The following is a 113604-nucleotide window of genomic DNA, read 5'->3' on the forward strand; positions in this document are numbered from 1 at the left end:
TACATGTTCGCTGGGGGTAGCCTTGCAGAGGCTGCCCCCAGAGGGCTTGAAGCATCCGAAGGACTACCTCTCCCTATGCGGCGGTGACGATGGAATATCCGGCATATCCCAAGCCCGACGTGCTTCTGGCGCGTCTCGTGCAGATTTCGGAGACCGACCTTTCCCGGGACAATGAATTTCCCAAGGGTGAGCTGCCTCCGATCCAAACGGGGGAGCCTCCGACTGAGGAATTCCTTAGCCGATTGGCGGAGCGGGTCGGCATGCAGAGTCATGACCTATTTCTTATTGCGGGTCTGGCCATTCCGGACGACGCATTGCACTTTGACGAGGAGGCTAGTCGCGAGCTCCCCCAACTGGTGAAGCGCGCACTCACCCTGCCTGCGTCTGACCGGCAGCGACTGCGTGACTGCGCCCGATCCCTGGCTGAAATGTCGCAAACTCTCACTCCCCGTAAGAAGCGCTCCGTTGCGCAGTACCCTCCGGGTTTCGGTTCCCTCCTTGTGCAGATGCTCGCCCTCCGCAATCTGGGATGGTCCTCGGCGGCCAAGGTGATGTATCTGATGTCCGGTGTCTACCTATCGGCTGCGACCATCGGGGCGGTAGGGCGTGGCGTCAAGGAACTCGACCCTGAGCTTCTCGACGGGTTTGCGGTCGTAATCGGCGTTCCAGTCACAGTCCTCGCCTCTTTGGCCGGCATGCACCAAATGCCAGCGAGTCGTAGGAATCCCCAGGAGGTTATCGAAACTGCCACGCTGCTCTGGGATGTGCGGCACCTGACTGCGGAGCAGGTGCGGCAAGTCTCCCATCTGGCAGATTAACCCTGGTTAATCATCGCTGCCAGGCGAGACGATGGCCCGTGAAAGCTGGCGACGAGCAGGGAGTAGCCTCACCGGATTTGTTCCGGTGAGGCTACTGCGTCTCGGTCGCCTGGCGTGAAATTCAACGGGCATTTGGTCTTGTCCGAGGGGCAGGAAGTGGATCGATGAGCTGCCCGCCCGGAAGGCACTGCATGGGATGGTCCTAGATTCGCCCAGTTTTAATGTTCAGGTTCGAGAATTCCGAAAGGCTTCAATAGTTATCTCTAAATTGACTCAACTGAAATAGTTGAATCCATCATACTGCCGCTCACATTTGGATCAAGTGGAGTTTCTGTCACGTTGATTCGAATAACTCTGGAAGCCCCGCCGAGCTTTTCGGCGGGGCTTCCAGATGCCTTGACGGCAGTAGTTGACGGCAACGTCAGCGGACGGGCGCTGCACAAAGCGGTGGGTCGTCGCCGTCGTCGGGCTGGACGGAGCTCTCGGCGAGGTTGCCGAGTGTGCGGCCGAGGAGGTCGATGGCGTTGCGCTGGAGGCGGAGGCGGACGTGGGCGTACACGGTGGCGGTGACGCCGATGTGGGCGTGGCCCAGCAACTCCTTGATGACGACGAGTTCGACGCCCTGTTCCAGGAGCAGGGTCGCAGTCGAGTGCCTCAGGTCGTGGAACCGGATCGCCCGCAGGCGGGAGCGGCGGAGCAGCGCGTTGAAGTGCCGTGTGAGGGTGGCGGGTTCGATGGGGTGGCCGTCCGGGCGGGTGAAGACGAGGCCGTTGTCCACCCACTCTGCATCGGCCTGCTGCTTCTCGTGGGCCTGCCGGTCACGGTGCGCGCGCAGCGAGGCGACGCACGCGGCCGGGAGGGCGATGCGGCGTTCCGAGCTGATGGTCTTGGTGGGCAGGGTGGTGAGGCCGCCGGTGCGGGTGCGTTGGAGGGTGCGGCGGATGCTGGCGGTGCCGCCCGCCAGGTCGAGGTCTTCCCAGCGCAGGCCGAGGAGTTCGCCCTTGCGGAGTCCGGTGCGAAGGGCGAGTTCGAACAGGGCATGGAGGTGGTGACCCTGCGCGACAGTGAGGAAGGTGCGGGCCTCGTCGGCGGTGAGGGGGTTGAAGCGGCGGGGGCGGGGCGTGCCGATGCGGACGTTTCGGGCGACGTTGCGCGGGATCTCCTCCTCGCGCACGGCGTGCTCCAGCGCGGACTTGAGAACGGAGTGGATGTAGGCGAGCGTGAGCGGTGAGAGGTACTTGCGGCAGCACCTGCCGATGGCGCAGCAGCGTGGGCGGCGGCCGGCTTGAGCGTCGGGCTTGCGCCGGGCGTCGATGCCGCGTGCGCAGCACTGGCAGACGGTCCGCAGCCCGTTGAGCCAGCTCCGGATGTCCTTGGCGGTGAGCTTGGCGAGCTTCTTCTTGCCCAGGCCGGGGATGAGGTACTGGTTGACGCAGGCGGTGTAGCGGGTGTGGGTGGTCTCGCGGAGCTGGTGGACAGCGACTGCTTCCAGCCAGTACGTCAGGTAGGCGGCCAGACTGCCCTGGGCGGAGACCATGGGGACGCCGCGGTTGCTGGCGGCGATTTTTTCGGTGAGCTTGGTCAGCGCCTCTTTGCGGGTGGTGCCGTAGACACGGACGCGCTTGCGGGTGTTGCCGGGGGCGAGGACGTAGCCGGCGGCTTCCCAGCGGCCGTCCTTGCGCTGGTAGACGGTGCCGTCGCCGTTGGCGCGGCTGCGGCGGGAGGTGGGGGTGTCGCGGGGTGCGGTCATCAGGCGGCGTCCTGTTCGAGTCGGGTGCGGATGAAGTCGTTGAGGGCGTGGGTGGGGATGCGGCGGGCGCGGCCGAGGGTGATGGAGGCGAGCTGCCGGGAGCGGAGCAGGTCGTAGACGGCGGAGCGGCCGAGTTGGAGGCGGGTCATGACCTGGGGGACCGTCAGCAGGTCTTCGTTCGTGCTCGGAACCGGGCGCAGCGTGGCCATCAGCAGCCGCCCTCTGCTGTGAACTGCCGCTCCAGTTCTCTGCGGTGCCAGACAGCCGCGGCCAGGAGTTCCGCGCCGGGGCTGTAGCCCGAGCCGTGGTAGGTCCAGTGGCCGATGACGAGAGTCGTGCTCGGGTCGAGGTCGGGCAGGTCGGCGTGTGCGCGGGCCTGTTCGGTGCGCCAGGCGCGGCGGTCGTCGCGCAGTTGGCCGAGGGTGACGGAGTAGCAGCGGGACTTGGTGGAGAAGTGGCCCCGGAAGCCGAGCATGTGCGCCCACTTCCAGAGCTTGAGCTCGGCGAACTCCGGGCGCTTGCCCAACTCCCAGCAGGTGCGGATCATCTGCCGCACGTGGCGTTCGACTGCGAGGCGGGGTAGCGGCCGGGCCTGTCCGGTGCCGCGGCAGGCGGTGCACGCGACCGGGGTTCCGTGGCCGGACAGGGTCATGCCGCGTCCCTGGCAGGGGCGGCAGAACAGGGCGCGGTCGAGAGCGCCGGATGAGTCGGCGGACTTGGTGGCGTACTTGGCCACGTAGGCGGCGACCGCGTGATCGGTCAGCTCTGCGTCGGTGCCGAAGGCGGCGATCTCGCGCACGTCGAGCTGTTCACCCCAGGCGAGTTCGCGTTCCCCGACCGCGTCGGAGGTGACGCTGACGGAGACGCGGGCGGCGGCGGCCCGGATGGCGTCGCTGAGCATGGTGACAGTGGCGGACGGGGGCGGAGGCTGGGCGCTACCGTCCGGGCCGTCGAGGCGGATCACGGCGTGGAAGTGGACCAGGCCGCGCTTCTGGTACTCGGCGACCTTGGCGAAGGAGACGCGCAGCACCGCGCGGGCGGTCTTCTGGGTCAGGCCGAGCCGGGCGGCGATCTCACGGCGCAGGTAGATCGTGAAGCGTGCCCACAAGGCTCCGGCGTGGGCGTTGAACAGCACCGCGCCCGGGTAGTCGTAGGTCTTCGGGTCCAGCGGGGTGCCGAGCAGCGCGTCTGTGGGTTCGTGGAGTTTGCCGCAGCGGCAGGGCCGGAGGATTCCGCCCGTGTCGGTGGGGCGGTTGTGGACGGGGCCGAAGGACGGCGCGGTGAGCGTGGCGAACACGCGGGGGTGGGTGCGGACGGTGTCCGGCACGTTCTTGCCGCCGGTCAGGCCCGCCCGGATCAGGTGGAACGTGTCGGCAGCGTAGACACGGGAGCAGGCCGGGCAGCGCGAGGCCCGACGGTTGCCGCACGTCGTCAGCAGGCTGCCCGTGGGTTCGTCGGCGGTGTTGTAGGAGCGCAGTACCTCACCGGTTGCCGTGTCGATGGTGGTGGTCTGGCCGAGCAGGCGCACGGGTTCTGTGCAGCCGCCGAGGCGGTCGATCTGCTGGTGTGCGCGGTCGAAGTCGGGCAGGTTGACCAGGTGGATCAGGTCCCGCACGGCGGGGCTTGCCACGTGGCGCAGGTCCAGGGCAACCATGTCGGGGCGTGTCCCTTCTGTCGGGTGGGGTGGCCCCGAGCAGCAACCAGCCAGTCAGGAAGGCGTGTTGGTGCTGCTCGGGGCATGGAAAGCCGAGCCCCGTCGGGCGGGGTCGGTCAGGTGGAGAAGGGGCCGGCGGGCTCAGGCGGAGAGCTGAGCGTGTGCGGCGGTGGCCAGCGGCAGCGTGACGCCCAGGCGGGCCTTCAGCTGACCGGGAGTAATGTGCTCGCCCTGCTCAGCGTGGTGCGTCTCGGCGATGCGCCGGGCAGCCGTCAGCAGGGCCTCAGGAACGGCCGGGAGCGTGACGGACGCGGTCGTCTTGGCCGGCACGGGGGAAGGCTCAGGCTCAGCGGCGAGGATCACAGCCGGGGCAGGCGCCGGTACGGAGGGCGGTGCGAGGACGGGCTCCGGTCCGGGGCCGAGCGATGCGAGCGGGTCCGGCAGGTGTTCCACGGCCGGAAGCGGGACGGCGGCCTGCGCCGGGTTCGGGGCGCTCAGGGTGTGGAAGTGGCGGAGGAACTGGGGGCCGACCTGGCCCCAGCCGAGCAGCAGCAGCGGGGCGACCGCATCGACGGCGGCACGGCCGTAGTGTCCGGCTGCCAGGGGTTCGGCGACGTTCAGGGCCAGGGTCAGCAGGCCGCACAGGTGCATCAGCCGGGTTGCGGCCGTCAGCTCCTCCTGCGGGACGCCGCGCAGGGACAGCAGGCGCAGGCCGACGAGGAGCCCGACTACGGACAGGTCAACCATGGGGGCGATCAGCGGCGCCACCGGGTGGGGCACCCCCAGGCGCAGGGCCAGTGCCCAGACGTTGCCGAAGGAGAACACGAACGCCAGCAGGGCGATGACCGCCATGACCACGGTCACGATGCGCTGCGTGAGGCGATCCTCGGCCATTAGGCCAACTCTCCTTTCTTGATATTGAGTTACATGAGTGGTCAGGCAGCTTCGGTCATCAGGGTGTCGGCGTCGTCGTCCATGAAGGCGGGCTTCCAGTCGACGGGGCCCGGATAGACGTCGAGGTACGCGGCCGGGTCTTCGGTCAGATGGGCGGTGTCGTCGGCGACCCGGGCCGCATCCGCGCCGGACACGTACGGGGTACGCACGCGGGTGAAGCCCGGGCGGCCCTGCACTCCCATGGAGGCCACCCCGACGTAGGCCGGGTCCTGGAGATTGACCGGGTTCGCGTCCGGCCAGTTGCGAATGTCGTCCCCGAGCGCGGCCACGGAGGCTTCCGCCGTCTTCTGCGCGAAGGACAGCCCCAGCGGGCACACGTCCCGGATGAACGTCGGGATCGCGTCGCCGGTCGCCTTCTGGGTGGCCAGGATGACCATGATGCCGACGCTGCGGCCCTTCTTCACCAGGTCCTCGACCAGTCGGGCGTTCTCCGCCGACAGGGCAGCCAGCTTCTTCGTCTCAGCGTCGTTGCCCTTGTACTCGCGGAAGTACGTGTGCGCTTCGTCGATGACCAGGATCGTCAGCGGCCAGATGCGGGACGGACCGACGTGCCACATGTTCTTCACGCCCAGGACGGCGCGGATGGATGAGGACCGGCCCCGCCGCAGCTTCACCATGCGCTTGAACAGCGCGTTGGCTTCTGCCAGGTCGTCCCCCGCGAAGGCGAACAGGCGGGGCGTCAGATCGGCGTAGTCCCCTTCGTGAGCGGTGGAGACCTTGCCGTCCGCCACGGCGAACTGAACCGCGTCGGAGGGGGCCAGGTCGCAGATGAGCTTGTTGATCAGCGACGTCTTCCCGAAGCCGGGCAGGCCGGCGACGGTCACGCCGGGAACGTTCGCCAGCGGCAGGCTCACGTCGGCCGCGGACTCGTCCAGCCCGAGCCCCCACGTGTCCAGGCTCCCCGGCACCGTTCCCGTGGGGACGTGCTCGGTCGGCGTGATGAGCGGGTCCAGGTGCACAGCCCGGATCACTACCCGCCCGGGACCGTCCGGCAGCACGGAAACCCGCGTGCAGCGCCAGGCGTCGGCCAGGAAGCGCGCCGAGCGCTGGAACTCCTCCAGCCCGACCTTCGGCAGGCACTTGGCCCGCACCACCACCCCGAACCGGTCCGGCTTCACCTTGATCCGAGGCACCAGGACCCGCGGCTTGGGCACCTCGCCCTCACGGCTGACCAACTCGGCCAGGAACGTCGGCGTCTTGTCGGTCACCGACAGGCCCGCCATCTTGGCCAGGCGCTCCCACCCGAACCGGATGCGCATCCCCTGCCAGATGCTTGCCCGCGTCTCACGATCGACCCGCAGGTACCGGACCAGGCCGACCACGGCCCACAGAGCCGCCAGGGCGAGCACCGCCCCGATCAGGACCGGGGCGATCTCATTCACGTCCTTCACTTCACGCCTTCCACGTTGTAGATGAACCCGAGGGCGAACCGGCTGCCGGCACCGGTTGAAACGGGCAGCCGGAAAGCCAATGCCCCTACAGAGCAGCTCACTTGACCGCCTCCAAGTGGCCCGCCCGGTAGGCGATGCCCTCCGAGAGCTGACCGTTGAAGATCCGCGCCCACGGCGTGGCGAACAGGTCCACCGGGCGCACCATGACGCCCGGCTTGAGCCCGTCGGGAAGGCCGGACTGGGGGACGGTGAGCTTCATGACCTCCGCGCGCCCCTCCTCCATGAGCATCACCGTGACCGTGAACAAGTGCTCGCCCGTCTCACGGTCGGTGGCGATCTCGCCGGTCTGCGGGTCCTTGATCTTCGGCGTTGCGTCGGTGCCCGTCATGCAGACGGCAGAGGGCAGCAGTCCGACGCGAATCCTGGTCATAGCCATCCTCTGACGGCAGCGGCGACGGCAACAACCACGGACTTCGACGCACATTCACGGACGGCGACGAACCGTCAAACCACCGTTGACCTGCAAGAAAGCAGGTGGAGAGGGGTCGCGTAGCACACGTACTACGTCCTTGCGGGCGCTGTTCCGGTCCTCGTTCACAATGACCAGTGCAAGAGTGGCAATGGAGGCTCTCAGAACAAGGGGTCGTCCAACGGCTCGGTGGACCCCGCGCACGTCCCGGCCCTTTTCGATCCTGCGACAGGTGGCTACCAGAAGCCCATCGGCCGTCTCTCCGAGCCGCAGGGCAAGATTCGGCGGGCCTCCGAGGAGGTCGGAACCGAGGCGGATAAGCGTGTGTCGATGGTGAAGGGAATTCCGAACAACTTGGGGAAAACGGTGAAGTCGCTCAGTCAGGACGGCGCTGGAGCGGATGCCACCCAAGCACTTCTTGCGGTGACCGTCACGGCGGTACACGCCGTCTACAAGTACAAGTTGAGGCGCAATGGTCGAATCGGTTGATGTTGCTACCGGGATTCTAGAAGAATTCCGTGCGGATGGCTCCTTGACGGAGGAAAGGTCGATCGAGGCGAATTGGGAGGACCGGCCGACGAGCGTCACGCCAGCTTTGCTGCTGCTTTTTGCAGCCAAGATCCTCTTGCAGCTGAGGCGGGATGACGGTGTGGAATTCCCTTCCCAGGCGGCTGTGCCTACGGCACGGCGCCTGGAGGGGGCCGATCTCGACACCGTGGTCGCCGGCCTGACAGGGGACCTGTCCGCTGTTCAACTGGGCGGACGGCACCAGCTGTTCAGCTTGCGGAACATCCTTGTCGTGCTGGCCGCCTTGGTCGATGACGAGGCGATGGGTGAAGACGAGGTCAAAGAGCTGCTCCAGGTGGCTGAGGAAACCGCAGGTGATTTCCTTCGAGCAGAGGATCCGTTCCGTCTGACTGTGCGGGGCGTCGACGTCGGCCCGTGGGACGTGAGCGAGGCCGGCTGGCGGGGAGTGGAGGTCATCGACCTCGGGGGCCTCAAGATTCCGCGGAGCCCGGGTGTCGATTTCGAGATCAACAGGTCGGCGTCCGGTTCCCTCCTGGAGGTCGCCGTCAAGAAGGGGCGCGAGACGGGGCTGCAGCTCCAGGCATTCCATGCGACGTCGTCGGGCTATTGGGCGACGGCACGTGAGAGCTTCGTGAGTAACGTTCGACAGCTCGGAGGTGAGGCACAGGCCTGGGCGGGACGAACCGGTCTGGAGCTCAGGTGCAAGGTCCCGGTGGCGAGCGGTTCGGGCGGGACGGCAATGAGTGTCATTCGGGTGCTCGGCTGTGACGGCCCGACATGGCTGTTGAGGGGGATCGTGTCCGGCGTCGGAGCCGCCGCCGACAGCCGTGACGAGTGGGCGTACGAGTTCTTCGAGCGGACCGTGGTGGACCCGTCCTACCAGCAGGTGCCTACCGCCCTCCTGTCCCCGGCCGGTGTCGTCGGGCTGCGTGCTTTTACAGAGGGGCAGCCGATCCCGTTGCGTCGGCCCGACTGATCCGCCCGGTACCGTCGTGGTCCGCTTGAGCGCAGAACAGCACCCGGGCAGGAGGCCTGAAGCCCCGCCCGGGTGCTGCTGTGACAGTCAAAGAGCTGGGGCTGGTCGCGCGTTCGAGGCAGGGATGGTGGTGACGTCCGGGACAGCGGCGGATTCCGCCGGCACTTCACTTGGGCCGGATATGCCCGGCCGCTAGGACCGAACGTCCGGCGTGGGAGGACAAGGGGGACAAGGAGAGCTGATACTGCAGGATGGGGAAGAGCGCTGGAGCGCCGTCCTGACCGCAATTCTGGTGAGCCGGAGGATCGGTCGGCGCACGTGAAGCTGGTGGCTGATCTCGCACCCGTCACCGCCGGGTTAGACACGGTCGGTGCACGGGGCCGTCGGCCCGGTTGAGAGTTGGACAACCTCATCGAGTACGGCGAGAAGATCGGTCCGCTGGAAGAGGGCTGTCGGGTCGCCTGGCAGGCGCTGGAGGCCGTGGTGGAGCTCCACCGGTTCGGTGATCCTCAGGTCCAGGCCTGACGGGTCCGGTTCGAGTGTCAGGGGCCCGGTTCGGTTGTTCCGAACCGGGCCCTTCGGCGCGTCCGGAGCGGTTGACGCTGTGTCGCGCTGGGTGATCGAGGCGTCACGCGGGTAGGACTGTGGCTGTCCTGACCGGGCGTTGCCGAGACATCGCAGGGAGCCGCGAGTGGCCGCTTACCACGACAGTGACGGAGCCGAGCAGGTGCCGGCGCAGGATGCCCCACCGCCGCCCGCCGAACTGGTGGCGCTGGCGCAGGCGTACGGGGTGGACACCCGCTACCCGGGGCCGGGTGGGCAGGCGGTGGGGGCGCGGACGCTGGTGGCCGTGCTGGGGGCGATGGGGGTGGCGGCCGGGTCGCCGCAGGAGGTGGGGGAGGCGCTGGAGCGTCACCGGGCCGAGCAGCGGGGCCGGTTGCTGCCGCCGTGCGTGGTGGTGCGGCAGGGAGGACGTACGGCGCTGGACCTGCCGGCGGACGCCCGGCTGCTCGTGGAGCTGGAGGACGGCGGGAGTTGGGAGCTGCCGCGCGGGCACTCGCACTGGCTGCCGGGGGACCTCCCGCTGGGCCGCCACGTGCTCACGGCGGAGACCACCGCGAGGACCGCCCGGGCCGCGCTGATCGTCGCCCCCGAGCGGCTGCCGCAACTCCCCGGCCGCGGCTGGGGGTTCCTCGCCCAGCTGTACTCCGTGCTGTCCGAGCGCTCCTGGGGCATGGGCGACCTCGGCGACCTCGTCGAGCTGGCCCGGTGGGCGGGGGCCGGGCTCGGCGCGGGCTTCGTGCAGATCAACCCGCTGCACCAGGCCCTTCCCGGCACCCCCTCCGACCCCTCCCCGTACCGCCCGTCCTCGCGCCGCTTCGCCGACCCGGTGCACCTGCGGATCGAGGCCGTCCCCGAGTACGCCTACCTGGTCGGCGACCAGCGCGACCACGCCGAGGAGCTGACCCGCCGCGCCGCCCGGCTGCGCGAGGAGGTCATCGGCCACGACGCCCTGATCGACCGGGACGCCGTCTGGCGGCTCAAGCGCGAGGCCCTGGAAATGCTGCACCGGGTACCGCGCGGGCCCGGGCGGCAGGCCGAGTACGAGGCGTACCGGCGCCGCGAGGGGGAGTGGCTGCGCCGGCACGCGCTGTGGAACGCCCTGGCCGAGGAGCACGGCCCGGTGTGGCACCACTGGCCGAAGGGCCTGCGTCACCCGGACGGCCCACAGGTGGAGCGAGCGGAGAAGGAGCTCGGGGCGCGGGTCGAGTTCCACCGCTGGCTCGCCTGGCAGGTCGACCAGCAGCTCGCCCACGCCCAGCGCGCGGCCCGCGAGGCGGGCATGCCGGTCGGGCTGATCCACGACCTGGCCGTCGGCGTCCACCCGGACGGCGCGGACGCCTGGGCGCTGCAGGACGTGCTGGCCGGCGGCATCTCGGTCGGCGCCCCGCCGGACGCCTTCAACGCCCACGGCCAGGACTGGGGCCTGCCGCCGTGGCGCCCGGACGCGCTCGCCGAGGCCGGCTACGCCCCGTTCGCGGAGCTGCTGCGGGCCACCGCCCGACACGCCGGGGCGGTGCGGATCGACCATGTGATGGGCCTGTTCCGGCTCTGGTGGGTGCCGAACGGCCACCCGCCGACCGAGGGCGTGTACGTGCGCTACGACGCGGAGGCGATGCTCGGCGTGCTGGCGCTGGAGGCGCACCGGGCCGGTACGGCGGTGATCGGGGAGGACCTCGGCACGGTGGAGCCGGGTGTGCGGGAGGAGCTGGCGGCGCGCGGGGTGCTCGGCACCTCGGTGCTCTGGTTCGAGCGGGACTGGCAGGCGGGCGGCGCGATCCTGGACCCGGACCGCTGGCGGCCGGGCTGCCTGGCCACCCTCACCACCCACGACCTGCCGAGCACCGCGGCCCGGCTCTCCGGCGAGCACGTCGAGCTGCGGCACCGGCTGGGCCTGCTGGCCAGGCCGCTGGGGGAGGAGCAGGAGCGGGCGGCGGCGGAGCTGGCGGACTGGCGGGCCGAACTGGCCCGGCTGGGGCTGATCGGCCCGGACGAGCCGCTGTCGATGCCGGTGCTGTACCGCTTCCTGCGGGCCACCCCGGCGGAGCTGGTCGGGGTCTGGCTGCCGGACCTGGTCGGCGACCCGCGCCCGCAGAACCTGCCCGGTACCTGGGACCAGTACCCGAACTGGCGCCTCCCGGTCGCCGACGGCGCCGGCGACCCGGTCACCCTCGAACGCCTCGCCACCGCCCCCGCCGCCGGCCTGCTCGCGCAGCTCCTCGCCCTGCCCGAATCCGCCAGGCGGACCCCGACGCGCGCCCTCCCATAAGCAGCGAGTAAGTTGGAAACGTGGACAAGAGGAACGCTTTGCGAGCCGGCGCGGTTAGCGCAACGGTCACGCTGATGATGCTGCTGTCGTCGCCCGCCATGGCCTTCGCCCGGGACGACGGTGACGACCCCGGTTCCGGCCTGAGCGTCGGCGAGACCCTCGGCCTGTTCGTGTTCCTCCCGCTCGTCGCCTTCGCGGTGATCGCCGGTCTGGCCGGCCTGCCGTACGGCAAGGGCAAGAAGAAGTAACGCCGCGTGGAGGCGGGCGCCGGCCACCTGAGCCCGCGTTCGCCACGGAAGCCCGCGACCGCCACGGAAGCACGCGTCCACCCAGGACCCGCACCAACCCCGAAGGGGCGCCGGACGATCCCGTCCGGCGCCCCTTCGGGCTATCCGCGCGCCGTCAGCGGGCCCCCGCCGCACGGTCGACCGCCTGGGCCTTGAGCGCGCGCTCGACGCCCGCCCGCGCCTCGACGACCTGGCGCCGCAGGGCCGGCGCCGGCTCGGCCGAGGCCAGCCACGCGTCGGTCGCGTCCAGCGTCTCCTGCGTGACCTCCAGGGCCGGGTACAGCCCGACGATGATCTGCTGCGAGATCTCGTGGCTCCGGGTCTCCCAGATGCCCTTCACCGCCGCGAAGTACTTCGCCGCGTACGGCGCGAGCAGCTCGCGCTGGTCGGACTGCTGGAAGCCCGCGATGACCGCTTCCTGCACATAGTTCGTCAGCTTGTCGGACTCCACCACCGACGCCCAGGCCTGCGCCTTGGCCTCGGCGGTCGGCCGGGCGGCGCGGCAGGTGGCCGCGTGCTCCTGGCCGGCCGCGGTGTTGTCCCGCTCCAGCTCGGCGGCGATGGCGGCCTCGTCGGCCCGCCCGGTGGCCGCGAGGCGCACCAGCAGCGTCCAGCGCAGCTCGGTGTCCACCGCGAGGCCCTTGACCTCGACCGTGCCGTCCAGCAGTCCGGCGAGCAGGTCCAGCTGACCGTCCGTACGGGCGACCGAGGCGAGGGCGCGGGCCCAGGCCAGCTGGTGGTCGCTGCCGGGCTCGGCGGCGCGCAGGTGCTCCTCCGCGGCGGCGGCCCAGCGCTCGAGGCCCTGCTCGCGCCACTGCGGGTCGGTGTAGGCGTCGAGGGCGAGCTTGACCTGGCGGTGCACGGACTGCACCACGCCGATGTCGCTCTCGCGGCCGATGCCGGACAGCGCCAGCGACAGGTAGTCGCGGGCGGCCAGCTCGCCGTCGCGGGTCATGTCCCAGGCGGAGGCCCAGCACAGCGCGCGCGGCAGCGAGTCGGCGAAGCCGCCGAGGTGCTCGGTGACGACGGCCATCGAGTCCTCGTCCAGCCGGATCTTGGCGTACGAGAGGTCGTCGTCGTTCAGCAGCACGACGGCCGGGCGGTGGCGGCCGACCAGCTCGGGCACCTCGGTGCGCGGGCCGTCGACGTCCAGCTCGATCCGGTCGGTGCGCACCAGCGCGTCGCCGTTCAGCTCGTACAGGCCGATCGCGATGCGGTGCGGGCGCAGCACGGCCTCGCCCTTGGCGCCGGCGGGCAGCGCGGGGGCCTCCTGGAGCACCGCGAAGGACTCGATCTCGCCGTCGGTGTTGACGGTGACGGCGGGCCGCAGCACGTTGATGCCGGCGGTCTCCAGCCAGGCCTTGGACCAGGCCTTGAGGTCGCGGCCGCTGGCCTCCTCCAGGGCGCCGAGCAGGTCGCTGAGCCGGGTGTTGCCCCAGGCGTGGCGCTTGAAGTACGCCTGCACGCCCTGGAAGAACGCGTCCTGGCCGACGTACGCCACCAGCTGCTTGAGCACCGAGGCGCCCTTGGCGTAGGTGATGCCGTCGAAGTTGACCTGGACGTCCTCCAGGTCGTTGATGTCCGCCATGATCGGGTGGGTGGACGGCAGCTGGTCCTGCCGGTACGCCCAGGTCTTCATCTGGTTGGCGAACGTGGTCCAGGAGTGCGGCCACCTGGAGCCGGGGGCCTCGGCCTGGCAGACCGCCTCGGCGTAGGTCGCGAAGGACTCGTTGAGCCAGAGGTCGTTCCACCACTCCATGGTGACGAGGTCGCCGAACCACATGTGGGCGAGCTCGTGCAGGATCGTCGCGGCGCGGGCCTCGTACGCGGCGTCGGTGACCTTGGAGCGGAACACGTACTGGTCGCGCAGGGTGACGGCGCCCGCGTTCTCCATCGCGCCGGCGTTGAACTCCGGGACGAAGAGCTGGTCGTACTTGGCGAACGGGTACGGGAAGTCGAACTTCTCCTGGAAGTAGTCGAAGCCCTGCTTGGTGACCTCGAAGACGGCCTCCGGGTCCAGGAACTCGCGCAGCGAGGGCCGGCAGTAGATGCCCAGCGGCACCTTCTGCTCGCCGTTCTCGTAGGTGTCGAAGACCCCGACGTACGGGCCGGCGACGAGCGCGGTGATGTAGCTGGAGATCCGGCCGGTGGGCTCGAAGGTCCAGACCCGGGTGTCACCCTCGCCGACCGGCTCCGGGGTCGGCGAGTTGGAGACCACGACCCAGCCCGCGGGCGCGGTCACGGTGAACGCGAACGCGGCCTTCAGGTCGGGCTGCTCGAAGTTGGCGAAGACCCGGCGGGCGTCCGGCACCTCGAACTGGGTGTACAGGTAGGTCTCGCCGTCGACCGGGTCGACGAACCGGTGCAGGCCCTCACCGGTGTTGGTGTACTCGCAGTTCGCGACGACCCGCAGCTCGTTCTCGGCCGCCAGGCCCGGCAGCGGGATCCGGCTGTCGGCGAAGCTCGCCGGGTCGAGCCGCACGCCGTTGAGGGTGATCTCCTCGACGCTCGGGGCGACGAGGTCGATGAAGGTCTCCGCGCCGGGGGTGGTGGCGGTGAACCGGACCACGGTGGTGGACCGGAAGGTGCCGCCCTCGCGGGCCGAACCGAGGTCGAGCTCGATGTCGTACGCGTCCACGTGGAGGAGGTCGGCCCGGGTGCGGGCCTCCTCACGGGTCAGGTTTGTGCCGGGCACTCGCTGCACTCCTTTGTCAGACTGATGGTCCGAATCCTCGCACGTCCAACGTACGGGGCGGCCGGAAAATCACGGCGGGGCGGGCCCGGGCGGTCAGCCCGTTCCCGCCCCGCCCGGGTCGGTCACGACGTGGGGTCATGCCCCGGGGTCATCCCGGCGTCACTTCTTCCACTTGGTCAGCGGACCGTCGCTGGAGCTGAGGCGGCGGAAGGCGTAGACCGCGGCGCCGTCCGCCGAGATCACGTACTCGTTGCTGCTGCTGCCGATGTTCATGCTGCTCGGCATGGTCATGGTGCCGAGGTCGGTCATCGAACCGTCGGTCGGCGAGAGCGTCACCAGTCGGGCCGGCTTGTTGTAGCCCTGGTCGACGATCGCGCGGACCTTGCCGTCCTTGTCCGTCCCGGCGACCAGGCGCATGTCGTTGCCGGCCGAGCCGGAGTTGGCCGACCACAGCCGCTTGCCGGTGGTCAGGTCGTAGGCGTTGATGCCGGCCTTGCTGCCGCTGACCTGGACGTACAGCGTGGTCCCGCTGACCACGTTGTGGGTGACGGCCTCGTCCTGGCCGGAGAGCCGCAGGCTGTCCGCGCCGGGCTCCTTGACGGACATCTGGTTGCCGGGCTTGTTGTCCTTGTCGAACGGCAGGATGTAGTCGCCCTGCGGGCCGCTGGACATCAGCAGCACCAGCGGCTTGTCCTGGATGACCGAGTCGACCTGCTCGATGTTGCCGGTGAGGGTGACCGGGGCGCTGGCCGGCTTGCCGGTCTCGGCGTTGACGATGACCAGCTGCGACTTCGGGCCGCTGGTGCCGTAGCAGCGGTCGCTGACCGCGATCTGGGCGCCGGCCGCCTTGCCGCGCAGGATGCAGTCCTTGTCGCGCGGCTGGTACTGCCAGGCCGGCTGGCCGTTGGCGATGTTCAGGGCACCGACCGCGTTGCCGCCGACGGCGACGACGTTCTCGGTGACGCTGAGGGTCGGCGAGGACATCCGGTCGGCCGAGACCTTGACGCTCCAGAGCAGCTTGCCCTGGGCCAGGTCGACGGCGCCGACGGTGGAGCAGTCGCTGTCACCGGTGTTGAAGGAGACGGCGGCGACGCCCTTGGAGTTGGGGGCGTACGAGGCGGTGCACAGCTCCTTGCTGCCGCTCGGGACGGGGATGGTCCACGCCTCCTTGCCGTCGCCCAGGTTGTAGGCCTTGATGCCGGAACCGTCGACGCGCACGGCGAGCTTGTCGGTGCCCCAGACGCCGAGCATCTGGGGCGAGCCGTCCGCGCCGGCCGGCTTGGGGGCGCTCCAGGCGACGTTGAAGGTGCCGCCCTTGGGGGCGGGGGTGGGACCGTTGCCGTTCCCGCCGTCGCCGGTGCCGCCGCTGTCGCCGGCGACCGGGCCCGGGGTCGGGTCGGTGTCGTGCTTGGGGTCCTTGAGCAGGACGACCAGGGCGATCACGATCGAGATCGCCAGCACGCCGCCGATGATCCCGCCCCACAGCAGCACGGGGTTGCGCTGCTTGGGGGCGACGGGCGCGACGGGGTAGCTGTAGCCGGGCTGCTGCTGGTAGTTGTAGCCGCCCGCGTTGTAGGCCTGCCCGGAGTCCGGGGCGCCGTACGCGCCGGGGACCGGGTCGTACGGGCCGACCGGTGCGGCGCCGGGCGGCGGCGGGGCCTGGGTGGGGAAGCCGGTCGCGGTCGGCGCGTACGCCGCGTACTCCGGGCTGCCGACGGGCGGTTGCGCGGGCGGCTGGGCCGGCGGCTGTACGGGCGGTGCCGGTGGCTGGGCGGGCGGCGGGCCCGCGGGCGCGGCCGGGCCGGGGACGGCCGCGCCGTCGAGCTGCGTCATCTGGTCCGCGACGGCGGCCGGATCCACACCGCCGCCCGGCGGGCGTCCGAACGAGACGCCCCGGTTGTCCTGCGGACCGCTGGCGGGCGTTTCGCCTGCCCCCGGCGTAGGGTGATCCCCTGCCATCTGATTCCCCGTCATGTCTGGAAGCGTCCCCTGTCGGCGCCGGCCACGGCTCCGGTGGGACGGTGAGAATTGGGCACCATGCTAGTGGTGTGCGCATTTCGGCCGCCGCCAGGACCGCGGTTCCCCGTCCCCGCAGGTCCAGGCCGTGCAACACCTTCACCCGCCGATCACCGTGCCCCCACGCCGGCGCCCGGTGTCCCGGCCAGCGCCGGCCCGCCGCCCTCCGCGCTCCCTCCCGCTCCCGTCCCTTCCGGCCGGGATCCCCGGCCGGGCCCCCGGGCCGTACCCTTCAGGAGTTGAAGGGGACACCCGGCGGAGGGGTCCCCGCCCTGGGAGGGTGGATCATGTCGACGGACACACCGGGCTCGCAGTCGTCGCTGCACCGGGCGAACCTGGAACGGGTGCTCCGCGCGGTGCGGATGGCCGGGTCGCTGACCCAGGCCGAGATCGCCCGCGGCACCGGCCTGTCCGCGGCCACCGTCTCCAACATCGTGCGGGAGTTGAAGGAGAGCGGCACCGTCGTGGTCGCCGACACCTCCTCCGGCGGCCGCCGCGCCCGCAGCGTCTCGCTCAGCGGGGACGCCGGCATCGTGGTCGGCATCGACTTCGGCCACACCCACCTGCGCGTCGCGGTCGGCAACCTGGCCCACCGGGTGCTGGCCGAGGAGAGCGCCCCGATCGACGTGGACGTCTCCGCCCAGCAGGGCTTCGACCGCGCCGAGGCGATGGTCGAGCGGCTGCTGGCGCAGGCCGGGTTCCGCTCCGACAAGGTGATCGGCGTCGGCCTCGGCGTGCCGGGACCGATCGACGTGGAGACGGGCGCGCTCGGCTCCACCGCGATCCTGCCCGGCTGGACGGGCATCGCCCCGGGCCGGGAGCTGGCCGAGCGGCTCGGCATGCCGGTGCACGTGGACAACGACGCCAACCTGGGCGCGCTCGGCGAGCTGGTCTGGGGCGCCGGGCGCGGGCTGAGCGACCTCGCCTACATCAAGGTCGCCAGCGGTGTCGGCGCCGGGCTGGTGGTGAACGGCCAGATCTACCGGGGGCCGGGCGGCACCGCGGGCGAGATCGGGCACATCACCCTGGACGAGGCCGGGCCGGTCTGCCGCTGCGGCAACCGCGGCTGCCTGGAGACCTTCGTCGGCTCCCGCTACCTGCTCTCGCTGCTGATCCCCACCCTCGGCCCTGACCTCAGCCTGCCCCGGGTGGTCGAGCTGGCCCAGCAGGGCGACCTCGGCTGCCGCCGGGTGATCGCCGACGCGGGCCGGCAGATCGGCACCGGCGTCGCCACCCTGTGCAACCTGCTCAACCCCCGCCGGGTCATCCTCGGCGGCGACCTCGCCGAGGCCGGCGAACTGGTGCTCGGCCCGATCCGGGACTCGGTGGCCCGCTACGCGATCCCGAGCGCCGCCCGTCAGCTCTCGGTCGTCCCCGGCACCCTCGGCGGCCGGGCCGAGGTGCTCGGCGCGCTGGCCCTGGTGATGAGCGAGATGGGGGAGTCCGGCGCGCTCGGCCGCGCGTGAGGCCGCAGGCCGGGGCCGTCCCGAGCGGTCGGCCCTGAACGGCCGATCCTGAATGGTCAGCCTCGAACAGTCGTCTCTGAAGGGTCGGCTCCGAACGGTCGGTTCCGGACGGTTCGACTTCCGAGCGGCCGGCCCGACCGCACAAGCATGCTCGAACGCGCGTGCGTCAATCCGAGATGACCCGCCTCCCCTGCCCGACCTCTCGGAACGGCACGACCGAACAGTGGTACCGGGCGCGCCGCTCGGTGTTCGGCAGGCGGACATTAGACTCGACCGGTCGGCACCGGCCGGGACCGTCGGCGTGCCACCGGACCGGGCAGCGACGCCCGTCGGACCGTCCGTGGTCCGCGAACACTGAACGAGGAGGAACGGGTGGCCCTGCTGACCCGCATTCGGGGACCGCGCGATCTCGACCGGCTCACGCCCGGACAGCTGGCCGCACTGGCCCAGGAGATCCGGACCTTCCTGGTGACCGAGGTCTCCAAGACGGGCGGCCACCTCGGCCCCAACCTCGGCGTGGTGGAGCTCACCATCGCGCTGCACCGGGTCTTCGACTCACCGCGTGACCGCATCCTCTTCGACACCGGTCACCAGAGCTACGTCCACAAGCTGCTCACCGGCCGCCAGGACTTCTCCCGGCTGCGGATGAAGGGCGGCCTGTCCGGCTACCCGTCCCGCGCCGAGTCCGAGCACGACGTGATCGAGAACTCGCACGCCTCCACCGTCCTGTCGTACGCCGACGGCCTGGCCAAGGCCAACCAGCTGCTGGGCAAGAACGACCCGGTCGTCGCCGTGATCGGCGACGGCGCGCTCACCGGCGGCATGGCCTGGGAGGCGCTCAACAACATCGCCGACGCCAAGGACCGTCCGCTGGTCATCGTCGTCAACGACAACGAGCGCTCGTACTCGCCGACCATCGGCGGCCTGGCCAACCACCTCGCCACCCTGCGCACCACCCAGGGCTACGAGCGCTTCCTGTCCTGGGGCAAGGAGGCGCTCCAGCGCACCCCGGTGGTCGGCCAGCAGCTGTTCGAGACGCTGCACGGTGCCAAGAAGGGCCTCAAGGACTTCATCGCCCCGCAGGGCATGTTCGAGGACCTCGGCCTCAAGTACATCGGCCCGATCGACGGCCACGACCTGACCGCCCTGGAGTCCGCGCTGACCAAGGCGCGCGGCTTCGGCGGCCCGGTGATCGTGCACTGCCTCACCGAGAAGGGCCGCGGCTACCACGCCGCCGAGAACAACGACGAGGACCGCTTCCACGCGGTCGGCAAGATCCACCCGGAGACCGGCCTGCCGATCCAGAGCGGCGGCGGACAGAGCTGGACCTCGGTCTTCGCGGAGGAGATGGTCGCGCTCGGCCACGAGCGCGAGGACATCGTCGGCATCACCGCCGCCATGCTCCACCCGGTGGGCCTGGCCCCGTTCGCCGAGGCCTTCCCGGACCGCATCTTCGACGTCGGCATCGCCGAGCAGCACGCCGTCACCAGCGCGGCCGGCCTGGCCACCAACGGCCTGCACCCGGTGTTCGCGGTCTACGCGACCTTCCTGAACCGGGCCTTCGACCAGGTCCTGATGGACGTCGCCCTGCACAAGCTGGGCGTCACCTTCGTCCTGGACCGGGCCGGCGTCACCGGTGACGACGGCGCCTCGCACAACGGCATGTGGGACATGTCGATGCTGCAGATCATCCCGACCCTGCGGCTGGCCGCCCCGCGCGACGCCGACCAGGTCCGCGCCCAGCTGCGCGAGGCCGTCGAGGTCGAGGACGCCCCGACCGTGGTCCGCTACTCCAAGGGCACGGTCGGCCCGGCCGTCCCCGCGGTCGGCCGGGTCGGCGGCATGGACGTGCTGCGCGCCGCCGAGGAGCCCTCCGGCGCCCACCGCGCCGACGTGCTGATCGTCTCGGTCGGTGCGATGGCCCCCACCAGCCTGGAGGTCGCCGACCTGCTGGCCGCCCAGGGCATCACCGCCACCGTGGTGGACCCGCGCTGGGTCAAGCCGGTGGACCCGGCCCTGCCGGGCCTGGCCGCCGAGCACCGGGTGGTCGTCACCATCGAGGACAACGGCCGGGTGGGCGGCGTCGGCGCGGCCGTGGCGCAGGCGCTGCGGGACGCGGACGTGGACCTGCCGGTGCGCGACTTCGGCATCCCGCAGGAGTTCCTGGACCACGCCAGCCGGGCCGAGATCCTGGCCGAGATCGGCCTGAACGGCCCGGACATCGCCCGGAAGGTGACCGCGCTGGTGGCCAAGCTGGACGTCGCCCCGGTCAAGGCCTGACCGGGGCGACGGTCCCTGTGGACCGCTCCCCGTTCCACCGACGACCGTTTGTCGTAACTCCGTAACAGTTCGTCGTAAGACAAGCTGACAATCGCACCGAAAGGCGGGACCGGCGCCACCGGCACCGGTCCCGCCCGGTAGGTTGTCACCCGTGTCGACCCCCACCCGCCTCCGCCTCACCGGACTGGCCGAGCGCCTGCCCGAGCGCGTCCGTACCCGTGTGCTGACCGGGTACTGGACCAGGCTGGTGCCGGTTCTCGCGCTGGTCGCCCTCCTCACCCACATCCCCTCCTTCGCCCGTCCCGTCTGGAGCCCGGACGAGGGCTTCCTGGCCACCCAGGCCCGGATGCTGGCGGACGGCGGGGTGCTGTACGACACCGTGGTCGACCGCAAGCCGCCGCTGCTGCCCTGGCTCTACCAGGCCTGCTTCGCGGTCTTCGGCTCCGCCTCGCTCTGGCCGCTGCGCACCCTGGCAGTGGTGGCCCACCTGGTCACCGCGATCCTGCTGGCCTCGATCGCCCGCGGCCGCTGGGGCAACCGGGCCGGGGCCGGGGCCGGGCTGCTCTACCTGCTGGTCTCCATCGGGCTCTCCCCGGAGGACACCCAGGCGGCGACCTTCGAGGTCTTCATGCTGCCCGCCATGGTGGCCGCCTTCCGGTACGCCGAACGGCGCCGCTGGCTGGCCGCGGGCATCGCCGTCGCCCTGTGCTCACTGACCAAGCAGACCGGCGGCGCGGTGCTGCTGCCGGTGCTCTGGATGCTGTTCCAGGACGCCCGCCGGCGCGGGGTGCGCTGGCCGCCCGCGCTGTTCAAGATCGGGTTCGGTTTCACCCTGCCGATAGCGCTGGTCGCGGTGATCCTCACCAAGCCCAAGGGCTTCCTGTTCTGGGTGGTCACCGGCAGCGGCGACTACGCCTCCTTCGGCGGCGCCTGGCTCCAGATGCTCGGCCGGGCGTTCGGCAACTCGGCCATTCTGGCCGCGGCCGGCCTGGGCTTCCTGCTCCCGGTCGGGCGACGGCTCTGGCTCAAGTACCGCCACCGCCCGCTGCCGGTGGCCGGCGAGGAGCACGGCTCGACCACCGACCTGTGGGTCTGGCTGCTCTCCTCGGTCGTCGCGGTCAGCGTCGGCTTCCACTTCTTCGGCCACTACTACCTCCAGCTGATGCCGCCACTGGTCCTGCTCGGCACCGGGGCGGTCGCCACCTCGGCGATCCGCTGGAAGCCCGTCCTGCTGTACACCACGGCCGCCGCCACGGTGTTCTGGTGCCTGGCACTGGCCTGGCCGGGGGAGCGGCTCAACCGCACCACCGAGGTGGCCACCGCCGTCGCCGCCCAGACCACCCCCAAGGACACCGTGCTGGTCTGGGGCATGCACCCCGAGCTCTACTGGCTGGCCGACCGCAAGCCCGCCAGCCGCTACCTGACCGCCGGCTTCCTGACCAACTACAGCGGCGGCAAGGACGGCAACCAGAACGTCGGCGAGCAGTTCAGCGTCTCCAACGCCTGGCAGACCTTCGACAAGGAGCTCGCCAACGGCCTGCCCGAGGTCGTGGTCGACGACTCCGGCATCGCCCCGTACCAGCCGGTCATGGTCCCCAGGATCGAGAACCTGCTGGACACCCACTACGAGATGGTCGGCGTCTTCGCCGACACCGTGGTCTACCGCCTCAAGCACTGAGAGCACCGAGAGCACCGAGAGCACGTTGGCGCTGAGAGCACCGAGACCACCAGGGCCCCCGAGACCCCTGTACATGGAGTCAACGCCTGACAACTCCGTGCACACCACATCGGGCGGGAGTCCCGTACACACCGAGGAGCCCCGGTGACCAATGGGTCACCGGGGCTCCTCCGTGTTCCGGGTACGGGCCTTCCTTAGGCGGGCACCGAGGCCACACCGACGGCGAGGAACGGCTTGCCGTTCACCCGCTCGGAGATGCCCTCACGGTCCAGGTACGGGGTGATCCCGCCCAGGTGGAAGGGCCAGCCGGCACCGGTGATCATGCAGAGGTCGATGTCCTGCGCCTCGGCGACGACACCCTCCTCCAGCATCAGGCCGATCTCCTGCGCCACGGCCTCCAGGGCGCGGGCGCGGACCTGCTCCTCGGTGAGCACCGAGTCGCCGAAGGACAGCAGCTCCAGCACCTCGGGGTCGAGGACCTGCTGGCCGTCCTTCCAGGTGTAGAAGCCGCGCTTGCCGGCCTTGACCACCTTGGCGAGGTTCTCGGAGACGGTGAACCGCTCCGGGAAGGCGCCGTGCAGGGTCTCCGAGACGTGCAGGGCGATGGCCGGGCCGACCAGCTCCAGCAGCACGATCGGGGACATCGGCAGGCCGAGCGGCTCGACGGCCTTCTCGACGTCGGCGATCGGGGTGCCCTCGTCGATGATGTTCTGGATCTCGCCCATGAAGCGGGTCAGGATCCGGTTCACCACGAACGCCGGGCGGTCCTTGCACAGGACCGAGGTCTTCTTCAGCTTCTTGGACACCGCGAAGGCGGTGGCCAGCGAGGCGTCGTCGGTGCTGTCGCCGCGGACGATCTCCAGCAGCGGCAGGATCGCGACCGGGTTGAAGAAGTGGAAGCCGACGACCCGCTCGGGGTGCTGCAGCTTCGAGGCCATCTCGGTGACCGACAGCGAGGAGGTGTTGGTCGCCAGCACGCAGGTCGGCGAGACGACCTTCTCCAGGTCCGCGAAGACAGTCTGCTTGACGCCCATCTCCTCGAACACGGCCTCGATGACGAAGTCCGCGTCGCCGAAGGCGGCGGCCTTGTCCAGCGAGCCGGAGACCAGGCCCTTGAGGCGGTTGGCCTTGTCCGGGCTGATCCGGCCCTTGCCGAGCAGCTTGTCGATCTCGGCGTGGACGTAGCCGACGCCCTTGTCGACGCGCTCCTGGTCGATGTCGGTGAGGACCACCGGCACCTCCAGACGGCGGGCGAACAGCAGCGCCAGCTGCGAGGCCATCAGACCGGCGCCGACGACGCCGACCTTGGTGACCGGGCGGGCCAGCGACTTGTCCGGCGCGCCGACCGGGCGCTTGGCCCGGCGCTGCACCAGGTTGAAGGCGTAGATGCCGCTGCGCAGCTCGCCGCTCATGATGAGGTCGGCCAGGGCCGCGTCCTCGGCGTCGAAGCCGGCCTGCAGGCTCGCCTTGTCCGCCAGGTCGAAGTCCTTGGCCGCGGCGATGATGTCCAGCGCCTTGTAGGCGGCCGGGGCGGCGCCGTGGACCTTGCCGTCGGCGACCATGCGGCCCCAGAGGACGGCGTCGTCCCAGGCCTTGCCCCGGTCGATCGCCTCGCGCTCGACGACCACGTCGCCCTTGACGACCTTGGCGGCCCAGAGCAGCGACTGCTCCAGGAAGTCGGCCGGCTCGAAGATCGCGTCGGCGATCCCCAGCTCGAACACGTCCTTGCCCTTGAGCTGCTTGTTCTGGTTCATCGAGTTCTCGATGATGACCTTGACGGCCTTACCGGCACCCACCAGGTTCGGCAGGATGGTGCAGCCGCCCCAGCCGGGGACGAGGCCGAGGAAGACCTCGGGCAGCGAGAAGGCCGGGACGCCGGCCGACACCGTGCGGTAGTCGCAGTGCAGGCCGACCTCGACGCCGCCGCCCATCGCCGCGCCGTTGTAGAAGGCGAAGGTGGGGACGGACAGCGAGGCGATCCGCTTGAAGACGTCGTGGCCGCCCTTGCCGATGGCCAGCGCGTCCGCGTGCTCCTTGAGCAGTTCGACGCCCTTGAGGTCGGCGCCGACCGCGAAGATGAACGGCTTGCCGGTGATCGCGGCACCGACGATCTTGCCCTCGGCGGCCTCGGCCTCGACCTGGTCCAGCGCCGCGTTCAGCTTGAGCAGCGAGCCCGGGCCGAAGGTGGTCGGCTTGGTGTGGTCGAAGCCGTTGTCGAGGGTGATCAGCGCCAGCTTGCCGGCCTGCAGCGGCAGGTCGAGGTGGCGGACGTGCGCGGTCGTGACGACCTCGCCCGGGAAGAGCTCGGCGCCGCGGGTCAGCAGCTCAGTGGTGTCGGCCATGGTCACTTACCACCCTCGAGCTCGGTGTTCCGGGTCTCTCCGCTCCAGTGGGGGTTCTCCCAGATGATGGTGCCGCCCATGCCGAAGCCGATGCACATCGTGGTCAGGCCGTAGCGGACGTCCGGGCGCTGCTCGAAGCGGCGGGCCAGCTGGTTCATCAGGCGCACGCCGGAGGAGGCCAGCGGGTGGCCGAAGGCGATCGCACCGCCGTACGGGTTGACCCGCTCGTCGTCGTCCGCGATGCCGAAGTGGTCCAGGAAGGCCAGGACCTGGACGGCGAAGGCCTCGTTGACCTCGAAGGCCTGGATGTCGTCGATGGTCAGACCGGCCTTGGCCAGCGCCTTCTCGGTGGCCGGCACCGGGCCGACACCCATGACCTCGGGCTCGACGCCCGCGAAGGCGAAGGAGACCAGGCGCATCTTGACCGGGAGGCCGAGCTCCTCGGCGACGTCCTCGGCGGCCAGCAGCGAGGCGGTGGCGCCGTCGTTCAGACCGGCCGAGTTGCCCGCGGTGATGTTGCCGTGCGGGCGGAACGGGGTCTTGAGGGCCGCCAGGTTCTCCATCGTGGTGCCCGGGCGCATCGGCTCGTCCACGGTGGCCAGGCCCCAGCCGGTCTCGCCGACCTCGGGGTTGGTGTTGCGGATCGTGATCGGCACCAGGTCGGGCTGGATGTCGCCGTTGGCGTACGCCTTGGCGGCCTTCTCCTGGGAGCGCACGGCGTAGGCGTCGCAGCGCTCCTTGGTCAGGTGCGGGAAGCGGTCGTGCAGGTTCTCCGCGGTCATGCCCATGAACAGGGCGGACTCGTCGACCAGCTTCTCGGAGACGAAGCGCGGGTTCGGGTCGACGCCCTCGCCCATCGGGTGGCGGCCCATGTGCTCGACGCCGCCGGCCACGACCACGTCGTACGCGCCGAAGGCGATGCCGCCGGCGGTGGTGGTCACGGCGGTCAGCGCGCCGGCGCACATGCGGTCGATCGCGTAGCCCGGGACGGACTTCGGCAGGCCGGCCAGCAGGGCGGCGGTGCGCCCGATGGTCAGACCCTGGTCGCCGATCTGCGTGGTGGCCGCGACGGCGACCTCGTCGATGCGCTCGACGGGCAGGTTCGGGTTACGGCGCACGAGCTCCCGGATGCACTTGACGACCAGGTCGTCGGCGCGCGTCTCGTGGTAGATGCCCTTCGGGCCGGCCTTGCCGAACGGGGTGCGGACGCCATCGACGAAGACGACGTCCCTCGCGGTACGAGGCACGGGGGCTCTCCTCCCAGGGACCAACATTTCGAGGTGGGCAGGCTGCCGCCGTCGAAGACCCGAGCGGCGCCGCATCACGGTCATGCTACCCGTCGGTAACCAACCTGCCCAGGCCTCTCGGAGGGATCGGACCATGTGTCCCCCGACACGTTGCCCGACCCGTCCGACCAGGAGCGTCCGTCCCGGGTACGACGAACCCGGGTACGACGAAGGGGATGTCGCCCGTACGGACGACATCCCCTTCCACCGGTGGCCGGATCGAGTCGCGGATCGGCCCGCCCCCGATCAGCCCTGGGCCGCGGCCGCGGCCGCGGCGAACGCGGCGGCCACCGCCGGCGCCACCAGGTCCACCTGCCACTGCCGGGCGCCGAGCCCGCGCAGCGCGGTGGCCACGTGCTCCGGGCCCGGCTCGGCCGGTGGCTGCCAGGAGACCCGCCGGACCAGGTCCGGGGTGATCAGGTTCTCGGCCGGCACCTGGTACCGCTCGGCCAGCTCGGCGATCGCGCCGCGCGCGCCGGCGAGCCGGGCGGCGGCCACCGGGTCCTTCTCGGCCCAGGCCCGCGGCGGCGGCGGTCCGTCGTGCGGAGCGGTGGCCGGCGGCAGCAGGTTCTCCGGGATCTCCCGGCCGCGCTGCACGGCCGCCAGCCACTGCTCCAGCTGGCGCCGGTGCACCCGGGGGCCGAAGCCCTGGACGGCCTGCAGTGAGGCGATGGTCAGCGGCATGGCCAGCGCGGCGTTGACGATCGCGGCGTCCGCCAGCACCCGGCCGGGAGAGACGTCGCGCTCCTGGGCCATCCGGTCGCGGACCAGCCACAGCTCGCGCACCACGGCCAGCTGACGGCGGCGGCGGATCTTGTGCAGCTGCGAGGTGCGGCGCCACGGGTCGGTGCGCGGGGCCGGGCGGGGTGCGGCGGCGATCGAGGCGAACTCCTCCATCGCCCAGCCGAGCTTGCCCTGGGCGTCCAGCTCCCGTTCGAGTGCGTCGCGCAGCTCGACCAGCACCTCGACGTCCAGAGCGGCGTAGCGCAGCCACGGCTCGGGCAGCGGGCGGGTGGACCAGTCGACCGCGGAGTGCTCCTTGGCCAGGCTCAGCCCGAGGATGTTCTCGGTCATCGGCCCGAGGCCGACCCGGGGGAAGCCGGCGATCCGCCCGGCCAGCTCGGTGTCGAACAGGCGCCGGGGTCTCATGCCGACCTCGGACAGGCAGGGCAGGTCCTGGCTGGCCGCGTGGACGACCCACTCGGCGTCCTCGACGGCCCGGCCGAGCGCGCTGAGGTCCGGGCAGGCGATCGGGTCGATCAGGGCGGAGCCGGAACCCTCGCGGCGCAGCTGAATGAGGTAGGCGCGCTGCCCGTAGCGGTAGCCGGAGGCCCGTTCGGCGTCGATGGCCACCGGTCCGGTGCCCGAGGCGAAGGCGGCGACGATGTCGGCCAGCGTGTGCTCGTCCGCCACCACGGGCGGGATCCCCTCCCTCGGTTCGAGGAGCGGGACCGGGGCTGCTTCTTCTGGGATGGCTGCTACGGCGTCGGTCACCCCCCAAGGGTACGACGGTCCTCGCGGCCGGGAGTGTTGTCGGACTGGTCAGACTGTTGATCGCCCGCTCACCCGGGAGGGCGGCCGGGCCGGTGATCAGGTCGGCGGCCGGGTCGGCGAACGGGCCGGTGAGCGGGTCGTGCCCGGACCGCGCCCGGGGCGCTTCCGGGGCCGGGACCGCCCGCCCGCGGGGCGGGGTCCACGCGCCGTGGGGTGGTGTCCACGCGCCGCGGGCACCGGGACGGCGGCGCACCGGCGGCCGAAGGGGAGACAGCTCGGCGGCGGCCGAGGAGGAAACGTTCCTCCTCGGCCGCCGCAGCGGTCCGGAGCGCTCGGCTCAGTGGATGATGCCGGTGCGCAGCGCGACCGCGACCATGCCGGCGCGGTCGCCGGTGCCCAGCTTCCGGGCGATCCGGGCGAGGTGGCTCTTGACGGTGAGCGCCGACAGGCCCATCGCCACGCCGATCGCCTTGTTGGACTGCCCCTCGGCGACCAGCCGCAGCACCTCGACCTCGCGGCCGGAGAGCTCGCGGTAGGCGGCCTGCTGCGCGCCCGGCGCTCCCGGCGCTCCCGGCGCTCCCGGTGCTCCGGGAGCGCCCGGAGCACCGCCTGCGCCCGGCATGCCCGGCATCCCGGGGCGGCGCATCCGGCCGGCCAGCCCGGCGGCACCGAGCGGCAGGCCTGGGCGGCCGGGCATCGCGACGTTCGTCCGGGTACCGGTCACCACGTAGCCCTTGACGCCGCCGGCCAGCGCGCTGCGGACCGCGCCGATGTCGTCGGCGGCGGACAGCGCCAGGCCGTTGGGCCAGCCCGCGGCGCGGGTCTCGGCGAGGATGGTCAGTCCGGAGCCGTCGGGAAGATGCACGTCGGCGACGCAGATGTCGCGCGGTGTGGAGACCCTGGGGCGGGCCTCGGCGATCGACGACACCTCGATCACGTCCCGGACGCCGAGTGCCCACAGGTGGCGGGTGACGGTGTTACGGACGCGGGGATCGGCGATGACCACCATGGCGGTGGGCTTGGTCGGCCGGTAGGCGACCACGTTTGCGGGGTGCTCAAGAAGGACCGACACCAGGCCTCCTGCGGGGAGTGGCGGACGGAACCCCGATGGGGGCGGTCGGAGTGTTCCGCGTTCGGAAAGGGTCACAGTCTGCTTCGGCAGCAACCGCGCCCGGCTTTAGCGAAAGATCACGATCTAGTGAGTAACAATACGGACAAATCGCGCAAACGATTGATGCGACATGCCTGCGATTCGCACAAAATCGATCAGATTCGATGCCGATCGGTCGGTATCGACCGGTGAATTGACGCAGAGCGGGTCCGAAGTCACACTCCGTCAGCCCTGGGGGTGGCGTCCGGCCCCGGAGCGGCGTCGGAGCCCCGCACCACCCGTCAGTGCGACCGGGGGCGTCGCCGGGCGGGCATCGGGACCACCCCACCGAGTGAAGGAACCTCGGCGGGCCCCTGCGGGGAGGGGGCGGCCGGCGGCAGGCCGGCGCTGATGCACAGCAGGTCGCCCCAGGCCGCCAGGTGCCGCTCGAAGCGGCCGTCGGCCGGCGTCCAGGAGGCCCGGATCTCGACCTCGGTCGAGGACGGGCGGTCCGCCAGACCGCCGAAGTACTGGGAGGACGCCAGGGTCACCGTGCCGGACGGCTCCGCGTACCCGGCGCCGTGCGCCTGCAGGGCGTCCAGCAGCCAGGCCCAGCCGACCTCGGAGAGCATCGGGTCGCCGGCCATCTCCGGCTCCAGCTCGGCCCGGGTCATCGTGACCACCCGGAACTCCCCGTTCCAGGCCTCCTGTCCGGCCGGGTCGTACAGCAGCACCAGTCGGCCGTCCGCCAGCTCCTCGCCGTCAACCTCGACCGAGGCGGTCACCGCGAAGGAGTACGGGGCCAGCCGGCGCGGAGCCGGCGCGGGGGAGAGCTGCACCTCGGGTCGCAGCCGGGCCCCGTCCAGGGCCGCCACCGCCGCCCTGAACTCGCTCGGCGCCCCCTCGCGACCCGCTCCGCCACCTGCTCCGCCACCCTGCGCGGGGTGCCCTCCGACCGCTGCCATGTCCCGAAGACTAGGTCGAAGAACGGGGTTATCGCCGCAACTTCTCTCCCAGCGGCGTGCCGGAACGGCAAACCCGGACAGATCTTGGAGGAACCGACGAGACCGACCGGGGAACCGGGCGCCGCACGCGTGCGAAGATTTGACGCGTGAGCGAGACTACGGCAGACACCACGGCGGCCACCCACGACGGCCCGAGCACCCCCGGGCGCCGCGGCGCCGCGTACGACTCCGCGTTCCTGCGCGCCTGCCGGCACGAGCCCGTGCCGCACACCCCGGTGTGGTTCATGCGCCAGGCCGGCCGCTCGCTGCCCGAGTACCTGAAGGTCCGCGAGGGCATCCCCATGCTGGAGTCCTGCATGCGGCCCGAGCTGGTCAAGGAGATCACCCTCCAGCCGGTGCGCCGGCACAAGGTGGACGCGGCGATCTTCTTCAGCGACATCGTGGTGCCGCTCAAGGCCGTCGGCATCGACGTCGACATCAAGCCCGGCATCGGCCCGGTCATCGCCGACCCGATCCGCACCTTCGAGGACCTGAAGCGGCTGCGCCCGCTGGAGCCGGACGACGTCCCCTACATCACCGAGGCCGTCGGCCTGCTGGTGGACGAACTCGGCGGGACCCCGCTGATCGGCTTCGCCGGAGCGCCGTACACGCTGGCCAGCTACCTGATCGAGGGCGGCCCGTCCAAGAACCACGAGAACACCAAGGCCATGATGTACGGGCAGCCCGAGCTGTGGGCCGCCCTGGTGGACCGGCTCGGCGACATCACCTCGGCCTTCCTCAAGGTGCAGATCGAGGCCGGCGCCTCGGCGGTCCAGCTGTTCGACTCCTGGGTCGGCGCGCTCGCGCCGGACGACTACCGCCGCTCGGTGATGCCGTCCAGCACCAAGGTCTTCGACGCCGTCGCCGAGTACGGCGTGCCGCGGATCCACTTCGGCGTCGGCACCGGCGAACTGCTCGGCCTGATGGGCCAGGCCGGCGCCGACATCGTCGGCGTCGACTGGCGGGTGCCGCTGAACGTCGCCGCCGAGCGGGTCGGTCAGGGCAAGGGCCTCCAGGGCAACCTCGACCCGGCCGTGCTGTTCGCGCCCACCAAGGTCGTGGAGACCAAGGCCCGCGAGGTGCTGCACGCCGCCCAGGCGCTCGGCACCAGCGGCCACATCTTCAACCTCGGCCACGGCGTGCTGCCGTCCATGGACCCGGACGCGCTCAGCCGCCTCGTCGCCTTCGTCCACGAGGCCAGCGCCCGCTGACCTCCCGGTGGCGGGCCTCCGGAGCCGGAGGCCCGCTACCCGGCCGTGACCTCGATCCCGGCCCGGCGCAGCAGCGCCGCCGTCACGCCGTCACCGGGGCGCAGCTCCCCGGTGAACGTCCCGTCGTACACCTGCCCGCAGCCGCAGGACGGGCTGCGCGCCATCAGCACCGCCCGCCGGGCCCCCGCCTCCTCGGCGGCGGCCAGCGCCGCCCGGGCCCCGGCCAGGAACTCCGCGGTGCAGTCCGCCCCGGTCGCGTCCACCACCCGGGCCCGCCCGTCCAGCACGTCCGCGCCGTCCCCGCCCACGATCTCCGCCGGCGGCCGCGGCGTCGGCAACCCGCCCGCCCCCTCCGGGCACACCACCACGGCCCGCCCCTCCTCGACCAGGCGCACGGCGCCCTCGGAGGTCTTCGCCCGCCCGTCGTACCGGCAGGGAATCCCGGCCAGACACGCACTCACCATGATCGGTTCCATGCGAATCAGCCTACGGGACACGGCATTTCCGATGCTTCGACCCCATGGACGAGCTTCCGCAACGGACGTACCCGCCGAGCGCCGGGGGCTGGTACGCCGAGGCGGGCATCCCGCACTACCGGATCGTCGAGGAGGAAGGCGACGGGTCGGTCGGCCGTGCACGTCCACGAACCGGACCCGGTGACCGCTTCGTAGCGCCCGCCGGGATCTTCCGCGGCAGACTCGAACGCCCCGGTGCCGTGCCCGATCGTGATCGACCTCGGGCGGGCAGGGGATTGAGGCATCGGCGTAAAGACCTGCGAGACTGCGGAGCATGTCGCAAGCACGGGTCGTCGTCGTCGGTGGTGGGATCGCGGGGCTGGCCGCGGCCGCGTTCCTGAGTGGGGCCGCCGGGGGGCCGGCGCGGGCGCGGGTGACGCTGCTGGAGGCGTCCGGGCGGGTCGGCGGGAAGCTGTGGGGCGGGGAGGTCGGCGGGGTCCGGGTGGACCTCGGGGCCGAATCGGTGCTGGCCCGGCGGCCGGAGGCGGTGGAGCTGGCGCGGGCGGTCGGGCTCGGCGAGGAACTGGAGCCGCCGACCACCGCGAAGGCCGCGATCTGGACCCGCGGCGCGCTGCGTCCGCTGCCCGGTGGGCAGGTGATGGGCGTCCCCGGTGACCTGGAGGCGCTGGCCGCCTCCGGGGTGCTGACCGACGAGGGGCTGGAGCGGGCCCGGCACGAGCGGCCCGGCGAGGTCGGCGAGGACGTCGCGATCGGCCGCTACGTCGCCGACCGGCTGGGCCAGGAGGTGGTGGACCGGCTGGTCGAGCCGCTGCTCGGCGGCGTCTACGCCGGCCGCGCCGACGAGATCTCGCTGCGCGCCGCCGTACCGCAGCTGCTGTCGATCGCCCGCGGTGGCGGCTCGCTGGTCGACGGGGTGCACGAGCTGGCCTCCCGGCCGAAGGTGGTCGGCACCCCGGTGTTCCAGGGCCTGCGCGGCGGACTCGGCACGCTGCCCGGCGCGGTCGCCGCGGCCTGCGTCGAGGCGGGCGTGGACCTGCGCACCGACGCCCCGGTGGACGAGCTGCGCCGCACCCCCGACGGCTGGCGGGTGGTGACCGGCGGCGAGGTGCTGCACGCGGATGCCGTGGTGCTGGCCGTCCCGGCCCCCGCCGCGGCCCGGCTGCTGCGCGAGGACGCCCCGGCGGCCGCCACCGAGCTGGACGCCGTCGAGTACGCGGGCATGGCCCTGGTGACCCTGGCCTTCCGCCGCGCCGACCTGGCCGAACCGCCGAGCGGCAGCGGCTTCCTGGTGCCGCCGGTGGACGGGCGCCGGATCAAGGCGTCGACCTTCTCCTCCAACAAGTGGGGGTGGCTGGAGCGCTCCGCGCCGGACACGTTCCTGCTGCGCACCTCGCTGGGCCGGTACCGCGAGGACGAGGCGCTGGGGCTGCCGGACGAGGAGCTGGTGGCGCGGTCGCTGGCGGACCTGGAGGAGGCGATCGGGCTGACCGCCCGGCCGTACGACACCTTCGTGTCCCGCTTCTCGGCCGGGCTGCCGCAGTACCCGGTGGGGCACCTGGACCGGGTGGCCCGGGTGCGGGCCGCGGCGGGGCGGGTGGGCGCGCTGGCGCTGTGCGGCGCCGCGTACGACGGGGTGGGCATTCCGGCGTGCATCGGATCGGCGGCAGCCGCCGCGGCGCTCGTCGACAGACTGTTGACCCCGGAGACCGGGGCAGGTTCCACGGAGAGGACAATGGACGCATGACTGAGAGTGTTGAGCGGGAGCCGGAGCAGCAGCCCGAGAAGAAGAAGGCGCGCGACCTGAACCAGGTCATCCGCTACACCATGTGGTCGGTGTTCAAGCTCAAGGGCGCCCTGCCCGAGGACCGCACCGCGCTGGCCGCCGAGGTGGACGAGCTGTTTGCCCAGCTGGCCGCCAAGGACGTGACCGTGCGCGGCACGTACGACGTCTCCGGTCTGCGCGCGGACGCCGACATCCTGGTCTGGTGGCACGCCGCCGACTCGGACGACCTCCAGGAGGCGTACAACCGCTTCCGCCGCACCGGCCTCGGCCGGCTGCTGGAGCCGGTCTGGTCGAACATGGCGCTGCACCGCCCCGCCGAGTTCAACAAGTCGCACATCCCGGCGTTCCTGGCCGACGAGCGCCCGCGCGACTACGTCTGCGTGTACCCGTTCGTCCGCTCCTACGAGTGGTACCTGCTGCCGGACGCCGAGCGGCGCGCGATGCTCGCCGAGCACGGCCAGATGGCCCGCGGCTACCCCGACGTGCGGGCCAACACGGTGGCCTCGTTCGCGCTCGGCGACTACGAGTGGCTGCTCGCCTTCGAGGCGGACGAGCTGCACCGGATCGTCGACCTGATGCGCGACCTGCGCCCCTCCCGGGCCCGGCTGCACGTCCGCGAGGAGGTGCCGTTCTTCACCGGCCGCCGCAAGCCGGTGAGCGAGCTGCTGAACGGCCTGGTCTGAGCGGTCCGACGCGCTTCCCGGAGGCCGGTTCCCCTGCGGGGGCCGGCCTCCGGCCTGTCACGGGCGGGGCCCGGCGAACTCGCGCAGCACGTCCACGTGGTGGGTGCCGAGGTCGATCCGGGTGACGTCGCGGACACGGTACTTGACCGGCTTCGGGTACCAGGGGGCCTCCGGAGCGAGCGGGGGCGCAGCTCGGTGACCGTGCCGACCCGGCAGACGTCCGGATCGAGGACCTCGGCGTGCAGGGCGATCAGGCCGTACTCCGCCGAGGCGGTGGCGATCAGGCCGGACAGGTCGTCCAGCGGCAGTTCGGTGCCGGGCGCGGGACCGGCCACAGGCCGCGGCCGCACAGCGCGCGCACGGTCAGGGCCTCCGGGCCGCCCCGGTCGCGGACCTTGCGCAGCGTGCCGGTGAGGACGGCGGTCCAGCCGTCGAGGCGGTGGTCCACGCAGTTGGCGAGCAGGGTCCAGACCGGGCCGGTGCCGAGGACGAAGCCGTCCAGCCGGTCGGCGCCGCGGAGCGTGCGGCGCAGCCGGACCAGCCGCCCCTCGGCCCGGGCGCGGTCGAGCACGGCGCGGTCCCGGTTGTCCACGGGCGGAAGTCTGCCCTGGTCGCAGGGGTTGGCGCAGCCGCTTTTCCGCCGGGGTGCGGGCTCAGGTCCGGTGCGGGCGCAGGGCGGCGCGGAGCCGGGCGTCGGGCAGGACGGCCGGGCCGTTCATGGCGACGGCGGTGAGCAGCTCGCGCTCCTCGTCGTCGGCCAGGCCGCGCTGGCGGGCCGGACGGACCTCGCGCAGGACCTCCTGGCCGATCGGGGAGGCCCATCGGGTGTACGGGTAGACGTCGACCCGCGCCATCAGCAGGGTGCCGGAGGTGAGCACCAGCGGCAGCGAGAACCAGGCGAGCGGGGCGAGGGTGTCGCCGCCGGTGAAGCCGCCGAGGGCCAGCGAGGCGGCCAGCAGCATCAGGGTGAGCAGCAGCGCGTGCCGGACCTGCCGGATCACCGCCACGGTGTCGCGCTGCACCGGAGCCGGGGTGGCCAGGCCCGCCAGGGCGAGCCGGGCGCCGATCTCCAGCACGGTGGGGTGCTCGGCCATCGCCCGGCGCAGCTCGTCGGTCCGGCACTGGCCCTCGCGGCCGACGGTGGCGATCACCGCCCGCTCCAGGCGGCTGCGGCCCTTGGGGTCGACCACCGTGGTCCAGCCGGTGTGCGCCAGGTGCAGCCGTCCGCGGCCGGCCATCAGGACGAGGGCGAGTTCGACGACCCGGTCCGGGCCGCCGGCCAGGTAGGCGGTCTCGTACAGGCCGATGCCGACGGCTTCGGGGGGCCGCAGGCCGTTCCGGTCGGCGAGGGCGTCGGCGGTGGCGGTCATCCGGACCAGTCGGAGGCAGGACAGGACCGCCGCGACACAGGCCGGAATGAGGAACAGCAACCACATGGGCTTGTTCTATGCCTGCGTCGACGGCGGGCGGAACGCTTCCCGGCCCGCGATACCGAACTGTGACGTCCGGCGGTGCCCCGGGCCCTGCCCGCGCACCTGCGTCCGGGGCGTCATGAGCCGCAGCCGCCGCCGCAGCTGGACCCGCAGCTGGACGAGGACGACGAGCCGCAGCCGGACGAACCGGAGCTGCAGCTGGACGAGGACGAGGAGCCGCAGCTGGACGAACCGCAGCTGGAACCGGAGGAGCCGGAGTCGGAGGACCCGCACCAGGAGGCGGAGCCGCCGTCGGACCCCGAGGAGCACGAGGAGGTCGACGTCGAGGACGAGGACGCCCCGGAGGCGTTCGCGGAGACCGCCTGCCGCACGGCCTCCTCCTCGGCCGCCGCCGCCAGCATCGCGGCCTCCAGCTCCTGGTCGTCCAGCCCGGCGGCGGCCAGCCCGCCGAGCGCCAGTGCGCCCAGCAGCGCGCCGCCGGCCAGCCGCGCCGGCATCCCGGAGTGGGGCGTCCACGGCGTGCCCCCCATCAGGGAGAGCTGGCGCTGCCCCGCCGGGGTGATCCGGCCCTTGACCGGCCGGGTCGCGAGCAGGGTGGTGAAGCCGCCGAGCAGCAGGAGGCCCGGAGTCCAGAGGTTCGGGCGCTGGTGCCCGGCGGCGCCGTCGTCGAGCAGCAGGGAGGCCGCCGCGGAGGCGGCCACGACGAGCAGCGCGAGCCAGAGCAGCCGGCGGGCGGTGCGGGCGCGCCGCAGCCGCTCGGGGTGGCGCAGCAGGCCGCGGTCGGCGAGCCGGTCGCCGATCTCCTGGACGGCGGCGGAGCGCATCACGGTGTGGCGCAGCTCGCCGAGTCCGCGGCTCCCGGTCGGGCCGACGGCGTCGTGGACGGCCTTGTCCACGGCGTCGTACGGCTTGGCGCCGGTGAGCGTGACCAGGCCGGAGCGGCTGATCACGGCCTGCTCGCTCATGTGCATCCGGACCACGGCGGTGTCGAACACCCGCCCCGGTCCGCCGGACAGGAACGCGGCGTCGAGCAGCGGCAGGCCGCGGCCGGGCAGGCCCTTGGCGTACCGGACCCGGCCGATCCGCTGGCGGGTCTGGGCGGCGTACAGGGCGGCGGCCGCCAGCAGGAGGGCCGGGACGATGAAGTAGCTGTTGTGCCACATGGATGGTTCCCCCGAGGTGGTGATGGTTCGTCAGGGCGTCGTGGAGGCCGTCGGCCGCCGTCTGCGCAGTGCCCGGCGCAGGCGCGCGAGCGGGCCCGGCGGCCGTACGGGGGCCGGGTGGAGCCACTGCTCCAGGGCCCGGCGCCGTTCGGCGGCGAGCGGGCCGCCGTCGGTGAGCACCCACTGGGCGAAGGCCCGGGCGTCGGCGCGGTAGCCGCCGGTCTGCGGGTGGGAGCGGGCGTAGCCGAGGAAGAGCGGTCCGTACTGCTCCCCGAGCACGCGGGGCAGCTCCGGGGCCACCTTGGCGGTGGTGGACCGCCGCTTGGCGGCCAGGCCGGCCGACTGGGCGCGGACCTGCTGCCGGTCGAAGCCGGGCGGGACGGGGCCGCCGGCCACCAGGGCGGCCAGCAGCTCCTCCTGGCGCCGGGCCAGGCGCCGCCGGGCGGCGGCGAGGTCCTGGTCGGCGGCGGTCCGGCCGGTGACCTCCCGCGCCGGGGCGGTCCGGCCTTCGTGCTCCGTTGTCGTGGTGTCGGTCATCGCCGGGCGCTCCCCTCCAGCACCCGGCGGATGGCGTCCAGCTCACCGGAGAGTTCGCTGGGCGGCGGGAAGTCGGCGTCCCGCTCCAGCAGGACCCCGGGTGGGGCGACCCGGGCGCAGAGTTCGGCCAGCACCTCCAGCACCGGTGCGGTGACGGGGTGGGCGTGGGTGTCGTGCCAGACGCCGTCGACCAGGGTGCCGCCCGCGACGTGGACGTAGGCGAGCGCTTCCAGCGGCAGGCGGTCGAGTTCGGCGGCCGGGTCGATGCCGAGGTTGACCCGGTTGGTGTGCAGGTTGGCGACGTCCACCAGCAGTCGGACGCCGGTGCGCTCGACCAGCTCGGCGAGGAACTGGCCCTCGGTGAACTCGTCGTCCGGCCAGGCGAGCTGGGCGGCGACGTTCTCCAGGGCGAGCGGCACCGGAAGCCGGTCCTGGGCGATCCGGACGTTCTCGGCGATCACCCGCAGCGAGTCCCGGGTGCGGGGGACGGGCAGCAGGTGGCCGGCCTCCAGGCCGCCGGCCCGGACGAACGCGAGGTGCTCGGTGACCAGCGGGGAGCCGAGCGCCAGCGCGACCTCGGCGAGCCGGTCGAGGCGGCCGGGGTCGGGCAGGTCGGCGCCGCCGAGACCGAGGCCGACGCCGTGCGGGACGACGGTGACGCCGCGTCCGCGCAGGACGGTCAGGGATTCGGGCAGGTGGTCGGCGCAGACGTTCTCGGCGACCACCTCGACCCAGTCCAGGCCGGGTTGGCGTTCGACCACGGTGTCGATCTCGCTGCGCCAGCCGAGACCGATGCCCAGGCGGGGCGGGGTTGCCGGGGTCGAGGTGGTGGAGGCGGGCAGGTCCAGGGCAGGGGAGGTCATCGTTCGCCCCCTTCGGAGGGCCGGGTGGGAGGCCGGGTCGGAAGGGCCGTCGACCGGTGCGGGCGTCGTCGCCGGAACCGCGCGGCCGTGCTGCTGAGAATGTCCCCGGGCGGGGTGGCTGCCAAGCCTCACCCGGTCTTCTCAGAGCATTATTTGAGCATGCCGCCCCGGGGGTCGGGACACCGGTCCGGGGTCCGGGCCGGCCCCTCGGTCGGGGTGCCAGGCCGGCGGGAAAACCGAGGGCGCCGGACGGCAGGGCGCGGCTAGCGTGGGAATCCATGACTTCTTCGAACGCACACATGACGATCCGTGACTTCCGCCCCGAGGACGCCGAGGCCGTGGCCGCGGCCCACCGGGCCGGGCGCGAGCACCTGGTGCTCTCCGCCGAGACCCTGATCTGGCTGAACGCCCAGCCGAGCCCCGAGGAGCACTTCCGCACCTTCGTCGCCGAGCTGGACGGCCGGGTGGTCGGCGCGGTGCGCTGCGGGGTGGTGCTCGGGACGACGGTCCAGGGCGTCGGCTACGCCAACGGCAGCGTGCTGCCCGAGTTCCGGCGGCACGGCGCGGCCACCGGGCTGCTGGCCGCGGCCGAACGGCACCTGACCGGGCACGGGGTGACGGAGCTGCACACCTGGCTGGACGACGAGCCCGCCTCGCTGGCCTTCGCCACCGCCCGGGGCTACCGGCTCGGACGCACCATGCAGTTCGCCGGACGGGACCTGGCGCTGCCGCTGCCGGCGGCGCCCGTCCGGCCCGCCGGTGTCGAGCTGCGCCCGGCCGCCGACTGGGCGGCCGACCCGCACCCGGTGTTCCTGGTCGAGGCGGACGCCATCCTGGACGAGCCCGGCAGCGAAGTGCCGATGGACGCCTACGAGTACGAGGACTGGCTGCGCAACGACTGGACCCGGCCGGACCGGGACCTCGCCCTGAGCGTGGTCGCCGTGGTGGACGGCCGCCCGGCCGCGTTCAGCATGGCGCAGACCGACGGGCTGGGCCGCTACTGGTCCGCGTTCACCGCCTGCCGCCGGGAGTTCCGCGGCCGGGGGCTGACCAAGCTGGCCAAGCTGGAGTCCCTGCGGCTCGCCGCCGCGGCCGGCCTGCGGCACGCGTACACCAGCAACGACACGACCAACGCGCCGATGCTGGCGATCAACGCGTGGCTGGGCTACGAGCGCTGCGCGGGGGAGCGCAAGGGGACCAAGCAGCTGGAGCAGCCGAAGCAGCCCTTGGAGCAGGGGATCTGACGCTCCGGAACGGGGCAGGGGCACTTCGGCCAGATATGGTCCAGACTACGTGGGGCGAAACGGGACAGACCATTCCCCTTCGGGCGTGAAGTGGCTTGAACTGTAATAGTTTTGCTCCATTCCTGTCACTGCATGGGCATAATCGCGCACATGACGATCAGCCGTGCGAACGTGAGCGCGATTGCCGACGACCTGTACGTGTGGCTCCCGCCGAAGCGGGGCTGGGGCCTGGCCAACTGCGGGCTGCTGGCCTCGGAGACCACCGCGCTCTGGATCGACACGCCGTACGACCCCTCGATGGCCGGGGAGTTCCTCGCCGCGAGCCGGCGGCTGCTGCCGGACGGGGTCGGGATCGACCGGGTGGTCGTCACCCACGCCAACGGGGACCACCTGTGGGGCGCCGGGGTGCTGCCGGACGCCGAGGTGATCGCCACCCGCGAGGCGCTGGAGCACATCCACTGGGAGCCCACCCCGAAGCAGCAGCACGCCCTGGTCGCCAGCAGCGACCCGGACTCGCCGCTCGGCGGCTACCTGAAGGAGCACTTCGGGCGGTTCGACTGGTCCGACACCGAGCCGGTGCGCCCCGACACCGTCTTCACCGGTGAGCTGGAACTGACCGTCGGCCGCTACCCGGTGCGGATCACCAGCCTGCCCGCCGCCCACACCGGCGGCGACCTGCTGGTCCACCTCCCGCACCAGCGCGCGGTGTTCACCGGCGACGTGATCTTCTCCTCGACCCCCGAGCAGCCCGGCGACCACCCCTCGCACTGGGCCGGACCGCTGGAGAACGTCATCGCCGCCTGCGAGCGGGCCCTCGCCACCGGCGCGGAGATCTTCGTGCCCGGCCACGGCCCGGTGCTCGACCGCGACGGCGTCCGGGAGCACATCGGCTACCTCGCCTACGTCCGCGGGCGCGCCCACGCCCTGCACGCCGCCGGGATACCCGCCCTCGACGCCGCCCGGCGGGTGATCGCCGAGCAGCGCTACCCCGAACTCGGCCTGCCCGAGCGGCTGGTGCTCACCATGGCGGCCGAGTACCGGCACCTGGACGGCTCGGCGGCCCCCGGCGCCCTGGAGGCCCTGGGCCAGGTCGCGATGGTGGCCAGGGAACTGGCCGAGGACTCCGCCCGCGCCCCGCGCCCGCGCACCGTCCGGAACTGACCCCGCCCGCCCCGCCTCCCCCCGGCCCCGCCGCACCACCCGGTCCACCCCGCAAGCACTCCCGAGGACTTCGATGACGCTGATCGCGCTGATCGTCCTGGCGCTGGTCGCCGCCGTGGCCGCGGCCGTGCTCGCCCGCGGCCGGGCCCGGGCCCTCGCCAGGGCGACGGCCGCCGAGACCGCGCTCGGCCGGGGCGAGCAGCGCACCCGGGCCGCCGAGGGCAGGCTCGCCCGCGCCGAGCAGCAGCAGCGCGACGCGCAGGAGGCCGCCCGGCACTCCGCCGAGGAGGCCCGGCGGGAGCGGGAGCGCGCCCGGGCCGCCGAGGACAGCGTCCGCGAGGCGCAGGAGACGGCCCGGCAGGCACAGGCCGACGTCCGGGAGGCCGTGCAGCAGGGCGACGCCGCGACCGCCCGCGCCGAGCGGGCCGAGCAAGCGCTCGCCGCCGCCGAGGCGCGGGGCGCCGCGCTGCTCGCCGAGATCGGCCACCTCGCCCAGGAGCGGGTCGCCGCCACCGCCGTACGGCTCACCCACGCCAACGCCCCGCTGGTCGGCCCGCTGGACCCGCAGGTCGTCGGCCCCGAGGCGGTCCGGGCGCTGCAGGCCGTCCTGGACGCCGCCCTCGCCGCCCTCGCCGACGAGCGCGAACGGGTGGACGCCGCCGCCCGTGCCGCCATGCGCGGCGCCACCTCCCGGATCCAGACCCTGCTGTACCAGATCCAGAGCCTGGTCCAGCAGCTCCAGCACGAGAACGACGACCCCCGGCTGCTGGAGGTCGACTTCCGCAACGAGGTCGCGCTGCGCCGGATCCAGACCGTCGCGGTGCTCTGCGAGGCCTGGCCGGGCCTGGCCCGCACCGACTCGCCGCTCGCCGAGGTGGTCGTCGGCGCACTCTCCCGGGTGCCCGGGTACGCCCGGATCAAGGTCGCCAACCACCTGCGCGAGCAGCACCTCGCCGTGGTCGCCCGGGCCGCCGAGCCGATCGCCGTCAGCATCGCCGAACTGCTCGCCAACGCCACCGCCTACTCCCACCCGGAGACCGACGTCCCGGTCACCGTCCAGCAGGGCGGCCGCGGCGCGCTGGTGATCATCGACGACAGCGGCATCGGCATGGACGAGGACCAGCTGCGCCGCGCCCGCCGACTGCTGGCCGGCCCGCCCGACATGCTGCTCACCGAGCTCGGCAACCCGCCCAAGACCGGCTTCGCGGTGATCGGCAAGCTGGCCCGCCAGTACGGCTTCTCCTGCCACATCGAGCCCTCGCCGTACGGCGGCATGCGGACCGTGCTGCGCATCCCGGCCGCGCTGGTGACCGTCGTGGACGACGAGCGGCAGCTGTCGGTGCTCACCCCGCTGCCGCTGCGGCCCGGCCCGGCGCCGGCGCCCACCGTCGGGGCCGTGCCGCCGATGCGCGACGTGGACGAGCAGGGCGGCCCGCGGCTCGCCGACCGCCACAACCGGCCGGGCCCGCACCCGGTCCCGGCGATCCGGGTGGTGCCCGACCGGGTCGCGGAAGGCCCGGAAGGCGACGAGCCGACGGCCGGTGCGGCGGCCGGTGCGCCCGCGGTGGACGCCGCCGTGGCCGTGGTCGAGGCACCCGTGGCCGAGGCACCCGCGGTCGACGACGGCACCGGCCTGCCGACCCGGCGCCGCCGCCGTCCGCTGGCCGCGGAGCGCCCGGCCGCCGCCGGGCCCGCCCCCGCCCCCCTGGCCGACCGCACCCCCGAGCGGGCCGCCGCCCACTGGCAGGCGCTGCAGCGGGGCACCGACTCCGGCCGGGCCGCCGTGGCCCGGGCCGCCCGCGAGGAGGCCGCCGGCGCCGCACCCGGCCCGGCCGCTCCCGGACACAGCGACAGCACCACCGGCACGACGAACACCGGCAGCACCACCGGCGCGACCGGCACGCGTACGGGCGCCACCGGCAGCACCGGCACTTCCGGCGACACCGCCGCCGACCATGACCCCGGCGCCCGGAGCGCCGGTCCGACCTTAGAAGGAGCAGAGCAGTGAGCAGCACGCCCAGCCCGACCACCACCGACGAGATCTCGTGGGTGCTGACCCCGCTGCTGGAGCTGCCGGGGGTGCTGCACGCGGTCATCGCCACCGGGGACGGCCTGGTCGAGGGTGCCTCGGACGGCCTGGAGCGGGCCTCGGCCGAGCGGGTCGCCGCGATGACCGCCACCGTGCACGCCGCCGCCCGTGCCTTCACCGCCGCGTTCACCGACGTCGAGCGGCCCAGGCTGGCCCAGACCGTGGTGGAGTCCGACCTCGGCTACGCCGTCGTGGTGCCCGCCGGGGAGAACACCTCGCTCGCCGTCTTCACCTCGCCGGAAGCCCAACTCGGCAACGTGGCCTACCAGATGCAGCTGCAGGTCGCCGCCCTCGGTCGCGCGCTCGCGAGCCCGACCCGGCGGCAGGACGACGACGAGCGGTCATGACCGCCACCCCCCGCAGGCGGATGGTGCCCGCCTACCTGGCCACCGGCGGTCGCAGCCGCCCCGGCACCAAGGGCTTCGAGCGGCTGACCGTGCTGTTCGCCGACCGCGCCGACCCGCCGAACGCGCTCGAACCCGAACACCGCCGGCTGTGGGAACTGCTGCGCCCGGGCGCGCTCACCGTGGTGGAGGCCGCCGCGCACCTGAGGCTGCCGGTCAGCGCCACCGTCTTCCTCGCGGCCGACCTGGTCGAGGCGGGCTGCCTGCGCGCCCGCGCGCCGATCCCGCGCGCCCAGCAGACCGACCGCTCCATCGTCGAGAGGCTCCTCGTTGGACTCCGTGCGCTCCGGTGACCCGGCCGGCCGGCCGGGCCCGGAAGACCAGAGCCGGGTGGGCTACCTGCCCGACCAGGACCAGACGCTGATGAAACTGGTGGTGGCCGGCCCGTTCGGGGTCGGCAAGACCACCCTCATCCGCACCCTGTCCGAGATCGCCACCCTGCACACCGAAGAGGCGATGACCGAGACCGGCCGTCCGGTGGACGACCTGGCCGGCGTGCCCGAGAAGGTCACCACCACCGTCGCCGTCGACTTCGGCCGGCTCACCCTGCCAGGGAACGTCGTGCTCTACATGTTCGGCACCCCCGGCCAGCGCCGCTTCTTCCCACTCTGGCGGGACATCGCCCGCGGCGCCCTGGGCGCCCTGGTGCTCGCCGACACCCGACGGCTGGCCGACTCCTTCGAGATCATGGACATGGTCGAGGAGCAGGGCCTGCCGTACGCCGTCGCCGTCAACCGCTTCCCGGACGCACCGGACCACCCGGTCGACGTGCTGCGCACCCACCTGGACCTGCACGCCGCCACCCCGCTGCTGCTCTGCGACGCCCGGGACCGCGACAGCAGCCTGGACGCGCTGATCGCGCTGGCCGAGCACGTCCTGGACTCCCTGCCCGCGGCGCCCGCCGCCCCCGTCACACCGGAGCAGCCGTGACCGCCGAGTCCCGCCCGACCCCGATCCACGGCCCGGACTTCGCCGCCGATCCCCAGCTGGTCTACGAGCGGCTGCGGCGGCACGGCGCGGTCGCCCCGGTGGAGATCGCCCCCGGCGTGGAGGCCCTGCTGGTCACCGACTACCAGGCCGCGCTGGACCTGCTGCGCGACACCGACACCTTCTCCAAGGACTCCCGGGTCTGGCAGCACAACCTGCCGCCGGACTCCCCGCTGATGCCGATGCTCGGCTACCGCCCGACCGCGCTGTTCAGCGACGGCGAGACGCACGCGCGCTACCGGACGGTGATCACCGACGCCCTCGCGCTGTTCGAACCGCACCGGCTCCAGCGCCAGGTCGCCGAGACCGCTCACCGGCTGATCGACCGCTTCGCCGCCGTCGGGCGGGCCGACCTGATCGCCGAGTACGCCCGTCAGTTGCCCGCCTTCGCGCTGACCACCTGGTTCGGCGTGCCCGAGGCGCAGCACGGCGAGATGGTGGCCGCGATCACCGGGCTGATCGAGTCCACCGAACAGGCGGGCGCCGCGTACGGGAAGCTCCTCGCGGTGGTCACCGCGATGGTCGCCGAGCGCCGCGAGCGCCCCCGGCACGACCTCACCTCCTGGTACGTCACCCACCCGGTCGGGCTGGACGACGACGAGGTGATCCGGCAGATCACCCTGACCCTGATCGCCGGACACGAGCCGACCACCAACCTGATCGGCAACGCCCTGCTGCGCCTGCTCACCGACGCCCGCTACGCCGGCTCGCTGTTCGGCGGCGCGATGACCGCCCACCAGGCGATCGACGAGGTGCTCTGGCACGCGCCGCCGATGGCCAACTTCTCGGCCCACTACCCGCGGTACGACATCACCTTCCACGGCCGAGAGATCGAGGCGGGCTCCCTGGTGCTGGTCTCGTACGCGGCCGCCAACTCCCAGGCCGCGCCGCCCGCCGAGGACAGCGGGCCGCGCAGCGGCGAGAGCGCCCACCTGGCCTGGGCGGCCGGCCCGCACGCCTGTCCGGCCCGGGACCCGGCCCTGCTGATCGCGATCACCGCGATCGAGCAGCTGGGCAGCCGCCTCAGCGACCTCGAACTGGCCACACCGGCCGAGGACCTGCTCTGGCGTCCGGGCCCGTTCCACCGGGCGCTGACGCACCTGCCGGTCCGCTTCCAGCCGGTCGAGGGGTAGCGCGAGGGCCCGGACACCCTCGGGGTGCCCGGGCCCTCGCGTACGCCGTTACTCGGCCGGCTTCAGCCTCAGCGAGACGCTGTTGATGCAGTAGCGCTGGTCGGTCGGCGTGCCGTAGCCCTCGCCCTCGAAGACGTGCCCGAGGTGCCCGCCGCACTTGGCGCAGCGCACCTCGACCCGGCGCATGCCGAGCGAGGTGTCCTCGATGTACTGGACCCGGTCCCCGGCCAGCGGCGCGTAGTAGGACGGCCAGCCGCAGTGGCTGTCGAACTTGGTCTCGGAGCTGAACAGCTCGGACCCGCAGGCCCGGCAGCTGTAGACACCGACCGTCTTGGTGTCGGTGTACTCACCGGTGAACGGGCGCTCGGTGCCCGCCTCGCGGAGCACGTGGTACTCCTCGGGGCTGAGCTGGGCGCGCCATTCGGCCTCGGTCTTCTCGATCTCGTAGCTCATCTCACGGCTCCCGGTCGCGGCGTACGTCGGACGGACGTGGGTCAGACGTTGGATGCAACGTTCGCGAGGTGCGTCAGGCCTCCCTCGATATGGTCAAGGATGGCCGGGCCGAGGTTGGTGACGTCCCCCGCGCCCATGGTGAGCAGCAGGTCGCCCGGGCGGGCGAGGCCGGCCAGCAGGGCGGGGGCGGCGGCGAAGGAGTGCTCGGCGGTGACCTCGGCGCCGGCCCGGCGGGCCGCGTCGATGATCAGCTCGCTGGTCACGCCGGGGATCGGGTCCTCGCGGGCCGGGTAGATGTCCAGCACCACCGAGGCGTCGGCCAGCGCCAGGGCCCGGCCCATCTCCTCGGAGAGCTGCTGGGTGCGGCTGAACAGGTGCGGCTGGAAGACCACCAGCACCCGGCCGCCGCCGGTCAGGCCCTCCCGGATCGCCTCCAGGTCGGCGGTCATCTCGGTGGGGTGGTGGGCGTAGGAGTCGATCACCTGGACCCCGCCGGCCTCTCCCTTGAGCTGGAGGCGGCGGCGCACGCCGGTGTAGGCGCCGAGCGCCTTGGCCAGGTCGGCGGCCGGGACGCCCAGCGCGACGCCGGCGGCCAGGGCGGCCACCGCGTTGTGGGCGTAGTGCCGGCCGGGCACCGAGACGGTGAAGGACAGCTCGGCGCCGTCCAGCAGCACGGTGACCTCGCTGGTCATGCCGTGGGCGACCACCGAGAGCACCCGCAGGTCGGCGTCCTCGGCGGAGCCGACCGTCACCACGTTCAGGCCCTCGCGGCCGGCCACCCGGGAGGTGAGCTCGCGGGCGCCGTCGTGGTCGGCCGAGACCACCAGGGTGCCGCCGGGGACGATCCGGCCGACGAAGGTCTCGAAGGACTCGTAGATCTCCTCGATCGAGGCGTAGTTGGCGTGGTGGTCCAGCTCCACGTTGAGCACGATCGCCACCTCGGGCGCGTACTTGTGGAAGCTGCGGTCGCTCTCGTCCGCCTCGGCGACGAAGATCTCGCCGGTGCCGTGGTGGGCGTTGGAGCCGGGGGCGTCGAGGTCGCCGCCGATCGCGTAGGACGGGTCCAGGCCCAGCTCGCCGAGGGCGACGGCGAGCATGCTGGTGGTGGTGGTCTTGCCGTGGGTGCCGGCCACCGCCAGCGCCCGGCGGCCGCCCATCAGCGCGGCCAGCGCGTCGGAGCGGTGCACCACCGGGATGCCGCGCTCGTGGGCGGCGACCAGCTCGGGGTTGTCCGCGCGGATCGCGCTGGAGACGACCACGCTGCTGGTGCCGTCCGGGACGTGCTCGGCGGCGTGGCCGACGTGCACGGTGGCGCCGAGGGCGCGCAGCGCGAGGACGGTCTCGGACTCCTTGGAGTCGCTGCCGGAGACGCCGGCCCCGCGCACGGCGAGGATCTTCGCCAGGCCGGACATCCCGGCGCCGCCGATGCCGATGAAGTGCGGGGCGTGCAGGTCGTGGGCGGCGTCGTTCAAAGCGTGGCTCCGTACGGGCGGGGGCAGACAGGTCGGGCGGACGGGACGGGAAGACGGAATCGTCCTCGCGGGCGGACCGCAAGGACGATTCTGCACCACCACCGGGCGGGGCTAGGAGTCGCTGGCGAACAGCCTGAGCACCGGGACCCCCACCTTGTGCCGGGCCTGGGAGGCCCAGTCGCGGTGGAAGAACTCCTCGACGAAGTGCGGCGAGGTGAGCACCACCACCTCGTCCGCCCGCTGCTCCTCGACGACCGCGCGCAGCCGCGCCAGCGGCTTCTCCTCCACCAGCTCGCCCACCGCCGCGGCCCCGGCCGTGCGCAGGTGGCGCAGGCTGTGCTCCAGCGACTCGGTGGCCACCGTCGGGCCGCTCTCGGACTCGTCGTGCTCGTGCACCACCTTGTCGAGGTGGCCGAGGGCGACGTCGTCGAGCGCCCGCAGCAGTTCGTCCTGCTTGCCGCGCGGCTGCATCAGGACGACGAAGGACACCTCCTCCTCGCCGTGGAGCGTGGTGACGAGTTCCACGTCCGCGTCCGAGAGAGCCTTTTCGATCATCAGTACCGTCTTGAACACGTGAGTCCCTTCCAGTGGCCGGCCCCCGGGCCCCGGCATCGCATAACGGGCTCACGATCAGGGGGTCACGGGGTCATCCGAACCCGGGCGACGCAGGTAGCGGGTGAAGAGGAAACCTTTCTGCTCGATCAATGAGACCAGCCGCATCCGCTGCACGTCCGGCATTTGCGCATCGTGGAGGATGCGCGGCGCGTCGCCGCCGGTGAGCAGCGGGGCCAGCGACAGGCACAGCTCGTCCAGCAGGCCGGCCGCCGCGAGCTGCCCCAGCAGGCGCGGGCCGCCCTCGGTCAGCAGGCGGGTCCAGCCCCGCGCGGCCAGGGCCGCCACGCCCGCCCGCAGGTCCACCGCGCCGGTGCCGGCGAGCACCAGGTCGGCCACCTCGGCGACCGCCCGGCGGCGCTCCTCGGAGGCGTCCTCGGTGGTGATCACCACCGTCCTGACCAGCGGTTCGGTGAACAGCGGAGCCGTCAGGTCCAGCTGCAGCGAGCGGCTCACCACGGCGATCACCGGGGCGGGCGCCTGCCCGGCCGCCGCCCGGGCCGCCGCGAACTCCTTGCGCGCCCTGGCCGGCCGGTAGCCCTCGGCGCGGACCGTCTCCGCGCCCACCAGTACCACGTCCGACAGCGCCCGCAGCACCCCGAAGATCCGCTTGTCGGCGTCGCCGGAGAGGCCCTCGGAGAGCCCGTCCAGCCTGGCCCCGCCGTCCAGGCCGGACACCATGTTGGCGCGCAGCCAGGGGCGCCCCTGATTCACCTGTTCGGGGTACGCGTACACGGCGGCGAGCGATTCCAGTGCGGCCGGATCCTCGAGCCGCCCGTCCAGCGGGCTGATCAACTGTTGCATGTCCTCAGTCTTCCACCGCGGCCCCGGCGCCGTCCGGGGGCCGCGGGCCGAGGGCCGTCCGGGGCCGCGGGCCCCGCGTCCGGACCCGTGCGTCGTTCGGACGGCTCACCCGGCAGGCGTACCCTCTACTGATGTGCCCGCAGCCTCCCACTCCGCAACCGCGCCCGAGCCGATAACCGCCGCCCCCGTGTCCGGCTCCCCGATCGCGCTCACCGACCGCCGTCCCGTGGTGCCCGCCGAGCGGCTGGTCGCCGAGATGGTCCCGCCGCCCCGGTTCGCCGACGTGAGCTTCGGGACGTACATCCCGGACCCGATCCAGCCGAGCCAGTACGAGGCCGTCCAGGTCCTGGAGCAGTTCGCGGCCACCCTCGGTGGAGGAAACGGTTCCGCGCCCAAGCGCAGCTGGTTCCGCCGCTCCGCCCCCGCGCCCACCGGCCCGGCCGGGGTCTACCTCGACGGCGGCTACGGCGTCGGCAAGACCCACCTGCTCGCCTCGCTCTGGCACGCCGCCCCCGGCCCCAAGGCCTTCGGCACCTTCGTCGAGCTGACCAACCTGGTCGGCGCGCTCGGCTTCCAGCAGGCCGTGCGGACCCTCTCCGGCCACACCCTGCTCTGCATCGACGAGTTCGAGCTGGACGACCCGGGCGACACCGTGCTGGTCTCCACCCTGCTCGGCCGGCTGGTCGACAACGGCGTGAAGCTGTGCGCCACCTCGAACACCCTGCCGGAGAAGCTCGGCGAGGGCCGCTTCGCCGCCGCCGACTTCCTGCGCGAGATCCAGGGCCTGTCCGCGCACTTCCGCCCGATGCGGATCGACGGCCAGGACTACCGCCACCGCGGCCTGCCGGACGCCCCGCCGCCGTACACCGACGAGGCCGTCGCGGCCGCCGCGGCCCGCACCCCCGGCGCCTCGCTGGACGACTTCGACGCCCTGCTCGCCCACCTCTCCGCCGTCCACCCCAGCCGCTACGGCGCGCTGCTGGACGACGTCACCGCGGTCTGCCTGCGCGGCGTCAAGCAGGTCGACGACCAGTCCACCGCGCTGCGCCTGGTCGTGCTGGCCGACCGGATGTACGACCGCGAGCTGCCGATCACCGCCTCCGGCCTGCCCTTCGACCAGGTCTTCCCGGAGGAGATGCTGCGCGGCGGCTACCGCAAGAAGTACCTGCGCGCCATCTCCCGCCTGGTCGCCCTCGCCCGGGACAGCGCCGGGTAGGACCCCGCTTGTCGGTGGTGGGTCGTACCGTTGAGTGGTGCGTCCCATCACGAGTATTGAGCGGTCCGTGGCGCCCTTCGAGGTCGTCAGCCCCTTCCAGCCGAACGGCGACCAGCCGGCGGCGATCGCCGAGCTGGAGCGGCGGATCAGGGGAGGGGAGAAGGACGTCGTGCTGCTCGGTGCCACCGGCACCGGCAAGTCGGCCACCACGGCCTGGATGATCGAGAAGCTCCAGCGGCCCACCCTGGTGATGGCGCCGAACAAGACGCTGGCCGCCCAGCTGGCCAACGAGTTCCGCGAGTTGCTGCCGAACAACGCGGTCGAGTACTTCGTCTCGTACTACGACTACTACCAGCCCGAGGCGTACGTCCCGCAGACGGACACCTACATCGAGAAGGACTCCTCGATCAACGAGGAGGTCGAGCGGCTGCGCCACTCGGCGACCAACTCGCTGCTCACCCGCCGGGACGTCGTCGTGGTCGCCTCGGTCTCCTGCATCTACGGCCTCGGCACCCCGCAGGAGTACGTGGACCGCATGGTGCGGCTGAAGGTCGGCCAGGAGATCGACCGGGACGACCTGCTGCGCCGCTTCGTCGACATCCAGTACGCCCGCAACGACGTGGCCTTCACCCGCGGCACCTTCAGGGTCCGCGGGGACACCATCGAGATCTTCCCGGTCTACGAGGAGCTGGCCGTCCGGATCGAGATGTTCGGCGACGAGATCGAGGCGCTGTACACCCTGCACCCGCTCACCGGCGAGATCATCAGCCAGGACGACTCGGTCTACGTCTTCCCCGCCTCGCACTACGTGGCCGGCCCCGAGCGGATGGAGCGCGCGGTCAACGGCATCGAGGCGGAGCTGACGCGGACCCTCGCCAAGCTGGAGAAGCAGGGCAAGCTGCTGGAGGCCCAGCGGCTGCGGATGCGCACCACCTACGACATCGAGATGCTGCGCCAGATCGGCACCTGCTCGGGCGTCGAGAACTACTCGATGCACTTCGACGGCCGCGAGCCCGGCTCCCCGCCGAACACCCTGCTCGACTACTTCCCGGAGGACTTCCTCCTGGTCATCGACGAGTCGCACGTCACCGTCCCGCAGATCGGCGCGATGTACGAGGGCGACGCCTCGCGCAAGCGCACCCTGGTCGAGCACGGCTTCCGGCTGCCCTCCGCGATGGACAACCGCCCGCTGAAGTGGGAGGAGTTCCTGGAGCGGATCGGCCAGACCGTCTACCTCTCGGCGACGCCGGGCCCGTACGAGCTGTCGCGCGGCGACGGCCAGGTCGAGCAGATCATCCGCCCGACCGGCCTGATCGACCCCGAGGTGATCGTCAAGCCGACCGAGGGCCAGATCGACGACCTGGTGCACGAGGTCCGCAAGCGGGTCGAGCGGGACGAGCGCGTCCTGGTCACCACGCTGACCAAGAAGATGGCCGAGGACCTCACCGACTACATGCTCGGCCTGGACATCCGGGTCCGGTACCTGCACAGCGACGTGGACACCCTGCGCCGGGTGGAGCTGCTGCGCGAGCTGCGGGCGGGCCGGTTCGACGTGCTGGTCGGCATCAACCTGCTGCGCGAGGGCCTGGACCTGCCCGAGGTGTCGCTGGTGGCGATCCTGGACGCGGACAAGGAGGGCTTCCTGCGCTCCGGCACCTCGCTGATCCAGACGATCGGCCGCGCGGCCCGCAACGTCTCCGGCCAGGTCCACATGTACGCGGACAAGATCACCCCCGCGATGGAGAAGGCCATCGACGAGACCAACCGCCGCCGGGCCGTGCAGCAGGCCTACAACAAGGAGCACGGGATCGACCCGCAGCCGCTGCGCAAGAAGATCGGCGACATCCTGGACACCCTCGCCCGCGAGGACGTCGACACCGACGAGCTGCTCTCCACCGGCTACCGCAACCAGGGCAAGGGCAAGGCCCCGGTGCCGGCGCTGGGCGCGGAGCGCAAGCCGGGCAAGTCCCTGCCGGCCGCCGAGCTGGCGGACCTGATCCAGGAGATGACCGACCGGATGCACACGGCCGCCGCGGACCTCCAGTTCGAGGTCGCGGCCCGGCTGCGCGACGAGGTCAAGGAGCTGAAGAGGGAACTGCGGCAGATGCGCGAGGCCGGTGTGGCGTAGGTACGTCGGAGGGGAGCCTCCGCGCGGCGAACGGTCCTGGCCGGAATGGCACCGGTCAAGAGCACAGGTGTCTCAGCCTTGCCACAAACGGGGAAACCCGGGGAAGGGCGGGGTGCCGCAGGCCCTAGGCTGGCCTGCGGCACCGTGCCCGCGGGACGGGATCGCGGGCCGTACGCAGAGGGGGCCTCAGCCGGGGGACGGCGACGGGGTGTTCCACCGTGGAGCCGCGCGGGTGTGACCGCGCGGCCGGCAGAGAGGACAACGTCGTGTCGGTGAACCTGGCGAAGGGCCAGAAGGTCAGCCTCCAGAAGGGGCAGGGCGGCACCCTGACCGTGGTGCGGATGGCCCTGGGCTGGCAGGCGGCCCCCAAGCGCGGGCTGTTCGGCAGCCGAACCCGGAAGATCGACCTGGACGCCTCGGCGCTGCTGTACGCCGAGAAGACCCCGTCCGACGTGGTGTTCTTCTCGCACCTGGAGAGCAACGACGGCTCCGTCCGGCACACCGGCGACAACCTGGAGGGCGGCTCGGGGGCCGAGGACGACGAGGCGATCCTGGTCGACCTGGTGCACGTGCCGGTCAACATCACCCAGGTGGTGTTCACGGTGAGCTCGTACACCGGGCAGACCTTCGCCGAGGTGCAGCGGGCGCACTGCCGGCTGGTGGACGAGACCACCGGGCTGGAGCTGGCCCGCTACGAGCTGGCGGGCGGCGGGCCGCACACCGGGCAGATCATGGCCAAGGTGGTCCGGGACGGCAACGGCGGCTGGGAGATGCAGGCGATCGGCGCGCCGGCCAAGGGGCGCACCTTCCAGGACCTGCTGCCGGCGATCGAGCCGTTCCTGTAGCCGGGCCTCCGGGTTCTTTACCTTCTTTACCATTCCTTGGCTGTCCTGTTACTCTCGTTGGCAGCGGAGGGGAGTATTCCTCGACAGCCGACCCCGTCATCACGGGTGCCCGTCGCGGCACCCCGGGGCGCTGGCCCGATGGGCGGAAGAGACCTCCGGCAGTGACGATGACCGTCTCGCCTACCTGCCGGAGGAGCAGTAGTGGACGTTTCCGTAACCATGTGGGTTTCCACGATCCTGGTGCTGATCGCACTGGTCGTGGCCGACTTCTTCATCGGAGGGCGCAAGCCGCACGAGGTCTCGATCAAGGAGGCCGGGATCTGGACGGCCGTCTGGGTCGCCCTGGCGGTGCTCTTCGGCGGCTTCCTCTGGTGGCACTCCGGCGGGGAGCCCGCCGGTGAGTTCTTCGCCGGCTACATCACCGAGAAGTCGCTCAGTGTCGACAACCTCTTCGTGTTCATCCTGATCATGGGCAAGTTCGCGGTGCCCAGGATCTACCAGCAGCGCGTACTGATGTTCGGGGTGATCATCGCGCTGGTGCTCCGGGCGGTGTTCATCGCCGGCGGCGCCGCGCTGGTCTCCCAGTTCTCCTGGGTGTTCTTCATCTTCGGCGGCTTCCTGATCTGGACGGCCTGGAAGCTGATCAAGGAGGCCCGCGCCGAGGAGGAGGGCGAGGAGGAGTTCGAGGAGAACCGCGTCCTCAAGTCGATCACGCGGCGTTTCCCGGCCACCGACGACTACCGCGGCACCAAGCTGTTCGTCCTTGAGAACGGCCGCCGGCTGATCACCCCGATGCTGATCGTCATGCTGGCGATCGGCACCACCGACGTGCTGTTCGCGCTGGACTCGATCCCGGCGATCTTCGGCCTGACCCAGGACCCGTACATCGTCTTCACCGCCAACGCCTTCGCCCTGATGGGGCTGCGCCAGCTGTACTTCCTGATCGGCGGCCTGCTGAAGAAGCTGGTCCACCTGTCGTACGGCCTGTCGGTTATCCTCGGCTTCATCGGCGTGAAGCTGGTGCTGCACGCCGCGCACGAGGCCGGCGCGACGTGGGCCCCGGAGATCGGCATCCCGTTCTCGCTGGGCTTCATCGTGGTGGTGCTGGCGATCACCACCTTCACCAGTCTGCGGGCCTCGAAGAAGGCCGAGCGCGAGGAGCGCGAGAAGCTCGACGCCTGATCCGCCGGGTGCACGCCGGGGCCCCCGCGACCGCTTCCGGTCGCGGGGGCCCGGTGTCCGGCGGGGCGTTCGGCGGGGCGGGCTACCAGCCGCGCTCGCGCCACTCCTCGAGGTGCGGGCGCTCGGCGCCGAGGGTGGTGTCGTTGCCGTGGCCGGGGTAGACCCAGGCCTCGTCCGGCAGGACGTCGAAGATCTTCTCGGTGACGTCGCGGTAGAGGGTCCGGAAGGCCTCCGGGTCCCCCCAGGTGTTGCCCACGCCGCCGGGGAAGAGGCAGTCGCCGGTGAAGACGTGCGGGTGGCCCTGGGGGTCGTCGTAGATCAGCACGATGGCGCCCGGGGTGTGCCCGACCAGGTGCCGGACGGTCAGTTCGACCTCGCCGACCCGCAGCTTGTCGCCGTCGGCTAGCAGCAGCTCGGTGGGGACGTCGATGCCCTCGGCGTCGTGCTCGCCGGCGGCGGTGCGGGCGCCGGTGGTGGCGACGACCTCGGCCAGCGCGCCCCAGTGGTCGTGGTGCCGGTGGGTGGTGACCACCGTCTCGAGGTCGTCCCCGACGGTCTCCAGCAGCACCGGCGCGTCGGCGGCCGCGTCGATCAGGAGCTGTTCGTCGGTGGCCCGGCAGCGCAGCAGGTAGGCGTTGTTGTCGTACGGGCCGACGGCCACCTTGGTGATGATCAGGTGGGCCAGTTCCCGCACGTCCGGCGCTCCGCCGACCTTGACCGCTCCGTGGTACGTCATCCGTTCGCTCCCTCTGCAGTGGCTCCTGGGATCATCCTCGCGCCGTCAGCCCATCGGGGGAAGCTGGGGGAGGGCGGTGTCGGGGGTGCGGCGCAGGCCGTCCCCGGCGGAGCGGCCGGAGAGCCAGGCGGTCAGCGCGCGGACCGGACCCTCGACGGTCAGGGACACCTCGCCGGTGCCGATCACGGCGCGGTCCCCGGTGTCGTCCGAGACCAGCTCGACGGCCGGCAGGCCGGCCTCCTCGGCCAGCCCCTCGGAGAGCTTGCGGAACTGGGCGACGGCGAAGGACTCCGGCCAGTGCGCGGGGGTGTACCCGGCGTCCAGGTCGACGTGGTGGTACTCCAGCTCCACCACGCGCTTGGCCGGGATGTCGCAGGCCGGGAAGACGTAGCCGAAGCGGTGCCTGACCTCGGCGGCCCAGGCCTCGGGGCCCAGCAGCGCGGCGGCCTCGGCGAAGCCGGCGTGGGAGTCGCGCAGGTCGGCGAGCTGGACCTCCAGCGGCCGCGGCGCGTCGCGCTCGATGCCCTCGTCGCGGGCCTGGTGGCTGGCGTACTGGGGGATGTCGGTGCCGGTGCGGGCGCCGTTCAGCAGGTTGACCAGGGAGTCGGCGTTGCGGGCGAGGTGGGCCAGCACGTGGCCGCGGGTCCAGCCGGGCAGCGCGGAGGGCTCGGCGAGGGCCTCGGGCTTCAGTTCGGCCGCGGTGTGCAGCAGGTGCCGGGTGCTCTCCTCGACCTGGGCCAGGTGCCGGGTGGCGGAGGCGGCGGCGGACTGCGGGTCGGTCGGCTGCGGGTCGGTCATCGAATCTGCCTTCCGTGACGAGACGGCGCGTTGCCCCTGCGGGGCTTCGCTCGTTGACCAGGTGACGCTACCGCCGAATCGGGGCCCTGAGCAGGGGTATTTCGGTCCGGGTGCGGACCGTCCCGGGGCGGCCCTCACTCGTTCGGGTGGTCCCCGCTGGACAGAGTCGAGATTCGAACGTCTGAGCTATAGGCTGGCTGCCGCATCCTGGAAGAAGTACCGATACTCACCGCAAGCCGTCTCGCCCCGGAGAAAGGCGCCAGAAGCAGTGGCCGACCGCCTCATCGTCCGCGGTGCTCGCGAGCACAACCTCAAGAACGTCTCGCTCGACCTGCCCCGCGACTCCCTCATCGTCTTCACGGGCCTCTCCGGCTCCGGCAAGTCCTCGCTCGCCTTCGACACGATCTTCGCCGAGGGCCAGCGCCGCTACGTCGAGTCGCTGTCCTCCTACGCACGTCAGTTCCTCGGGCAGATGGACAAGCCCGACGTGGACTTCATCGAGGGCCTCTCCCCGGCCGTCTCGATCGACCAGAAGTCCACCAACCGCAATCCCCGTTCGACCGTCGGCACCATCACCGAGGTCTACGACTACCTGCGCCTGCTGTTCGCCCGGATCGGTAAGCCGCACTGTCCGCACTGCGGCCGCCCCATCGCCAAGCAGTCGCCGCAGGCGATCGTCGACAAGGTGCTGGAGCTCGCCGAGGGCACCCGCTTCCAGGTGCTGAGCCCGGTGGTGCGCGAGCGCAAGGGCGAGTTCGTCGACCTCTTCGCCGACCTCCAGTCCAAGGGCTACTCCCGCGCCCGCGTCGACGGCGAGACGATCCAGCTCGCCGAGCCGCCGAAGCTCAAGAAGCAGGAGAAGCACACCATCGAGGTGGTGATCGACCGCCTGACCGTCAAGGACAGCGCCAAGCGGCGGCTCACCGACTCGGTGGAGACGGCCCTGCGGCTGTCCGGCGGCATGGTCGTCCTCGACTTCGTCGACCTCCCCGAGGACGACCCGGAGCGCGAGCGGATGTACTCCGAGCACCTCTACTGCCCGTACGACGACGTGTCGTTCGAGGAGCTGGAGCCGCGCTCGTTCTCCTTCAACTCGCCCTTCGGCGCCTGCCCGGACTGCTCGGGCCTGGGCAACCGGATGGAGGTCGACCCGGAGCTGGTCGTGCCGGACGTCGAGCGCTCGCTCGACGAGGGCGCGATCCACCCGTGGTCGGCCGGGCACGCCAAGGAGTACTTCCAGCGCCTGATCGACGCGCTGGCCGAGGAGCTCGGCTTCCGCACCGACATCCCCTGGGCCGGGCTGCCCGCCCGGGCCAAGAAGGCGCTGCTGCACGGGCACAAGCACCAGGTGCAGGTCCGCTACCGCAACCGCTTCGGCCGGGAGCGCTCGTACAGCACCGGCTTCGAGGGCGCGATCCCCTTCATCCAGCGCCGGCACACCGAGGCGGAGAGCGACAGCAGCCGCGAGCGCTTCGAGGGCTACATGCGCGAGGTGCCCTGCCCGACGTGCCGGGGCACCAGGCTCAAGCCGGTGGTGCTCGCGGTCACCGTCCAGGACAAGTCGATCGCCGACGTCTCCTCGATGTCGATCAGCGACTGCTCCGAGTTCCTGGGCGCGATGAAGCTGAACGCCCGGGACAAGCAGATCGCCGAGCGGGTCCTCAAGGAGGTCAACGAGCGGCTGCGCTTCCTGGTCGACGTCGGCCTGGACTACCTCTCGCTGGACCGCGCGGCCGGCACCCTGTCCGGCGGCGAGGCCCAGCGCATCCGGCTGGCCACCCAGATCGGCTCCGGCCTGGTCGGCGTGCTGTACGTGCTGGACGAGCCGTCCATCGGCCTGCACCAGCGGGACAACCACCGACTGATCGAGACGCTGGTGCGGCTGCGCGACATCGGCAACACCCTGATCGTCGTGGAGCACGACGAGGACACCATCAAGACCGCGGACTGGGTGGTCGACATCGGCCCGGGCGCCGGCGAGCACGGTGGCAAGGTGGTGCACTCCGGCTCGCTGAAGCAGCTGCTCACCAACAAGGAGTCGCTGACCGGCCAGTACCTCTCCGGCAAGCGGTCCATCCCGATCCCAAGCTCCCGCCGCGAGCGGGACAAGAAGCGCCAGCTGACCGTCCACGGCGCCCGCGAGCACAACCTCAAGGACGTCACGGTCGGCTTCCCGCTCGGCACCTTCACGGCGATCACCGGTGTCTCCGGCTCCGGCAAGTCGACGCTGGTCAACGACATCCTGTACACCCACCTCGCCCGGGAGCTGAACGGCGCCCGCAGCGTGCCCGGCCGGCACACCCGGATCACCGGCACCGACCAGGTGGACAAGGTGGTGCACGTCGACCAGTCGCCGATCGGCCGCACCCCGCGCTCCAACCCGGCCACCTACACCGGGGTGTTCGACCACGTCCGCCGGCTCTTCGCGGAGACGCAGGAGGCCAAGGTCCGCGGCTACCTGCCCGGCCGGTTCTCCTTCAACGTCAAGGGCGGCCGCTGCGAGAACTGCTCGGGCGACGGCACCATCAAGATCGAGATGAACTTCCTGCCGGACGTCTACGTGCCGTGCGAGGTCTGCCACGGCGCCCGGTACAACCGGGAGACGCTGGAGGTCCACTACAAGGGCAGGTCCATCGCCGAGGTGCTGGACATGCCGATCGAGGAGGCGCTGGACTTCTTCGAGGCCGTCCCGGCGATCGCCCGGCACCTGCGGACGCTCAACGACGTCGGCCTCGGCTACGTCCGGCTCGGCCAGTCCGCGCCCACCCTGTCCGGCGGTGAGGCGCAGCGCGTCAAGCTCGCCTCGGAGCTCCAGAAGCGCTCCACCGGGCGGACGGTCTACGTGCTGGACGAGCCCACCACCGGCCTGCACTTCGAGGACATCAGCAAGCTGATCAAGGTGCTCAGCGGGCTGGTCGACAAGGGGAACACGGTGATCGTCATCGAGCACAACCTCGATGTGATCAAGACCGCCGACTGGGTCGTCGACATGGGCCCCGAGGGCGGCTCCGGCGGTGGCACGGTGGTCGCCGAGGGCACCCCGGAGCAGATCGCCGCCGTCCCCGAGAGCCACACCGGCAAGTTCCTGCGGGACATCCTGCCGGCCGGCTTCACGGACGCCCCGGCCGCCGCCCCGGCGAAGAAGGCGCCGCGCAAGCGCGCGGCCGCCGCGAAGAAGTAGCTCCGCCCGCCCGCCCCGCCGTTCCCGGGCCACCCTGACAGCCAGGGGCACCCCGGGAACGGCGGGGCGGGCGCCGCATAGACTTCCGTGGTCCCTCGCAGCAGCAGCAACCGTAGGAGCACACCGATGTCCGAGGCCCCCGAGACCAGCCCCGCCGCCTCCCGCCGCACCCTGCTCTGCGGGGCCGCGGCCGTCCTGGCGGCCGGCGGCACCATGGCGGTCAGCGGATGCTCGTCCTCGTCCTCCTCCGACAAGGGCGCCCTCAAGGGCCCGGTCGACCTCGGCCCGGCCTCGGCCGTGCCGGAGGGCGGCGGCAAGGTCTACCGCGAGCAGAAGATCGTGGTGACCCAGCCCACCGCCGGCCAGTACAAGGCGTTCAACGCCCGGTGCACCCACGCCGGCTGCCTCGTGGACCAGGTGAAGGACGCCCAGATCCAGTGCCCCTGCCACGGCAGCCGTTTCGCCATCGCCGACGGCGCCGTGCAGGACGGACCGGCTTCCACCCCGCTGCCCGCCTACACCGTCACGGTCGAGGGCGGCAACCTCAAGGTGACCCCGAGCTGACCGAGTTGACCGCCTCACGACCGCCACGGTCCCCCTTGACGATCTCCGCCCCGTGGCCCCGGCCGCAGTCGGTACGGTGGACCCATGGCTGACCCGAGCACCTACCGCCCCGCGCCCGGTGCGATCCCGACGTCCCCCGGCGTCTACCGGTTCCGTGACGCCCACGGCCGGGTCATCTACGTCGGCAAGGCCAAGAGCCTGCGGCCGCGCCTGTCCTCCTACTTCCAGGACCTGGCCGGCCTCCACCCGCGCACCGCGACCATGGTCACCACCGCCGCCTCGGTGGAGTGGACCGTGGTCGGCACCGAGGTCGAGGCGCTCCAGCTGGAGTACTCCTGGATCAAGGAGTTCGACCCGCGGTTCAACGTCAAGTACCGCGACGACAAGAGCTATCCGGAACTCGCCGTCACCCTCAACGAGGAGTACCCGCGGGTCCAGGTGATGCGCGGGGCGCACAAGAAGGGCGTGCGCTACTTCGGCCCGTACGGCCACGCCTGGGCGATCCGCGAGACGGTCGACCTGCTGCTGCGCGTCTTCCCCGTCCGCACCTGCTCCAACGGCGTCTTCAAGCGCGCCCGCCAGGTCGGCCGGCCCTGCCTGCTCGGCTACATCGGCAAGTGCGCCGCGCCCTGCGTCGGCAAGGTCTCGGCGGACGAACACCGGGCGCTGGCCGAGGACTTCTGCGACTTCATGGCCGGACGCACCGGCAACTACCTGCGCCGGCTGGAAGAGCAGATGCGCGAGGCCGCCGCCGACCTGGAGTACGAGAAGGCGGCCCGGCTGCGGGACGACATCGGCGCCCTCAAGCGCGCGATGGAGAAGAACGCCGTCGTGCTCGCCGACGCCACCGACGCCGACCTGCTGGCCGTCGCCGAGGACGAACTCGAAGCCGCCGTGCAGATCTTCCACGTACGCGGCGGCCGGGTGCGCGGCCAGCGCGGCTGGGTCACCGACAAGGTCGAGGACGTCGACACCGCCGGCCTGGTCGAGCACGCCCTCCAGCAGCTCTACGGCGGCGGCGAGTCCGTCCCGCGCGAGGTGCTCGTCCCCGCCCTGCCGGACCCGGTGGAGCCGGTCCGCGAGTGGCTCGGCGGCCTGCGCGGCAGCCAGGTCGACCTGCGCGTCCCCCAGCGCGGCGACAAGAAGGACCTGATGGCCACCGTGCAGCGCAACGCCCAGCAGGCGCTCGCGCTGCACAAGACCAAGCGCGCCTCCGACCTCACCACCCGCAGCCGCGCCCTCCAGGAGATCGCCGACGCGCTGGAGCTGGACTCCGTCCCGCTGCGCATCGAGTGCTACGACATCTCCCACCTCCAGGGCGAGGACGTGGTCGCCTCCATGGTCGTCTTCGAGGACGGCCTGGCCCGCAAGAGCGAGTACCGGCGCTTCCAGATCAAGGGCTTCGAGGGCCAGGACGACGTCCGCTCGATGCACGAGGTGATCAGCCGGCGCTTCCGCCGCTACCTCCAGGAGCGCGAGCAGACCGGCGAGTGGGCCGTCCCCGAGCCCGAGGAGGGCCCCTTCGAGGACGGCCGGCCCGAGGACGGCCCGCGCACCGAGGACGGCCGCCCCAAGCGCTTCGCCTACCCGCCCCAGCTGCTGGTCGTCGACGGCGGACAGCCGCAGGTCGCCGCCGCCAGGCGCGCCCTGGACGAACTCGGCATCGACGACGTCGCGCTGTGCGGCCTGGCCAAGCGCCTGGAGGAGGTCTGGCTGCCCGGCGAGGACGACCCGGTGGTGCTGCCCCGCTCCAGCGAGGGCCTCTACCTGCTCCAGCGGGTCCGCGACGAGGCGCACCGCTTCGCGATCAGCTATCAGCGCAACAAGCGTTCCAAGCGACTCACCGCCGGGGAACTGGACTCCGTCCCGGGCCTCGGCGAGACTCGCCGCCGGGCGCTGCTCAAGCACTTCGGTTCGCTGAAGAAGCTCAGGGCCGCCACCGTGGACGAGCTCTGCGAGGTACCCGGCATCGGACGCCGCACCGCGCAGACTGTTGCGGAGGCGTTGTCGTCCCGTACACCCGCCGCACCCGCGGTCAACACCGCGACCGGCGAGATCATCGAGGACGGGGTCGACGAGACTACCGAGCCGGTGGCAGCAGCACCCCAGACCGCACCATCCCAGGAGACGCCATGACGGCCGACGCCGCCCGTCAGCCGGTGTGCCCCGGCCCCGCCCGCCTGCCCGGGCCGGGGAAGGGCGGCCGAGCCGTACGCGTTCTCCCCAGCAGAAAGACCGAGAGCGGGGAACCGAAGTGACCGTGTCAGACGTGGCCGAGAACGCGCCGGAGCTGGTGATCATCTCCGGCATGTCCGGAGCCGGCCGCTCCACCGCCGCCAAGTGCCTGGAGGACCTCGGCTGGTTCGTGGTGGACAACCTGCCGCCGGCCCTGATCCCGACCATGGTCGACCTGGGCGCCCGTTCCCAGGGCAACGTCGCCCGGATCGGCGTGGTCGTGGACGTCCGCGGCCGGCAGTTCTTCGACGACCTGCTCACCTCGCTGGACGAGCTGGAGAAGCGCGGCGTCCGGCTCCGGGTCGTCTTCCTGGACTCCTCCGACGAGGCGCTGGTGCGCCGCTTCGAGAGCGTCCGCCGCCCGCACCCGCTGCAGGCCGACGGCCGGATCGTGGACGGCATCGCCCAGGAGCGCGACCTGCTGCGCGACCTGCGCGGCGAGGCCGACCTGGTGATCGACACCTCCAACCTCAACGTGCACCAGCTGCGCGCCAAGCTGGACGCCCAGTTCGCCGACCACGACGAGCCCGAGCTGCGCGCCACCGTGATGTCCTTCGGCTTCAAGTACGGCCTGCCCGTCGACGCCGACCTCGTGGTGGACTGTCGCTTCCTGCCCAACCCGCACTGGGTGCCCGAACTGCGGGCCCGCACCGGCACCGACGCGGACGTCGCCGACTACGTCTTCCAGCAGCCCGGAGCCAACGAGTTCCTGGACGGTTACGCCCAGCTGCTGCGCGTCATCACCGAGGGATACCGCCGCGAGGGGAAGCGCTACATGACGCTTGCCGTAGGCTGCACCGGTGGCAAGCACCGCAGCGTCGCCATGTCCGAGCGTCTGACCAAGCGTCTCATCGCCGACGGAGTCGAGACGGTGCTCGTCCACCGTGACATGGGACGGGAGTAACCGCCGCCTCCCTGCCGGGCCCGCCGGCGGAGCGGTCGGCGGGCCGAGGAACGCGAGGTGATTGTGGCGGGATACGTGCCCGGGCGGCAGCCGCAGAGCAGGACCGGTGACCGGGCGGGCAGCCCGGCCCGGCCCACGGCGCCGGGCCGCCCGCGCAGCAGTCCCGCCCGCACCAATCCGGCGCCCAGGATCGCCGCGCTCGGCGGCGGGCAGGGCCTGTCCGCCTCGCTGTCCGCGCTGCGCCGGCTCACCACCGACCTCACCGCCGTGGTCACCGTCGCCGACGACGGCGGCTCCAGCGGTCGGCTGCGCGAGGAGCTCGGCGTGCTGCCGCCGGGCGACCTGCGCAAGGCGCTGGCCGCGCTGTGCGGGGACGACGACTGGGGCCGCACCTGGTCCGAGGTGATCCAGCAGCGCTTCACCGGCAACGGCGAGCTCGGCGGCCACGCCGTCGGCAACCTGCTGATCGTCGCGCTCTGGGAGAAGCTCGGCGACCCGGTGGCGGCACTGGACTGGGTCGGCCGGCTGCTCAACGTGCAGGGCCGGGTGCTGCCGATGTCGGCGGTGCCGCTGGACATCGAGGCGACCGTCCGCGGCCACGACCCGCGGCACCCCACCGAGGTCACGGCCGTCCGCGGCCAGGCCCACGTCGCGGTGACCCCGGGCACCGTGCAGTCGATCCGGCTGCTGCCGGACGGGCCGCCCGCCGTCCCGGAGGCGGTCACCGCCGTCCGGGAGGCGGACTGGGTGGTGCTCGGCCCCGGCTCCTGGTTCACCAGCGTGCTGCCGCACCTGCTGGTGCCCGACCTGGCCAAGGCGCTCACCGAGACCCGCGCCCGCCGCCTGCTCACCCTGAACCTGGCCCCCCAGCCCGGCGAGACCGAGGGCTTCACCCCCCAGCGTCACCTGGAGGTCATCGCCGACCACGCTCCGGACCTCGCGGTGGATGCGATCCTGGTGGACGAGCGCGCCGTCACCGGCGGGGCCTTCGGCCAGGCCGACCTGGACGGCCTGGAGAAGGCCGCCGAGCGGATGGGCGCGGCTCTGGTACTCGGCTCGGTGGCCCGCACCGACGGGACGCCGCGACACGACCCCGAGCTGTTGGCGGCAGCGTACGACCGGATTTTCCGGACACATGGAAGGATCGGGCCATGGCGATGACTCCAGCGGTGAAGGACGAGATCAGCCGGCTCCCGGTCACCCGGGCCTGCTGTCGCAAGGCGGAGGTGTCGGCGATCCTGCGGTTCGCGGGCGGGCTGCACATCGTGAGCGGCCGCATCGTGATCGAGGCGGAGCTGGACACCGGAGCGGCGGCACGGCGGCTGCGCAAGGACCTGCTGGAGATCTTCGGGCACTCCTCGGACCTCGTGGTGATGGCTCCCGGCGGGCTGCGCCGCGGCAGCCGTTTCGTGGTCCGGGTGGTCAAGGACGGCGAGCTGCTCGCGCGCCAGACCGGGCTCGTGGACGGCCGCGGCCGCCCGATCCGGGGCCTGCCCCCGGCGGTCGTCTCGGGGGCCACCTGCGACGCCGAGGCGGCCTGGCGCGGGGCCTTCCTGGCGCACGGTTCCCTCACCGAGCCGGGCCGCTCCTCCTCGCTGGAGATCACCTGCCCCGGCTCCGAGGCCGCCCTCGCCCTGGTCGGCGCCGCCCGCCGGCTCGGCATCCCGGCCAAGGCCCGCGAGGTGCGCGGCGTGGACCGGGTGGTGATCCGCGACGGCGACGCGATCGGCGCCCTGCTGACCCGGCTCGGCGCGCACGAGTCGGTGCTCGCCTGGGAGGAGCGCCGGATGCGGCGCGAGGTGCGGGCCACCGCCAACCGGCTGGCCAACTTCGACGACGCCAACCTGCGCCGCTCGGCCCGCGCCGCGGTGGCGGCCGGCGCCCGGGTGGCCCGTGCGCTGGAGATCCTCGGCGACGAGGTGCCGGAGCACCTGGCCGCGGCCGGCCAGCTGCGGATGCAGCACAAGCAGGCCTCGCTGGAGGAGCTGGGCGCGCTCGCCGACCCGCCGCTGACCAAGGACGCGGTGGCCGGTCGGATCCGCCGGCTGCTGGCGATGGCGGACAAGCGGGCCTCCGAGCTCGGCCTGCCGAGCACCGAGGCGAGCCTCACCGACGAGATGGCGCTGAATTGACGCTCACGCTCCGTGACGAACACACGGCCGGTGCCCCGATCCGGGGCGCCGGCCGTCGGCGTTCCGGGACCGCCGTCCGGCCGCTTCCCGGACGGGGTCGCGGACGGCGTCCCGAACGGGTTTCCGGACCTGCCGGCACACCCGAATTGGTAGAGACCACTGGCCCGGGACCAACTGCCCGGCGGAGCAAGGCCGGACGGCCTGAAATCGGGTTTCGGCCGCGCCACGCCCGGTCTCGGCAGGCGGTGCGATGTGCCGTGCGAGGCCCCGGAGGGGTAGGGTCGTAGGCGGTCGGGGACTTCCCAAATCTCACCCCCGTCGGGCCTCGCGCCCGGCGTACCTAACGAGGAGATCGGTTCGTGACGATCCGGGTAGGCATCAACGGCTTCGGCCGCATCGGCCGCAACTTCTTCCGCGCGGTCAAGGCCCAGGGCGCGGACATCGAGATCGTCGGTGTCAACGACCTCACCGACACGAAGACCCTGGCTCACCTGCTCAAGTACGACACCACCCTGGGTACCTTCCCGGGCGAGGTCTCGCACACCGCGGACAGCATCACCGTCGACGGCCACACCTTCAAGGTGACCGCCGAGCGTGACCCCGCGAACCTCCCGTGGGCCGCCCTGGGCGCCGACATCGTCGTCGAGTCCACCGGCATCTTCACCAAGGCCGAGGCCGCGAAGAAGCACCTCGCCGCCGGCGCGAAGAAGGTCATCATCTCGGCGCCCGCCACCGACGAGGACGTCACCATCGTCCTGGGTGTCAACGACGACAAGTACGACGCGGCCAACCACCACGTCATCTCCAACGCCTCCTGCACCACCAACTGCGTGGCGCCGATGGCGAAGGTGCTGAACGAGAGCTTCGGCATCGTCAAGGGTCTGATGACCACCGTCCACGCGTTCACCAACGACCAGGTCACCCTGGACTTCCCGCACAAGGACCTGCGCCGTGCTCGTGCGGCCTCGCAGAACATCATCCCGACGTCGACGGGTGCCGCCAAGGCGACCGCCCTGGTCCTGCCGGAGCTGAAGGGCAAGCTGGACGGCACCTCGCTGCGCGTCCCGGTCCCGACCGGCTCCATCACGGACCTGGTCGTCACCCTGGAGCGCGAGGTCACCAAGGACGAGGTCAACGCGGCCTTCCAGAAGGCCGCGCAGGAGGGCCCGCTCAAGGGCATCCTGGCCTACACCGAGGACCCGATCGTCTCCTCGGACATCGTGAACGACCCGGCCTCCTGCATCTTCGACTCCAGCCTCACCATGGTCCAGGGCAACCAGGTCAAGGTGCTCGGCTGGTACGACAACGAGTGGGGCTACTCGAACCGCGTCGTCGACCTGGTCGCCCTCGTCGGCGGGCAGCTCTGACCTTGCGGGAGCTGACGTGATGTAGGGGCGAGGGCCCGGACGGCGTACGGTGCCGACCGGGCCCTCGTTCCGCGCTCAAGGACTTCTCAGGCGGCCCCTGCGCCGTGCCGCCTCACTGCGCATCAACCATCTCCCCAGGAGAAACCGAATCCCCGTGAAGACCATCGAAGAGCTCATCGAAGCCGGTATCGACGGCAAGCGCGTCTTCGTGCGCGCCGACCTGAACGTGCCGCTGGACGGTGACACGATCACCGACGACGGCCGGATCCGCGCCGTCGCGCCGACCATCGCCAAGCTGGCCGCGGCCGGCGCGAAGGTCGTCGTCGCCTCGCACCTCGGCCGCCCCAAGGGCGCGCCGGACCCGGCGTTCTCGCTCGCCCCGGCGGCCAAGCGCCTCGGCGAGATCCTCGGCAAGGACGTCGCCTTCGCCGCCGACACCGTCGGCGACAGCGCGAAGGCCGTCGTGGCCGCGCTGACGGACGGCGAGGTCGCGCTGCTGGAGAACCTGCGCTTCAACGCCGGCGAGACCAGCAAGGACGACGCCGAGCGCAAGGCCTTCGCCGAGCAGCTGGCCGCGCTGGCCGACCTGTACGTCGGCGACGGTTTCGGCGCCGTGCACCGCAAGCACGCCTCGGTGTACGACCTGCCGGCCCTGCTGCCGCACGCCGCGGGCGACCTGATCGCCACCGAGGTCGGCGTGCTGAGGAAGCTCACCGAGGACGTCGCCCGCCCGTACGTGGTGGTGCTCGGCGGTGCCAAGGTCTCCGACAAGCTCGGAGTGATCGACAACCTGCTGAAGAAGGCCGACCGGATCCTGATCGGCGGCGGCATGGCGTACACCTTCCTCAAGGCCAAGGGCCACGAGGTCGGCATCTCGCTGCTGCAGGAGGACCAGATCCCGACCGTCCTCGGCTACCTGGCCGAGGCCGAGCAGCGCGGCGTCGAGTTCGTGCTGCCGGCGGACGTCCTGGTCTCCGCCGACTTCCCGGACCTCAAGACCAAGGCCCCGGCGAACCCCTCGACCGTCGACTCGGACAAGATCCCGGCCGACGAGGAGGGCCTGGACATCGGCCCGAAGACCCGCGAGCTGTACGCGGCCAAGCTGGCCGACGCGGGCACGGTGTTCTGGAACGGTCCGATGGGCGTCTTCGAGCACCCGGACTACGCGAACGGCACCCGGGCCGTCGCCCAGGCCCTGATCGACAGCAACGCGTTCACCGTGGTCGGCGGCGGCGACTCCGCCGCGGCCGTCCGCATCCTGGGCTTCGACGAGAACGCCTTCGGACACATCTCGACCGGCGGTGGCGCCAGCCTCGAGTACCTGGAGGGCAAGACCCTCCCCGGTCTCGCCGCTCTGGAGGACTGAAACACATGACCGACCGTCTCCCGCTGATGGCGGGCAACTGGAAGATGAACCTCAACCACCTCGAGGCCATCCAGCACACCCAGAAGCTGGCCTTCGCGCTGGCCGACAAGGACTACGAGGCCGTCGAGGTCGCCGTCCTGGTGCCGTTCACCGACCTGCGCTCGGTGCAGACCCTGGTCGACGGCGACAAGCTGAAGATCAAGTACGGCTCGCAGGACATCTCGCAGCACGACGGCGGGGCCTACACCGGCGAGGTCTCCGGCCCGATGCTGGCCAAGCTCAAGTGCACCTACGCGGTGATCGGCCACTCCGAGCGCCGCCAGTACCACGGCGAGGACGAGGAGATCGTCAACGCCAAGGTGAAGGCCGCCTACCGCGCCGGGATCACCCCGATCCTGTGCGTCGGCGAGCCGCTGGAGATCCGCAAGGCCGGCACCCACGTCGAGTACACCCTGGCGCAGCTGGACGGCGGCCTGGCCGACGTCCCGGCCCACCAGGCCGAGTCGATCGTGGTCGCCTACGAGCCGGTCTGGGCGATCGGCACCGGCGAGGTGGCCACCCCGGAGGACGCGCAGGAGGTCTGCGCCGCCATCCGCAAGCGGATCGCCGAGCTGTACGACGCCGAGCTGGCCGGCAAGGTCCGGGTGCTGTACGGCGGTTCGGTGAAGTCGTCGAGCGCGGCCGGTCTGATGGCCAAGCCCGACATCGACGGCGGCCTGGTCGGCGGTGCCTCGCTGGACGCCGACGAGTTCGTCAAGATCGTGCGCTACCGTGAGCAGGCAGTAGGCTAACGCCGCCGCAGCAACGTAGGCTTTGGGGCCGGACCGCCGTACGCGGCCCGGCCCCTTCGCCGAAGATACGAGAGAGTTGGTCCCGTCGTGGTTCTCGGGTTCTCGATTGCCCTGATCATCTTCAGTCTGCTGATGATCCTGCTCGTGCTGCTGCACAAGGGGAAGGGCGGCGGCCTGTCCGACATGTTCGGCGGTGGCGCGATGTCCACCGGCGGCGGCTCGGCGGTGGCCGAGCGCAACCTGGACCGCATCACCATCGTGGTCGGCGCGGGGTGGTTCGCGTGCATCATCGTCCTGGGCCTGGTGCTGAAGTACCAGAGCTGACGTATCCCTGACGCCCCGTCGCCCGAGCGCCTATCCTGGGACGGTCGGGTGCGGAGGCGATGGTGGCGGATGCTTAACTCCTGCTTACACTAGGACGACTTTCGCCACCGACGCGCACCGCGGCGGGTCGGCGCACCAGTACGCAGGGAGTCAGACCGTGGCAAGTGGCAATGCCATCCGTGGCAGCAGGGTCGGGGCCGGCCCGATGGGCGAGGCGGAGCGCGGCGAGTCCGCCCCGCGCAACCGGATCTCCTTCTGGTGCGCGAACAAGCACGAGACCCGTCCCAGCTTCGCCGCCGAAGCGGCGATCCCGGAGACCTGGGACTGCCCGCGCTGCGGCTTCCCCGCGGGGCAGGACCAGCACAACCCGCCGGCGCCCTCGCGCAACGAGCCGTACAAGACCCACCTCGCCTACGTCCGTGAGCGGCGCACCGACGCCGACGGCGAGGCGATCCTGGCGGAGGCGCTGGCGAAGCTCCGCGGCGAGATCTGAGCGGAACGGCTCCGGCCCGGACAGCGGCAACAGCACGAAGGGCGCCACCGTCGAACGACGGTGGCGCCCTTCGGCGTTGCCGGATCCGGTTACGCGGAGGCCGGCGGGTAGAGCTGCGGCGGGATCCGCTCCGCGGCGGCGCGGTCCAGCAGCCACAGGGTGCGGCTGCGGCCGTACGCGCCGGAGGCGGGCGCCTGGAGCTCGCCGGGGCCGGAGAGGGCCAGCGCGACCGCGCCCGCCTTGTCCTCGCCGGCGGCCAGCAGCCAGACCTCGCGGGCGGTGCGGATCGCCGGGAGGGTGAGCGAGATGCGCACCGGCGGGGGCTTGGGGGCCCCGCGGACGCCGATCACGGTCAGCTCGGTCTCCCGCACGCCCGGGTGCTCGGGGAAGAGCGAGGCGACGTGGGTGTCCGGGCCGACGCCGAGCAGCAGCACGTCGAAGGCCGGGACGCCGAGCCGGTCGCCCGGCCCGGCCGCCTTCGCCAGCTCCTCGGCGTAGCGGGCGGCGGCGGCCTCCACGTCCGAGCCGTCCACCCCGTCCGAGGCGGGCATCTCGTGCACCCGCGCCGGGTCGAGCGGGACGGCGTCCAGCAGCTCGGCGCGGGCCTGGACGGCGTTGCGCTCCGGGTCGGCGGCGGGCAGGAAGCGCTCGTCGCCCCACCAGAGGTCCAGCCGGCCCCAGTCGACCGCGTCGCGCGCCGGGGAGGCGGCGATCGCGGCCAGCAGGGCGTTGCCGTTGCGACCGCCGGTGAGCACCACCGAGGCGCTGCCGCGGGCGGCCTGGGCGTCCACGATCCGGGTGATCAACCGGGCCGCGGCCGCCTGGGCCATCAGCTCCTTGTCCCGGTGGACGACCAGCTGCGGAGTCGCGTTGGTCATGCGCCTTCCTTGGTGGTGCGCTTGCCGGCGGCCCTGCGCGCGGGCTTGCGCTCCGCGGCCTCGGCGGTCACCCGGTCCGGGTTGGCCACGGCGGCCTCGGCGGCCTCCTCGACGGCGACCTCGGCCTCCTCGGCGACCTCGCGGGCGACCCTCTCGGCCGCCTCGGTCTCGGCGTTGACCGGTTCCTGCAGCCGCTCGACGGGCGTGCGCACGGCCGTCGCGTAGATGTCGTCCGGATCCAGGCGGCGCAGCTCCTCGGCGATCAGCTCCGAGGTCTCGCGCCGCTTGAGCGCCACCTGGCGGTCCGGCGAGCCGGGCATGGACAGCGTGCCCAGCAGGCCGTCCGGGCGGTCCAGGGTGATGTCCCCGTCCTTGGTGCGCAGGCGCACCGCGGTGATGCCGGGGCCGTTGGTGACGACCCGCTCGACCGGCACGCGCAGCCGGTTGGTCAGCCAGAGGCCGAGCAGCTCGACGCTGGGGTTGTAGGACTCGCCCTCGACGACCGCGGAGACGATCGTGGACGGCCGCTGGTCCAGCGCGGCGGCCAGCATCGAGCGCCAGCCGGTGATCCGGGTCCAGGCCAGGTCGGTGTCGCCCGGGGTGTAGCTCTGGGCGCGCTGGGCGAGCTGGCCGACCGGGGACTCCGCGGTGACGGCGTCGGTGATCCGGCGCTGGGCGATCGAGCCCAGCGGGTCCTGCGCCGGGTGGTGCGGCGCGTTGTCCGGCCACCAGACGACGGTCGGGGCGTCCGGCAGCAGCAGCGGCAGGACCACCGACTGGGCGTGCGAGGCGAGTTCGCCGTGCATCCGCAGGACGACCGTCTCGCCGGAGCCGGCGTCCGAGCCGACCAGGATCTCGGCGTCCAGCCGGGTCTCGGCCCGCGCCCGGGGCGAGCGCCCGGCGCGCTTGATCACCGCGAGGGTGCGCATCGGGTGCTCGCGGGAGGCGTCGTTGGCGGCCTTGAGGGCGTCGTAGGCGCTGCCCTCGTCGGTCACTATCACCAGGGTGAGCACCATGCCGGCGGCGCCGGAGCCGCGGGCCCGGCGCGCCTCCATCAGCGCGGCGTTGATCTTGCTGGACGTCGTGTTGGTGAGGTCGATCTTCATGGCCGGCGCCAGCTCCTGCCGTCTCGTGCGAGCATCTCGTCCGCCTCGACGGGGCCCCAGGTCCCCGCCGCGTACTGGGCGGGCTTGCCGTGGCTGTCCCAGTACTTCTCGATCGGGTCGAGGATCTGCCAGGAGAGCTCGACCTCCTGGTGGCGCGGGAACAGGTTGGCGTCGCCGAGCAGCACGTCGAGGATGAGCCGCTCGTACGCCTCCGGGCTGGACTCCGTGAAGGACTCACCGTAGGCGAAGTCCATCGTGACGTCCCGGACCTCGAAGGAGGTGCCCGGCACCTTGGAGCCGAACCGCACCGTCACGCCCTCGTCCGGCTGGACCCGGATGACCAGGGCGTTCTGCCCCAGCTCCTCGGTCGCGTAGGAGTCGAAGGGCAGGTACGGGGCGCGCTGGAAGACGACCGCGATCTCGGTGACCCGGCGGCCCAGGCGCTTGCCGGTCCGAAGGTAGAACGGGACGCCCGCCCAGCGGCGGTTGTTGATCTCCAGCTTGATGGCCGCGTAGGTGTCGGTCTTGGACTCGGGGTCGATCCCGTCCTCGTCCAGGTAGCCGACGACCTCCTCGCCGCCCTGCCAGCCCGAGGCGTACTGGCCGCGCACGGTGTGCCGGCCGAGGTCGGCCGGGAGCTTGACGGCGCTGAGCACCTTGAGCTTCTCGGCCACCAGCGCCTTCGGGTGGAAGGAGGCGGGCTCCTCGATGGCGGTGAGCGCCATCAGCTGCAGCAGGTGGTTCTGGATGACGTCACGGGCGGAGCCGATGCCGTCGTAGTAGCCGGCCCGGCCGCCGATGCCGATGTCCTCGGCCATGGTGATCTGCACGTGGTCGACGTACGACCGGTTCCAGATCGGCTCGAACATCTGGTTGGCGAAGCGCAGCGCCAGGATGTTCTGGACCGTCTCCTTGCCCAGGTAGTGGTCGATCCGGAAGACCTCGTCCCGGGGGAAGACCTCGTGGACGACCTTGTTGAGCTCCTGGGCGCTCTCCAGGTCGTGGCCGAAGGGCTTCTCGATGACCGCGCGGCGCCAGGAGCCCTGCGGCGGATCGGCCAGGCCGTGCTTCTTGAGCTGCTGGACGACGGTCGGGAAGAACTTCGGCGGGACGGACAGGTAGAAGGCGAAGTTGCCGCCGGTGCCCTGGGCCTTGTCCAGCTCCTCGATGGTCTCGCGCAGCTTGTCGAAGGCGTCGTCGTCGTCGAACGTCCCGTGGACGAAGCGCATGCCCTTGGCGAGCTGCTGCCAGACCTCCTCCCGGAACGGGGTGCGGGCGTGGTCCCGGACGGCGTCGTGGACCTCCTTGGCGAAGTCCTCGTCGTCCCACTCGCGGCGGGCGAAGCCGACGAGGGAGAAGCCCGGCGGAAGCAGACCGCGGTTGGCCAGGTCGTAGATGGCCGGCATCAGCTTCTTGCGGGACAGGTCGCCGGTGACCCCGAAGATGACCAGACCGGACGGCCCCGCGATGCGCGGGAGCCGTCGGTCGGAGGGGTCACGAAGCGGGTTGACGGCCGCGGGCGGGAGATCGTCCGCGTCCGATTCCGACGTCAACTCGGGGAAATCAGTGCTCACTTGATGGGCTCCGCTTTCGTGCGCTGGCTGTGAGCAGGGGTCACTTCTCGTCGGCGAAGGAGGCGAGCGAGGCGGTGACGGTGTCGAGCAGTTCATTCCAGGACTGCTCGAACTTCTCGACGCCCTCGTCCTCCAGGAGCTGCACGACGTCGTCGTAGTCCACGCCGGCGGCGGCGATCGCGTCCAGCACGGCCTTGGCGTCGGCGTAGTTGGGGACGATGGTGTTGCCGGTGACCACGCCGTGGTCGGCGGTGGCGTCCAGGGTGGCCTCGGGCATCGTGTTGACGGTGCCGGGGGCGACCAGCTCGGTGACGTACAGGGTGTCCGGCAGGGCCGGGTCCTTGACACCGGTGGAGGCCCACAGCGGACGCTGCGGCTTGGCGCCGACGGCCTCCAGGGCGGTCCAGCGGGCGTTGCCGGCGGTCTTGCCGTCGACGCTGCCGAAGACCTCCTCGTACGCCTGGTACGCGAGGCGGGCGTTCGCCAGCGCGGCCTTGGAACGCAGGTTCCTGGCCTCGCCGCCGATCTTGTCCAGGCGCTTGTCGATCTCGGTGTCCACGCGGGAGACGAAGAAGGAGGCGACCGACTCGATCTGGGAGAGGTCCAGGCCCTTGGCCTTGGCGGCCTCCAGACCGGTCAGGTAGGCGTCGATGACGGCCTTGTAGCGCTCCAGCGAGAAGATCAGCGTGACGTTGACGCTGATGCCCTTGCCGATGACCTCGCTGATCGCGGGCAGGCCGGCCTTGGTCGCGGGGATCTTGATGAAGACGTTCGGGCGGTCGACCAGCCACCACAGCTGCTTGGCCTCGGCCACGGTGGTGGCGGTCTCGTGCGCCAGGCGGGGGTCGACCTCGATGGAGACCCGGCCGTCGCGACCGTTGGAGGCGTCGTAGACGGGGCGCAGCACGTCGGCCGCGTCGCGCACGTCCGAGGTGGTGATCATGCGGATCGCCTCGTCGGTGGTGACCTTGCGGACGGCGAGGTCGCGCAGCTGGCCGTCGTAGGAGTCGTCGCCGGCGCCGGCGATGGCCTTCTGGAAGATGGTCGGGTTGGTGGTCACGCCCACCACGTGCTTGTTCTGCACCAGTTCGGCCAGGTTGCCGGAGTTCAGCCGCTTGCGGCTGAGGTCGTCCAGCCAGATCGCAACGCCTTCGTCGCTGAGGCGCTTCAGTGCGTCAGTCATGGTGCTTCAGTCCCTTGTTCTTCTTGCTTCGTGGGGTGGTCGGAGGGGGCCGCGTGCCCGCGTGCGGGCGGGCACGCGGCCCGGAGCCGCTAGCGGTTGACGGCCTCGAGGGATCGCAGGGCGTTGTGGGCCTCGGCCACCACGCGCTCGGCGGTGATGCCGAACTCCTCGAACAGCACCTTGTAGTCGGCGGAGGCGCCGAAGTGCTCCAGCGACACGATCCGGCCGTGGTCGCCGACCAGCTCGCGCCAGCCCTGGGCGATGCCGGCCTCGACCGACACCCGGGCCTTGACCGACGGCGGCAGCACGCTGTCGCGGTAGGCCTGGTCCTGCTCCTGGAACCACTCGAAGGACGGCAGCGAGACCACCCGGGTGGCGATGCCCTCGGCCTCCAGCGCCTCGCGGGCCTGGACGGCCAGCTGGACCTCGGAGCCGGTGCCGAGCAGGATCACCTCCGGAGCCCCGGTGGAGGCCTCGGCCAGGATGTAGCCGCCCTTCGCGGTGCCCTCGGCGGAGCCGAAGACCTCGCGGTCGAAGGTCGGCACGCCCTGGCGGGTCAGCGCCAGGCCGACCGGGCCGGGGTGGCTGGTCTGGCGCTCGATGACGGTGCGCCACGCGACGGCGGTCTCGTTGGCGTCGGCCGGGCGGACCATGGCCAGGCCCGGGATGGCGCGCAGCGCGGCCAGGTGCTCGACCGGCTGGTGGGTCGGGCCGTCCTCGCCGAGGCCGATCGAGTCGTGCGTCCAGACGTAGGTGACCGGCAGCTTCATCAGCGCGGCCAGGCGGACGGCCGGGCGCATGTAGTCGGCGAAGACCAGGAAGGTGCCGCCGTACACGCGGGTGTTCCCGTGCAGGGCGATGCCGTTCATGGTCGAGCCCATGGCGTGCTCGCGGATGCCGAAGTGGATCGTCCGGCCGTAGGGGCTGGCCGACTTCAGCGGGTTGCCCTCGGGGAGGAAGGAGCTGTCCTCGTCGATGGTGGTGAGGTTGGACTCGGCGAGGTCGGCCGAGCCGCCCCACAGCTCCGGGATCACCGCGCCGAGGGCCTTGAGGGTGTCGCCGGAGGCCTTGCGGGTGGCGACGTCCTTGCCGGCCGGGAAGGACGGGACGGCCTTCTTCCAGCCCTCGGGCAGCTCGCCGGCCCGGATCCGGTCGAACTCGGCGGCGGCCTGCGGGTGGGCGGCGCGCCAGGCGTCGAAGCCCTGCTGCCACTGGTCGCGGGCGGCCTTGCCGCGCTTGATGACCTGGCGGGCGTGCTCGATGACCTGGTCGCTGACCTCGAAGGTCTTCTCCGGGTCGAAGCCCAGGACCTTCTTGGTGGCGGCGATCTCGGCGGCGCCGAGCGCGGAGCCGTGCGCCTTGGCGGTGTTCTGGGCGTCCGGGGCCGGCCAGGCGATGATGGTGCGCATCGCGATCATCGAGGGCCGGGAGGTCTCGGCCTTGGCCGCGGCCAGCGCCTCGGCGAGGGCGGCCACGTCGATGTCGCCGTTGGCCTTCGGGGCGACCCGCTGGACGTGCCAGCCGTACGCCTCGTAGCGCTTGAGGACGTCCTCGGAGAAGGCGGTGTCGGTGTCGCCCTCGATCGAGATGTGGTTGTCGTCGTAGAGGGCGACCAGGTTGCCCAGCTTCTGGTGGCCGGCCAGCGACGAGGCCTCGGCGGAGATGCCCTCCTCCAGGTCGCCGTCGGAGACGATGGCCCAGATGGTGTGGTCGAACGGGGACTCGCCGGCCGGGGCCTCGGGGTCGAACAGGCCGCGCTCGTAGCGGGCGGCCATCGCCATGCCGACCGCGTTGGCGATGCCCTGGCCGAGCGGGCCGGTGGTGGTCTCCACGCCGGCCGTGTGGCCGTGCTCGGGGTGGCCGGGGGTGCGGCTGCCCGCGACACGGAAGGCCTTGAGGTCGTCCAGCTCCAGGCCGTAGCCGGAGAAGTAGAGCTGGGTGTAGAGAGTCAGGCTGGTGTGCCCGGGGGAGAGGACGAAGCGGTCGCGCCCGACCCAGGACGGGTCGGTCGGGTCGTGGCGCAGGAACCGCTGGAAGATCAGGTACGCCGCCGGGGCCAGCGACATGGCCGTCCCGGGGTGTCCGTTGCCGACCTTCTGGACGGCGTCCATGGCCAGGACCCGCGCGGTGTCGACCGTGCGCTCGTCCAGATCGGTCCACTCGAATGCGTTCGTCGGCGCAGTGCTCACCCTGTCTCAGGGCTCCTTCCGTTGTGAAGAGTGACCCCGTGAATGGGGACCGGGTCGGCCACGGCGCTGTGGTCCCGACGTTGGGTGGTGCCGGTCACGGAGGGTAGATCCCGCTTCTGCGTGCGAGCCTACCGTCCGGGTCACGGCTCACCCTCCGTGCTGGGACAACCGGCAATTCCGCACGCAGATTCCCACTGGGACGGTCGGGCTGGATTTGTCCCAGACTCTCCCGATTCGCGGCCCCGCGCCGCTCCGGTGGTCAGGACGGGCGAGCGGGCCCCGGCAGAGGCCCCCCGGAGGGCCCCGACGACCCCGCCCGGGCGGTTCACCCGGGGGTGTGCGTTACGCCTCGCCGGGGGACCCCGGAGCCGGATGCGATATATGGAGCGTCTATGGTGTCGTGGTACGCGCAGAGCGGACGATTCGGGACCCTTCGTTCCTGTGGACGCCTGCGAAGATTCATCTTCAGTTGGGGTGTTAGTGACCGCCGTCGAAACCCGTCCCGCCGGGGTCACCGGGGCGACTCCTGCGCGCCGGCCCTTCGGGGCCCGTGTCGGCGCGTTCGTCGCACTGACCAAGCCGCGGATCATCGAGCTGCTGCTGATGAGCACCGTGCCGGTGATGTTCCTGGCCCAGCAGGGCGTGCCGAACATGCTGCTGGTGCTGAAGGTCGTCGTCGGCGGCTACCTCTCGGCGGGCGGCGCCAACGCCCTCAACATGTACATCGACCGGGACATCGACGCGGTCATGTCGCGCACCGAGCGGCGCCCGATCGTCACCGGGATGGTCTCGCCGCGCGAGGCGCTGGTCTTCGGCGTCGTGCTCGCGGTGGTCTCGACCCTGCTGCTGGGCTACGGGGTCAACTGGCTGTCCGCCTGGCTGGCGCTGGGCGCGCTGCTGTTCTACGTGTTCGTCTACACGCTCGGGCTCAAGCGGCGCACCTCGCAGAACATCGTCTGGGGCGGCATCGCCGGCTGCATGCCGGTGCTGGTCGGCTGGTCCTCGGTGACCAACTCGGTCTCCTGGGCCGCGGTGGTGCTCTTCCTGGTGGTGTTCTTCTGGACGCCGCCGCACACCTGGGTGCTGTCGATGAAGGTCCGAGAGGACTACGAGCGGGCCGGCGTTCCGATGCTGCCGGTCATCAAGGGCAACGTGGCGGTCGGCAAGCAGGTCGTCGCCTACTCCTGGGTGATGGTGGCGGTCTCGCTGGCGCTCTGGCCGCTGGGGCACATGAGCTGGCTGTACCCGGTCGCCGCGGTGCTGCTGGGCGGGGCCTGGCTGCGCGAGGCGCACGCGCTGTACGGGCGGGCCAAGGCCGGGATCGTGGGCGCGAAGCTCAAGGAGATGCGGCTGTTCCACTGGTCGATCACCTACCTGTCGCTGCTGATGGTGGTCTGCGCGATCGACCCGTTCGTCAAGTAGAGACTTATGAGGAGAGCCCCGGTCCAGGCGGACCGGGGCTCTTCGCGTTCTCAGCGGGCGGGGAGCTCGGAGGGGCCGACGTGGCCGTCCAGCCAGTCCCGCAGCGGTTGGGAGGCGTGCAGGAAGCCGGTGATCCGGGTGTACGCGGCGCGGGTGCCCAGCCACTTCGCGGGCTCCCAGTCCTGCCAGGCCACCAGGCCCTTGTGGCGCAGCAGCTCGATCCTGGGGTGGTCCCTGGGGTAGCCGCGCGGGGCCGACTTGAGGCTGTCCCGGCCGTGCACCTGCGGGCCGGCCCGCTCCACCCGGGCGATCACCCGTTCCAGCTCGGCGCCGCTCACGTCCTCGGCGACGGCGGCGCGGTAGCGCTCCAGCTGGTCCGGGGCGAGGTGGTAGAAGCCGTTGCCGCAGGCCAGGCCATCGGCGGAGAGCTGGATGTAGCCGCCGCTCTCCAGGTGCGCGCCGATGTGGGTCTTGTACGGGGACTTGTCGGCGCTGAACCGGACGTCGCGGTTGGGCCGGAAGATCTTCCCCGACCCGAACTCCGGCTCCAGTTCGGCGAGCAGGTGCTCCATCGGGGTCCGTACGGCGTCCTCGTACTGCCCCTTGTGGGCCTGCCAGAAGGTCTTGGAATTGTCGGCTTCCAGCTGCTCGTAGAAGTCGAGCGCCTCGGCCGGCCAACCGGAGAAGGTCACTTCTCCAGTATGTGGCCCGGTGCACAGGGCGCTCCCGTCGCCAGCGCCGCTACCGGTGGGTAGCATGCGGGCATGAGCAGCGTTGAGACCGCCACCGCGCCGGACGCCCGTACCGAGCGCCGTGCCAAGCGCATCGCCAAGAACCTGACCAGCTTCGCCCGGCAGCACGGGGGCAGCGCCGACGCGGTCGTCGAGTACGTCGGCGCCGTGGCCACCCGGATCGTCGTGGTGGGCGCGGACGGCGCCTGGGGCGACCAGGTGGCCCCCAGCTACGCCGTGGGCAAGCGCGCCGCCGAGCTGGCCGGGCTGACCCTGCACGACGACTTCGAGGGCGAGCTGGGCCTCAAGGTGAAGACCGGCCCGTACGAGTGGAAGCGCATGGCCGGCATCCAGATCTGACCGGCCCTGCGGTACGACGAACGGCCCGGTTCCCCCGCCTGGGGGAACCGGGCCGTCGTTTCGGATGGGGAGGTTCCAGCCCGGCCCGTCCTCGCTTTCGATCCACACGCGCTGGCTGGGTCGCGAGACGGTGATCCCGAAACTCCGGTGTAGCCGGGTGGGAACCGGCCGATGGCCTCGCCGGTAGGTAGTCGTGAGCCTTGCCCCACCCCCGTACGCTCAAGCTCATGCCGAACCGTGACTTCATCGTGGTGACCACGACCCATGACGATGAGACCAAGGCCCGTGAGCTTGCCGCCGCAGTGGTGCGGGACCGCCTCGCGGCCTGCGCGCAGGTGTACGCGATCAACTCCGTGTACTGGTGGGACGGCGACGTGCAGAACGAGGGCGAGTGGCGGATCGACTTCAAGACCCGCGCGGACCTCGCCGACCGGCTGGCAGCCCGGATCGGTGAACTCCATTCCTACGACACCCCAGAGATCATCGGAGTCCCGGTGGTCACCGGATCGAACGCGTATCTGGACTGGGTGAACGCCGAGACCACCGCCAGCTGAGCGCCTACCCGAGCGCGGCCCGGATCTCCTCGCGGAGGTGCCGGGCCGCTGCCGTCTCCGGCAACTGCTCCGCGAGCGCGGCCAGCCGGACGCGGCCCATTGTCGTCTCGCTCTCCACGGTTGCTGCCAGGGCCCGTCGGCCGATCTCCACGGCTTGGTCGACGGCCCCGGCGGTCAGGTACCCGGTGGCCACGTCGCCGAGCACCGCAACGCGCATCTTCCGGTCATCCTCGCCCAGGTCGGTGAGCGCCTGATCGGCTGCCGCACCGAGCCCGTTCGCTCACCTTCAGCCGGATCACCCTCGTCCGATCCGTGTCCTGGATGCGCTGCGGGACGGCACGCCACGAGCATCCGGACGCACGACGGGCGACAGCTGCTGTGACAACACGGCGAAGGCCCCATCGGGGGATGGGGCCTTCGCCGTGAGTCTCGCTTCTGCTCAGACCGAGGCGGGCTGCGGGGTCTGGGCGGGGAGCTGGTCGGCGACCTGCTCGGTCCCGCGGGTGCGCAGGGCGAGGGGGACGCGCAGGGCGGCGATCCAGGTCAGCGCTGCGAGGAGCATGTGCAGGCCGACCATCAGCTCGGGGGCGTCGGTGAAGTACTGGATGAAGCCGAGCACACCCTGCAGCAGCAGGACGGCGAGCAGCTCCTTGGCCCGGGCGCGGGCGGGCTGCGGCGCCTTGACGGCGGCGAAGACGAAGATCACCGCGATGGCCAGGCCGACCGAGACGAACGCGAAGTCGGCGTGGAACTGGGCGAGGCGGTCGTAGTCGATCGGGATGCGCGGGACGATCTTGTTGTCCTTCGGCGTGCCCGGGTGGTGGCCGGCGCCGGTCACCAGGGTGCCGGCCGCGACGAGCAGGCCGATCACGGTGACCAGGACGTGCGAGAGCTGGTGGATCGGCCGGGCCACGGACAGCTGCGCCGGGCCGTCGCCCTCCTTGGACCGCTCCCACATCAGCAGCGCGACCCAGACCAGGGCCATCGCGGCGATCATGTGCAGTGCCACGGTGTACGGGTTGAGGCCGGTCAGCACGGTGATGCCGCCGAGCACGGCGTTGCTCATCACCAGCCAGAACTGCGCCCAGCCGAGCTTGGTCATGCTGCGCCGCCAGGGCCGGTGGCAGCGGGCGGCCAGGATCGCCCAGCCGACGGCGGCGCTCAGCACGTAGGTGAGCATTCGGTTGGTGAACTCGACGACGCCGTGGAAGCCCATCTCGGCGGTGGGCGTCAGGCTCTCGTCGGTGCAGCGGGGCCAGGTCGTACAGCCGAGGCCGGAGGCGGTGAGGCGGACGGCGCCGCCGGTGACGACGATCACCACGCTCATCACCAGCGCGGCGAACGCGGCGCGCCGGACCATCTCGGCGGATGGCTGCCAGCGCTCGGCGAGCAGGGAGAAGGGGTTAGGCACGGGGTCCATCGTAGGCGGCCTTACAGGCGATCTTGGGGCGGGGCGCGGGCGGTGGCGGCGGCCCGGTGCGGGCGGTGCAGCGGTCGGTGGCCGCCGACACGCAGGGGAGCGACACGCGGACAAACCAGGGCGGTTCGGTCAAGGGGCGAATTGGTCTTGACCAATCACCCGGTTGGCAGAAAGAGTGCGGATTGGTCCATACCTTTTTCGGGCCATTCCCCACTCCTCCCGCACGTAAGCGGAGATCCTGCACATGCGCATATCCACTTCCGCCGCCGCGCTCGCGGTCGGCGGCTCGCTCGCACTGGCCGGCCTCGTCGCGCCGGCCGCCCAGGCCGTCGGCGCCGACCAGGAGTGCCGCAGCCTCGGGGTCGCCAACCTCTACGGCGAGTTCATCGAGGGCGATGACACCCACACCCCGGACGCCGAGGGTGCGGTCGCGGTCGGCGGCAACGCCGACTTCACCGGCGGCTTCTCGGTCGGCCAGGAACTCACCCCGGCCGAGGTCGACGCCCTGCCGGGCAAGAACGCCCTGGTCGTGGCGGGCAAGATCACCGGCCACAACACCCAGGTCATGAAGGGCAACGGCGTCTACGGCTCCAAGGCCGACGGCGCTGTCGTCCAGGCCCACCAGGGCGCCGTCGCCCAGGGTGCCTCGCCGATCGACTTCAAGGCCGAGTTCGCCAAGCTGCGCGCCGCCGCCACCTCGCTGGCCGCCGTGCCCCAGACCGCCGGCGCCACCGTCCAGGCCGAGGGCGCCAAGCTGACGTTCACCGGCGGGGACGCGAAGTACAACAGCTTCACCGTCGACGCGGCGAAGCTGCAGGGCGCCAAGGAGGTGTACGTCAAGGTGCCGGTCGGGGCGGTGACCGTGATCAACGTGACCGGCGGTTCGTACGACATGGCGGCGGCCGGGACGAGCGGCTTCCTTCTCTGGGACCAGAGCAAGTCAGCCTTCGTGCTGGACGACAAGAGCCAGAGCGCGTCGGGCGGGGCGATCCGCTCCAGGCTGCTCTGGAACTTTCCGACCGCGACCAAGGTGACCAAGAAGGGCGACGCCGCCTGGGCCGGGACGGTGCTGGCGCCCAACGCCGCCGTCTCACTGAACACCCCGGGCGTCAACGGCGGGCCTGGGACGGGTGGTGCACCGATCAACGGTTCGGTCATCGCCGCCTCGCTGACCGGCACCTCCGGTGCCGAGACGCACCACTACCCCTACACCGGCTGCCTGCCGGGCACCACCGTCCCGACGCCGTCCGGCACGCCGACGGTGCCGAGCGGCTCGCCGTCGGCCACTCCGAGCGCGTCGGCCTCCCCGAGCGGTTCGGCGAGCCCCTCGGGCGGCCCGTCCGCCCCGGTGACCGGCACGCCCGGGGCGAGCGGTTCGGCCAGTGCGTCGGCCGGCGGTTCGACGGCCGTTCCGGCGGCCTCGGGCAGTCCGTCCGCCCGGCCGGACGCGGGCGGCGACCTGGCGCACACCGGCTCCGGTCCGGTGCTGCCGCTGGCCGTCGGCGGTGCGGTCGTGCTCGCGGCCGGCGGGGCGATCGTGGTGGCCGCCCGGCGCAAGGCGGCCCGGAAGGCCTGAAACCGCCCGAGCCGGTCGACGTGAGTTCGTCAACTGACCGAAACGGCGCCCTCGGTGACTCGACTCGATCACCGGGGGCGCCGTTCTGTCTTGAAAGTGACCAAGTTCATTCGGCTTTGCCGAATCCGTGTTCCGCGAGGTGGCGGCTGTGATGGGCTGGTCGTGCACATCGGAAGACGGACGGACAGTCGAAATCCGGTCGTACGGCGGGGTGTGGCAGGGTGCGGAAGTGCCGGTAGAGTCCCCCGGACAGTCGTAGCGGGCCACCGCGAAACACTCAACACGCCTGCTGCACAGGACCGTTCGGAGGGGAACAAGGTAATGGTGCGACAGCAGCGGCACTTCGCGATCGGCGCCACGGCACTCGCCGGGACGGCTGCGGCCGGCTTTCTACTGCCACTGGCGCTGGCGTCCAACGCCTCGGCACACGTGCCGACGTGGACGGTGACCTGCGACAAGGTCGTGGTCGATCTGATCAACTACAGCGGCAACGAGACCGTGAAGAACACCGTCAGCCTCACCATCGACGGTGAGAAGGTCCTGGACGGCAAGATCTTCCCGAAGGAGTTCCACGGCACCTTCCCGGTGAAGGACCACAATGCCCCGATCAAGGCGAACCTGGTGGTCACCACCACGGAGAACCCGAACGAGAAGGGCTGGAACATCAACGAGACCAAGACCATCGAGCCGTGCCACACGCCGACTCCGACCCCAACGCCCACCCCAACGCCCACCCCGACCCCCACACCCACCCCGACTCCCACGCCCACCCCCACCCCGACGCCGACCCCCACGCCGACCGTGACCCCGACTCCGCCGGTCACGCCTCCGGCCAGCCCGAGCCCGTCGGCCACGCCCACCCCGAGCAGGACCCCCGTCCCGGCGCCCACCACCAGCGCGCCGGCGCTCGCCCAGACCGGTAGCAGCGACGCCACCCCGATGATCGCGGCGGCCGGCGGCGGGGTGCTGCTGCTCGGCGGCGCGCTCGTCCTGCTCGCCCGCAAGCGCCGTGGCGGCAACGAGAGCTGACGCTCCGCAGGCTGAAAAGCCGCGACGCCCCCGGCCTGGTGAGGCCGGGGGCGTCGCGCGTCGGTCGGGCGCCGGCTCACTCCCAGCGGAAGAAGCGGGCGGCGGCGGCCAGGCCGAGCACCGACCAGCCGGCCAGGATGCCGAGGTCCGACCAGGGCACCCCGGCGCCGTCCTGGAGCACCGACCGCAGGCCGTCCGAGAGCGCCGAGATCGGCAGCAGCTCCAGCACCGACCGCACGGCATCGGGGAACCTGCTCAACGGCACGATCACCCCGCCGGCGAGCAGCAGCAGGATGAACACCAGGTTGGCGCCGGCCAGGGTGGCCTCGGCCTTCAGGGTGCCGGCCATCAGCAGGCCGAGGCCGGAGAAGGCGGCGGTGCCGAGCACCAGCAGCGCGGCGACCGTCAGCGGATCGCCGTGCGGGGACCAGCCGAGGGCCAGCGCGATCACCGACAGCAGCGCCACCTGCAGCGCCTCCGTCACCAGGACGCAGCCGGTCTTGGCGGTCAGCAGCGCCCAGCGCGGCAGCGGGCTCGCGCCGAGCCGCTTCAGCACGCCGTAGCGGCGCTCGAAGCCGGTGGCGATGGCCTGGCCGGTGAAGGCGGTGGACATCACGGCCAGTGCGAGCAGGCCGGGGGCCAGGAAGTCGACCCGCTTGCCGGGACCCTCGACCGCGACGATGTCCACGGCGGAGAACAGCACCAGCAGCACGGTCGGGATGACCACGGTGAGCAGCAGCTGCTCACCGTTGCGCAGCAGCATCCTGGTCTCGAACGCCGTCTGGGCGAGCAGCATCCGGCCGACGGGCGCGGGGCCCGGCTGGGGGGAGTAGTCCGTCGTGACGGCGCCCATGGTTCCCTCGCTTCGTTCGCTCACGAGCGCAGCTCCCGTCCGGTCAGGTCGAGGAAGACGTCCTCCAGGCTGCGGCGCTGGACGGACAGCCGTTCGGGCAGGATGCCGGAGGCCGCGCACCAGCCGGTGACGGTGGCCACCAGCCGGGGGTCGACGGGCGCCTCGATCCGGTAGCTGCCGGGGGCGGTCTCGGCGGCGGTGGCGCCCTCGGGCAGCTCCTTGAGCAGCGGGCCGAGGTCGAGGCCGGGCGGGCCGTCGAAGCGCAGCGCGTTCTCGGCGCCGCCGCGGCACAGCTCCTCGGTGGTGCCGTCGGCGATGACCCTGCCGCGGTCGACGACGGCGACCCGGTCGGCGAGCTGCTCGGCCTCGTCCATGTGGTGCGTGGTGACGACCACGGTGACGCCGTCCCGGCGCAGGTCGCGCACCAGGTCCCAGGTGGCCCGGCGGGCCTGCGGGTCCAGGCCGGCGGTGGGCTCGTCCAGGAAGACCAGCTCGGGGCGGCCGACCACGGCCATCGCCAGGGCGAGCCGCTGTTGCTGGCCGCCGGACAGCCGCCGGTAGGTGGTGCGGCCGCAGGAGCCGAGGCCGAGGCGCTCGACCAGGGCGTCCACGTCCAGTGGGTGGGCGTGCAGCTTGGCGGTGTGCCGCAGCATCTCGACGGCGCGCGCGCCCGCGTACACGCCGCCGGACTGCAGCATGACGCCGATCCGGGGCCGCAGCGCGGCGTTCTGGGTGACCGGGTCGAGGCCGAGGACGCGGACGGTGCCGGCGTCGGGGCGGCGGTAGCCCTCGCAGGTCTCGATGGTGGTGGTCTTGCCGGCGCCGTTGGGGCCGAGGACGGCGGTGATCGCGCCGGCCGGGATGGTGAGGTCGAGGCCGTCCACCGCGAGCTTGTCGTCGTAGCGTTTGACCAGCCCGGCGATCTGGACCGCGGGTTCGGAGTGCATACCGGCGAGTGTAAGAGGGCCTGACGCGCGGGCCGGCCGGCGGCTCGGTGATCGTTTTCCCAGGCCAGGTAAGGCTTGCCTGCGTGATCGATGACACCGGTGAGGCATGGATCACGGCTTGTCCCGACGGAAGGAATTACGCAACACTGGTGTTGTGAAAAACATGCGCGAGCACGCCCAGCAGCAGGAGGCCGAGTCGGCCTCCTCCTGTGACGTGCCCGTGACGGCGGCCGAGGTGCTGCTGGAGGGCCACCGGGCCACCCGGGACCGGGTCGCGCGGTCGATCCTGGACCACGGCCCCTCCTCCGCCGCCGACCTGGCGAACCGGCTCGGCCTCACCGCCGCCGCCGTCCGCCGCCACCTCGACGGGCTGGCCGCCACCGGCCTGGTCGAGTCCCGTGAACAGCGGGTCTACGGAAGCCGCGGCCGGGGCCGCCCGGCCAAGGTCTTCGCCCTCACCGACGCCGGCCGGGACGCCTTCTACCAGGCGTACGACCAGCTCGCCGCCGACGCGCTGCGCTGGATCGCGGACTCGGTGGGCGGCGGCAAGGCGGGCGAGGAGGCGGTCGCCGCCTTCGCCCGCGCCCGCTTCGGCAAGCAGGCCGAGAAGTACCTGGAGGCCCTGCGCCTGGCCGCCGCCGGGGAGCGCACCGAGGCGCTGGCCCAGGCGCTGAGCGCGGACGGGTACGCTGCCACGGTGCGGCGTGTCCCGTCGGCCGCGGCCCAGGCCCCGGCGGGCGCCCAGCTCTGCCAGCACCACTGCCCGGTCGCGCACATCGCCGAGCAGTTCCCGCAGCTCTGCGAGGCGGAGACCGAGGTCTTCTCCCGGCTCCTGGGCACCCATGTGCAACGGCTGGCCACGATCGCCCACGGCGACGGGGTCTGCACCACCTATGTGCCGGCATCCGGTGCCGCATCGTCGTCCGCCCGGGTGCCTTCGGGCCGCGGCTCCGATGCAGCGCCGACTGCCGGTACGTCCACCGAAGATTCTGCGTCCGCGCGTTAGGAAGCTCGCATGACTGACACCGTTTCGCACCCGGAGCTCGACGGCCTGGGCAATTACGAGTACGGCTGGGCCGACCCGGACACCGCCGGTGCCGCGGCCAAGCGCGGGCTCAGCGAGGAGGTCGTCCGCGACATCTCCGCGAAGAAGAACGAGTCCGAGTGGATGCTCAACCTGCGTCTCAAGGGCCTGAAGCTGTTCGGCAAGAAGCCCATGCCGACCTGGGGCTCGGACCTCACCGGCATCGACTTCGACAACATCAAGTACTTCGTCCGCTCCACCGAGAAGCAGGCCGAGTCCTGGGAGGACCTGCCGGCGGACATCAAGGCCACCTACGACAAGCTCGGCATCCCGGAGGCGGAGAAGCAGCGCCTGGTCGCCGGCGTCGCCGCCCAGTACGAGTCCGAGGTCGTCTACCACCAGATCCGCGAGGACCTGGAGGAGCAGGGCGTCATCTTCCTGGACACCGACACCGCGCTGCGCGAGCACCCGGAGCTGTTCAAGGAGTACTTCGGCACCGTGATCCCGGCCGGCGACAACAAGTTCGCCGCGCTGAACACCGCGGTGTGGTCCGGCGGCTCGTTCATCTACGTGCCGAAGGGCGTGCACGTGGACATCCCGCTGCAGGCCTACTTCCGGATCAACACCGAGAACATGGGCCAGTTCGAGCGGACGCTGATCATCGTCGACGAGGACGCCTACGTCCACTACGTCGAGGGCTGCACCGCCCCGATCTACTCCTCCGACTCGCTGCACTCGGCGGTCGTGGAGATCATCGTCAAGAAGGGCGGCCGCTGCCGCTACACGACCATCCAGAACTGGTCGAACAACGTCTACAACCTGGTCACCAAGCGCGCCGTGGCGTACGAGGGCGCGACCATGGAGTGGATCGACGGCAACATCGGCTCCAAGGTCACCATGAAGTACCCGGCCGTCTACCTGATGGGCGAGCACGCCAAGGGCGAGACCCTGTCGATCGCCTTCGCGGGCGAGGGCCAGCACCAGGACGCCGGCGCCAAGATGGTGCACATGGCGCCGAACACCTCCTCGCACATCGTCTCCAAGTCGGTGGCGCGCGGCGGCGGCCGGACCTCCTACCGCGGCCTGATCGAGATCGGCGAGGGCTCGCACGGCGCCAAGTCCAACGTGCTGTGCGACGCGCTGCTGGTCGACACCATCTCCCGCTCGGACACCTACCCGTACGTGGACGTCCGCGAGGACGACGTGTCCATGGGCCACGAGGCGACCGTCTCCAAGGTCAGCGAGGACCAGCTGTTCTACCTGATGAGCCGCGGCCTGACCGAGACCGAGGCGATGGCGATGATCGTCCGCGGCTTCGTCGAGCCGATCGCGCGCGAATTGCCGATGGAGTACGCGCTGGAGCTCAACCGGCTGATCGAGCTGCAGATGGAGGGCGCGGTCGGCTGACGTTCCGGCCGCCCACCGCCCACCGACTTTTCGAGGAAGAGAGCACTACGACAGCCATGGCTGACGTCAACACCCCCACCGGCTCCACCACCGCCGGTTCGATCGAGGTCGGCACCGCCGGCGCGGGCGCGCAGCTCGCCGGCCCCGGCACCGGCCGCACCGCGGTCCAGCAGCCGATCGACGCGCGCGTCGCGGTCAAGCCGTCCTTCGACGTGAACGACTTCCCGGTGCCCACCGGCCGCGAGGAGGACTGGCGGTTCACGCCGCTGCACCGCCTCGGCGGGCTGCACGACGGCACCGCCGCCGCCGCGGAGAAGGGCGAGGACAAGGTCGAGTTCACGCTGCCGGACGGCGTCACCGCCGAGACCGTCGGCCGGGACGACGCCCGCCTGGGCAAGGCCGGCACGCCGGTCGACCGGGTCGCCGCTCAGGCGTTCAGCGCCTTCGAGCAGGCCCTGGTGGTCACCGTCCCCAAGGAGGCGGTGCTGACCGAGCCGGTCAAGATCGACGTGCGCGGCGAGGGCGGGGTCCGCTTCGCCCACGTGGTGATCGACGTCAAGCCGTTCGCCGAGGCCGTCGTGGTGCTCAACCACGCGGGCACCGGCACCCGGGCCGCCAACGTCGAGCTGCTCGTCGGCGAGGGCGCCAAGCTCACCTTCGTCTCCGTGCAGGACTGGGAGCGCGACGCCGTCCACGTCGCCCAGCACAACGCGCTGGTCGGCCGGGACGCCTCCTTCAAGTCCGTGGTCGTCACCTTCGGCGGCGACCTGGTCCGCCTGCACCCGCGGGTCAACTACGCCGGCCCCGGCGGCGAGGCCGAACTGTTCGGCCTCTACTTCGCCGACGCCGGCCAGCACCTGGAGCACCGCCTGGTCATCGACCACGACACGCCGCACTGCCGGTCGAACGTGGCGTACAAGGGCGCGCTCCAGGGCCAGGACGCCCACGCGGTCTGGGTCGGCGACGTGCTGATCCGCGCCGCCGCGCTCGGCACCGACACCTACGAGCTCAACCGGAACCTGGTGCTCACCGACGGCGCCCGGGTCGACTCGATCCCGAACCTGGAGATCGAGACCGGCGAGATCGTCGGCGCCGGCCACGCCTCGGCGACCGGCCGCTTCGACGACGAGCAGCTGTTCTACCTGCAGGCCCGCGGCATCCCGGCCGACGAGGCCCGCCGCCTGGTGGTCCGCGGCTTCTTCGCCGAGCTGCTTCAGCAGATCGGCGTGGCCGAGGTCCAGGAGCAGCTCATGGAGAAGATCGACGCCGAGCTGGAATCGGCGGTCTGAGCACGATGACCTTCCTCCGTGCCTGCGCGCTGAGCGACCTCCAGGAGGACGTTCCCAAGCGCGTTGACCTCAACGGCGTGCCGGTCTCCGTCGTCCGCACCGACGAGGGGGTGTTCGCGATCAACGACACCTGCTCGCACGCGAACGTCTCGCTCTCCGAGGGCGAGGTCGAGGACTGCATGATCGAGTGCTGGCTGCACGGCTCCAGCTTCGACCTGCGCACCGGCAAGCCCTCCGGCCTGCCCGCCACCAAGCCGGTCGCTGTCTACCCCGTAAAGATCGAAGGGGACGATGTGCTCGTCTCCGTCAACCAGGAGTCCTGAGTACACATGGCAACCCTTGAAATCCGCGACCTGCACGTCTCCGTGGACGCCGAGAACGGCCCGCGCGAGATCCTGAAGGGCGTGGACCTGACCGTGAAGCAGGGCGAGACCCACGCCATCATGGGCCCGAACGGCTCCGGCAAGTCCACCCTGGCCTACTCGCTGGCCGGCCACCCCAAGTACACCGTCACCGGCGGCTCGGTGCTGCTGGACGGCGAGGACGTCCTGGAGATGTCCGTCGACGAGCGCGCCAAGGCCGGCGTCTTCCTGGCCATGCAGTACCCGGTCGAGGTCCCGGGCGTCTCGGTCAGCAACTTCCTGCGCACCGCCGCCACCGCCGTCCGCGGCGAGGCCCCCAAGCTGCGGCTGTGGGTGAAGGAGGTCAAGGAGGCGATGGCCGCCCTCCAGATGGACCCGGCCTTCGCCGAGCGCAACGTCAACGAGGGCTTCTCCGGCGGTGAGAAGAAGCGCCACGAGATCCTCCAGCTGGAGCTCCTCAAGCCGAAGATCGCGATCCTCGACGAGACCGACTCCGGCCTGGACGTCGACGCGCTGCGGATCGTCTCCGAGGGCATCAACCGGGTCCGCTCGACCGGCGAGGTCGGCACCCTGCTGGTGACCCACTACACCCGCATCCTGCGGTACATCAAGCCCGATTACGTCCACGTCTTCGCGGGCGGCCGCATCGTCGAGTCCGGCGGCGCCGAGCTGGCCGACAAGCTGGAGGAAGAGGGCTACGAGGCGTATGTGAAGGGGGGCGCGTCCGAGTGACGCATCCGTTCACGGGACTGCTCGACACCGACGCGATCCGCAAGGACTTCCCGGTCCTCCAGCGGTTGCTGCACGACGACAAGCCGCTGGTCTACCTGGACAACGCGGCCACCTCGCAGAAGCCACGCCAGGTACTGGAAGCCCTGACCGCCTACTACGAGCGGCACAACGCCAACGTCCACCGCGGCGTGCACGTGCTCGCCGAGGAGGCCACGGCGCTGTACGAGGGCGCCCGGGACAAGGTCGCGGCGTTCGTCAACGCGCCGAGCCGCAACGAGGTGATCTTCACCAAGAACGCCTCGGAGTCGCTCAACCTCGTCGCCAACATGCTCGGCTGGGCCGACGAGCCCTACCGGGTGGACGCCGACTCCGAGATCGTCATCACGGAGATGGAGCACCACTCCAACATCGTCCCGTGGCAGCTGCTGTCGCAGCGCACCGGTGCGAAGCTCAAGTGGTTCGGGCTGACCGACGAGGGCCGGCTCGACCTGTCCAACATCGACGAGCTGATCACCGAGAAGACCAAGGTGGTCTCCTTCACCCTGGTCTCCAACCTGCTGGGCACGGTCAACCCGGTCGAGACGATCGTCCGCAAGGCCCAGTCGGTCGGCGCGCTGGTCGTCATCGACGCCTCGCAGGCCGCGCCGCACATGGTGCTGGACGTCCAGGCGCTGGAGGCCGACTTCGTCGCCTTCACCGGCCACAAGATGCTGGCCCCGACCGGCATCGGCGTGCTCTGGGGCCGGCACGAGCTGCTGGAGGACCTCCCGCCGTTCCTCGGCGGCGGCGAGATGATCGAGACCGTCACCATGGGCTCGTCCACCTACGCCCCGGCGCCCCACAAGTTCGAGGCCGGCACCCCGCCGATCGCCCAGGCGGTCGGACTCGGCGCGGCCATCGACTACCTCCAGGACATCGGCATGGAGAAGATCGCGGCGCACGAGCACGCGATCACCGAGTACGCCGTCGAGCGGCTGCTGGAGGTCCCGGAGCTGCGGATCATCGGCCCGCGCACGGCCGTGGACCGCGGCGCGGCGATCTCCTTCACCCTCGGCGACATCCACCCGCACGACGTGGGCCAGGTGCTGGACGAGCAGGGCATCGCCGTGCGCGTCGGCCACCACTGCGCGCGGCCGGTCTGCCTGCGGTACGGAATTCCGGCGACCACGCGGGCGTCGTTCTATCTGTACTCGACGCCGGGCGAGGTCGACGCGCTGATCGACGGCCTGCACCACGTCCGGAACTTCTTCGGCTGACGGGACGGGGCAGGACGACCATGAAGCTCGACTCGATGTACCAGGAGATCATCCTGGACCACTACCGCAACCCGCACGGCAAGGGGCTGCGGGACGGTGACGCCGAGGTGCACCACGTCAACCCGACGTGCGGCGACGAGATCACCCTGCGGGTGAAGCTCGACGGCGCCACCGTGGCCGACGTCTCGTACGAGTCGCAGGGCTGTTCGATCAGCCAGGCGAGCGCCTCGGTGCTCAACGACCTGGTGGTCGGCAAGACCGTGGGCGAGGCGCAGGCGGTCCAGGAGGCCTTCCTGGAGCTGATGCAGAGCAAGGGGCAGGGCGAGGGAGACGAGGAGGTGCTGGAGGACGCGGTCGCGTTCGCCGGCGTCTCCAAGTACCCGGCCCGGGTCAAGTGCGCCCTGCTCAGCTGGATGGCCTGGAAGGACGCCACCGCCCAGGCGCTCGCCCAGAACCCCGCCGTGAACGACTGAACCCGCAGAGGAGGACAAGACCATGAGTGACGAGAGCACCACCACCGCCGGCACCGAGGCCTCCGCTGCGGAGGAGCAGCAGCCCGGCGTCATCGTCGGCACCACCGCCGGCACGGTCTCGGTCGAGGACCTGACCGAGGCCCTGATGGACGTCGTCGACCCCGAACTGGGCATCGACGTCGTCAACCTGGGCCTGATCTACGGCATCCACATCGACGAGTCCGACGTGGCCACCATCGACATGACGCTCACCTCGGCGGCCTGCCCGCTGACCGACGTCATCGAGGACCAGGCCAAGACCGCCACCGACGGGCTGGTGCAGGACCTGCGCATCAACTGGGTCTGGATGCCGCCGTGGGGCCCCGACAAGATCACCGACGACGGCCGCGAGCAGCTCCGCGCGCTCGGCTTCAACGTCTGATCGCTGCTTTTCGCCTTCGCCGCTGCCCGGGACTTCTTCGTAAGTCCCGGGCAGCGGCGCTTTCGCTGGGTGAACACCCGGGCGCCGTCTGCTTCGTTGAGCACGTTCACCGCCGTTCCCCACCATCCACCCCCCACCCGCCTGTCGGCGGGTGCCCGCCCCCGCCCTCGCCGCGCGCCGCCCGGCCAGGCGGCGCGCGGTGCTCATGGAGCAGGGGGACGTACCTGTCGGGGCCCCTTCGGACCGGTGGGGCAGGCAGCCTGTCTCAGGCGGCGATGTGTGCGGGTCGACTGCCGGCCATCGAGGAGCGTAGAGCGGTTCGGACTCGGGCGGCACCTTTGGCTGCCACGTCCGCCCCCTGGCCGACCGCGAGTGTTCGGATTGTCAGGCCGGCGCACGGGCGGCAGATGCCCGGTCGTGGCACGGGGTCGTGGCACTTGGCGCACTCGGAGTAGCGGGCGGCCGGGGGGTGTTCCCGGGGGTGGGGCGGTGGCAGCTTGTGTTCCAGCCGGTAGCGGAGCAGGGCGGCTGCTGAGTGCATCGGGACGGGCAGGCCCGGCAGCAGGGCTTGAGTCAGTTCGGCTACGGTGCAGCCGCGCGCCAGCCACTGCGCCACCAAGGGCGCCAGCTCCCGGGCTTCGGCCTCGCCCAGGCGTAGCCGGGGTTCGGGGCGGAGTACGCGGAACAGGGTGGCCACCGCTTCGCGGAACGGTTCGCTGTCGGGCGGCACCTCCCCTTCTTCCCGGTCGCCTTCGTCGGCCGGGCTCGCGGGGAGGGAGGGTTCTTGGCGCCCGTTCTTTACAACAGAGCTGTCAGCACGACCGGTTGCCGCTTCACCGGGCGCCGGACGGGTGGTACCCGGTGGTGCGAGCTGCGGAGTGTCGTAGACGTGGTTCTCGGTGATGATCGTGCCGTCGGGCAGACGGATCGTCTCGACCCGGTAGTAGCCCGCCTCGGTCAGCTCCTTCAGAGCTTTGCGGATGGCTCCGCGCCCCTGGGGGCTGCTGTCGGCCATGTGCCGACCGTCCTCACGCCAGCCGTCGGGTCGGGAGAGCAGATCCGCGAGCAGGCCTCGGGCGGTGTAGCTCAACCGCCGGTACTGGAGTAGGGCGTTGGGCAGCACGGTGAAGTTGCGCACGTGGGCGCTACGATGGACACGCATCGGGAGTTCTGGCTCCTGTTGCCGGACCCCGGAGCGTTGGCGCGCTGCCGGGGTCACCTGTTTTCGGTTGGACTACGAAACGTACCACGGCAATTGACGCTATGTGAGACGTTTATGGCATTCCGTGCGGATGCGCTGGGGTCGGCCAGGAAGGCGATGTCCTCGGGGCGGCCCCAGCGTTGGACGCAAGGTCAGGTGGCTTCGGCTTGGTCCATGGCGGCTGCGCTTGGCTGTGCGAGCCAGACCAGCCGTGCAATGGTCCCCGGTCGCCCTGCGAAGTGGCGCAGGGCCCTCTGCGGAGATGCGAGGGTCATTCGCGCCTGCTCGTCGATGCTGATGACGTGCGCTCGTCCGCTGTGGTCGGCGAACCCCCAGGCGACGACCCACCCGTCGGCGTCCGGCAGTCCCTTGCCACACACCTGGACAACGGCGAACAGACGGGGTGCGGTGTCGAGCACGAGCCCGCACAGCTCCTGGTCGAAGGTCGGGCCGTCAGGCAGTCGAGGCGTGACCGGACGGGGGCTACGCAGCGGCGCAGCAGCCATGGAAGTTCTCCTACATGAATGGGATCGGACTCGGCGCTGCCACCATCACGGGCAGCGGAACAGCTTGCTCGGGCCGGTGCCAGATCAGCGAAGCCAGGACGCCGCGTGGCCAGTGGCCGAGCCAGAACACGACGGTGGACGGTTGGGGCTGGTCCTCGGTGGAGCCGTCGCGGGGCAGCAGTTCGGTGGGGGCGATGTAGCCCTCGCGGGGGTCGAGCCGCAGCCGGAGGACACAGGGGCAGCCCGAGGGCGGTGTAGGCCTTGGTCGAGCTCGTGGCTTGACCGAGGTGGACGGCGTCGGGGTCGGCGAGTTGGTCGGCGCGGGTGGCAGGGTAGGGGTCGGGCCCGCACCGGCTGGTGCGGGCTCGGGTGGCGTCACTTGACCGCGTAGGAGTTGCCGCGAAGCACGATCAACTGGTGCCGTCCGATCACGTCGGGGCCACGCGGCGCTTCGACCACCGTTCCTCCTCCGTCCGGTCCCGAAAGGGAGCAACCAGCCACGGCACGAGCCGCGGGGCTGGAACAGCGGCGATCTGCTCAACCGGTCGGAGAAGCGCCTGCTTGCATGACTCCGCTGTCCAGACGGTGAACCGGGCGTTGGGGTAGGCCGGGTTGATGCCGATCTCTCCCTTGGGGCTGACGCCGTTGAACGGCGTCGAGATGCCCTCCCTGTTCCAGTAGGCCCACGCCTGCATGGCCTTGGCCTGCTCGAAGCAGTGGTAGAGCTGCGGGTAGCGGTCGAGGAGCCGGATCTCCCGGAAGATCAGCTGGCCGAGGAGGTGTGGTGCCGTCTCGGCCATCGCGCCCAGGTCCGCCGCGTGGAACGTGAAGTCCCGGATGTCCTGGCGGGGTGTCAGGGACGTGGTGGCGAACAGATGGGACATGCGCCGGCGGACGTAGTCGGCGGCCGACGTCGCCAGGTTGGGCTCGATGCCTCCGACGAGATCGAGGAGCCGGGCGTGGTCCGGGTAGAACCGCCCGAGGTCGAAGAGAGTGCCCATGCTGTCCACGGCGGAGAAGGCGAGTTCCTTGTAGAGCCGGTTGTTCATCTCCCCGCGGTCCGCGTACTCCCGGGTGGCCCGGCTGGTGGAGTGGAGCATCAGGTATTCGGCGACGGTCTCGAAGTAGAGGTACCCGAGATAGGGGAAGACGGGGACCGTGGCGGCGAGGGCGTCGATGAACGACTCTTCCGGCGTCGTGCCACCACTGGCGTTGTGCAGGAGCTTGTCGAGGAACGGGGCTGCGACGCACACCCGGTCCACGACGGACCGCAGCACCTGGTCGTCCTCGGCTGCGGTGAGGACATGCCGGCCCGCCTGGTAGGTCCGCAGATGGATGCCGCCGAGCCGCAGGTAGTTCAGGCCCTTGGCCGGTGCCGGGCAACCGGGGGTGACTTGGATGACCAGGGGTGTGCTGTCGCGGCGGCTGGCCAGGCCGTGGCGGGTGTCCAGTAGGTAGGAGCCGAGGTTGTGGGGCCGCAGCGCGCCGCCGGGCAGCGGGGTGAGGGGCGAGCCGTAGACGGCCCCGATCAGGCAGCCGGTGGAGGCGAGCAGGTGGCCGCTGGAGCGGATGGCGTCCAGGGAACGGGTCAGGTGCAGTAGGTAGACCGGGCCGCCGGCGGTGAGCGAGGCGAGCATGGCATTGGCGTCCTCGCGCAGCAGGTGCCCGTTGGGCGACTGTTCGAGGCGCTGGTGCCAGTCGGACTCGGAGTCGGCGAGTCCGGCTGGCAGTGGTCGGTCGGGAGGTGTGCTGTAGTCGGTGTGCGCGAGGTCCCACTCGGTGTGCACGGGGCTTCTCCTACTCGGGCATCACGGCCTGGAGGGCGCACTCCAGGGCCTGGGTGTCGGTCGCGCCGTCGAGGTGGGCCTGCTCGCTGCCCACGACCAGGCCGTGGGCGAGGACCGGGGCCCCGGCGGGAACCTGCAGGCGTAGGCGGTTGAGGTCGGGCCACCAGCGGGCCAGCGGAAGCCGGTAGCGGTCGAGCGCGTCAGCTGCCTTGAGGAGGTCCACCGCCACCTGGTGCTGCCGGTAGCCGCGTGCCTGGTTGCCGGTGAAGGTGTGGTGCGGGACGTCGTGGAGGGCGACCGCGGTGATCGCCTCCGTTGTGGCCGCCGTCCCGAATACCGCCTCCACGTCGGCGATGTACTCGGTGAGCCAGTCGGCGGCGCGCTGACCGTGGCCGGGATCGTCGCGGTCGTTGAGCCTCCGGCAGTCGTGGCAGGCCGCCGCAGCTGCGAGCGCCAGCCCCCGGTCCGACGGGAGGCCGTGGTCGGCGGCGAGCAGCTGCACGAGCACGGCGACCCGGGCACCGTGGCGGACGCCGTGGATCGAGGCGGCCGTCTCCCTGCGGGCGAACCAGGAGGCGTTCGGTACCAGCAGCAGCGGCCGGTGTGGCATGGTGACTCGGACACCCGCGCCAGCGGGCCGGTGGCGGGCGATCCAGTCCAATGTCGGCCGGTCCATCGCCTGGTGGTCCGGCCGTCTGCCGGAGCCGGCCAGCTCGCGCAGCGACGGTTCGCCGCCTGGCCGGGGTGTCAGCGAGATCATGAAGAGTTCCTCTGAGTTGGGGTCGGGTGCGATGGGCGTCACACTGGGCGTGGTGGTGCTGACGATGGGAAACCGGCCTGCGGAGCTGACGGCGCTGCTGGAGTCGGTACGGGCCCAGGACGGCGGCGACAGCGGCGTTCGGACCGTCGTGCTCGGGCAGGGCGTGAAGCTGCCCGAGCTGCCGCAGTGGGTGGACGCGGTGGAGCTGCCGGAGAACCTCGGCATCCCCGGTGGCCGCAACGCGGGTGTCGAGCGGCTGCGCGAGCTGGGCGGCACGGACGTGCTGGTCGTCCTGGACGACGACGGGCTGCTGCCCCGCACCGACACGTTCCGGCTGATCCGGGAGGCCTTCGAGCAGGACCCGAAGCTGGGCATTGCCGGCTTCCGGATCGCGGATGAGACCGGGTTCACCCAGCGCCGGCACGTCCCCCGCCTCGGCGCATCCGACCCGATGCTGTCCGGGAAGGTCACCACCTTCCTCGGCGGCGGCCACGCCATCCGCATGAGCGTGATCGACCAGGTCGGCGACTTCCCCGCTCCGTTCTTCTACGCGCACGAGGAGACCGACTTCGCCTGGCGCGCGCTGGACGCGGGCTGGCGCATCGACTACCGCGCCGACCTGGTGCTCCAGCACCCCCGCACCGATCCGGCCCGTCACGCAACCTATTACCGGATGACGGCCCGCAACCGGGTGTGGCTGGCCAAGCGCCACCTGCCCGCCGTCCTGGTGCCGATCTACCTCACCTCCTGGGCGGCCTACACAGTGGTTCGCCGGCCGCCGCTGGCCGGTCTCAAGGCGTGGTGGTCCGGTTTCTTCGAGGGCGTTCGGGTGTCGTGCCCGCCGCGTCGGCCGATGCGGTGGAGCACGGTGTGGCGGATGGCGAAGCTGGGCCGGCCGCCGGTGTTCTGAACGGTCGGCCCAGCACGCCTGATCAGGCCCAGATGGCATGGAGGGCGTCGATGACGCGCTGCACGTCCGTGCTGGTCATGGCCGGGTAGCAGGGCAGGGAGAGCTGTCGGGTGGTGATCTGCTCGGTGACGGGCAGGTGGCAGTCCAGGTAGCGGTACGCGGCGAGGCGGTGCACCGGCTTGAAGTGCACGCTGGTGCCCACCCCGTAGCCGTCCAGGAGCATGCCGGCCACCGTGTCCCGGGTCCGGCCGCCAACCGGGTCGATCAGCACGGGGTAGAGGAACCAGCCGTGCCGGACCCCGTCCAGGACGGTCGGCAGCCGCAGCCCCGGAAGACCGGTCAGGGACCGGTCGTAGGAGGCGGCGATCTGGGCCCGGCGCGCGGTGAAGTCGGGCAGCTTGTGGAACTGTTGGAGTCCGACCGCGGCCGTGATGTCCGGCATCGTGTACTTCAGCCCCGCAACAGTGACCTCGTAGTCGGCAGTGCGGCGCTCGCCGTGCCGCTGCCACACGGAGGAGTCGATCCCGTGCCGGCCAAGCAGACGGGCGGCCTGGACGAGGTCGGCGCGGCCGACGATCATCCCGCCTTCGCCGCAGGTGATGACCTTGTTGGCGTAGAAGGAGAAGACCGCCAGGTCGCCGACGCTGCCCGCCCGCAGACCGTCGCGCCAGGCGTGCAGGGCGTGGGCGGCATCCTCGATCAGGACCAGGCCGTGGTCATCGGCCAGCTTGCGGAAGGCCGCCAGGTCGCAGGGCTGGCCGCCGTAGTGCATGACCACGACGGCCTTCGTCCTGGAGGTGATCGCCTGCTCGGCCGCCTCGGGATCGATGGTGAAGGTCACCGGATCGACCTCGGCGAACACCGGGGTGCCGCCGCACTGGACGATGGCGTTCGGGGCCGCGCAGAAGGTCAGGCTCGGGGTGATCACCTCGTCGCCCGGCTTAATCCCGGCCGTCAGCAGGGCCAGGTGCAGCGCGGCGGTGCACGAGGAGACCGCGAACGCGTCCTCGACGCCGAGCTCGGACTTCACCGCTTCCTCGAACCGGCTGGCTTTCGGGCCGTGGGTGAGCCAACCCGAGCGCAGGGTGTGCATAACCTCGGCTTCTTCCTCCTGTCCGAGCAAGGGCCGATTCCACGGCAGGAACGGGGTGACGGTGGTCACGGCTGCCTCCATACGGTGGTGTACTCGGCCAGGTAGCGCTGGCACGCAGGGGTGCGCAGAACCCGCACCTTGCCGGTGGTGAAGGCGTCCACCAGGCCCCGGTGGTTGTCGTACTGCGGCTCGCCTGGGTCGGTGACCTGGCGGGTCGCGAGGAGATCGGCTATCTCCTGCACACCCTCCTTGAGGGTGGTCGAGCATGCCCCGGGGATGCGGCGCTGGAGGTGGGCGAAGCTCACCCGGTAGTCGCGGGCGTCGGCTTCGTCGCGCTCCGGCCCGCGCTGGATCTTCGAGCCGGGCACGATGGCGGCCACGGTCTCGGCGATGTCGGCGATGGTGTGATTCTCCTGATCGCTGCCGACGTTCCACGCCCCGGTCAGGTTGTCGTTCAGGACGGCGGCGAGCACCTGGGCGACGTCGCCGACGTGGACGAGCGGGCGGCGCTGGGCGCCGCCGTTGAGCGGGATGCGCCCGGTGGCGACAGCGCGCGAGGCCATGGAGTTGACCACGGAGTCCAGACGCTGGCGGGGCGAGGAGCCGTGGACGGTCGCCAGCCGCAGGCTCGTCAAGGCGGTGATGCCCGCGAGCACGTCGGGCAGGCGCCGTTCGGCGAGGACCTTGGTCCGGGCGTAGATGCCCAGCGGGTTCGGCTCGGTGTCCTCGTCCACCGTGCCCTCGTGCCGGCCGTAGACGCTGCACGAGGAGAAGAACACGTACTGGCTGGCGCCCGCACCGGCGGCGGCCTCGGCGGCGATCATCGGGGCGGCGAAGTTCAGCTCGACGGCCAGCTCCTCGTCCAGCCGGCAGGCCGGCTCACCCACGATGCCGCCGAGGTGCACGACGGCGTCCGCGCCGTCGCAGACCCCAGCCAGCAGGTCGGTGTCACGCAGGTCCCCGTTGACGAACGTGGCGGCGCCGGGCAGGAGCCGACCGGGGTCGTCCCTGCGGTTGTAGATCAGGCCGTCCACGACGGTGACGTGGTGGCCGAGCGAGACGAGGTGGTGGGAGGCGGCGGAGCCAATGTATCCGGCTCCGCCGAGCAGCACGACGCGCATGGGATGGTTCCCTTCGTTCAGGCGGCCGAGGCGGCGGCGGTCGGGGCGGTGAACCAGTCCGGGACGGCGCCCGGCGTGGTGTTGAGCCAGCGCACGTAGCGGTCGACGCCCTCGGTGAGGGTGATAAGGGGACGCCAGCCGAGCAGGCCGGTGGACCGGCGGGTATCGGCGTAGCCTCCGCGCGGGTCGCCCTCGGGCATCGGTGTCTCGACGAACGCGGCGTCGGGGTAGTAGGCGGCGATCAGCTCGGCGATCCGCCGCACCGAGGTGGGGATGCCGGTGCCGATGTTGATGGTCGCTCCGGCGGCCTGGTCGGTGACGAGGGCGAGGATGGTGGCGTGCGCGACGTCCTCGACGTGGACCATGTCGCGGACCTGGTGGCCGCCGCCGTTGAGCCGCATCGGCCGGCCGGTGTGGGCGGACAGGGTCAGCCAGGGCACCATCCAGGAGTGCGAGCCGGGCTTGGGGACCTGCGGGCCGCCGTAGACCGAGAAGTACCGGACGATCGAGTACTCGCTGCCGCTGCCGCCGAGCATCAGCCGCACCTGGTGCTCACCCCACACCTTGGTGTTGGCGTACACCGAGATCGGGGTCAGCGGCTGGTCCTCGCTGAACCGCACCGCGCCGTCCTCGGTGGGGGTGCCGTCGCCGTAGACGGAGGCGGAGGAGACGAACACCAGCCGCTTCACCGGCGAGGCCGCCACCGCGTCCAGGACGGTCTGGGTGCCGTGTACGTTGGCGGCGAACGCGGTGTCGGGCCGGCGGGTGCAGGCGGCGACATCGGCGTACGCGGCGGCGTGGATCACGTAGTCCGCGCGGCCGGTGAGCCACTTCACGGTGGCCCGCTCGCGCACGTCGCCGAGGACGACCTGGGCGCCGTGCTGGTCCACCTGGAACAGGTCCCGCACCGGGTGCGGGTAGGCGTCGAACCGGTCCAGGACGATCGGCGTGGCTCCGCAGGCGGCGAGCTGGGCGACGATGCGGCTGCCGACCAGGCCACCGCCTCCGGTGACCAGCACGCTGGCCCCCATCAGTTCGCGAAGGCGCGGGTCGCGATACACGTCGGCCATGAGGCATCAACCTTCTCTGAGGTGCGGGTTTGTACAGTCAGTGAACAGCCGGACACGATCGGGCGGTACGGTGATGGCCTGGTCGGCCTGTTCAATCTGTTCAAGATCAGCCGTGGGGGTGTGAATTGACTGGACGTAAGCAGCCGAATCAACAACTGGCGGCCGTCATCTCGGAAGCCGGGTGTACGTACGAAGCCTTGGCCAAGGCGGTCCGCGGCGTTGCGGCGGAGGCCGGCGAGACCCTGCACACCTCGCGGTCGGCCGTGCTTTCCTGGGTCCGGGGCGGTATCCCGACCGGCAGAACCTCGACCTACCTCGCCGAGGCCCTGGCCAGAGTGGCGAAGCGCCAGGTGACGACCGCCGAGATCGGTCTAGGCTGCCCGGCCATCGGGGAGGCCATGCCTCCTGACCCTCTGGCAACCGCTGCCGACCTCGGGAGACTTGTCATGTTCCACCGCCGCGACCTCCTCGCCCTCGCCTTCTCCACCGCCACCGTCGGGCTCGCGATCACCTACGACCACCAGGCCGTCGCCGCCACCCTGCGCACCGCGAAGGGTGGGCGTAGGGCCGGAGCCGAAGAGGTTTCCACCGTCCGACAGCTCACCGAGATGTTCAGGACCGCCGACGAGAAGCTGGGCGGCGGCTACGGGCTGTCCACCGTGTCGTCCTACCTGGTGGATGCCGTCGTGCCGATGCTCCAGGCCACGTTCCCGTCGGAGGAGGTCCGGCGGAGTGCGTACGGGGCGGCTTCCGAGCTGGCGACCCTGGTCGGATGGAAGTGCCACGACCTCGGCCGCGAGGGCGCCGCCCAGCGGTTCTACCTCCTCGCCTACCAGCTCGCCTGCGAGTCCGACCCCGCAGGCCACGGGGCCTGGATGATGCGAGCCCTCACCCACCAGTCCCTCGACCTGAACCAGACCACACACTGCGTCGAACTGGCCGAGGCCGCGCTGTCACGGGCCCAGGGGAAGGTCGATCGCAAGACGGAGGCGCTCCTGCTGGTGACCGCCGCCCGGGCGTACGGAGCGAGCGGCCAGACCAAGGAAGCCGCCGGAGCGCTCCTGGCCGCCGAGGGCGCCATGCTCACCGGCGATGACGGCGTCCCCTCCTACGCCGCAGCCTCCGGCCCGGTCGCGGCCACCGTGGCATCGCACACCGGCAAGACCCTGACCGAGATGAAGGACCACCGAGCAGCCGAACGGCACTACCGTGCGGCGCTGGAAGACCGCGTCCCGGGGACCTACCAGCGGGTTCGCGGCCTGACCATCGCGAACCTCGCCAAGTCTGTCGCCGCCCAACACCGCCACGAGGAAGCCGTGATCCTCTGGAACCAGTGCCTGGACCTCATGGACGGCGTGGCATCCGACCGAAACCAGAAGGAGCTGAAAACGGTGCGTTCAACGATGGCCGTCTACAGCAGGCGCGGAATCCCCGGCGCCCCCGAACTCGCTCAGCGAGCTGCCGAACTCGCGTCTCTGTAACACCGGATCGCGCCGCGCGCTCGGGGACCCGAAACGAGGGCGGGGGCGGGCGCCCGCCGGCAGGCGGGTGGGGGGGTGGATGGTGGGGAACGGCGGTGAACTTGCTCAACGGAGCAGATGATGCGCGGGTGTCACCCGGCGGCGGGCGAAGCGGGCGGGGGCAGATGGTGAGGCGCGGAAACGCTGCTGCCCGGGACTTCCGAAGGAGTCCCGGGCAGCGGTGTTGTGCGTTGGGGGTCAGGCCGCCGTGGGCTTGCGGGCCACGGCGAGGGCCAGGGCGGTGCAGGCGAGGGCGGCGATGGCGGCGAAGCCGCTGACGGCGGGGAGGAGGCCGTAGGCCTGGACCAGGGCGCCGACGGCGATGATGGGGGCGGAGCTGCCGAGGTAGACGATGATCCAGAGGGAGCTCAGTTCGGAGCCGCGGCGTTCCGGGTTCATCGCGGTGACGGCGGTGGTGAACAGGGAGCGGAAGGCCACGCCCTGGCAGATGCCGCCGAGGACGCTGCCGATGAAGAGCAGCGCGGGGGTCCCGGTGTACTGGGCGGCGACGACCAGGCCCAGGCCGGCGGCCAGGCCGGTCATGCCGAGGGCGGTGACCACGCGGTCGGTGGTGGGCGGGACGATCAGCTGGGTGGCGGCCGAGGAAGCGAGCAGGAGGGCGGCGACCACGGCGCCGACCAGCTTGGAGTCGGTGTGCAGCAGCTTGGCGGCGAAGGCCGGGGCCAGGCTGAGGTAGACGCCGAACACCGCGTAGGAGATGAATCCGGCCGTGGCGGCGAGCAGGAACTCGCGGCGGCCGGTGCGCGGCAGCCGCAGGCGCTGCGGGCGCAGGTGGGCCGGGGTGGTGATGCGGGGCGGCGACGCCGGCGGGCGGTTGCGGCCGGGCATCCGGGGGTGCACCAGGGCGAGCGGCACGCAGAGTGCGAGCAGGGCGATGGCGTGCAGCAGGAAGGGCGTCAGCAGCGGGTCGGAGCCGCCGGCCAGCAGGGCGCCGACCACCGGGCCGAGGGCGACGCCGCCTGCGGAACAGGCCAGCGTGATCTTGGGGGCCAGGGCCGGGTGGTCGGGCAGCAGGTCGCCGAGGGCGGCTCCGGCGGCGCCGGTGGACAGGCCGACGGCGATGCCCTGGACCGCGCGGCCGGCGGCGAGCTGCCAGAAGCTGCCGGAGGTGGCGAACACGACGTCGCCCGCGGCGGCCAGCGCGACCGCGGGCAGGATCAGGGCGCGTCGGCCGAGGTGGTCGGACCAGTGGCCGACCACGGCCAGCACCGGGACCAGTGCGAAGACGTAGATCGCGAAGAGGATGGTGGTGTCGAGCGCGGTGAGGTGCAGCCGCTGCTGGAGGAGGGAGTAGATCGGGGTCGCCAGGTTGGCACCGATCAGCATCAGCAGCAGGGCGGCGGCCACCAGGCCGACGCGGACGCCGCGCAGCGCGTTCCAGCGGCTGATCGCGGCGAGCCGGAGCTGGGCGCGGGGCGCGAGCTCCAGGGGAAGCAGGGCCTCCGACAGTCGGCGTCCGTCGAGCTGCGCGGTGCGCAGGCCGGAGCCGGCGGGGGAGAGGTCCGCCATGGCAGGGGTCTCCTGTGGCCGGGCACCACCGGGGTCGGCGGGGTGTGCCGGTGTGCCCGTCCGGAGGCGCTGTGGTGGTGGCCGCGGGTGAGGGCTCCCTGGTGGGGCGGGGTGAGCTGAAGAGGGCCCCTCCGGCCCGGGGTCGGGTGGAGGGCGGTGGGCTTCGTTGCCCCGGTGGCACGCGCGGGGTGTGCGCGGTACCAGACCGAAGGATAAAGGGTAGGCGTACGCCCACGGCGCGCGCCCCTGGATGCGCCCCTTGGGGCCGGGCATCGGGGGTGCCCGGCCTATACGCTGAGGTGGTAGATCGGGTACGCGGAGCTGGTTCGAGCTGACCGCTGGCTGAGGGAGAGCACAGGACGATGGCCGGACGACGTCGGAAGAACGCGGGAGCTTCGGCGGGGGAGGGCAGCACCGAGGCCGTGCTGCCGGCCGACCTGGAGCTGCAGGACCTCTACGGGGCGTTCGCCGCGCACGGGCTGGACGACGAGGACCTGGACGACGCGGCCGTCCTGGTCCCGCCGGTGAAGCTGCCCGCCGAGCGCGAACTGGCCGAGCAGGCGAAGGCCGTACCGATGTTCGGGTACGCGCTGGCGCTGGCCCGCTGGGCCGCCCCGCACCGGGCGGTGGACGAGTTCGGGGACCTGGTCGAGGAGGACCGCGCGCCCGCGGCCCGGCTGCTGGGCCTGGCCCCTGCCGAGGGCGAGGTGCCCGAGGAGGCCGAGGTCGAGGCGCTGCGGGCCTGGTCGCTGGCCTGCGACCTGGACCTGGTGGAGCTCGGCACGACCGCGGAGGGCGAGCACGTCGCCGTCCCCGGCCCGGACCTGGAGCCCGCCGAGCAGGGCGACCCGGAGACCGTCCTGGAGCTGTGGCTGACCGCCGCCGGGATCGTCCGGGAGCTGGCCGTCGAGGCGGACTCCGTCCCGGAGGAGGCCGAGGGCGAGCCGGCCGAGCCCGCCGGGGAGGTCGAGGAGGACGAGGACGGGCTCTCCGAGGTCGAGGAGGCCCGCGACGAGGCCGCCGAACTGCTGGACGAGGCCCTGCAGGTGCTCTACGAGACCACCGCCTTCGCCGAGCCGGGCAACGAGACCGTGCCGCTGGGCGTGCTGGCCGCGCTGCTGGTGGTCCCGGAGGGCGAGGAGCCGAGCGAGGAGCTGCTCGGCGACATCACCGACGTGATGGTCGCATTGGACCCGATGCTGGGCGACCTCGCCGAGCTCGGCCTGCTGGAGTACCGCCCGATCGACCCCGAGCTGTTCGACGAGGAGGACGGCGAGGAGCCCGCCGTGGTCGGCGAGGAGCCGCTGGACGAGGAGGAGTCGGCCCGGTTCGGGCTGGTCCGGCTCACCCCGCTCGGCCAGTACGGCATCCGGCAGTGGCTGCTGGAGGACGGCTACGACGCGCCGCTGGTCGGCGACCTCGCCAAGGGGGACGCGGCCGAGCTGCTTCGCGGGGTGTGCGAGTCGGCCAACGTGCTCCCCGAGGAGGAGCTGCGGGTGTGGACCGCCGACCGCGAGCCGGTGGCGGCGGCGCGCGAACTGCTCGCGGCGGCGCGCGGCACCGACGGCTACGGCCCGCTGCGCCGGATGCTCTGCGTCTCGGCGCTCAACCTGCTCGGGCCGGACGCGGCGCCGGCCGTCCGGGAGGTCATGGACGACCCGGAGCTGGGCGGTGCGGCACGGGCCTGGCTGACCGCGCAGGGGGCGACGGACGTGCCGGTGCCGGACCGGGCGATGGCGCTGTGGACGGTGGTCGACACCTTCGCCGCCCAGCTGCTGGACAACGGCGGGGACGCCGAGCTGCTGCGCGAACTGATCACCGACCTGCCGGTGAACGGCGATCCGGCCGGGTGGTTCGGCGAGCTGTGGCGGGTCGACCACCCGTACACGGCGGACGTCCTGGAGGCCATCGGGGAGCTGCACCCGGACCGGGCGCTGGCCAAGGAGGCGCGCAAGGCGGCCTTCAAGGCGCGCTCCAGGAACTGAGGCCTCACGGTGTGCTCCGGGAGCCGGGCCCCACGGTGTGCTCCGAGGGCCCCGCTCAGGGAAGGTCCAGTGAGCCGTCCTCGGTGAAGGGGAAGAACGGGTTGTGGGCCAGCTCCCAGAGATGGCCGTCCGGGTCCTCGAAGTAGCCGGAGTAGCCGCCCCAGTCGGTCGGGACCGGTGGCTTGACCACCACGGCGCCGGCCTCCACCGCCGTCCGCAGCGCGGCGTCCACCAGCGCGGGGGACTCCAGGTTCACCGCGAGGGTGACGCCGCGGAAGGAGGGCTCGCCGGTGGCGGGCACGCCCGCGTCGGCGGCCAGCTCCTCGGTGGGGAAGAGGCCGAGCGCGGAGTCGGCGGTGCGGAACCACACGATCTCCGGGCTGGAGGCGGCGGAGCGCTTCCAGCCGAGCGCCTCGTAGAAGCGGGCGCTGCGGTCGAGGTCGGTCACCCCGAGGGTGACGATGCTGATCCGGGCGGGGAAGGTGCCCGGTCCGGTCCGGTCCTGTGCTGCGTCGTTCTGTGCTGTCATGCCGCCCAGGTTAGGGAGGGCGGCTGACAACCGGCCTCCTGACACGGCCACCACCCGGGTCCGGAGGCGGAGCTGATGACCCGGCAGCTGCGGCCACGTAAGGTGGCGTCAGCGGTGCGGGCGCGAGGACTCGGGGGTGCGACACAGGATGGTGCGGGAGAGCGGCGGCGGGTACCAGAAGCGGAACACCGGCTCCCCGGGGGCCGCCCCGGCTCCGGACCGGCCGGTCCGGGAGGACCGTTTCGCCGGTGGGCCCGCGGGCCGGGCACCGGACCGGCCGGCCGGGCGGTCCGCGGATCAGCCCGGGGATCAGCCCGGGGATCAGCCCGCCGACCGGTTCGCCGTTCAGGAGGAGTTCTCCCGCAGGACCCTGGCGGCGGCCGACTTCCCGGTGTACGGCGTGGCCGGCGGGACGCCGGTGGACAGGACACCGGTGGACGGGACGCCGGTGGACGGGACGTCGACCGGTGAGGCGCTGGCCGCCTTCGAGACCTCCGGCGGCGAGCTGTGCTGGGTCGAGGTCCAGTGCGGTGACTGGCGTTCGGCGGCCGGCCCGTACGTGACCGTGCGCACCTACCGGCCCGGCGCCGACCGGGGTGAGCAGCTGCCCGAGCTGGAGGACCTGGTCGAGGACGAACGGGACCGCGTCTACGAGCAGTTGGGTGTCGACGAGGGCGACGGGCCGGGCCGGGTGCGGGCGTTGCGCGCGTGGATCACGGTGGACGGCGAGCCCTGCGCGGTGGAGGTGCACGAGGACCGGCCGGTGCCGGAGCCCGGCGCCCCGGCGGCGGCCGGGCCGGAGCCGGTGTGGGCGGGGCGGCTGCGGGTCGGCGGGCTGACCGTCACGGTGTGCGGGCGCGGGGTGGCCCCCGGAGCGTTGGAGCTCCGTTCGATCGGCGACTTCGAGCGCTGCCTGCGCGGCCGCACCGAGCTGCTGCGCGACCTGGCCGCCCGGCGGGCCCGCCACGTTCCGGTCGAGGAGCGCGAACTGCCGCCAGCGGTCGGGATGGAGGCACACCGGGCGCTGATCGAGCAGAGCGTCGCCGAGTCCGCCGCGATCGAGGCACAGGTGCGGGTCGGGCGCACGCCGAGGCTGCCGCGCGGGCTGCGCGGGGAGGTCGGCGCGGTGCGCTGGGAGGCGGCGGTGCGCCAGCAGATGCGGTTGGCCACCGAGACCCGGGAGGAGGCCGTGGCGGCGGTGACCTCGATGGTGAACCACCTCAACCGGCTGTCCCAGCAGACGCATTGGCTCGTCGGCACGGCGGAGGGCGAGGCGGCCGTCGAGGAGGTCATCCGGTACACGGTGTTCGCGAGCGAGGTGGCGAGCCTGCCGGCGCAGCGGGCGTGGGCGCAGCTGTGGCGGGAGCGGCCGGGCGGCGGCGGGGCGGGGGTCTGGGAGGAGCAGCGGCTGGCCGAGCAGCTGTGGCTGTCGGCCTGGGAGCAGTGGCGGGCGGCGCGGCGCTGACGGGGTGCCGGGCGGGTGCGGCCGGGTGGGTCCGCGGCGTTACGGGCCTGGCTGTCTGACGGGGACATGTGTAAAGCCGAGGTCATGTGACGGTCATCGGTCGGCAAATGGTCGCCTGGGTGTGAGGTGGGAGTCATGTCGGGTTCACCCGTCCGGCGGAGCCTGCTGGGCGTCGGCATCCCGCACCGACGCCCCCGCTCATCCTCAGGAGTTGCTGCCATGTCGCTGTCCCGCCGGGACTTCGTCAACCGTTCCACCCTCGTCGGGGCCGGCGTGCTGATCGCCGGCAGCGCCGAGGCGCTGGCCAGCGCCCCGGGCGCGATCGCCGCCCCGGTCGGCGGCGAGGCGCCGGTCGCCGCGGCCGCCGGGAGCAACTCGGCCTCCGGCACCGCCGTCGGCTACGGCCCGCTGGTCCAGGACCCGGCCGGCCTGCTCTCCCTGCCGAAGGGCTTCTCGTACAAGGTCCTCAACCGGGCCGGCGTCACCAAGCTGCGCACCGGCGAGTTCACCCCGAGCAACCACGACGGCACCTCCGCCTTCGAGGACGAGCACGGCGGCAACCTGATGGTCGTCAACCACGAGCTGGCCGGTGCCCGCGCCAACTGGCCGCACCCGGTGCCGCTGATCGAGGGCCACGTCTACGACCCGGGCGCGGCCGGCGGCTGCACCGTCGTGCACGCCAAGCGGGACGGCTCGGTCGAGCAGTGGGTCGGCATCGCCGGCACCGCCACCAACTGCGCCGGCGGCGTGACCCCGTGGGGCACCTGGCTGTCCGGCGAGGAGACCGAGGACAAGGCCGGCAAGAACGGCTTCACCAAGGACCACGGGTACGTCTTCGAGGTCGACCCGTTCGACGACGACTACAACCGTGACCCGCAGCCGGTGAAGGCCTTCGGCCGCTACGCGCACGAGGCCGTCGTGGTGGACCCGAAGAAGGGCCACGTCTACCTGACCGAGGACGCCTCGAACCCGAACGGCCTGCTGTTCCGCTGGACCCCGCCGGCCGGCTTCAAGCACGGCCGCTACAAGTTGCGCAAGCTCGCCGACGACGCCGGCGTGCTGGAGGCCTTCAAGGTCTTCGACGCGCAGGGCAAGTTCATCGACGACCTCTCCCGCGCCACCAAGGTCGGCACCACCTACGGCGTGGACTGGGTCAAGGTCCAGGACCGCGACGCCAAGACCGTCTCGGTGCGCAAGCAGTTCAAGGACGGCGAGGTCACCCGCGCCCGCAAGCTGGAGGGCATGTGGTGGGGTGACGGCGGCTTCTACTTCGTCTCCAGCTACGCCCGTTCGGAGAGCCCGCTCCAGCACGACGGCCAGGTCTGGTTCTACAACCCGAACCGCCGCACCATCACCCTGAAGGTGCTGCTGGGCGTCAACAGCGATGTCTGGGGCGACCACGACAACTTCGACGGCCCGGACAACATCACCGTCTCGCCGTACGGCGGCATCGTGATCGCCGAGGACGGCGAGGGCGTCTCGCACCTGTTCGGCGCCACCGAGGACGGCCTGGTCTTCCCGATCGCCCGCAACGAGCTGAACATCGGCACCGCCGAGAAGCCCGAGTTCAGCGAGTTCACCGGGGTGACCTTCTCGGACGACGGCAAGACCCTGTTCGCCAACATCCAGACCCCGGGCATCCAGCTGGCCATCAGCGGCCCGTGGCGCCGGCTGAACGAGCACAAGCGGGGCCAGGGCTACGGCGAGTGATGAGCGGCCAGGCGTGACCGGCGGAACCGGCTGACCGACGGAACCGGCTGACCGGCGGACTGCCCGCGGACTACTCGTCCGCGGGCAGTCGCAGTTGCAGCATCGCCAGCAGGCGCTGCTGCGGCTGGGCGAGGTCGATGCCGGTCAACTGTTCGGCGCGGCGCACCCGGTAGCGCAGGGTGTTGGGGTGGATGTGCAGGGCGTCCGCGGCCACCCGCACCTCGCCGAGCGCGTCCAGCCAGGCCAGTACGGACTCGGCGAGCCGGGTGCCGTGCCGGCGGTCGTACTCGGTGAGCGCGGTCAGTCGTGGGTCGCGCAGGCCGGTGCGCTCCTGGAGCAGCGCGAGCATCTCGCTGACCAGCACCTCCGCCTGGACGTCGATCAGCGCCGCGACGTCGAGGTCCACTCCGCCGCGGCCCATCGCGTCGAGGATGCGGTCCGCCTGGGCCCGGGAGTCGGGGACCTGGGCCAGGCCGTCGACGGTCGAGCCGATCGCGGCGCGCAGCGGGACCCCCAGGTGTTCACGGGCGGCGGTCACCACCTCGGAGGCCCAGTCGCGCACGGTGGTCATCGGCAGCCCTGGGGGCAGCTCGGGCAGCAGTACGTACACCCGGGAGTCGATCGGGGCGAGCAGCGCGGTGCGGTGCCGGGCGGCGGTGTGCACCGAGATCAGGCCGGTGACGTCGGAGCGGTGCAGCGCGTCGGTGGTGTGCGCGCTGTAGGCCAGCACGGTGGCCGGGCGGCGCAGGTCCAGCCCGAGGTGGGTGGCGAGCGACTGGGGGCCGGTGGAGCCCTCCAGCAGACCGGTCAGCAGGGTCTGGGTGAGCCGGACGTCGGCGGACAGCTCCCGGCGGCGGCGCACCAGCTGGGCGGCCGCGACCCGGGCGGCGCCGACCAGGGCCTGCTCGGCCAGCGGGGCCAGCGACCGGGAGCCTTCCTGGACCCAGATGGTGCCGAGCGGCTGCGCCCCGGCCCGGATGCCGACCGCGAGGCGGCGGCGCAGGCCCAGCTCGGGGTGCGGCTCGACCGCGATCGGGGCGTCCGAGCTGCGCAGGTGCTGGAAGATGCCCCACTCGCGGAGCTTGGACAGGTACGGCTCGGGGCCCTGCCAGCCGAGGATGGACAGTCGGCGCAGGTCGTCGACCTCGTCGGAGTCCGAGGAGCGGGAGTAGGCGAGCACCCGGCTCGAGGTGTCCTCGATCGAGACGATGCCGTTGGTGAGCACGGCGACGGTCTGGGCGAGGGAGAAGAGGTCGCCCGCGTTGGGCTCGGGGGCGCCGGTGGCGTCCGGGGCGTCCGGGCCGGCGATGATCGCCCGGGCCAGCGAGTCGAGGTGTTCCCAGCGCGTCTCCCGGCGCACCGAGAGCAGGGCGACGCCCGCGTCGGTGGCGGCCTCGCGCAGCGCGTCGGCCTGGCCCGGGCCGTCCAGCTTGACCGCGACGGCGGCGGCCCCGGACCGGCCGGCCGCGCGCAGGGCGGGCAGGGCGGCGCGGCCGCGGGCGCCGATCGCGAGCACGAGTTCGCCGGGGGCGGCGGTCGGGGGGTCCTCCGGGTCGAGGATGGCGACGTCGCGCACCGGGACGTCCAGCCCCTGCGGGGCGGCCTGCAGTTCGACCAGCGGTTCGCCGAGGGACATCAGGAGTTGACGGAGCGGCAGGCCGGGGGTGGTCACGTCGGCCCTCCTTCATCCGCTCGGACAACGTTTTGTGGTCGATTTTAGCCGGACGGACAGAGTTCGGGTTCGTCGGAGCAGCTGCGGAAGGCCGGATTCGTCGCCGAGCAGGAGACCGTTCAGGCGGCCGGTGGTGCAGGCGGTCGTGGCCGGGGCCGAGGTGGTGAACGCCCGGACGGTCGGCGCCGGAGCGTGAGCCGGTCGAGCGAGCCGGGGGCGTGAGCCCCGGGGCGTGGGGTGGGCCGGGGGTGGTGCGAGGGGGTGTGAACAGTGGGGCGGCCGGGAGCGGTTCGTGACCGCGGCGTGACCCGATTCGTCGGTCCGGACAACGCCGTACGGGGGAATTTAGCCGCCCGGCCAATCATGTGGCCCGGTGGCCAGGAATAGCGTTCCTGCTGTGGTCGGTGTGCAACCCGCGCCGGTCGATCCCCCGCACTGAACGAAGGAGAGCGTGCGCTCTATGGACGCTGTGACCCAGGTCCCCGCGCCGGTGAACGAGCCGGTCCACAGCTACGCCCCCGGGAGCCCGGAACGGGCCCGGCTGGAGGCCAAGCTGAAGGAGCTGGGCGGCCAGGAGCCGGTCCAGCTGACCATGACGATCAACGGTGAGCGCCGGATGGGCGGCGGCACCGAGATCCACGTCGTCCAGCCGCACAACCACGCGGCTCGGCTCGGCACCCTGCGCAACGCCACCCAGGCCGACGCGCAGGACGCCATCGACGCTGCCCTGGCCGCCGCTCCGGCCTGGCAGGCGCTCTCCTTCGACTCCCGCGCCGCGATCTTCCTCAAGGCCGCCGACCTGCTGGCCGGCCCCTGGCGCGAGACCCTGGCCGCCGCCACCATGCTCGGCCAGTCCAAGACCGCCCAGCAGGCCGAGATCGACACCCCCTGCGAGCTGGTCGACTTCCTGCGCTTCAACGTGCACTTCGCCCGCCAGATCATGGCCGAGCAGCCGATCTCCTCGGACGGCGTGTGGAACCGCAGCGACCACCGCCCGCTGGAGGGCTTCGTCTACGCGATCACCCCGTTCAACTTCACCGCGATCGCCGGCAACCTGCCGACCGCGCCCGCACTGATGGGCAACGTGGTGCTGTGGAAGCCGTCCCCGACCCAGCAGTTCTCCGCGCACCTGCTGATGCAGCTGCTGGAGGAGGCCGGCCTGCCCAAGGGCGTCATCAACATGGTGACCGGCGACGGCCTGGCCGTCTCCGAGGTCGCGCTCAAGCACCCGGCGCTCGCCGGCATCCACTTCACCGGCTCCACCGCCACCTTCCAGCACCTGTGGCGCGAGGTCGGCAACAACATCGCCGGCTACCGCACCTACCCGCGGATCGTCGGCGAGACCGGCGGCAAGGACTTCCTGGTCGCCCACCCGTCCGCCGACCCGAAGGTCCTGAAGACCGCGATGACCCGCGGCGCCTTCGAGTTCCAGGGCCAGAAGTGCTCGGCGCTGTCGCGGGCCTACGTCCCGGCGTCGATCTGGGCCGGCCTCAAGGACGAGTTCGCCGCCGAGGTCGACGGCCTCACCATGGGCGACGTCACCGACCTGTCCAACTTCATGTCGGCCGTCATCGACGAGCGCTCCTTCGCCAAGAACAAGGCCGCCATCGACCGCGCCCAGGCCGACCCGCAGGTCGAGGTCCTCGCCGGCGGCACCTACGACGACTCGGTGGGCTACTTCGTCCGCCCGACCGTCCTGGTCTGCCAGGACCCGTCGAGCGAGTACTTCAAGGACGAGTACTTCGGCCCGATCCTCGCCGTGTACGTCTACGAGGACGAGAAGTACGAGGAGATGCTGGCCCAGATGGAGTCGGTGTCGGCGTACGGCCTGACCGGCTCGATCATCTCCCAGGACCGCGCCGCGGCCCAGGACGCGATGCACAAGCTGCGCTTCGCGGCCGGCAACTTCTACATCAACGACAAGCCGACCGGCGCCGTCGTCGGCCAGCAGCCCTTCGGCGGCGGCCGGGCCTCCGGCACCAACGACAAGGCGGGCGCCAAGCAGAACCTGGCGCGCTGGACCTCCACCCGCTCGGTCAAGGAGACCTTCGTCCCGCCGACGGACTACCGCTACCCGCACATGGGCTGACCGGCCCCGCACCACCGATCGCACGGCTCGCCCAGTAGCCACCGGTCACCCGCGACGCCCGGTCCCGCAGCCGGGCGTCGCCCGCCGGGGCGGCGGGGTCCCACCCCCGTACCCGCCGCCCCGGCCCTTCTGCCACCCTTGGAAACACCAGCACCAGGAGTCACGATGCTCCGTTCCGCCCTTCTCGCGGCCTCCCGGTCCCCGCAGGTCCGCACCGTGGTCGAGAAGTTCCCCCCGACCCACGCGATAGTCGAGCGCTTCGTCGCCGGCGACGTCCTCGACGACGCGGTCACGGCCACCGACGACCTGATCGCCACCGGCCGCAAGGTCACCCTGGACCACCTCGGCGAGGACACCCAGGACGCCGCCCAGGCCGCCGACACCGCCGTCGCCTACGAGCACCTGCTCAAGGCCCTCAAGGAGACCGGCCTCGCGGCCGGCGCCGAGGTGTCGGTCAAGCTGTCGGCCGTCGGCCAGTTCCTCCCGGTGGACGGCGAGAAGATCGCGCTGGAGAACGCCCGCCGCATCTGCGAGGCCGCCGCCGACGCGGGCACCACGGTGACCCTCGACATGGAGGACCACACCACCACCGACTCCACCCTCGCCATCGCGCGCGAGCTGCGGACGGACTTCCCCTGGCTGGGCGTCGTGCTCCAGGCCTACCTGCGCCGCACCGAGGCCGACTGCCGTGACTTCTCCGGCGCCGGCTCCCGCGTGCGCCTGTGCAAGGGCGCCTACAAGGAGCCCGAGTCGGTCGCCTTCCAGGGCAAGCACGAGGTCGACCTCGCGTACGTCCGCGCCCTGAAGGTCCTGATGGCGGGCGAGGGCTACCCGATGATCGCCTCGCACGACCCCAACATGATCAAGATCGCCGGCCAGCTGGCCCAGTGGAACGGCCGCAAGCGGGACTCCTTCGAGTACCAGATGCTGTTCGGCATCCGCCCCGAGGAGCAGCTGCGCCTCGCCGGCGAGGGCAACACGATGCGCGTCTACCTCCCGTACGGCCAGGAGTGGTACGGCTACTTCATGCGCCGCCTCGCCGAGCGCCCCGCCAACCTGACCTTCTTCCTGCGCGCCATGGCCACCCGCGGCTGACCTCCGGCGCCCCGGGCCACGGCCCGCACCCCTGACGGGGGGTGCGGGCCGTCCGCGTCCTCGGCCCTAGAGGAAGTCCTTGGTGTCCAACTCGAACTCGAACGGGGCCGGGACGGCGAGCGGTTCGCCGAAGGCGGCGAGATGCACCTCCGTGTACTCCTCGCGGTGGGGCCTGCAGAAAAGGCTCACCTGAGACTTTTCGCGGTCGATCAGCAGGTGGAGCGGGATGCCGGCGCGGGCGTAGCAGTGTCGCTTGGTGATGCGGTCATGGTCGGGCTTGCTCGATGTGACCTCTGCGACCATGGCCACGCCGTCGGGTTCCATCCACGGTGGTGCACCGCGGAAGAGTCGGAGTTCTCGCGGCGCGAACGTCGCATCCGGGATGACGTGGTTCTTCGGACAGAGACCGCCGCTGACAAGCCGCAGACCCTTGCCTCCGGACACTTGCATGTGGACCTGGGACTTGGCCTTCACCTGATCGATGAGAAGGTCGATGTAGTCCTCGTGATCGCCGTCCGGCGGGGGTGCCACGATGATCTCTCCCTCGATGAGCTCGGCTCGGAAGCCTTCGGGGGAGTGCAGGCTCAGGAAGCTCTCCAGCAGGATGTCGGCCTGCGATGGGGAGCCCGTGATCGGTTGCTCATGCGCCACAGCACTCATGATGCCCCTCCTTCAAATGGCCGTCACGCTGTTCGTGGCCCGGCCGGCCTGTGCCGTATACGGCGGAGTTTCACTCGATGGTGTGAGTTTGAGGTCTCGCCTAGGATTCCCCTGCTGGTGAACTGGCTTTTCGACCGGAGGAGTTGGGGATGCTGAAGGCTTTCGCGGAGCTGTCCACGCCGTTGGTGGCGGACGCCTGTGTGCGGCTCGGGGTGGGGCTGCGGGTGGCGCCGGCGGGGGTGGCGGCGGTGGCGGCCGGGGCCCGGGTGGCGGGGCGGGCGCTGCCGGTGCGGCACTACGGGAGCGTGGACGTGTTCCTGGAGGCGTACGGGTCGGC

General features: G+C 71.8%; 99 protein-coding genes and 1 pseudogene (1 of these 100 cut by a window edge). 55 read left to right on the forward strand and 45 right to left on the reverse strand.

Annotation, left to right across the window (positions count from 1 at the left end):
- Positions 1-83 precede the first annotated feature (83 nt).
- A complete protein-coding gene (locus tag ACWDBE_RS09025) occupies positions 84-818 on the forward strand; it encodes a hypothetical protein (protein WP_449807596.1) in 735 nt (244 codons plus the stop codon).
- Between the two features lie 421 nt (positions 819-1239).
- On the opposite strand, the gene ACWDBE_RS09030 is transcribed toward ACWDBE_RS09025, so the two are convergent.
- The 6 genes from ACWDBE_RS09030 to ACWDBE_RS09055 form a co-directional block, all read right to left on the reverse strand.
- The gene (locus ACWDBE_RS09030) at positions 1240-2568 is read right to left on the reverse strand and encodes a tyrosine-type recombinase/integrase (RefSeq protein WP_449807597.1); all 1329 of its coding nucleotides are present in this window, start codon (positions 2566-2568) and stop codon (positions 1240-1242) included.
- Positions 2568-2777 carry a helix-turn-helix domain-containing protein gene (locus ACWDBE_RS09035; RefSeq protein ID WP_449807598.1) on the reverse strand — a complete coding sequence of 70 codons (210 nt, stop codon included), beginning with the start codon at positions 2775-2777 and terminating at the stop codon, positions 2568-2570. Before ACWDBE_RS09035 ends, ACWDBE_RS09030 begins: the two co-directional genes overlap by 1 nt.
- Complete coding sequence (locus ACWDBE_RS09040) at positions 2777-4222, reverse strand: replication initiator (protein ID WP_449807599.1); 1446 nt, start codon at positions 4220-4222, stop codon at positions 2777-2779. The genes ACWDBE_RS09035 and ACWDBE_RS09040 overlap by 1 nt, the downstream gene beginning before the upstream one ends.
- Before the next feature lie 141 nt (positions 4223-4363).
- Positions 4364-5116 carry a DUF2637 domain-containing protein gene (locus ACWDBE_RS09045; protein WP_449807600.1) on the reverse strand — a complete coding sequence of 251 codons (753 nt, stop codon included), beginning with the start codon at positions 5114-5116 and terminating at the stop codon, positions 4364-4366.
- Positions 5117-5157: 41 nt separating this feature from the next.
- A complete protein-coding gene (locus ACWDBE_RS09050) occupies positions 5158-6525 on the reverse strand; it encodes an FtsK/SpoIIIE domain-containing protein (protein ID WP_449807601.1) in 1368 nt (455 codons plus the stop codon).
- A gap of 139 nt (positions 6526-6664) precedes the next feature.
- Positions 6665-6997: an SCO3933 family regulatory protein gene (locus tag ACWDBE_RS09055; RefSeq protein WP_449807602.1), complete on the reverse strand. Its 333-nt coding sequence runs from the start codon at positions 6995-6997 to the stop codon at positions 6665-6667.
- A 228-nt stretch (positions 6998-7225) separates the two neighbouring features.
- On the opposite strand from ACWDBE_RS09055, the gene ACWDBE_RS09060 reads away from it, so the two are divergent.
- The 5 genes from ACWDBE_RS09060 (at position 7226) to ACWDBE_RS09080 (ending at position 11618) form a co-directional block, all read left to right on the forward strand.
- Positions 7226-7525, forward strand: coding sequence for a hypothetical protein (locus ACWDBE_RS09060; protein ID WP_449807603.1), 300 nt, complete (start codon positions 7226-7228; stop codon positions 7523-7525).
- The gene (locus ACWDBE_RS09065; protein WP_449807604.1) at positions 7509-8540 is read left to right on the forward strand and encodes a DUF3710 domain-containing protein; all 1032 of its coding nucleotides are present in this window, start codon (positions 7509-7511) and stop codon (positions 8538-8540) included. The genes ACWDBE_RS09060 and ACWDBE_RS09065 overlap by 17 nt, the downstream gene beginning before the upstream one ends.
- 399 nt (positions 8541-8939) lie before the next feature.
- A complete protein-coding gene (locus ACWDBE_RS09070; RefSeq protein ID WP_449807605.1) occupies positions 8940-9065 on the forward strand; it encodes a hypothetical protein in 126 nt (41 codons plus the stop codon).
- Positions 9066-9267: 202 nt separating this feature from the next.
- Positions 9268-11370, forward strand: coding sequence for a 4-alpha-glucanotransferase (gene malQ / locus ACWDBE_RS09075; protein ID WP_449807674.1), 2103 nt, complete (start codon positions 9268-9270; stop codon positions 11368-11370).
- A 20-nt stretch (positions 11371-11390) separates the two neighbouring features.
- Positions 11391-11618 (forward strand): hypothetical protein, encoded by a 228-nt coding sequence (locus tag ACWDBE_RS09080; protein ID WP_449789298.1) that lies wholly within the window; start codon positions 11391-11393, stop codon positions 11616-11618.
- 154 nt (positions 11619-11772) lie between these two features.
- On the opposite strand, the gene pepN is transcribed toward ACWDBE_RS09080, so the two are convergent.
- Entirely contained in the window at positions 11773-14352 is a 2580-nt protein-coding gene (gene pepN / locus ACWDBE_RS09085; protein WP_449807606.1) for an aminopeptidase N, read from the reverse strand.
- A 159-nt stretch (positions 14353-14511) separates the two neighbouring features.
- Positions 14512-16185: an outer membrane protein assembly factor BamB family protein gene (locus ACWDBE_RS09090; protein ID WP_449807607.1), complete on the reverse strand. Its 1674-nt coding sequence runs from the start codon at positions 16183-16185 to the stop codon at positions 14512-14514.
- 470 nt (positions 16186-16655) lie between these two features.
- On the opposite strand from ACWDBE_RS09090, the gene ACWDBE_RS09095 reads away from it, so the two are divergent.
- The 3 genes from ACWDBE_RS09095 to ACWDBE_RS09105 all read left to right on the forward strand — a co-directional run bounded on the left by ACWDBE_RS09095 (position 16656) and on the right by ACWDBE_RS09105 (position 21792).
- Complete coding sequence (locus tag ACWDBE_RS09095; protein ID WP_449789301.1) at positions 16656-17834, forward strand: ROK family transcriptional regulator; 1179 nt, start codon at positions 16656-16658, stop codon at positions 17832-17834.
- Between the two features lie 372 nt (positions 17835-18206).
- On the forward strand, positions 18207-20114 hold the full coding sequence (gene dxs / locus ACWDBE_RS09100; RefSeq protein ID WP_449789302.1) for a 1-deoxy-D-xylulose-5-phosphate synthase: 1908 nt from the start codon (positions 18207-18209) through the stop codon (positions 20112-20114).
- Between the two features lie 151 nt (positions 20115-20265).
- Positions 20266-21792, forward strand: coding sequence for an ArnT family glycosyltransferase (locus ACWDBE_RS09105; protein WP_449789303.1), 1527 nt, complete (start codon positions 20266-20268; stop codon positions 21790-21792).
- Positions 21793-21986: 194 nt separating this feature from the next.
- On the opposite strand, the gene ACWDBE_RS09110 is transcribed toward ACWDBE_RS09105, so the two are convergent.
- From ACWDBE_RS09110 to ACWDBE_RS09130, 5 genes are all read right to left on the reverse strand, one after another.
- Positions 21987-24134, reverse strand: a complete 2148-nt coding sequence (locus ACWDBE_RS09110; RefSeq protein ID WP_449789304.1) for a 3-hydroxyacyl-CoA dehydrogenase NAD-binding domain-containing protein — start codon at positions 24132-24134, stop codon at positions 21987-21989.
- A 2-nt stretch (positions 24135-24136) separates the two neighbouring features.
- Positions 24137-25381: a thiolase family protein gene (locus tag ACWDBE_RS09115; protein WP_449807608.1), complete on the reverse strand. Its 1245-nt coding sequence runs from the start codon at positions 25379-25381 to the stop codon at positions 24137-24139.
- Positions 25382-25666: 285 nt separating this feature from the next.
- Entirely contained in the window at positions 25667-26914 is a 1248-nt protein-coding gene (locus ACWDBE_RS09120; RefSeq protein WP_449807609.1) for an HRDC domain-containing protein, read from the reverse strand.
- 337 nt (positions 26915-27251) lie between these two features.
- Entirely contained in the window at positions 27252-27986 is a 735-nt protein-coding gene (locus ACWDBE_RS09125; protein ID WP_449789306.1) for a LuxR C-terminal-related transcriptional regulator, read from the reverse strand.
- Between the two features lie 320 nt (positions 27987-28306).
- The gene (locus ACWDBE_RS09130; RefSeq protein ID WP_449807610.1) at positions 28307-28969 is read right to left on the reverse strand and encodes a DUF3000 domain-containing protein; all 663 of its coding nucleotides are present in this window, start codon (positions 28967-28969) and stop codon (positions 28307-28309) included.
- A 236-nt stretch (positions 28970-29205) separates the two neighbouring features.
- Between ACWDBE_RS09130 and hemE the strand changes: the two genes are divergently transcribed.
- A complete protein-coding gene (hemE, locus tag ACWDBE_RS09135) occupies positions 29206-30219 on the forward strand; it encodes a uroporphyrinogen decarboxylase (protein ID WP_449807675.1) in 1014 nt (337 codons plus the stop codon).
- 35 nt (positions 30220-30254) lie between these two features.
- Here hemE and ACWDBE_RS09140 read toward each other — a convergent pair whose 3' ends face one another.
- The gene (locus tag ACWDBE_RS09140; protein WP_402405508.1) at positions 30255-30695 is read right to left on the reverse strand and encodes a DUF523 domain-containing protein; all 441 of its coding nucleotides are present in this window, start codon (positions 30693-30695) and stop codon (positions 30255-30257) included.
- Positions 30696-31008: 313 nt separating this feature from the next.
- On the opposite strand from ACWDBE_RS09140, the gene hemG reads away from it, so the two are divergent.
- Positions 31009-32439, forward strand: coding sequence for a protoporphyrinogen oxidase (hemG, locus tag ACWDBE_RS09145; RefSeq protein ID WP_449807611.1), 1431 nt, complete (start codon positions 31009-31011; stop codon positions 32437-32439).
- A complete protein-coding gene (hemQ, locus tag ACWDBE_RS09150; RefSeq protein WP_402405512.1) occupies positions 32436-33161 on the forward strand; it encodes a hydrogen peroxide-dependent heme synthase in 726 nt (241 codons plus the stop codon). The genes hemG and hemQ overlap by 4 nt, the downstream gene beginning before the upstream one ends.
- Before the next feature lie 280 nt (positions 33162-33441).
- Here hemQ and ACWDBE_RS09155 read toward each other — a convergent pair whose 3' ends face one another.
- The 4 genes and pseudogenes from ACWDBE_RS09155 to ACWDBE_RS09170 form a co-directional block, all read right to left on the reverse strand.
- Complete coding sequence (locus ACWDBE_RS09155) at positions 33442-33753, reverse strand: hypothetical protein (RefSeq protein WP_449807612.1); 312 nt, start codon at positions 33751-33753, stop codon at positions 33442-33444.
- A gap of 61 nt (positions 33754-33814) precedes the next feature.
- Positions 33815-34597, reverse strand: a complete 783-nt coding sequence (locus ACWDBE_RS09160; RefSeq protein ID WP_449789310.1) for a TIGR04222 domain-containing membrane protein — start codon at positions 34595-34597, stop codon at positions 33815-33817.
- Between the two features lie 113 nt (positions 34598-34710).
- Entirely contained in the window at positions 34711-35757 is a 1047-nt protein-coding gene (locus tag ACWDBE_RS09165; protein WP_449807613.1) for a TIGR04222 domain-containing membrane protein, read from the reverse strand.
- Between the two features lie 30 nt (positions 35758-35787).
- Positions 35788-37157 (reverse strand): annotated as a pseudogene (locus ACWDBE_RS09170) (DUF692 domain-containing protein).
- A gap of 278 nt (positions 37158-37435) precedes the next feature.
- Here ACWDBE_RS09170 and ACWDBE_RS09175 point away from each other — a divergent pair.
- The 7 genes from ACWDBE_RS09175 (at position 37436) to ACWDBE_RS09205 (ending at position 44175) form a co-directional block, all read left to right on the forward strand.
- Complete coding sequence (locus ACWDBE_RS09175; protein WP_449807614.1) at positions 37436-38401, forward strand: N-acetyltransferase family protein; 966 nt, start codon at positions 37436-37438, stop codon at positions 38399-38401.
- A gap of 150 nt (positions 38402-38551) precedes the next feature.
- The gene (locus tag ACWDBE_RS09180; RefSeq protein WP_449789313.1) at positions 38552-39562 is read left to right on the forward strand and encodes an MBL fold metallo-hydrolase; all 1011 of its coding nucleotides are present in this window, start codon (positions 38552-38554) and stop codon (positions 39560-39562) included.
- A 73-nt stretch (positions 39563-39635) separates the two neighbouring features.
- Positions 39636-41570: an ATP-binding protein gene (locus tag ACWDBE_RS09185; protein WP_449807615.1), complete on the forward strand. Its 1935-nt coding sequence runs from the start codon at positions 39636-39638 to the stop codon at positions 41568-41570.
- Positions 41567-41998, forward strand: a complete 432-nt coding sequence (locus ACWDBE_RS09190; protein WP_392878565.1) for a roadblock/LC7 domain-containing protein — start codon at positions 41567-41569, stop codon at positions 41996-41998. The genes ACWDBE_RS09185 and ACWDBE_RS09190 overlap by 4 nt, the downstream gene beginning before the upstream one ends.
- Positions 41995-42348: a DUF742 domain-containing protein gene (locus ACWDBE_RS09195; protein ID WP_449789315.1), complete on the forward strand. Its 354-nt coding sequence runs from the start codon at positions 41995-41997 to the stop codon at positions 42346-42348. Before ACWDBE_RS09190 ends, ACWDBE_RS09195 begins: the two co-directional genes overlap by 4 nt.
- 70 nt (positions 42349-42418) lie before the next feature.
- Entirely contained in the window at positions 42419-42985 is a 567-nt protein-coding gene (locus ACWDBE_RS09200) for a GTP-binding protein (protein WP_449789418.1), read from the forward strand.
- Positions 42982-44175: a cytochrome P450 gene (locus ACWDBE_RS09205; RefSeq protein WP_449789316.1), complete on the forward strand. Its 1194-nt coding sequence runs from the start codon at positions 42982-42984 to the stop codon at positions 44173-44175. The genes ACWDBE_RS09200 and ACWDBE_RS09205 overlap by 4 nt, the downstream gene beginning before the upstream one ends.
- A gap of 48 nt (positions 44176-44223) precedes the next feature.
- On the opposite strand, the gene msrB is transcribed toward ACWDBE_RS09205, so the two are convergent.
- The 4 genes from msrB to ACWDBE_RS09225 form a co-directional block, all read right to left on the reverse strand.
- On the reverse strand, positions 44224-44628 hold the full coding sequence (gene msrB / locus ACWDBE_RS09210; RefSeq protein WP_449789317.1) for a peptide-methionine (R)-S-oxide reductase MsrB: 405 nt from the start codon (positions 44626-44628) through the stop codon (positions 44224-44226).
- A 41-nt stretch (positions 44629-44669) separates the two neighbouring features.
- Positions 44670-46100 (reverse strand): UDP-N-acetylmuramate--L-alanine ligase, encoded by a 1431-nt coding sequence (gene murC, locus ACWDBE_RS09215; protein WP_449789318.1) that lies wholly within the window; start codon positions 46098-46100, stop codon positions 44670-44672.
- A gap of 111 nt (positions 46101-46211) precedes the next feature.
- Positions 46212-46673, reverse strand: a complete 462-nt coding sequence (locus tag ACWDBE_RS09220; protein ID WP_449789319.1) for an indole-3-glycerol phosphate synthase — start codon at positions 46671-46673, stop codon at positions 46212-46214.
- 57 nt (positions 46674-46730) lie between these two features.
- The gene (locus ACWDBE_RS09225) at positions 46731-47516 is read right to left on the reverse strand and encodes a pyrimidine reductase family protein (protein ID WP_449789320.1); all 786 of its coding nucleotides are present in this window, start codon (positions 47514-47516) and stop codon (positions 46731-46733) included.
- 172 nt (positions 47517-47688) lie between these two features.
- Between ACWDBE_RS09225 and zapE the strand changes: the two genes are divergently transcribed.
- The 4 genes from zapE (at position 47689) to ACWDBE_RS09245 (ending at position 52887) form a co-directional block, all read left to right on the forward strand.
- Positions 47689-48732, forward strand: coding sequence for a cell division protein ZapE (gene zapE, locus ACWDBE_RS09230; protein WP_449807676.1), 1044 nt, complete (start codon positions 47689-47691; stop codon positions 48730-48732).
- Between the two features lie 37 nt (positions 48733-48769).
- Entirely contained in the window at positions 48770-50860 is a 2091-nt protein-coding gene (gene uvrB, locus ACWDBE_RS09235; protein WP_449789321.1) for an excinuclease ABC subunit UvrB, read from the forward strand.
- Positions 50861-51126: 266 nt separating this feature from the next.
- Positions 51127-51705 (forward strand): TerD family protein, encoded by a 579-nt coding sequence (locus ACWDBE_RS09240; protein WP_392878548.1) that lies wholly within the window; start codon positions 51127-51129, stop codon positions 51703-51705.
- Positions 51706-51906: 201 nt separating this feature from the next.
- Positions 51907-52887, forward strand: a complete 981-nt coding sequence (locus ACWDBE_RS09245; protein WP_449789322.1) for a TerC family protein — start codon at positions 51907-51909, stop codon at positions 52885-52887.
- Between the two features lie 82 nt (positions 52888-52969).
- On the opposite strand, the gene ACWDBE_RS09250 is transcribed toward ACWDBE_RS09245, so the two are convergent.
- Together ACWDBE_RS09250 and ACWDBE_RS09255 are read right to left on the reverse strand one after the other, a co-directional pair.
- Positions 52970-53623, reverse strand: a complete 654-nt coding sequence (locus ACWDBE_RS09250) for an MBL fold metallo-hydrolase (protein WP_449789323.1) — start codon at positions 53621-53623, stop codon at positions 52970-52972.
- A 45-nt stretch (positions 53624-53668) separates the two neighbouring features.
- Entirely contained in the window at positions 53669-54421 is a 753-nt protein-coding gene (locus ACWDBE_RS09255; protein WP_449807616.1) for a maleylpyruvate isomerase family mycothiol-dependent enzyme, read from the reverse strand.
- 268 nt (positions 54422-54689) lie between these two features.
- Between ACWDBE_RS09255 and uvrA the strand changes: the two genes are divergently transcribed.
- The 11 genes from uvrA (at position 54690) to ACWDBE_RS09310 (ending at position 67778) form a co-directional block, all read left to right on the forward strand.
- The gene (gene uvrA, locus ACWDBE_RS09260) at positions 54690-57602 is read left to right on the forward strand and encodes an excinuclease ABC subunit UvrA (protein ID WP_449789325.1); all 2913 of its coding nucleotides are present in this window, start codon (positions 54690-54692) and stop codon (positions 57600-57602) included.
- A 126-nt stretch (positions 57603-57728) separates the two neighbouring features.
- Positions 57729-58166, forward strand: a complete 438-nt coding sequence (locus tag ACWDBE_RS09265) for a Rieske (2Fe-2S) protein (protein WP_449807617.1) — start codon at positions 57729-57731, stop codon at positions 58164-58166.
- Between the two features lie 84 nt (positions 58167-58250).
- Complete coding sequence (gene uvrC / locus ACWDBE_RS09270; protein ID WP_449807618.1) at positions 58251-60302, forward strand: excinuclease ABC subunit UvrC; 2052 nt, start codon at positions 58251-58253, stop codon at positions 60300-60302.
- 118 nt (positions 60303-60420) lie between these two features.
- Positions 60421-61305: an RNase adapter RapZ gene (gene rapZ, locus ACWDBE_RS09275; RefSeq protein WP_380455137.1), complete on the forward strand. Its 885-nt coding sequence runs from the start codon at positions 60421-60423 to the stop codon at positions 61303-61305.
- Positions 61306-61368: 63 nt separating this feature from the next.
- Entirely contained in the window at positions 61369-62466 is a 1098-nt protein-coding gene (locus ACWDBE_RS09280) for a gluconeogenesis factor YvcK family protein (protein ID WP_449807677.1), read from the forward strand.
- Positions 62457-63437: a DNA-binding protein WhiA gene (gene whiA / locus ACWDBE_RS09285; RefSeq protein ID WP_360340925.1), complete on the forward strand. Its 981-nt coding sequence runs from the start codon at positions 62457-62459 to the stop codon at positions 63435-63437. Before ACWDBE_RS09280 ends, whiA begins: the two co-directional genes overlap by 10 nt.
- 359 nt (positions 63438-63796) lie before the next feature.
- On the forward strand, positions 63797-64804 hold the full coding sequence (gap, locus tag ACWDBE_RS09290) for a type I glyceraldehyde-3-phosphate dehydrogenase (RefSeq protein WP_449789328.1): 1008 nt from the start codon (positions 63797-63799) through the stop codon (positions 64802-64804).
- A gap of 154 nt (positions 64805-64958) precedes the next feature.
- Positions 64959-66170 (forward strand): phosphoglycerate kinase, encoded by a 1212-nt coding sequence (locus tag ACWDBE_RS09295; RefSeq protein ID WP_449807619.1) that lies wholly within the window; start codon positions 64959-64961, stop codon positions 66168-66170.
- A 5-nt stretch (positions 66171-66175) separates the two neighbouring features.
- Positions 66176-66961 (forward strand): triose-phosphate isomerase, encoded by a 786-nt coding sequence (gene tpiA, locus ACWDBE_RS09300; protein WP_449807620.1) that lies wholly within the window; start codon positions 66176-66178, stop codon positions 66959-66961.
- A gap of 87 nt (positions 66962-67048) precedes the next feature.
- Positions 67049-67285 (forward strand): preprotein translocase subunit SecG, encoded by a 237-nt coding sequence (gene secG / locus ACWDBE_RS09305; RefSeq protein WP_449789331.1) that lies wholly within the window; start codon positions 67049-67051, stop codon positions 67283-67285.
- 205 nt (positions 67286-67490) lie between these two features.
- Positions 67491-67778 (forward strand): RNA polymerase-binding protein RbpA, encoded by a 288-nt coding sequence (locus tag ACWDBE_RS09310; RefSeq protein ID WP_223245297.1) that lies wholly within the window; start codon positions 67491-67493, stop codon positions 67776-67778.
- Positions 67779-67867: 89 nt separating this feature from the next.
- On the opposite strand, the gene pgl is transcribed toward ACWDBE_RS09310, so the two are convergent.
- The 5 genes from pgl to tkt form a co-directional block, all read right to left on the reverse strand.
- A complete protein-coding gene (gene pgl, locus ACWDBE_RS09315) occupies positions 67868-68656 on the reverse strand; it encodes a 6-phosphogluconolactonase (RefSeq protein ID WP_392878520.1) in 789 nt (262 codons plus the stop codon).
- A complete protein-coding gene (gene opcA / locus ACWDBE_RS09320) occupies positions 68653-69762 on the reverse strand; it encodes a glucose-6-phosphate dehydrogenase assembly protein OpcA (protein ID WP_449789332.1) in 1110 nt (369 codons plus the stop codon). Before opcA ends, pgl begins: the two co-directional genes overlap by 4 nt.
- Entirely contained in the window at positions 69759-71315 is a 1557-nt protein-coding gene (gene zwf, locus ACWDBE_RS09325; protein ID WP_449789421.1) for a glucose-6-phosphate dehydrogenase, read from the reverse strand. The genes opcA and zwf overlap by 4 nt, the downstream gene beginning before the upstream one ends.
- Positions 71316-71376: 61 nt before the next feature.
- On the reverse strand, positions 71377-72519 hold the full coding sequence (gene tal / locus ACWDBE_RS09330) for a transaldolase (protein WP_449789333.1): 1143 nt from the start codon (positions 72517-72519) through the stop codon (positions 71377-71379).
- An 89-nt stretch (positions 72520-72608) separates the two neighbouring features.
- Positions 72609-74708: a transketolase gene (tkt, locus tag ACWDBE_RS09335; protein ID WP_449807621.1), complete on the reverse strand. Its 2100-nt coding sequence runs from the start codon at positions 74706-74708 to the stop codon at positions 72609-72611.
- Between the two features lie 474 nt (positions 74709-75182).
- Here tkt and ACWDBE_RS09340 point away from each other — a divergent pair, with 474 nt between their 5' ends.
- On the forward strand, positions 75183-76130 hold the full coding sequence (locus tag ACWDBE_RS09340; protein WP_449789335.1) for a heme o synthase: 948 nt from the start codon (positions 75183-75185) through the stop codon (positions 76128-76130).
- A gap of 50 nt (positions 76131-76180) precedes the next feature.
- Here ACWDBE_RS09340 and ACWDBE_RS09345 read toward each other — a convergent pair whose 3' ends face one another.
- Positions 76181-76822: a DUF2461 domain-containing protein gene (locus ACWDBE_RS09345; RefSeq protein ID WP_449807622.1), complete on the reverse strand. Its 642-nt coding sequence runs from the start codon at positions 76820-76822 to the stop codon at positions 76181-76183.
- Positions 76823-76894: 72 nt separating this feature from the next.
- Between ACWDBE_RS09345 and ACWDBE_RS09350 the strand changes: the two genes are divergently transcribed.
- Positions 76895-77221, forward strand: a complete 327-nt coding sequence (locus ACWDBE_RS09350; RefSeq protein ID WP_449789337.1) for a hypothetical protein — start codon at positions 76895-76897, stop codon at positions 77219-77221.
- 227 nt (positions 77222-77448) lie between these two features.
- Positions 77449-77775 (forward strand): divalent-cation tolerance protein CutA, encoded by a 327-nt coding sequence (cutA, locus tag ACWDBE_RS09355; protein ID WP_449789338.1) that lies wholly within the window; start codon positions 77449-77451, stop codon positions 77773-77775.
- A 4-nt stretch (positions 77776-77779) separates the two neighbouring features.
- On the opposite strand, the gene ACWDBE_RS09360 is transcribed toward cutA, so the two are convergent.
- A complete protein-coding gene (locus ACWDBE_RS09360; protein WP_449807623.1) occupies positions 77780-77992 on the reverse strand; it encodes a hypothetical protein in 213 nt (70 codons plus the stop codon).
- A gap of 222 nt (positions 77993-78214) precedes the next feature.
- A complete protein-coding gene (locus ACWDBE_RS09365; RefSeq protein WP_449807624.1) occupies positions 78215-79195 on the reverse strand; it encodes a COX15/CtaA family protein in 981 nt (326 codons plus the stop codon).
- A gap of 244 nt (positions 79196-79439) precedes the next feature.
- Between ACWDBE_RS09365 and ACWDBE_RS09370 the strand changes: the two genes are divergently transcribed.
- Both ACWDBE_RS09370 and ACWDBE_RS09375 read left to right on the forward strand, forming a co-directional pair.
- The gene (locus ACWDBE_RS09370; RefSeq protein ID WP_449807625.1) at positions 79440-80771 is read left to right on the forward strand and encodes a choice-of-anchor A family protein; all 1332 of its coding nucleotides are present in this window, start codon (positions 79440-79442) and stop codon (positions 80769-80771) included.
- Positions 80772-81092: 321 nt separating this feature from the next.
- A complete protein-coding gene (locus tag ACWDBE_RS09375; RefSeq protein WP_449807626.1) occupies positions 81093-81800 on the forward strand; it encodes an LAETG motif-containing sortase-dependent surface protein in 708 nt (235 codons plus the stop codon).
- Between the two features lie 76 nt (positions 81801-81876).
- Here ACWDBE_RS09375 and ACWDBE_RS09380 read toward each other — a convergent pair whose 3' ends face one another.
- Positions 81877-82653, reverse strand: coding sequence for an ABC transporter permease (locus tag ACWDBE_RS09380; RefSeq protein ID WP_392878851.1), 777 nt, complete (start codon positions 82651-82653; stop codon positions 81877-81879).
- 20 nt (positions 82654-82673) lie between these two features.
- Entirely contained in the window at positions 82674-83600 is a 927-nt protein-coding gene (locus ACWDBE_RS09385) for an ABC transporter ATP-binding protein (RefSeq protein ID WP_449807627.1), read from the reverse strand.
- Between the two features lie 163 nt (positions 83601-83763).
- On the opposite strand from ACWDBE_RS09385, the gene ACWDBE_RS09390 reads away from it, so the two are divergent.
- Genes ACWDBE_RS09390 through ACWDBE_RS09425 form a run of 8 tightly spaced genes read left to right on the forward strand, consistent with a single transcriptional unit; the run spans position 83764 to position 90564 of the window.
- The gene (locus tag ACWDBE_RS09390) at positions 83764-84606 is read left to right on the forward strand and encodes a helix-turn-helix transcriptional regulator (RefSeq protein WP_449789344.1); all 843 of its coding nucleotides are present in this window, start codon (positions 83764-83766) and stop codon (positions 84604-84606) included.
- A 9-nt stretch (positions 84607-84615) separates the two neighbouring features.
- Positions 84616-86031 (forward strand): Fe-S cluster assembly protein SufB, encoded by a 1416-nt coding sequence (sufB, locus tag ACWDBE_RS09395; RefSeq protein WP_449789345.1) that lies wholly within the window; start codon positions 84616-84618, stop codon positions 86029-86031.
- 56 nt (positions 86032-86087) lie between these two features.
- The gene (gene sufD / locus ACWDBE_RS09400; RefSeq protein WP_449789346.1) at positions 86088-87320 is read left to right on the forward strand and encodes a Fe-S cluster assembly protein SufD; all 1233 of its coding nucleotides are present in this window, start codon (positions 86088-86090) and stop codon (positions 87318-87320) included.
- Positions 87321-87325: 5 nt separating this feature from the next.
- Positions 87326-87643, forward strand: a complete 318-nt coding sequence (locus ACWDBE_RS09405) for a bifunctional 3-phenylpropionate/cinnamic acid dioxygenase ferredoxin subunit (RefSeq protein ID WP_063349526.1) — start codon at positions 87326-87328, stop codon at positions 87641-87643.
- Positions 87644-87649: 6 nt separating this feature from the next.
- Positions 87650-88414 carry a Fe-S cluster assembly ATPase SufC gene (gene sufC, locus ACWDBE_RS09410; protein WP_449789347.1) on the forward strand — a complete coding sequence of 255 codons (765 nt, stop codon included), beginning with the start codon at positions 87650-87652 and terminating at the stop codon, positions 88412-88414.
- Positions 88411-89670 carry a cysteine desulfurase gene (locus ACWDBE_RS09415; RefSeq protein ID WP_449789348.1) on the forward strand — a complete coding sequence of 420 codons (1260 nt, stop codon included), beginning with the start codon at positions 88411-88413 and terminating at the stop codon, positions 89668-89670. The genes sufC and ACWDBE_RS09415 overlap by 4 nt, the downstream gene beginning before the upstream one ends.
- A gap of 20 nt (positions 89671-89690) precedes the next feature.
- The gene (gene sufU, locus ACWDBE_RS09420) at positions 89691-90143 is read left to right on the forward strand and encodes a Fe-S cluster assembly sulfur transfer protein SufU (RefSeq protein ID WP_449789349.1); all 453 of its coding nucleotides are present in this window, start codon (positions 89691-89693) and stop codon (positions 90141-90143) included.
- A 22-nt stretch (positions 90144-90165) separates the two neighbouring features.
- On the forward strand, positions 90166-90564 hold the full coding sequence (locus ACWDBE_RS09425; RefSeq protein ID WP_392878480.1) for a metal-sulfur cluster assembly factor: 399 nt from the start codon (positions 90166-90168) through the stop codon (positions 90562-90564).
- Between the two features lie 265 nt (positions 90565-90829).
- Here ACWDBE_RS09425 and ACWDBE_RS09430 read toward each other — a convergent pair whose 3' ends face one another.
- From ACWDBE_RS09430 to ACWDBE_RS09445, 4 genes are all read right to left on the reverse strand, one after another.
- Entirely contained in the window at positions 90830-91702 is an 873-nt protein-coding gene (locus tag ACWDBE_RS09430; protein ID WP_449789351.1) for a hypothetical protein, read from the reverse strand.
- Between the two features lie 215 nt (positions 91703-91917).
- The gene (locus ACWDBE_RS09435; protein WP_449789352.1) at positions 91918-92271 is read right to left on the reverse strand and encodes a hypothetical protein; all 354 of its coding nucleotides are present in this window, start codon (positions 92269-92271) and stop codon (positions 91918-91920) included.
- Between the two features lie 428 nt (positions 92272-92699).
- A complete protein-coding gene (locus ACWDBE_RS09440; RefSeq protein WP_449789353.1) occupies positions 92700-94058 on the reverse strand; it encodes a hypothetical protein in 1359 nt (452 codons plus the stop codon).
- A 10-nt stretch (positions 94059-94068) separates the two neighbouring features.
- Entirely contained in the window at positions 94069-94818 is a 750-nt protein-coding gene (locus tag ACWDBE_RS09445) for a hypothetical protein (protein WP_449807628.1), read from the reverse strand.
- On the opposite strand from ACWDBE_RS09445, the gene ACWDBE_RS09450 reads away from it, so the two are divergent.
- Complete coding sequence (locus tag ACWDBE_RS09450; protein ID WP_449789355.1) at positions 94817-95728, forward strand: glycosyltransferase family 2 protein; 912 nt, start codon at positions 94817-94819, stop codon at positions 95726-95728. The two genes, ACWDBE_RS09445 and ACWDBE_RS09450, sit on opposite strands and share 2 nt — an antisense overlap.
- 22 nt (positions 95729-95750) lie before the next feature.
- Here ACWDBE_RS09450 and ACWDBE_RS09455 read toward each other — a convergent pair whose 3' ends face one another.
- Genes ACWDBE_RS09455 through ACWDBE_RS09465 form a run of 3 tightly spaced genes read right to left on the reverse strand, consistent with a single transcriptional unit; the run spans position 95751 to position 99012 of the window.
- Entirely contained in the window at positions 95751-96890 is a 1140-nt protein-coding gene (locus tag ACWDBE_RS09455; protein ID WP_449789356.1) for a DegT/DnrJ/EryC1/StrS family aminotransferase, read from the reverse strand.
- A complete protein-coding gene (locus tag ACWDBE_RS09460; RefSeq protein ID WP_449789357.1) occupies positions 96887-97942 on the reverse strand; it encodes an NAD-dependent epimerase/dehydratase family protein in 1056 nt (351 codons plus the stop codon). Before ACWDBE_RS09460 ends, ACWDBE_RS09455 begins: the two co-directional genes overlap by 4 nt.
- A gap of 17 nt (positions 97943-97959) precedes the next feature.
- Positions 97960-99012, reverse strand: a complete 1053-nt coding sequence (locus ACWDBE_RS09465; RefSeq protein WP_449789358.1) for an NAD-dependent epimerase/dehydratase family protein — start codon at positions 99010-99012, stop codon at positions 97960-97962.
- 125 nt (positions 99013-99137) lie between these two features.
- Here ACWDBE_RS09465 and ACWDBE_RS09470 point away from each other — a divergent pair, with 125 nt between their 5' ends.
- The gene (locus ACWDBE_RS09470) at positions 99138-100493 is read left to right on the forward strand and encodes a tetratricopeptide repeat protein (RefSeq protein ID WP_449789359.1); all 1356 of its coding nucleotides are present in this window, start codon (positions 99138-99140) and stop codon (positions 100491-100493) included.
- Positions 100494-100730: 237 nt separating this feature from the next.
- Here ACWDBE_RS09470 and ACWDBE_RS09475 read toward each other — a convergent pair whose 3' ends face one another.
- The gene (locus ACWDBE_RS09475; protein WP_449789360.1) at positions 100731-102062 is read right to left on the reverse strand and encodes an MFS transporter; all 1332 of its coding nucleotides are present in this window, start codon (positions 102060-102062) and stop codon (positions 100731-100733) included.
- Between the two features lie 362 nt (positions 102063-102424).
- Between ACWDBE_RS09475 and ACWDBE_RS09480 the strand changes: the two genes are divergently transcribed.
- Positions 102425-104047, forward strand: a complete 1623-nt coding sequence (locus ACWDBE_RS09480; RefSeq protein ID WP_449789361.1) for a hypothetical protein — start codon at positions 102425-102427, stop codon at positions 104045-104047.
- Between the two features lie 55 nt (positions 104048-104102).
- On the opposite strand, the gene ACWDBE_RS09485 is transcribed toward ACWDBE_RS09480, so the two are convergent.
- Positions 104103-104576: a VOC family protein gene (locus ACWDBE_RS09485; protein ID WP_402405604.1), complete on the reverse strand. Its 474-nt coding sequence runs from the start codon at positions 104574-104576 to the stop codon at positions 104103-104105.
- Between the two features lie 136 nt (positions 104577-104712).
- Between ACWDBE_RS09485 and ACWDBE_RS09490 the strand changes: the two genes are divergently transcribed.
- Positions 104713-106041: a hypothetical protein gene (locus ACWDBE_RS09490; protein WP_449807629.1), complete on the forward strand. Its 1329-nt coding sequence runs from the start codon at positions 104713-104715 to the stop codon at positions 106039-106041.
- 219 nt (positions 106042-106260) lie between these two features.
- Complete coding sequence (locus tag ACWDBE_RS09495; protein ID WP_449789364.1) at positions 106261-107751, forward strand: alkaline phosphatase PhoX; 1491 nt, start codon at positions 106261-106263, stop codon at positions 107749-107751.
- 70 nt (positions 107752-107821) lie between these two features.
- On the opposite strand, the gene ACWDBE_RS09500 is transcribed toward ACWDBE_RS09495, so the two are convergent.
- Positions 107822-109423, reverse strand: coding sequence for a PucR family transcriptional regulator (locus ACWDBE_RS09500; RefSeq protein WP_449789365.1), 1602 nt, complete (start codon positions 109421-109423; stop codon positions 107822-107824).
- Between the two features lie 460 nt (positions 109424-109883).
- Here ACWDBE_RS09500 and pruA point away from each other — a divergent pair, with 460 nt between their 5' ends.
- Together pruA and ACWDBE_RS09510 are read left to right on the forward strand one after the other, a co-directional pair.
- The gene (gene pruA / locus ACWDBE_RS09505; protein ID WP_449789366.1) at positions 109884-111512 is read left to right on the forward strand and encodes an L-glutamate gamma-semialdehyde dehydrogenase; all 1629 of its coding nucleotides are present in this window, start codon (positions 109884-109886) and stop codon (positions 111510-111512) included.
- 165 nt (positions 111513-111677) lie between these two features.
- The gene (locus tag ACWDBE_RS09510; protein WP_449807630.1) at positions 111678-112607 is read left to right on the forward strand and encodes a proline dehydrogenase family protein; all 930 of its coding nucleotides are present in this window, start codon (positions 111678-111680) and stop codon (positions 112605-112607) included.
- 66 nt (positions 112608-112673) lie between these two features.
- On the opposite strand, the gene ACWDBE_RS09515 is transcribed toward ACWDBE_RS09510, so the two are convergent.
- A complete protein-coding gene (locus ACWDBE_RS09515; RefSeq protein ID WP_449807631.1) occupies positions 112674-113267 on the reverse strand; it encodes a Uma2 family endonuclease in 594 nt (197 codons plus the stop codon).
- A 149-nt stretch (positions 113268-113416) separates the two neighbouring features.
- Between ACWDBE_RS09515 and ACWDBE_RS09520 the strand changes: the two genes are divergently transcribed.
- Positions 113417-113604, forward strand: the 5' end (the start) of a protein-coding gene (locus ACWDBE_RS09520) for an RraA family protein (RefSeq protein ID WP_449807632.1). The gene runs 505 nt beyond the window's last position; only the first 188 of its 693 coding nucleotides appear in the window; the start codon lies at positions 113417-113419; the stop codon falls past the right edge of the window.

The organism is Kitasatospora sp. NPDC001132, assembly GCF_053598415.1.

Excerpts from the sequence above, each read along its gene's own strand:
- ACWDBE_RS09175 (WP_449807614.1), top strand. The coding sequence starts at position 37,436 with ATGACTTCTTCGAACGCACACATGACGATCCGTGACTTCCGCCCCGAG.
- tpiA (WP_449807620.1), top strand. The coding sequence starts at position 66,176 with ATGACCGACCGTCTCCCGCTGATGGCGGGCAACTGGAAGATGAACCTC.
- ACWDBE_RS09375 (WP_449807626.1), top strand. The coding sequence starts at position 81,093 with ATGGTGCGACAGCAGCGGCACTTCGCGATCGGCGCCACGGCACTCGCC.
- ACWDBE_RS09255 (WP_449807616.1), bottom strand. The coding sequence starts at position 54,421 with ATGACCGACCCGCAGCCGACCGACCCGCAGTCCGCCGCCGCCTCCGCC.
- ACWDBE_RS09065 (WP_449807604.1), top strand. The coding sequence starts at position 7,509 with ATGGTCGAATCGGTTGATGTTGCTACCGGGATTCTAGAAGAATTCCGT.
- ACWDBE_RS09225 (WP_449789320.1), bottom strand. The coding sequence starts at position 47,516 with ATGCAACAGTTGATCAGCCCGCTGGACGGGCGGCTCGAGGATCCGGCC.
- ACWDBE_RS09035 (WP_449807598.1), bottom strand. The coding sequence starts at position 2,777 with ATGGCCACGCTGCGCCCGGTTCCGAGCACGAACGAAGACCTGCTGACG.
- ACWDBE_RS09250 (WP_449789323.1), bottom strand. The coding sequence starts at position 53,623 with ATGACGTACCACGGAGCGGTCAAGGTCGGCGGAGCGCCGGACGTGCGG.
- ACWDBE_RS09475 (WP_449789360.1), bottom strand. The coding sequence starts at position 102,062 with ATGGCGGACCTCTCCCCCGCCGGCTCCGGCCTGCGCACCGCGCAGCTC.
- msrB (WP_449789317.1), bottom strand. The coding sequence starts at position 44,628 with ATGAGCTACGAGATCGAGAAGACCGAGGCCGAATGGCGCGCCCAGCTC.
- ACWDBE_RS09495 (WP_449789364.1), top strand. The coding sequence starts at position 106,261 with ATGTCGCTGTCCCGCCGGGACTTCGTCAACCGTTCCACCCTCGTCGGG.
- ACWDBE_RS09350 (WP_449789337.1), top strand. The coding sequence starts at position 76,895 with ATGAGCAGCGTTGAGACCGCCACCGCGCCGGACGCCCGTACCGAGCGC.
- whiA (WP_360340925.1), top strand. The coding sequence starts at position 62,457 with ATGGCGATGACTCCAGCGGTGAAGGACGAGATCAGCCGGCTCCCGGTC.
- ACWDBE_RS09480 (WP_449789361.1), top strand. The coding sequence starts at position 102,425 with ATGGCCGGACGACGTCGGAAGAACGCGGGAGCTTCGGCGGGGGAGGGC.
- ACWDBE_RS09045 (WP_449807600.1), bottom strand. The coding sequence starts at position 5,116 with ATGGCCGAGGATCGCCTCACGCAGCGCATCGTGACCGTGGTCATGGCG.
- ACWDBE_RS09445 (WP_449807628.1), bottom strand. The coding sequence starts at position 94,818 with ATGATCTCGCTGACACCCCGGCCAGGCGGCGAACCGTCGCTGCGCGAG.
- ACWDBE_RS09090 (WP_449807607.1), bottom strand. The coding sequence starts at position 16,185 with ATGACGCAGCTCGACGGCGCGGCCGTCCCCGGCCCGGCCGCGCCCGCG.
- ACWDBE_RS09030 (WP_449807597.1), bottom strand. The coding sequence starts at position 2,568 with ATGACCGCACCCCGCGACACCCCCACCTCCCGCCGCAGCCGCGCCAAC.
- ACWDBE_RS09515 (WP_449807631.1), bottom strand. The coding sequence starts at position 113,267 with ATGAGTGCTGTGGCGCATGAGCAACCGATCACGGGCTCCCCATCGCAG.
- ACWDBE_RS09465 (WP_449789358.1), bottom strand. The coding sequence starts at position 99,012 with ATGGCCGACGTGTATCGCGACCCGCGCCTTCGCGAACTGATGGGGGCC.
- ACWDBE_RS09165 (WP_449807613.1), bottom strand. The coding sequence starts at position 35,757 with ATGTGGCACAACAGCTACTTCATCGTCCCGGCCCTCCTGCTGGCGGCC.
- ACWDBE_RS09390 (WP_449789344.1), top strand. The coding sequence starts at position 83,764 with ATGCGCGAGCACGCCCAGCAGCAGGAGGCCGAGTCGGCCTCCTCCTGT.
- ACWDBE_RS09055 (WP_449807602.1), bottom strand. The coding sequence starts at position 6,997 with ATGACCAGGATTCGCGTCGGACTGCTGCCCTCTGCCGTCTGCATGACG.
- ACWDBE_RS09485 (WP_402405604.1), bottom strand. The coding sequence starts at position 104,576 with ATGACAGCACAGAACGACGCAGCACAGGACCGGACCGGACCGGGCACC.
- sufD (WP_449789346.1), top strand. The coding sequence starts at position 86,088 with ATGGCTGACGTCAACACCCCCACCGGCTCCACCACCGCCGGTTCGATC.
- ACWDBE_RS09385 (WP_449807627.1), bottom strand. The coding sequence starts at position 83,600 with ATGCACTCCGAACCCGCGGTCCAGATCGCCGGGCTGGTCAAACGCTAC.
- ACWDBE_RS09370 (WP_449807625.1), top strand. The coding sequence starts at position 79,440 with ATGCGCATATCCACTTCCGCCGCCGCGCTCGCGGTCGGCGGCTCGCTC.
- ACWDBE_RS09265 (WP_449807617.1), top strand. The coding sequence starts at position 57,729 with ATGTCCGAGGCCCCCGAGACCAGCCCCGCCGCCTCCCGCCGCACCCTG.
- ACWDBE_RS09425 (WP_392878480.1), top strand. The coding sequence starts at position 90,166 with ATGAGTGACGAGAGCACCACCACCGCCGGCACCGAGGCCTCCGCTGCG.
- ACWDBE_RS09450 (WP_449789355.1), top strand. The coding sequence starts at position 94,817 with ATGAAGAGTTCCTCTGAGTTGGGGTCGGGTGCGATGGGCGTCACACTG.
- cutA (WP_449789338.1), top strand. The coding sequence starts at position 77,449 with ATGCCGAACCGTGACTTCATCGTGGTGACCACGACCCATGACGATGAG.
- ACWDBE_RS09185 (WP_449807615.1), top strand. The coding sequence starts at position 39,636 with ATGACGCTGATCGCGCTGATCGTCCTGGCGCTGGTCGCCGCCGTGGCC.
- ACWDBE_RS09365 (WP_449807624.1), bottom strand. The coding sequence starts at position 79,195 with ATGGACCCCGTGCCTAACCCCTTCTCCCTGCTCGCCGAGCGCTGGCAG.
- ACWDBE_RS09380 (WP_392878851.1), bottom strand. The coding sequence starts at position 82,653 with ATGGGCGCCGTCACGACGGACTACTCCCCCCAGCCGGGCCCCGCGCCC.
- sufB (WP_449789345.1), top strand. The coding sequence starts at position 84,616 with ATGACTGACACCGTTTCGCACCCGGAGCTCGACGGCCTGGGCAATTAC.
- ACWDBE_RS09460 (WP_449789357.1), bottom strand. The coding sequence starts at position 97,942 with ATGCGCGTCGTGCTGCTCGGCGGAGCCGGATACATTGGCTCCGCCGCC.
- ACWDBE_RS09405 (WP_063349526.1), top strand. The coding sequence starts at position 87,326 with ATGACCTTCCTCCGTGCCTGCGCGCTGAGCGACCTCCAGGAGGACGTT.
- ACWDBE_RS09435 (WP_449789352.1), bottom strand. The coding sequence starts at position 92,271 with ATGGCTGCTGCGCCGCTGCGTAGCCCCCGTCCGGTCACGCCTCGACTG.
- pgl (WP_392878520.1), bottom strand. The coding sequence starts at position 68,656 with ATGACCAACGCGACTCCGCAGCTGGTCGTCCACCGGGACAAGGAGCTG.
- ACWDBE_RS09110 (WP_449789304.1), bottom strand. The coding sequence starts at position 24,134 with ATGGCCGACACCACTGAGCTGCTGACCCGCGGCGCCGAGCTCTTCCCG.
- uvrC (WP_449807618.1), top strand. The coding sequence starts at position 58,251 with ATGGCTGACCCGAGCACCTACCGCCCCGCGCCCGGTGCGATCCCGACG.
- ACWDBE_RS09130 (WP_449807610.1), bottom strand. The coding sequence starts at position 28,969 with ATGGCAGCGGTCGGAGGGCACCCCGCGCAGGGTGGCGGAGCAGGTGGC.
- opcA (WP_449789332.1), bottom strand. The coding sequence starts at position 69,762 with ATGAAGATCGACCTCACCAACACGACGTCCAGCAAGATCAACGCCGCG.
- tal (WP_449789333.1), bottom strand. The coding sequence starts at position 72,519 with ATGACTGACGCACTGAAGCGCCTCAGCGACGAAGGCGTTGCGATCTGG.
- ACWDBE_RS09180 (WP_449789313.1), top strand. The coding sequence starts at position 38,552 with ATGACGATCAGCCGTGCGAACGTGAGCGCGATTGCCGACGACCTGTAC.
- pruA (WP_449789366.1), top strand. The coding sequence starts at position 109,884 with ATGGACGCTGTGACCCAGGTCCCCGCGCCGGTGAACGAGCCGGTCCAC.
- ACWDBE_RS09095 (WP_449789301.1), top strand. The coding sequence starts at position 16,656 with ATGTCGACGGACACACCGGGCTCGCAGTCGTCGCTGCACCGGGCGAAC.
- ACWDBE_RS09200 (WP_449789418.1), top strand. The coding sequence starts at position 42,419 with ATGAAACTGGTGGTGGCCGGCCCGTTCGGGGTCGGCAAGACCACCCTC.
- ACWDBE_RS09510 (WP_449807630.1), top strand. The coding sequence starts at position 111,678 with ATGCTCCGTTCCGCCCTTCTCGCGGCCTCCCGGTCCCCGCAGGTCCGC.
- sufC (WP_449789347.1), top strand. The coding sequence starts at position 87,650 with ATGGCAACCCTTGAAATCCGCGACCTGCACGTCTCCGTGGACGCCGAG.
- ACWDBE_RS09360 (WP_449807623.1), bottom strand. The coding sequence starts at position 77,992 with ATGCGCGTTGCGGTGCTCGGCGACGTGGCCACCGGGTACCTGACCGCC.
- ACWDBE_RS09040 (WP_449807599.1), bottom strand. The coding sequence starts at position 4,222 with ATGGTTGCCCTGGACCTGCGCCACGTGGCAAGCCCCGCCGTGCGGGAC.
- ACWDBE_RS09310 (WP_223245297.1), top strand. The coding sequence starts at position 67,491 with ATGGGCGAGGCGGAGCGCGGCGAGTCCGCCCCGCGCAACCGGATCTCC.
- hemQ (WP_402405512.1), top strand. The coding sequence starts at position 32,436 with ATGACTGAGAGTGTTGAGCGGGAGCCGGAGCAGCAGCCCGAGAAGAAG.
- hemG (WP_449807611.1), top strand. The coding sequence starts at position 31,009 with ATGTCGCAAGCACGGGTCGTCGTCGTCGGTGGTGGGATCGCGGGGCTG.
- ACWDBE_RS09160 (WP_449789310.1), bottom strand. The coding sequence starts at position 34,597 with ATGTGGTTGCTGTTCCTCATTCCGGCCTGTGTCGCGGCGGTCCTGTCC.
- ACWDBE_RS09140 (WP_402405508.1), bottom strand. The coding sequence starts at position 30,695 with ATGGAACCGATCATGGTGAGTGCGTGTCTGGCCGGGATTCCCTGCCGG.
- sufU (WP_449789349.1), top strand. The coding sequence starts at position 89,691 with ATGAAGCTCGACTCGATGTACCAGGAGATCATCCTGGACCACTACCGC.
- ACWDBE_RS09195 (WP_449789315.1), top strand. The coding sequence starts at position 41,995 with ATGACCGCCACCCCCCGCAGGCGGATGGTGCCCGCCTACCTGGCCACC.